Origin of the sequence: Streptomyces sp. NPDC092369 (assembly GCF_044755245.1) — a bacterium.
Lineage (GTDB): Bacteria > Actinomycetota > Actinomycetes > Streptomycetales > Streptomycetaceae > Streptomyces.
On the sequence record NZ_JBIVQP010000004.1, the window covers coordinates 622,488 to 734,097 of the forward strand.

Below are 111,610 nucleotides of genomic sequence, written 5' to 3' on the forward strand. Positions count from 1 at the left end.
GAACCGGCGTGCCGGCGGGAGCGCCCCAGGTGCGGCAGGGAGCGTTGAACCACGTGTTGCCCCATGTCGTGTTCGGTGCCACGGCGGCGGACGCCTCCGTGTCGGTCCTCCAGATCGCGAAGTCCGTGGGCCAGGGAGCGTCCGTGCACACCTCGGCGAGCAGGGCGGCATAGGTGTTGTCGTTGCCGAACTGCATGAGCTGGTCGAACAGGGCCTTCAGTGTCGCGCCGTCGCCCTGGTGCACCCACCCGGAGAACGCGCTGCCCAGAAGCGGCCAACTCGCCTGGAAGTAAGGGGCCACCAGGAAGATGTCGGCCCATTCGTCGGGACCTATCACTCCGGCGGCGGGCGTCCGGGAGACCGAGGCCAGCTGGGTGTCCCATTCCTGCGTCACCGCCTGGCGGGTCGCACCGAGGTGGTAGACGTCGTCGTGTGCGGCGAGCCAGTCGAACCAGAGGAGGGTGTTGTCCTCCAACTGGGCGTTCTGGTCGAAGTTCGCCGCGTCGTACCAGACGCGGCGGGGGTCGACGTTGCTGTCGAGGACCATCCGTCGGACGCGCTGCGGATGGAGCGTGGCATAGACCTGGGCGATGTACGTGCCGTAGGAGTGGGCGTAGAGGTTGAGCTGCTCGGCACCGAGCGCGGTGCGGATGGCCTCCATGTCCGCCGCCGTGTCGGTCGCCTTCATGTGGTCGAGCAGCGCCGACTGTTCCGGCGTGTCGCAGGCTCGGGCATAGCCGTCGGTCCGCGCGAGCCAAGCCTGTTCCTCGGCGTCTGTCGCGGGTTCGTAGGCCGGTCGGTCGTAGGAGAAGTACCCGCTCTCGCACGACAGGGCCGGCACGCTCGGGGCGAGGCCTCGGCGGGCGAAACCGACCCAGTCGTACGCGCCCGCGGCGGTCGCGGGCAGCCGCGTGCTCTGGAGCGGATCGCTGTAGCCCGACCCGCCGAGCGGATTGGGGGCGGCCAGTACGACTCCCTGGTAACGGTCCGCGGGTACGGTGTGCCGGATCCTGGACAGCGCCAGGGTGATCTTCGTTCCGGTCGGATGTGCGTAGTCCAGGGGCACTTGGAGCTCGGCGCACTCGGCGCCCGCCTGGACGAGGGCGGGGTCCGTGCAGTCCGTCCAGGCGACAGGGGCCGAGGGAGGTGCGGGGGCCGCGTACGACGGGGCTGCCGCCGGAAGGGGCAGCAGAAGGAAGGCGCCCGTGATGGCGCCGACCAGGGACCGTCTCATGTGACTGTCTCCATGCTGTGGGGGTTCAGAGCTACCGGGCACACAACTCTCTTCACCACCACGGGAGTTCCCGTCAGCTGCAGTTGAGCGGCAACGCTTCCCAGGGAGACCTATGAAGTGGTGTCGGGCGCGATGCCGTGCATGATCAGGTCGGTGAGGACGTCGACGGCCATGGGCCCGTTGTCCGGTGAGGTGCGGAGCTGCGCGTAGCAGAAGGACTCGAGCATGCACACGACCGCCTGCGCGGTCATCGTGGTGTCCTCGCGCGGGCCGCGCATCTGCTCGATGTGGTCGGCCCACATCGCCACGTGGTGACTCCGCAGGTTCTCCCAGGTGCGGGCGAATTCCTCGTCGGCCTGGGCGGCCTGGAAGATGCCCGTCATCTCGGCGAGGTGCAGGCGGCTGTTCTCCCAGTACGCCTCCACATGTGCCCGGACGTCGTCACGCGTGGCGAAGCGGTGGTCGGGGCCGAGGGTTCCGTGTGCGTGGTCGCGGTGTGAGGCGAGGAAGTCCTCCGCCAGCGACCGCATCAGGTCGTCCTTGTCGGTGAAGTACCGGTAGAAGGATCCCGCCGCCTTGCCGGCCTCCTTGGTGATGTCGGTGATCTTCGTCTGCGCGTACCCCTGGCGGAGGATGAGCCGTCTCGCCGCCGCCTTCAACTCGGCCTCCGTGCGCTGCGACTTGGCGGTCTGCACCGTGTTCACTCCCTGAAGTCCTGCGGGTGGTCCCGTGTCCAGTTTGACAGATCGACGACCAGGAGTGAAACTGAATTCAGATTCACTTCTACTTCCTCCTCCATTTCTGCTTCTGCCTCCACTCGACCTGTCACCGCATACGGGAGATCCGAGACCATGCCCCTCATCGACTCGTCGGATGCTCCGGTCACTCCGGTCCGGGGCGCCGGCCCTGCCACGCCCTCGCGTCCGTGGTGGGCCGTGGCCGTCATCGCACTGGCGCAGCTCATGGTCGTACTCGACTCGACGATCATGAATATCGCGCTGCCGTCCGCCCAGCGGGCGCTCGACTTCTCGGACGGCCAGCGCCAGTGGGTCGTCACCGCTTATGCGCTGGCCTTCGGCAGCCTGCTCCTCCTGGGCGGCCGGCTTGCCGACCTCTTCGGCCGGCGGCGGATGTTCGTCACCGGGATCGTCGGGTTCGCCCTGGCCTCCGCGCTCGGCGGGGCGGCGCCCGGCTTCGCCTCGCTCGTCACCGCCCGAGCCCTGCAGGGCCTCTTCGCCGCGCTCCTCGCACCGGCCGCGCTGTCCCTGCTCACCACGACCTTCACGCAATCCAGGGAGCGCGCGAAGGCATTCGGCATCTACGGAGCCGTGGCCGGTTCGGGCGGCGGTATCGGGCTGCTGCTGGGAGGTGTACTCACCGGATATCTGTCGTGGCGATGGACGATGTACGTCAATGTGGCCATCGCCGGTGTGGCCCTCGTCGGCGCGCTCCTGTTGCTGCCGCGTTCGACGCGTACGAGCAGGCCGAGCTTCGACCTGCCGGGCACGCTCCTGGCCTCGTCGGGTCTCTTCGCGGTCGTCTACGGTTTGTCCGACGCGGAGACGTACGGGTGGACCTCACCCAGGTGCTGGGCCCTGCTGGTCGGCGGCCTCGTCCTGTTGGCCGCCTTCACCTGGTGGCAGGGGAGGGCCGCACAGCCCCTGCTGCCCCTGCGGGTTCTCCGTGACCGGCTCCGTGGTGGTGCTTTCGCGTCCATCCTGCTCGTGGGCGCGGGGATGTTCGCGATCTTCCTGTTCCTGACGTACTTCCTTCAGGACATCCAAGGCTATTCACCGGTGCGAACCGGATTCGCCCTGCTGCCCATGACCTTGGGCATCATGACGGCCGGGCAGATCTCCACGATCAAGCTGGTGCCGAAGCTGGGTCCCCGAGTCGTCCTCACCGCAGGGTTCGTCGTGGCGGCACTCGCCATGGTGTGGCTCACTCGCATCGGCCTGACCACGAACTACGCCACCGAGGTGCTGCCGCCGCTTGTCCTGGCCGGGCTGGGACTGGGTTGCGTCCTGCCGCCGGCCATGAGCTTGGGTACCTACGGTGTGGCAGCGCCGGACGCCGGAGTGGCTTCGGCGACCGTCAACACCATGCAGCAGATCGGTGGTTCGATCGGCACGGCGCTTCTCAACACGATCGCGGCAACCGCGACGGCGACTTTCCTCGCGACGCACAACACCGCCGATCGCACCGTGGATGCGCGAGCATCCATCCACGGCTACGTCACCGCGTACTGGTGGGCCGCGGGAATCTTCGCGCTCGGCGCGGTGACGGCGGCGGTGCTGTTGCCGCGGCGTCGGACCGGTGACCGATCGTAAGTCGCCGCCGCTGTATGGCTGTTGGGGAAGGCCGAACTCGGATGCCTGCCGACCACCCGATGATCTACCGTCTGTCTGTCAGGGCGGTTGAACGGGGGGAGCGATGATGAGCAAGTACTTCGACATGGGTGACGAGACCCTGTGGAATCCGTCGAACGGCGCCGGACGCCTCTTCCTGAAGCAGACCGAGGTCTTCGAGGCGGAGCTCGAGACTCCCTCGGGAATCGGTCCGGGCAAGCACTGGGGCGACCCGGACACCCTTGCGGTCGACCAGGCCGCGTACGCCGAGTTCGTACGCGCCCTGGTCGCCTGGCACTGCCGAACGAGCCACACCGTGATCCTCGCCCTCTCCGAGGGCTTCGTGGCGACAGCGCTCGCGCTGGCGCGACGGGCGGGCATCGAGGTCCCGATGCCCGAGCCGGTCTCCGGCGATGTGAGCGGCGGCGTCCGCTACGACATCCAGGCCCCCGGCAATCCTCTGGGCACGACGGCCGCCGTGGTCGAAGCGCTGGAGACAAGGGCGCGGGAGATGGACCGCTGGATGGCCCGCTGATCTGCATGGGGACTCCGACCAACTCGCCCTCGACCTGCAGACGTTCGGCGATCGGCCCCCCTCAAAGCAGCAGCCTCGGAGGCCGGGTTGGCCATTCGGTTCAGGACGACGGTCCCCAATTGTCGTCGCTCGGAGTCGCGTTGTTCGGTGACGTCAATGGCAGGTTGATGAACGAGGGCGCCTCCGGGGAGCGCTCGATCGTGTAGAGGCCGCCTGTCAGGTCGGTGAGTTGTTGGGGGGTGGGGGCGACCTGGAGGTGGTAGTTGGCGGGGGGCTGGCTGTTGATGGTGAGTTGGATGCTGTAGCCGGCCGGGATCTTTTCGAAGCGTGACAGGAGGGAGATGTCGTACCTGGTCGTCCGGCCGGGGATCACTGGTTGCTGCGAGGCCTGGGTGAAGGGGTGGCTGGGCTTGAGGAGTGTCTTGTTCTTGCCGTACAGGCTTTCCTCGGCGTCCGTGGCGCGTTGACTGCCCAGGAGGATTCCGTCGGCTTGTTTGGTCACCGTTCCGTCCGGCGCGACGACGTTGAGTGTGGCCGTCAACTCGGTCTCCACCGTTGTCGACTTGGCGTAGAGGGTGACGTCGGTCGGTCCGTCGAGCAGTGCCGCCTTGGTGAGCGGAGCCGTTGTGTAGGTGAGGGTGTTGGCCGTGGTCGCCGCGGCCCAGGAGAGGCTGTCGCTGCCTTTCGTTCCCGGCTTGGTGGCCGTCAGTGATCCGCTGCCGAGGTAGTAGGTCCGGGCGTCCAGTGACAGCGGCCACGCGCCGCTGTCGACCCAGGTGTCCGCGCCGTTCTCGAACAGATGAAGGGGAGTCGAGGTGGCCGCCATGCCGGTGGGCGCGTTCTTGAGCCAGGTGTCGAACCACTCCAGGCGAATGGCCTGCAGCGACTCCTCGTTGACGTGTTCACCATGGGTCCAGGGCCCCACGATCGCCTGGTACCGGCCGGTGACGGGTTCGCCCGGCGTGATGGGTGTCGTCAACGGCCGGTGGTAGTAGGCGTTCTGGCTCGCCACGTAGGCGTCGAGGTTCCCGCCCGGGAAAATGTCGTTCCATCCGGCCTCGCTGAGCGCGGGGATGTCGTTCTTCACGATCTGCGGGATGAGTTGTTTCTGGACGCTCCGCGCCTGCCAGTACGCGTCGTTGTACGAGCGTGAGCCGCCCGTCGCCTGCTGGGCGATCGTCACGGCCTGCGGGTCGGTCGCGGGATCGTCCTCGGGACCTCGGGGTTCGGCTCTGGCGATGCCGGCCACGAACGTGGTGGGAATGCCGCCGGAGGCCGTGAGGTCGTTGTAGAAGTCCGAATCGGTGCAGAACGGCGCGATGGCTTTGAGGGCGGAGTTCTTGCCCACGGCCGCCGCGGTGAACCACTGGTTCACCCCGAGGTAGGAGCAACCCTCAAGACCCACCTTGCCGTTGGAGCCCGCCAGACTGTGGGCCGCCCAGTCGACCAGATTGGCCCCGTCGCGGCCTTGGCGGTCACCGAACCAGTCGACCTGCCCGCCGGAGTCACCCGTGCCCCGGACCGCCGAGGCCACGTAGATGTACCCCCGCTGGACGAAGTAGGTTCCGGTGTCGGTGGGGGCGGAGCGCCCCGCGCCGTAGGGATTCTGCGTCAGCAGTACCGGGAACGGGCCCGCCGCTCGCTCGCCGGTGCTCGGGTCGGTCGGATAGACGACGTCCACGGAGATCTTCACGCCGTCGTCCATGGTGACGGTCGTGCGCACGGGCTGGCTCGGGGCGTACGTGGCAGCCGGTGGTTGCCAGGTCGAGGCCGCGGCCGGCGTGCTGGTGGCTGCCGTCTGACCTGCCACTACGAGGATGAGCGCTGCTGAACTGCTGGCCAGTACCGCGATCGGGCGAGTCGCTCTGCTGCGGTGCCCGGTCCTGGATTTCGGCATGCGGGTTCCTTGAGGTCGGTGGTGCTCTCCGTTGTGCGTGGGGAACAAGGCCCTGTTCGGTCGGCTCGGGTGAGGGGTGGTGGTGCGCCGACGACGGCCGCTCGCCAGGATCCTGGACGACCGAATGTTCGGTAGTGTCAGGAGGGTTGTGGGGCACTGTCAAGGGCTTGCGCACGTCGGGAAGTCGGCGTGGATTCAGGTGCTCCGGGGTGACGGTCGGCCTGTGTCAGGAAGTTGTGTCCGAGGGCTTCCCGTGCTGCAGTAACCGGAGGTACGTTCTCCAATTGAGTCGGTTCGCGCCCAGTGGGTCGCCCCGCGCCCAGCTACGTACCGAGAGGAGAACGTCGTGGCCGTAACCGGACCAGGACGTGAACTCAGCTGTACTCGTGGATCACCTTGAGGGCGTGTTCGCGCGCCGGTGCACTCAGGAGGTCGTTCAGTTCGGAGAAGAGGGCGCCCGCGGTCACGCCGTTCCACCCCGGCGGCAGCAGTGACAGCGGCAGGCCCGGGTCGCGGTAGGGCAGTCGCCGCCACTGGGTCAGCATCGGGATGTACGTCCGGAACGCCTCGGGCGGTGTCGTCCCGCCGGCCGCGACCCCTTCGCGGACGGCGTCGTAACGACGTAGGAAGTCGGCGTAGAGCTCGGTGAGTTCGTCCAGGTCCCACCAGGTGCGGACCTTCGACCGCAGGTCCCCGAACGCGAAGTGGTCGCCGGTGAAGATGTCGACGTACGCGGACAGGCCCCGACGCTCCAGGGTCCGCCTGGTCTCCACCGCGAGGTTTCCCGGTGCGACCCATACCCCCGGTGCCGCGGTGCCGAGACCCAGCCGGGTCAGGCTGGTGCGGAGGTCGTGGCGCTTCTCGCGCTCGGACTCGGGCACGGAGAAGACGACCACGAGCCAGCCGTCCTCGACGGCCGCCCGGGCGCGCTCGAAGATCCGGACGTCTCCCTCGGCGAGTGCCGCCAGGGTCGAGTCGGCGAGGGAGTAGCCCGCCGCGCCCTCGTGGGGCCGGCTGCGCAGGACCTCGCGACGCTTCAGGCGCGAGACGGCCGAGCGTACGGCGGGGCCCTCGAACCCGAGGTCCGCCATGAGCCTCACGACCGACGCGACGGAGAGCCAGTTGTGCTCGCCCCGGGCGTACAGGCCGAAGATCGTGGTGATGAGCGGGCCCAGACGAGTGTCACGTCCGCCGGCGGACTGCGGTTCCGCCGTCATGGCGACACGCTCCTCTGTGCTCCCGGCGGGCCTGCAACGGCGGCCGGATCGTCGTTCGGCGGGCAGTTTATCGCCCTGTGGTCGATCGACGTTCCGCCCGTCTCCTCCTGTGCGGGCGCTGACCTCGGCGAACGCCGGCCCGGGTGCGAGGGCCGGTCACGTCAGGCGGGTACGCGTCACCGTGTTGCGCAGCTCGCCGAGGCCGCTGACCCGGGTGACGACGACGTCGCCGGCGCCCAGGAAGATCTGCGGATCGCGCGCGCTGCCGATGCCGCTCGGGGTGCCGGTGAGGATCACGTCTCCCGCGCGCAGGGTCATGCCGAGGCTCAGCTCCGCGATGATCTGGGCGAAGGAGAACGCCATGTCGCCGCTGGAGGCGTTCTGCAGCAGGCGCCCATTGACCTCGCACTGCACCCGCAGCCCCGCCGGGTCGGTGATCTCGTCGGTGGTGGTGAGCCAGGGACCGAGCGGCATCGTGGCGTCGATGCTCTTGCCCTTGAGCCACTGGCCGCCGTGCGCGCGCTGGAGGTCGCGCTGGGACACGTCGTTGGCGACGAGGTAGCCGAAGACGTGCTCCAGCGCCTTCTCCTCGGGGATCGACCTGCCGTCGCGGCCGATGACCAGGGCGATCTCGGCCTCGTAGTCCCACTTGGCGGACAGGTCAGGATCGTAGGAGATGTCGTCGGTGGGGCCGATCACGGTGTCCGGGCCCTTCGTGAAGAAGGTCGGGTGCTCGGGGCGGGTGACGGGGTCCTGGCCCTCGCGCTTGCCCCTGGACTCCTCGAAGTGGTCCCAGTAGTTCCAGCCGGTGCACAGGATGTCGCGGTTGAAGCGGTGCAGCGGCGGCTCCAGGCGGGCGCCGGCGAACGGGATCGTCTCGGCGTGGGCGAGGGCGGCCCGGGCCGTGTCGAGTGCGGACGGTCCGCCGCGGACGATGTCGTCGACCGTGCCCACCGACGGAGGCAGCAGGGCGATGACCTGCGTGGCCTCCTGCACGGCGCCGGTCCGGCGGACGCCGTCGACGGTGAGGGACGCGAGTTTCATGCCGGTGGGCCTTTCGGTTCTCGGGTGCGGCGGTCCGGTGGTGCTGTCGGGCGGCCCCTAGCGGCCCGGCGTCACGAGTCGCTCGTCCGGGATGACCGCCACGCCCACGATCTCGATCATGGCCTCGGGCTGCCACAGGGCCGTGCAGCCGATCCCCGCCATGGCCGGGTAGACGGCTCCGGCGAGCTCGCGCCAGACCTTGCCGATCTCCTTGCCGTGGGCCTGGTAGTCGGGGATGTCCGTCAGGTAGATGGTGATGCTGACCAGGTCCTCCGGCTTGCCGCCCGCCTCGCGGAGCGTGGTGAGCACGTTGCCGAACGCCTGGCGGAACTGCGCGACGATCCCGCCCGACACGATCTTCATGTCCGCGTCGAGCGCGGTCTGTCCGCCCAGGTGGAGCGTGTTTCCCGCGAGGGTCCCGTGCGAGTAGCCGCTGGGGGCGGGGAGCGAGTCCGGGTTCACGGCGACGGGCGTCATGGGGTCTCCAGGTCGAGTCGGGGTGGAAGCGGGTCCACTCGGCGTCTGGTATTGACTTTAATTGACGACAGTGAAAAATACGAGATACCGGCGTCATAGTCTCGACCCGCTCGCACGACTCACTCGTACGACCCCTTCGCACGACCCGCTCGCTCGTCCCGCGGCACAGGCGCCCTCCTCGCCACCGAACGGAGCCGACCACCATGGAGCCCGACCTCAGCAAGTACCGCCTCGAAGGCGACAACTCGATGTACCGACTGCCCAGCGGCCTCGTCGCACCCGTGGTCACGCGCGGCGGCCTGGAGGACGGGGGCACCGCCGACTCGGGCGGGGCCGTCCGCGTCTCGGGCGTCAGCATCCAGCACACCCCGGCCACCAAGCTGTGGTTCGGCAAGGTCAGCAACGAACCCGGCTACCGCTCGGTCTCCCACCACCACGGCGAGGCCGAGACCGGCGGCTATGTCCTGTCGGGCCGGGCGCGCATCTACTTCGGCGAGAAGTTCGAGGACTACGTCGACATGGAGGAGGGCGACTGGGTCTTCGTGCCGCCGTTCATGCCCCACGTCGAGTGCAACCTCTCGCGCAGCAAGCCGCTGACGTGGATGACGACCAGGACACCGGAGAACATCGTCGTCAACCTCCCCGACGTCGCCGACTCCGAACTGCGCGACTGGCTGAACCGATGACGGCCGAGACCTCCCCGACCTCCAAGGTCTTCACCGACGCCGTCGCCCTCACGGCCACCGAGCCGGAGCACTTCGACCTCGCCTTCACCGCCGTCACCCAGCCCTGCCCCTGGCCCAAGGCGTACGGCGGCGACCTCGTCGCCCAGGCCGCGGCGGCGGCGATGCGGTCGGTCACCGACGGCAAGTCGCTGCACTCGATGCACAGTTACTTCCTGCGCCCGGCCGACATCGGCGCGAGCGTGCGCTACGAGGTGGAGCTGCTGCGCGACGGCCGCGGCTACAGCACCCGTCAGGTCCGCGGCTACCAGAACAGCAAGCCCCTCTACGTCTGCCTGGCCAACTTCGCCGCGGGCGAGCCCGGCGGCACCTTCGAGGCCGAGTTCACGGACGACGTGCCCGACCCCGAGGAACTCCCCACCTCCGCCGCGTACTTGGCGGAACTCGACGGCGGCACGATGACCGAGGAGTCCAAGGCCTACTGGTCCGCCGGCCGCGGTTTCGACATGCGGCACGTGCCCGGCCCCGTCTACCTCACCGTGGAGGGCAAGCAGGTCCCGCACCAGGCCGTCTGGCTCCGGCCCTTCGACCCGCTCCGCCCGGTCGACGGACTGACCGACGCCCAGCGGGACTTGGCGGCACTCGCCTACGTCTGCGACTACACGATCCTCGAACCCGTCCTGCGGGTCCTCGGTCTGGCCTGGGCCATGCCCGGGCTGATCACCGCCAGCCTCGATCACGCCATGTGGTTCCACCGCCCGGGACCGGTGGACGGCTGGCTCCTCTACGTCCAGGAAGCCGCCGCCGCCGACGCGGGCCGCGGTCTGGGCACGGGCCGCTTCTACACCCGCGATCACCGTCACCTGGCCACAGTCGCCCAGGAGGGCATGCTCCGTTCCGCCTGACCCCGTCGGCCGCCGACGGATTCCCGGAAGGACCCTTCCGATGTCTCCCCCTTCCCTTCCCTCTTCCCTTCCCCCTTCTCCCGCGGCCCTCTCGCCCTCCGCGCACGTCGACGGCTTCACCCGAGACCACCTGCCACCCGCAGACCTGTGGCCGGTCATCGAGTTCACGACGCCGGAGCTGCACTACCCGGACCGCCTCAACGCCGCCACCGAACTCATCGACATCCCCACCGCCAGGTTCGGCCCCGACCGGCCGGCCCTGTGCACACCGGCGGGGGAGAAGTGGACGTACGGCGAACTGCTCACGCGCGCCAACCAGGTTGCCCAGGTGCTGACCGAGGACCTCGGACTGGTGCCGGGTGGGCGGGTCCTGCTGCGCTCGCCGAACACACCCTGGACGGTGGCCGCGTGGCTCGGTGTGCTCAAGGCCGGGGGAGTGGTGGTGACCACCATGGCCGCCCTGCGCGCCCGTGAGGTGACGCCGGTCGTCGAGCGGACCCAGCCCACGATCGCGCTGGTCGACCACCGGTTCGCCGAGGACATGCACACCGTCCGCGCCATCGCGTGGCCGTCGCTGACCGTCGTCGAGTACGGCGGCGGCACTCCCGAGGACCTCCTCGCCCGTGCCACGGCCAAGTCGGGCCAGTTCACCAACGTGGAGACCGCCGCCGACGACGTGGCGCTCCTCGGGCCGACCTCGGGCAGTACCGGCGTACCCAAGATCACCATGCACTTCCACCGCGACATCCTGTCCATCGACAACACCTTCGGCCGCCACGCCCTGCGCCTGACCCCGGACGACACCGTCGCCTGTACCGCCCCGCTGGCGTTCACCTTCGGCCTCGGCATGCTCGTCGTCTTCCCGCTGCGGGCCGGTGCCTGCGCCCTGCTGACCGAGTCGGCCACCCCCACCCAACTGGCCGATCTCGTCGAGCGGTTGAGCGTCACCGTGCTCGCGACGGCACCCACCGCGTACCGGGCGATCGTGCGCGCCGGGCAGACACGCCAACTCGTCGGACTGCGGGTGGCGGTCTCGGCGGGCGAGCACATTCCGCGCACCACATGGGAGCAACTGCGGGACGAGGCAGGGCTGGAGGTCATCGACGGCATCGGCGCCACCGAACTCCTGCACATCTTCATCACCGCCGTCGGCGACGAGATACGCCCCGGTGCCACGGGCAGGCCGTTGCCGGGATACCGGGCCACCGTGCTCGGGCCCGACGGCGAGGAACTCGACCCCGGTGAACCGGGCCGGCTGGGCGTCATCGGGCCGGTCGGCTGCCGCTACCTCGACGACGAGCGCCAGAAGGACTACGTCGTGGCGGGCTGGAACACCACCGGTGACATCTTCCACCGGGACGAGGACGGCTACTTCTTCTACCACGCCCGCGGCGACAACATGATCGTCTCCTCCGGCTACAACATCGGCGGACCCGAGGTCGAGGCCGCCGTCGACACCCACCCCGACGTGCAGGAGTGCGCGGTCGTCGGCCGCCCCGACAAGGAGCGCGGCTCGGTGGTGTGCGCCTTCGTCGTGCTGCGGGAGGGCGTGCGGGGCGACGCGGCCAAGGTCAAGGAGATCCAGGACCACGTCAAACAGGTCATCGCCCCCTACAAGTACCCACGAGACGTGCGCTTTTGCGACTCCCTGCCGCGCAACGTCAGCGGCAAACTCCAGCACTTCGCGCTCCGCAAGATCATCGAGAATGAGCTGGCCGCCGCGCCCGCCGTCGAGCAGGGAGAGGTAGCTCCGTGAAAATCGCGATCGTCGGCGGAGGCCCCGGTGGGCTCTACTTCGCCGCTCTGATGAAGCAGTTGGACGCGACCCACGAGGTCACCGTCTGGGAGCGCAACGCCCCCGACGACACCTTCGGATTCGGCGTGGTGTTCTCCGACGAGACCCTCGGCGGCATCGAGAACGCCGACACCGAGTTCGCCGAGGCGATGGCCAGCCGGTTCGCCCGGTGGACGGACATCGACATCCACTACCGCGGTGAGAGCCACACGATCGGCGGCCAGGGCTTCGCGGCCATGAGCCGCAAGGAACTCCTCCACCTGCTCCAGGAGCGCTGCCGCTCTCTCGGCGTCGACGTGCGCTTCTCGACGCTCGCCCCCGACGTCGGGGAACTCCGCGCCTCGCACGATCTGGTGGTCGGAGCCGACGGGGTCAACTCCCGTATACGGCAGGAACATTCGGACGTCTTCCGGCCCACACTGGACCGGCGGCACAGCAAGTACATGTGGCTGGGCACGGACCGCGTCTTCGAGGCGTTCCAGTTCTTCATCAAGGAGACCGAGTGGGGGACCATGCAGGTCCACGGCTACCCCTACTCCGACTCCGGCTCCACCTTCATCGTCGAGATGCACGAGGACGTCTGGCGCCGCGCCGGCTTCGACGCCACCGAGGGAACCGAGTTCGGGCCGGGTACCTCCGACGAGCAGGCCGTCGACCGCATCCGGGGCCTGTTCGCCGAGGAACTCGGCGGCCACCAGGTGTTCGCCAACAACTCCAAGTGGCTGAACTTCACCACCGTACGCAATGAACGCTGGCACCACGGCGGCCTGGTCCTCATCGGCGACGCCGCGCACACCGCGCACTTCTCCATCGGCTCGGGCACCAAGCTGGCCATGGAGGACGCCCTCGCTCTCGCCGCCTGTCTGCACGAACACCCCGACACCGAAACGGCGTTGACCGCCTACGAGACCGAGCGGCGGCCGGTCGTCGAATCCACCCAGCGCGCCGCGCAGGCGTCCCTGGAGTGGTTCGAGAACATCGGCATGTACGTCCGGCAGGAGCCGACCCAGTTCTGCTTCAACCTGCTGACCCGCTCCCGCCGCATCACCTACGACAACCTGCGCACCCGCGATCAGGAGTTCGCCGACCGCGTCGACGCCGCCTTCGCCAAGTCGCAGGGTCTGGGCGGCAGTTCACCGGCGATGTTCCAGCCCTTCCGGCTCGGACAGCTGGAGCTCAAGAACCGGGTCGTCGTGTCGCCCATGGACATGTACTCCGCCGTCGACGGCGTACCCGGCGACTTCCACCTCGTGCACCTCGGCTCCAAGGCCATGGGCGGTGCCGGACTGGTGATGACGGAGATGGTCTGCGTCTCGCCCGAGGGTCGCATCACTCCCGGCTGCACGGGCCTGTGGAACGACGAGCAGCGCGACTCGTGGGCGCGGATCGTGTCCTTCGCCCACGAGCGGAGCACCGCCCGCATCGGTCTCCAGATCGGTCACTCGGGCCGCAAGGGCTCCACGAGACTGATGTGGGAGGGCATGGACGAGCCGCTGCCGGAGGGCAACTGGGAGACGGTCGGACCCTCGTCCGTCGCGTACGGCCCCGGCTGCGCCGTACCCCGTGAACTCACCCGCGAGGACATGGACGGCATCGTCGCCGACTTCGTCGCAGCCGCCCACCGGGGCGCCGAGGCCGGCTTCGACCTCCTCGAACTCCACTGCGCGCACGGCTACTTGCTGTCCTCCTTCCTCTCCCCGATCGCCAACCACCGCACCGACGAATACGGCGGCTCCCTGGAGAACAGGCTCCGCTTCCCGCTGGAGGTCTTCGACGCCGTCCGCGAGGCATGGCCCGCCGAGCGGCCGATGATCGTGCGCATCTCCGCCACCGACTGGGTGCCGGACGGCAACACCGAGCACGACGCCGTAGAGATCGCCCGCGCCTTCATCGCCCACGGTGCGAACGGCATCGACGTCTCCTCCGGCCAGGTCACCAAGGACGAGGCGCCGGCCTTCGGCCGCTCCTACCAGACGCCGTTCGCGGACCGGATCCGGCATGAGATCGCTGCCGCGACCGGCACCGCGGTCATCGCCGTCGGCGCCATCGCCTCGTACGACGACGTGAACTCGATCCTGCTGGCGGGCCGCGCCGACCTGTGTGCCGTGGGCAGGACCCACCTCTACGACCCGCACTGGACCCTCCATGCGGCGGCCGAGCAGGACTACCAGGGCGAGGCGGCCCAGTGGCCGGTGCAGTTCGGGGCCGGTCGCCGCAAGCCACCCACCGCCCGCACCGACGCCGTACGCCCGCGTCTCTCACTGCTGCGGGCCGACGACACCGCCCAGGACATCCATCTGCGCTGGACCCCCTCGCATGCACCGGCCTCCGTCTGACGAGGAGGTGGACGGCAGCCGCAGCCTCGCCCGTGCCGTCCATCGAAGCCGCGTGGAGTGGATGGACACCGACGCGGCAGGGCACCACCACAACACGGCCGTGGTGCGGTTCGTCGAGGCGGCCGAGGCGACGCTGATGCGGGAGTACGGCGTCGACGGCTACTTCGGCTCCGCGCCGCGCGTGCGATTCGAGGTCGACTTCGCATCGCCGCTGTGGTTCGGGCAGGAGGTCACGACGACGGTCCTGGTCGAGCGCGTCGGCAGATCGTCGTTGACGTTCCGATTCGAGGTCTGGGGCGAGGAGTTCGAGCAGCTGCCACGACGGCTGTCGGCCTCGGGCCGGTACGTCACGGTGCATGTCCCGCGCGGTAGTCGTGAGAGCGCGCCGTGGCCCACCGAATGGGTCACAGCGTTGGGCGGCGAGACGGTGGGTCGCGGTACGGACCGTGGGTGATGTGACGTCAGTTCGCCTTCTCTTGAAGGGAGTTGCGCAGGCGAAGCAGCTCGCGACGGCGGGAGTGCGCCCGTAGCAGGAGCAGTCCGGCGGCGACCATGAGGGCAGTGCCGGCGAAAGCGGTGGTCAGTACCTCGGCCGTGGTGCCGCGGAGCGCGGCCAGCGTGGTGCCGGCGGCGCAGGTCAAGGTGGTGACGGTGAGGGCGAGGCGGGCGCCCAGCACCCGGTCCCGGGCGTACAGCGGTCGGCGCCGGCTCAGGACCCACCCGGCGAAGGCGGCCCAGGCGAGACCGACGGCGATCAGCGCGGCGAAGGCGGCCCGGGTACGGGCCGGAAGCGGGTGCGGCTCGGTCGCCCACAGCACCGCGATCAGGGCCGCGCCGCACCCTCCCGCGAGGCCCACGCACGCGTGTCGCATGCGGGCGGACAGCGAGACCTCCGCCGCCAGTGCGCGCTCCAGTTCCTTCGGCACATCACGGCGTTCCGCGTCGTCGTGCTCGCTCATGCCTCGTATCCCCTCTCGACAAGGACGTCCCGCAACATGCGGCGAGCGCGGTGCAGCCTGCTCTTGACCGTGCCCGGCGGTACACCGAGCACTTCCGCGCAGGCGGCCAGGGGCAGGTCCTGGAGGTGGAACAGGAGCAGCACTTCGCGTTCCAGCGGCGGGAGCCCGCCGAGGCCTGCCTGGATCTCCAGCGCGGTGAGGACGGCTGCGTCGCGATCGTCGACCTCGGTCTCCGTCTCCACCTCGGTGGTGGTCGGGGGAGTCCGGTACGTCCGGCGGAGGTGGTCGGTGACCGCGCGCCGGGCGATGGTGAACAGCCATGGCGCGAACCGCTCCGGCTGCCGTAGCCGGGGCAGGCCGCGCATCACCGCGACCCATGTCTCCTGGGCGAGGTCGTCCGCGGTGTCGGGGGAGCCCACCATGCCCTTCACATAGCGCCACAGCGGGTCGTGCCAGAGGTGCACCAGCTCGTGGAACGCCTCGCGCTCCCCGAGCTGGCAGCGCACCACCAGCAGCCTTCCGTGCCCGTCGTCGCCCACCGCGTCTCCCTGCCTCGCCTCATGTTTCACCGAGACAGTCGGTGTGGAGGAGGGAAAGGTTCACGGACTCACTCGAGCACGATCCCCGAGCCAGGCCTCGGCCCGGCGCCGGGCCCTCAGACCACGTCAGCCACGTATCCAGGTCGTGTTAGCGTCGCCCGATTGTTTTCACCATGCGATCGGCAGGGGCGTGATGAAGCTTCTGCTCTCAGCAGCGGACAAACTCCCAGCCCCATGACCGAGTTGGGGTGGAAGTCGGTGGGCGTACTGGAGCTCACCGCGCTGCCGGCCATCGACAAGGAGTGACGACGGCACGCTGGGAGTCGTGGACTTATTCGTCCTGAGCCGCGACCGAGGATTCGAAAAGTCGTGCGTGTGCGCGGTGAGTAGACCCTATGATCACTTCGCCCGATCGTCCGCCGCGTTCACCGTGTCCGCGCAACCCTCCGAAGCAGGCCGAAGAAGATGACGAGTACCGCCCGTAGAGCTCCATGGATCCTTGCCCGGCTCGCGCAGGCGGCGGTGGGGGTGGCCGCTGTGACGGACGTGTTCCGTGCGGTGGCCGTGCGGGATCACTATCTGCACCCCACGGACGGGTCCTCGAAGGAGTCGGGCCTCGTCTCGATGGTGTTCGTCTACCTGATGACTCTTGCGATCGTGTTGTTCCTCGTGTGGCTCGCCCGGTCCCGGCGCGAGGCGCAGGAGCTGTCTCCTGAGGCCTCGCTGCCGAGTCCGGGCTGGATGATCGGCGCGTGGTTCATACCGGGAGTCAACTTCGTCGTCCCCCGCCGGTTCGTCCTGGACATCGGACGCGCCAGCGCGGCGGACTGGGACCGGAAGCGGGACACGACCCTGGTGAACTTCTGGTGGGGCGCCTGGCTCACGCACTCGTTGGTGCTGATGGTGGCAGTCCGGGCGGCCCCGGGGTCGATGGCACTCCTCGTGGTGGCCGAGGCGCTCATGATCGCGGCGGCCGTGCTGCTCGGGCTCGTCATCGAGCGCATCACGACGTCGCAGACTCAGCCGGCGACGTCCTCGGAGGCGCGGATCAGCGCCTGATCGCCTATCGGGGCGCGTCGGAAATCAGCGTCCCCGTCTATTCCGCCCAGCGCCCCACGGCGGTCAGCCACGCGATTCCCGGATTCAGCCACTTCGGGAAGCGTCGCACCATCTCGTCGAAGTACTCGACCCGACTGGTAGCGCCGGCGAAGACCTCCGCGGCCGCCTTCAGGTAGGTGCGAGTGTCAGTGATGGTGGACGCCGGATCGTCGCGCTCGGGATTCTTGTGGCCGGCCACCACCGTGGCCGGATTGACCGCTTCCACGGCATCGATCGCCTTGAGCCAGGACTCGATGCCGTGTTCGCCGGCCTCGGACAGATACTGGTGCACCTGGTTGTAGATGACGTCTCCACTCACGACCAGGTCCAGCGAGGGCACATGCAGGAACGTCGTGTGTTCGGTGTCGGTGTGCCCGGCGGCGTGCGGAACGACCGGCTCCCCGTCGACCTGGAGTCCACTCTCAGGGACTGCCTCGGCGATGACCGGGGTATCGCCTATGAGCGTCGGAAACGCCGCTCCCCAGAACGGGTCGGGCTTTCCACCCGGAGTGGTCCGGTGCATCTCCGCGATCGTGTCGGCCGTGGCCCACACCTTGAGGTCAGGGAATCGCTCACGCACGGGCGCGGTCGCGTACCAATGGTCGCCGTGCGCGTGAGTCACGTAGATTCCGGTGATCGTACGGTTGAATCCGGCCGCCCACTCTGCGACTTTGACTCCCTGCTCGGTGGTCAGTCCCGGGTCGACCAGAATGGCCTCACGAGGACCGTGAACAATGGTCGTGGACAACGGAGACCACAGCAGTGGCCCACCGTCAGGTCGGGGCGGCAGGGCGCTGGCCGACAGCGGCTGCATGGGGCTGACGTGTACCGCGTAGCCGAGAGATGTCATGAGTGGTCCTGTTCGTGGCTGAGAAAGTACTTACCGTTAGAATCGCGCCATGAATCGTGTGCGCCGTCATCGAGTCGCCGTTCTCGCGCTGGACGGCGTCTACCCCTTCGAGCTGGGCATTCCGGCACGCATCCTGGGCGCCGCCGACGGCCGCTACGAGGTCGATGTCTGCTCGGTCGACGGCGGGCCGGTCGAGACCAACGCCGGGTTCTCGATCACGGTCCGGCACGGCCCGGAGCTGCTCGAATCGGCCGACACGACGATCGTCACCCCGGTGGATCCGAGCAGACTCACCAGGGAACTGCCGGACGAAGTCACCGCCGCACTCGCCGGATCCCGTCCCGGATCCCGGATCGCCTCCATCTGCACCGGTGGGTTCGTCCTGGCCGCGGCCGGACTGCTGGACGGCCGGACCGCCACCACGCACTGGGAGTGCGCGCCGGTGTTCCGCCGCTGGTTCCCGCACATCCGGCTCGACGAGGGGGTGCTGTTCGTCGAGGACGGAGACGTGCTCACGTCCGCGGGTGCCGCGGCGGGGGTGGACCTGTGCCTGCACCTGATCCGGATCGACCACGGCATCCAACTCGCCAACATCGCCGCCCGGCGCTGCGTGGTGCCCCCCTTCCGCGAGGGTGGTCAGGCGCAGTACATCCAGCGCCCGATCCCCGACGGCGACACCGCGTCCACGTCCGCCACCCGCCAGTGGGCACTCGAGCGGCTCGGCGAACCGCTGACACTGCCGCAACTGGCGCAGCACGCCCACATGAGCCTGCGCACCTTCAGCCGGCGGTTCCGGGACGAGACCGGAGTGACGCCGAGACAGTGGCTCATCAAGCAACGCCTCGACCGCGCCCGTCAGTTGCTGGAGACCAGCACCATGTCCGTCGACCAGATCGCCACGGACATCGGCTTCGCCACCGCCGCCTCTCTGCGTCAGCTCATGCACGCGGAACTGGGTGTCTCCCCGGCCGCCTACCGGCGAACCTTCCAGGCGTCGGTCACTCCGGCCCCGTGACCGGCGTCGAGGCTCCGGCGGTGGCCGACCGAGCGGTGGATCACCGTCGGTGACCGTCCCCTCGTCACCCACCCCGTCACCCGCCCAGGAAGGCGTTCACCTCGTCGGCGAACGCGCCCGGATACTGGAAGAGGAACCCGTGGCCGGCATCCGGGTAGATGCTCAGCCTCGCGTTGGGCAGGTGCTCGGCCAGCAGGTAGGTGTTCTTGGTGGGGATCATCTCGTCGTTGTCGCCGTTGGCCACCAGAACGGGCTGTTGGATGGAGTCCAGCCGCTGCAGGCGCGAGTCGTCGCGCACACCCCACGCGGAGATCGCGGTCAGCTGCGCGTCTCGGACAGCCAGGTCCGTCGGGGCGTCCCGCTCCGCGGAGCGCAGCCCCAGACGCTTGAGGAACTCCACACCTCCGGCCTGGCTGGACGCACTCTTCTCGAAGAAGAGAGTGAGCAGATCGGTGGGCGCGGGAGCGTCACCGAAGGCCGCGTCACGGATGGCTCCCGCCGTGTACAGGTGGATGTCACGCCCGCCCCTGGGGGCGGTACCGGCCAGGACCAGACGGCGTACCTGCCACGGGCGGAAGAGGACGATCTCCTGGGCGATGAAACCGCCGAGCGAGAAGCCCAGCAGGTCATAGCGGCGCAGGCCGATGGCGTCGAGAAAGGCGATCGCGTTGTACGCCATCTCCTCGACGGTGTTCGGTGTGGTGCCCGTGGAACCGCCGACGCCGGCGAGATCGACCAGCACGACTTCGCGCTCGGCGGCGAGGGCGTCGACGAGTTCGGGATCCCAGTTGTCGAGGTTGGCGCGGAAGTGCACCAGGCAGACCAGCGGCAGGTCGCGGGCGTTGGCCCGGCCGAAGCGGCGGTAGCGGTAGGTGACGCCGTCGGCGGCCTCCACATGGAGATTGGGCGTCTCGATCTGGCTCTGTACGGTTTCGGTGGTCACAGCAGATCCCTCTCGTACTGGGGTCATGGACGAACAGGCGGGGGTTCGCTCGAACTAGTCGCGCGGACCGAGGCGTTCGCCCATGTTCAGTTCCAGGTCGTGGATGACCTCGGGGCCGGCCTTCGCCGAAAGGCTGAGGCGGTCCTGCACGAAGTCCCTTGCGAGCAGCCCGGCGAAGCGGGCGTGCGTGGCTGACAGCTGGGCGGCGTCGTGCAGGGGCGCCTCTTCGTTGATGACTTCCTTCACCGCACGAAGGGCGTCGGCGTCGAAGTGGGCGAGCCGCCGAGCGAAACGGTCGACGACGGCGTCCAGTTCGGCGTCCGGCACGGCACGGTTGACCCACCCGTACAGCTCGGCGGTCTCGGCGTCGTAGTCCTCACCGGAGGCGACGATCTCCAAGGCCCGTGCCCGGCCGGTCAGTTGCACGAGACGCTGAATGCCACCGCAACCGGGGATGACGCCCGTACCGATTTCCAGTTGGCTCAGTACGGCCTTCTCGCGGCTGGCGAAACGCACGTCGAGGGTGGTCAGGAACTCGTTCCCGATGCCGCGTGCACGACCACGGAGGGAACCCACCGTGATGAAGGGGGCGTTCGCGAGGCGGCCGATGATGTCGAACCAGGTCGGCATGCCCGCACCGAACTCGGCGAACCTGCCCAGATTCAGATGGGCGATGAAGAAGTCGGGAACGGCACTGTCGAAGACGACGACCTTGACGTCGGGCTCCGCTTCGAGCCGTGCGACGACCTCGGCGAGAGCGGTCTCCACCTCGGGTTCGTAGAGGTTGAGGGGAGGGTTGTCGAAGGTGACGCGCCAGTAGCCGGGGCTCTGGCGTTCGGCACGCACGGGTGCGGACGCAGGGGCCGTTGTGTTGCTCGACATGGGGGTGTTCCTGATTCGTAGGGTGCAAAGCGCGAGGAGTGCGGAGGCACGCCTGACACTTTTCCCGTCGCAGGGACACGCCGCCTATGGCAGGAACGTCAATAACCGCTGAAAAGCGGCCACGCCTGCTAGTCCTTGTCCGTGAAGGTCTCGGTGGTCGCGGCGGTCGCCGCGTCTCCGCCGGAGCGGCGCAGGCGTGCGCCGAAGATCACCGCGGAGATGCCCGGCACCAGGATCCAGCACAGGTACGCCCACTCGGTGGCGAGTGCGACCGGGATGGAGACCAGGAACCCCGCCGCCACCACGCTCATGCGACGCATCGCCCCGCGGAGCAGGTCGGGCGGGGTGCCCGGGCGGTAGAGGGCGGCACGGCCGATCTCCCGGAGCATGAGGACGAACAGCACGCACGCGACGAACTGCACGATCGCGTAGAAGATGAAGCGGGCCTGGAACGCGCCGTCGCCGCCGATCACGTCGGTCGCGAACGGGGTGATCACCAGCATGAGGAGCCAGTACACGGTCAGGCTCGTCATCAGCCTGTTCGACGACGTGACATAGCGGAACACCCGATGGTGGGCGCGCCAGTGCGCGGCGATGACCACGAAGCTGATCGCGAACGCCATGTAGGCGTCACGGTGATCGGTGGCCGAGTCCCACAACTCGGAATTGGTCGAGCCCTCCGGCACCGGCAGTTCCAGGGCCAACAGGGTGAGCGCGATGGCGACCACCGCGTCCCCGAAGAACGTGAGCCGCTCCGCGGCGACCGCCCGGATCTCCGTGTCCTCGGACAGCTGTTGATCAGTCGAGTGAGCCATGGCGCAGAGGATGCCACAGGCACAGGAGGGCTCAGGACGGCGGTTGCCCGCGAGCAGGATGCCGGCAGCCCGGGAGCCCGCGCGGTGAGTGGTACTACTGTTCCCACCCGCTCCGCTGGTGGGTGCCGTACGGGCCGGAGGAGGATCGCACCCGACCGTCGTTCCCCGCTGACGAAGGCGCCGTGCCCGCCGACGGCGCAGATCGGACCCCGTCATGACCATGGCCTATCTCGCTCAGCCCGAGCAGCAGCAGAAGCTCGAATGGCTCGACGGCGGCGAGTTCGCCGTACTCCTGGACAGCGCGGCCACCGCCGGGCAGTTGACCGTCGGGCGGTTCTCGGTCAGCAAGGGCGAGGCACCGCCGTACCACCAGCACACCCGTGAGGACGAGGTGTTCATGCTCATCAAGGGCAGCGCGCTGCTGTGGTGCGACGACCAGGAGATGGAACTGTCGGAGGGCGGCATCGTCTTCCTCCCCCGCAACGTTCCGCACGGCTACCGGATCACGTCCGACACCGCCGACCTGCTGATGATCTGCACCCCGGGCGGCATCGAGGGCATGTTCCGCCATGCAGGCCGCGACCTGGCCACCCCACGCCCCGAGGGCTTCGAGATCTCCCGCGACCTCATGGCCGAAGCCGCCGACAGGTACGGCCAGATCATCGTCGGACCGCCGCGCTGACCCTCGCCGTGCGGTCGGCGGCGAACGCCGTATCGCCGTATCGCCGTACGGAATTCACCTGATCCACCGGACCCGCCCGATGCGCGTGATCCACCTGGCGTACCGCAACCCGAAAGGCACAGCCATGTCCCGGCAACAGCGCGAAGCCCTCGACGACCTGCTGCGGCACGCCCCGCTCGACCTCGGGGGAGACGTCGGCGAGGCGCGGGCCGCCTTCCACGACATGATGACGGGCGTGCCCTTGTCGCCCGATGTCACCGCCACGGCAGGGGAGTTGGGCGGGGTACCCGTCGTCGGCGTGGAGACGCCGGCGAGCGACCCGGCGCATGTGCTGCTGTATCTGCACGGCGGCGCGTACGCCATCGGCTCGGCGGCCGACGCCGTGGGCCTGGCCGGGGATGTCGCCCGGCGCAGCGGAGCGCGTGCCGTGTGCGTGGACTACCGGCTGGCCCCCGAGCACCCGTTCCCGGCGGCCGTCGACGACGCCCTGGACGTCTACCGTGCCCTGCTCGGCGAGGGTGTGCCGAGCTCCGCCACCGCCTTCGTCGGTGAGTCGGCGGGCGGTGGCCTCGCCGTCGCGACGCTGGTCGCCGCCAGGGACGCTGGACTGCCCCAACCCTCCTCGGTCGCCGTCTTCTCCCCGTGGGCCGACCTGAGCGTGTCCGGTGACAGCGCGGTCGGCAAGGCCGCCGTCGATCCCTCACTGACCCCGGAGGGTCTGCGCACCCGCGCCCGCGACTATCTGCGGGACACGGATCCCCGCACGCCGTACGCCAGTCCCGTCTTCGCCGATCTCACCGGTCTCGCGCCTCTGCTCGTGCAGGTCGGCTCGCACGAGATCCTGCTCGACGACGCCGTACGGCTGGCGGCACGCGCCGCCGCGCACGACGTCCACGTCGAACTGCAGGTCTGGCCCCAAGTGCCGCATGTCTTCCAGGCGTTCGCCGCGATGCTCGACGAGGCCGACGACGCGCTGCGGGCCGCCGCCGACTTCACCCGCGCGCACTGGGAAGCCGCCGGGACCACCGACGCGTACGGTCAGGAGGCGTCGGCGAGTAAAGAGTCCGTTGTGCGGCAGTAGAAGCACCTTGCGGTCCCCGCCGTGTGGACCACGATGATCCGTATGGCAACGACGAACCACTTCGGCATCGCACTGCGGGGCTGGCGTGAGCGTGCGTCACCCGGCGACTGCGGACTGGCGGCCGACGGGGACCGGCGCATCCCCGGACTGCGGCGCGAGGAACTGGCCCGACTGGCCGGTCTTTCGGTCGACTACGTGGTGCGGCTGGAACAGGGCCGTGCCCGCCACCCCTCCGACCAGGTGGTCGCCGCCCTGGCCAGGGCGCTGCGCCTCGACGCGGCCGAGCGCGACCACCTGTTCCGCTGCGCCCGACTTGCGCCGCCCGCCACCGCTGGCCTGTCCCGTCAAGTGCCCGCACGCGTCGGTCAGTTGGTGAGCCGGCTGGGAGACAACCCCGCCGCGGTGTTCGCCGCCGACTGGACCCTTGTCGGCTGGAACGGGATGTGGTCCGCGGCGGTCGGTGATCCCCGTACCTACGGCTGGGACGAGGGCAATCTCGTCGCCGGCATGTTCCGGTCCGGCGGTCCCGCGGAGATCCCCATCGCGGCCTGGCCCGTTCGGTCCTGGGCCGGCGACGAGGCCGAGGAGGAGGACCTCGTCGCCGACCTGCGGGTGACGGCCGCCGCCCATCCGCACGACGGACGCCTCGCGTCCTTCGTCGACCGCCTGCGGCGCGGCAACCCCCGTTTCGCGAGGCTGTGGTCCAACGGCACCGCCCGTGCGCACGTCGGCGACCGCAAGACCATCGAGCACCCGCTGGTCGGGGACATCGACGTCGACCTCGACATCCTGATGCCCGCCGGTACCGACCTCAGGGTCGTCACGTACACGGCCGAGGCCGGGACCACCGGCGCGGAGAAGATCGACGCCCTGCGCGCCGTCCGGGCTGCGGCGAGTTCGAGTCCGTCCCGTCCCAAGTCGGAGATCTCCAGGGCCGGTTGATGGTCACGGTTCGGTGACGAAGGCCGGCGCGGTGTGCGCCGGCCGGGCCCCTGTGGCGTGGGAGTGGTGCGACGGTGACGGGGCCCGCCCCGGTGGTTCGAGCCGTCGTACTTTAGGTCCCGGGGACCACCGCGACCACCGGTACCGCGGGGGTAAAGGCGTCGGCCGGCGTCGGGGCCGACTCTCAACTGTCCAAGGAGAAGGAGGCGGCGTCCCCCGCCGGCGGGACCAAGCCTCAGCTGTCCGAGGAGAATCGACAACTCCTGGAGATCCAGCGGGAGATCAAGGTCACGACGGGCCGCCCCACCGCGGACCAGATCGCCAGGGCCGACACGTTGATCGGGCGGTTGAAGGCGGACGGCAAGGCCACCGCGGACCAGCTCGCGCCCCTCCATCACTCAGTCGCTGACCGCCACGCCGACCAAGACCGTGCGCGGCGGCACGATCACGCTCCGCGGCGCCGGCTGCGCGCCGGGCAAGGCGGTGTCCGTCGGAATCCGCTGGGAGCGCGGCGCGAAGCTGAGCCTCTCGATGGAGGAGCGGAAGGCGCGGAGCACCCCGCCGACCACCGCCACGGCCGCCGGCGCACACACGCTGACCTCGGTCGACGCGCGTGCCGACGGATTCTTCGAAGCCAGGGTCACGATCCCGACCAGTCCTCCGATCGCCGAGCCCACTCTGTGGGCGCGCTGCCGTACCCCCGCGCCTGCCCATCAGCTCACGCAGGACCTCTCGATCGTCATCAGGAGCGACTGAAGGCGATGTAACCGCTGAGATTCTATTGACAGGTTAGATGCCGGGTGGTTGGCTCCTGTCTGTAACCACTCATGGCGAAGTCAGGAGTTAGGCATCATGGCGACCATCCACCACCGTTACGCGACCGTTCGTGGGCAGCAGCTCTTCTACCGGGAAGCGGGACCGCAGGACGCGCCGGTCGTGGTGCTGCTGCACGGCTTCCCCACCAGCTCGTTCATGTTCCGGGACCTGATCCCGCTGCTCGCCGACCGCTATCACGTCATCGCCCCGGACCACCTCGGCTTCGGCCTGTCCGACGCGCCGTCCGTGGACGACTTCGACTACACCTTCGACGCCTTGGCGGACCTGACCTCCGGCCTGCTGGCCCAGCTCGGAGTCAGCCGCTACGCGATCTACGTGCAGGACTACGGCGCCCCCGTGGGCTGGCGGCTCGCGCTGGCGGACCCGGCCGCGGTCACGGCGATCATCAGCCAGAACGGCAACGGCTACGAGGCGGGCTTCGCGGAGGAGTTCTGGAAGCCGGTGCGGGCGTACTGGGAGGAGCAGAGCCCGCAGACGGAGCCGGGGGTGCGCGGGGCGCTCACCCTGGAGGCCATCCGGTGGCAGTACCTGCACGGCGTGGCCGACGAGAGCCTGGTCAGCCCCGACACCTGGCACCACGACCTCGCTTCGGTGTCCCGCCCCGGGAACGACCTGGTGCAGCTGAAGCTGTTCGCCGACTACGCGAACAACCTGCCGCTCTACCCGAAGCTCCACGCCTACCTGCGCGAGAGCGAGGTCCCGGTGCTGGCCGTCTGGGGCCGCAACGACGAGATCTTCGCCCCCGCCGGCGCCCTCGCCTTCGCCGACGACGCGCCCCACGCCGAGATCCACCTCCTCGACGGCGGCCACTTCCTGCTCGAAAGCCACCTCGACCAGGCCGCCGACCTCATCCGCGGCTTCCTGAACAGGAACCTGTCATGACCGGTCCGCTGCAGGGCGAGACCGTGCTCGTCATCGGACGGGGCGGTGGCATCGCCCGTGCCGTGGTGGTCGCCGCACGGGACGCCGGAGCCCATGTCATCGCCGCCGGACGCGACCGGAAGGCACTCGACGAGGCCTACGCCGGTGAGCCCGACATCGACACCGAGACGGTCGACCTCACCGACGAGACCTCCATCGCCGACCTCGGCGAACGCCTCGGGACGATCGACCACGTGGTGTCCACCGCCTCGGCGCGCGCCCGCGGCCGGCTCGCCGACGTGGACCGGGACGCGGTCAGGCGCTCCTTCGACACCAAGGTGATCGGCCCGCTCATGCTGGCCAAGCACCTGTCTCCCCGCATCCCCGAGTCCGGGTCCTTCACCCTCTTCTCCGGCGTCGCCGCCGCGAAGATCGCGGTCGGCACCCTGGCCGTGGCCATCACCAACGGAGCCGCCGACGTGCTGGCTCGCTCCCTCGCCCTCGAACTCGCCCCGATACGCGTCAACGCCGTCTCCCCGGGCGTCATCGACACCGGCGCCTGGGACGCCCTCGGCGAGGCCGGCAAGGCGGACTACTTCGCCGACATCGCCGCCCGCAACCCGACCCGCCGCATCGGCACCGCCGACGACATCGCGGGCGCCGTCCTCTACGCCATGACCAGCACCTTCCTGACCGGCGTCACTTTGCGGATCGATGGCGGCGAACCGCTCACCTGACCCGCCGCCGGACGAGCAGAAGGGAACGAGACGATGGGCCTCTCCTGGCAGCAAGGACCACTTGCTCGCGGCGCGGTCGGCCGGTTCCTGGTCCCCGACCCACTGCCCGAAAGAATGCTGTTCGCCGAACCGCTGCGCCGCCGCATGCGGGTCCGGTTCGGCGACGCGTGGATCGCCGACACCGAGGACGCCGTCCTGCTCCACGAACCCGGCCGCTATCCGGTGGCCTACTTCCCGCTCGCCGACATCAACCCCGAAGCCCTGCGGCCGACCGAGCACACCACCCACCACCGCGACCTGGGTCCGACGTCCTGGTACACGGTCGCGGCCGGTACGCGAAGCACGCAGCGCGCGGCCTGGCGGCACGTCGAACTGCCCGCCCATGCACGAGAGTTGGAAAGTCGCGTCGCCTTCGCCTGGCGCGCGATGGACGCCTTCTACGAAGAGGAGGAGCGGATCGTCGGCCACGCCGCCGACAGCTACCACCGCGTCGACATCCGCCGCACCAGCCGCCACCTCGTCGTCCGCGGCGGCGACCGGGTCGTCGCCGACACCACCGTCCCGCTGGTCCTGTACGAGTCCGGCTTCGCGCCCCGCTGGTACGTGCCGCGCGCAGATATCGACGAGTCCGCGCTGACCGCGGTCGAGGGGCAGACGTTCTGCCCGTACAAGGGCCTGGCGAGCTATTACGACATCGCCGGCGCCCGGCGCGCGGCCTGGTCGTACGAGGACGCCTGGACCGAGGTGCGGCGCGTCTCCGGGATGGTGTCGTTCGAACCGGACGAGGTCGAGGTGCGTCTCGACGGGGTCCGACTACGGTTGGAACCCGGCCAGAACGTCGTCCCGCACGGCGTCGACCGCAACCTCGACCTCGACGAGACGACCGGGCCGGCTGTCACCGTAGGAAGGAGCGCGCGATGCCGTCGCTGTTGTCGGTGAACGTCGGCATGCCGAAAGACGTGGCCTGGCAGGGCCGAACCGTCCACACCGGTGTGTGGAAGTACCCGGTGCACGGCCCGGCGACGGTCCGCCGCCTCAACATCGACGGCGACGGTCAGGGGGACACCGCGGGCCACGGCGGCGAGCAACGCGCCGTGCTGGTCTACCAGATCCAGTCCTACGAGCACTGGCAGCGCCACTTCGGGCGCGACGACCTCGAGTACGGGAACTTCGGCGAGAACCTCACCGTCGACGGCCTCCCCGACGACGAGGTCTGCATCGGCGACCGCTACCGCATCGGCGAGGCCGAGTTCGAGGTCACCCAGCCACGCGTCACCTGCTACCGCGTCGGCCTGCGCCTCGGCGCGCCCGAACTGCCCGCCCTCCTGGTCGGCCACCACCGCCCCGGCTTCTACATGAGAGTCCTCCGCGAAGGGATCATCGAGGCCGGCGACGAGATCGTCCGGACCAGGACCGGGCCGGGCGCGCTGAGCGTGGCGGACACCGACGCGCTGCTCTACCTCCCGGGCCGGAACATCGAGAAGCTGCGCGTCGCCCTGGACATCCCCGCCCTCAGCCCCGGCTGGCAGGGCTCGTTCCGCGAACTGCTCGCGAAGGCTTCGGGCGCGGCAAGGGAACCGGTGACGGGAACGGTGAGAACGGCGACGGCCACGGGCCCCGCCTGGTCCGGATTCCGGTCGCTGCTCGTGGCCGACGTGATCGCCGAGAGCGCGACGGTCTCCTCGATCCTCCTCTCCGCTTCCGACGGCTCCGCGCTCCCCGCCGCCGACGCGGGCCAGTACCTCACCCTGCGCCTCCCCGAAGCGGCGGACCCCGCCCCGGTCCGCAACTACTCGCTGTCCTCCACCTCCGACTCCGGCCGCTACCGCATCAGCGTCAAACACGAACCCCACGGCACCGCGAGCGGCTACCTCACCAGCCGGCTCCGACCGGGCGCGAGCCTCGAAGTCGCCGCGCCCCGCGGGGAGTTCACCCTCACCGAGGACACCGGCCCGGTGCTGCTGGTCTCCGCCGGCATCGGCCTTACACCGGTCCTGGCGATGCTGCACCAACTCGCCACCAAGGACCGGGACCGGGAGGTCTGGTGGCTCCACGGCGCCCGCGGTCCGGGGGAGCACCCGCTGGCCGCGGAGGCGCATGCACTGCTCGCCGGACTGCCCCACGCCCATGAGCACGTGTTCTACAGCGCGTGGGAAGGGCCCGCCGACACCGGCCCGGGCAAGGGACACACGCACGCCGGTCGCCTCACGAAGGACGAGTTGACCGCGCTGTCCGTCCCGGCCGACGCGACCGCCTACGTCTGTGGACCCGCCGCCTTCATGGAGGACATGCGGTACGCCCTGGTCGAGGCGGGCCTCGACGCGGCCCGTATCCACACCGAGCTCTTCGGCGCCCTGCCGTCCATCGACCCCGGCGTCGTCGCGCGGGCCGCCAGGGCTCCCCACCAGCCTCCGGGAGCGCCCGGCACAGGCCCCTTGGTGACCTTCGCCCGCAGCGGCATCGCCGTCCCGTTCCCCGAGGACGGGCGCAGCGTGCTCGAACTCGCCGACGCCTGCGACGTCCCGGCCCGCTGGAGCTGCCGTACCGGCGTCTGCCACACCTGCGTCACGCCCCTGCTGTCCGGCGAGGTCACCTATGCGCCGACGCCGCTGGAACTCCCCGACTCGGGCCAGGTCCTCATCTGCTGCGCGCGGCCCGGTACGGACGTCGTCCTCGACATGTAGGGCTTCCCACGCCGACGCGGATATTGATTCCCACTACACGTAGATGCATAATGCGATTATGCATAAGCGGGTTATGGAAGTAGTCGCACCGGCCGAAGGCCTGATCGTCGCCCTCGAGGAGATGGTCCGCTACGTCCGCCACAGCGCCACCGCGGGCGGCCTGAGCACCTCGGCCTCCGCGACACTCGGCCGACTCGCTCGCGAGGGCCCGCACCGGCTCACCGATCTGGCCCGCGCCGAACGCGCGACCCAGCCGAACATGACGCAGCTCGTGACCCGGCTTGAACGTGCCGGCCTGGTCCGCCGTGTCGCCGACGCGAGCGACGGCCGCGGCGTGCTGGTGGAGATCACCGACGCCGGCGAGGAGATGTTCCTGCGGCGGCGCGCCGAACGCGCGAGCGCGCTGGAAACGCTGGTCGAGGAACTCACCGAGGAAGAACGGCAGGCAGTGCGGGTCGCTCTGCCCGCGCTGGCCCGCGCCATCCAGGAAGGCCATTCGCTTCGAGACGCCGGAGACAACCGCACATGACCGCACCGCATGGAAAGGCTGCCAGCCCCTTCCGGCAGCCGAAGGCCGTCTGGGCCGTCGCGTTCGCCTGCGTGATCTCGTTCATGGGGATCGGCCTAGTGGACCCGATCCTGCCCGCCCTGGCCGACAGCCTGCACGCCACACCGAGTCAGGTCTCCCTGCTGTTCAGCAGCTACCTGATCGTGACGGCGGTCGCGATGCTGTTCGTGGGCTGGGTCTCCAGCCGGATCGGCGCCAAGCCCACCCTCGTCATAGGCCTGGCTGTCATCGTCGTCTTCGCCGCGCTCGCCGGAGCCAGCGGCTCCATCGACGGCATCGTCGGCTTCCGGGCCGGCTGGGGCCTGGGCAACGCGCTCTTCATCGCGACCTCACTCGCCGTCATCGTCGCCTCGGCGAGCGGCGGTTTCGGCGGCGCGATCATCCTCTACGAGACCGCGCTCGGCCTCGGCATCGCCGTGGGCCCGCTGCTCGGCGGCGAGTTGGGCGCCATCAGCTGGCGGGGACCCTTCTTCGGCGTGGCCGTCCTCATGGCAATCGCCCTGGTCGCGACCCTCGCCTTCGTCCCCTCCCTGCCCAAGCCCGAGCAGCCCACCTCGGCCCTGGCCCCACTGAAGGCGCTGAAGCACCGAGGCCTGCTGACCATGGGCATCATGGCGCTGCTCTACAACTGGGGCTTCTTCACCATGCTCGGATACGCCCCGTATCCCATGGAGTTGAGCGCCCACCGACTCGGCCTCGTCTTCACCGGCTGGGGCCTGCTGGTCGCCGCGTTCAGCGTGTTCTTCGCCCCGCGCCTGCAGGCCCGCTTCGGCACGGCCCCGGTGCTGTACGTCAATCTCGTCGGCCTGAGCATCGTGATGGCCGTCATCGCCGCGGGCGTGGCCACACCGACGGTGGTGATCGTGGCCGTCATCGTCAGCGGTGCCTTCATCGGCGTCAACAACACCCTGACCACCCAGGCCGTCATGCTCGTCTCGCCCGTCGAGCGCCCCGTCGCCTCCTCCGCCTACGGCTTCCTGCGCTTCATCGGCGGCGGCCTCGCGCCGTACGTGGCGGGCAAGTTGGCCGACGCCACCGACCTGAGCGTGCCCTTCTACGTCGGCGCGGGCACCTTCCTGCTGGCCATTCCCGTCCTCGCCAGCGGTCATCGGCTGTTGCGCGCGGCCGAGACGAACACGGCTGACAGCGAGCCCGTCGCGCCGTCGCTCACTCCCGTCGGCGCCCAGGCCACGGGCGATGTCCCGCTCGTCATCGTCGCCGTCGGCTCCGACGGGAAGGCCGCCGCCATCGTCGACGCCGCGGCCAGGCTCGCCCGCGACACGAGCAGCCCACTGGAGGTCGTCCACGTCCAACAGACCGCGGTGGTCGAGGAACAGGCCGTCGACACCGAGACCCACGACCAGGGCCGCGCCGCGGTCATCGCGCACCTCGACCGCCTCGCCGCACAGGGCGTCGCGGCGACGGGACAGATCCTGGTCAGCGTCGGCGACCACGCCGCGGCCGGTCGGGCGCTGGCCCAGCACGCCGCCGACGTCGGCGCCCGTGCCGTGGCCATCGGGCGGTCGTCGCGCGGCCCGGCCGCGCAGTTCGGCGACGGCAGCATCACCACCGCCCTCATCCACAGCGCCAGTTGCACGGTGGTCCTGGTCGACCCGGACACCACGCCCCGCCCCCTGACCACGGCCACGCTGGCGGAACTGCGCAGAGGCGACGCCTGAACCACCGCCGCTTCGCGCGCCGTAAACGCCTTCCGCCCAGCGCGAACCGGCACTGCCCGAAAGTGTGAATGCCCCGGTTGCCACGGCGTGTCGCGGCCGCCGGACCCGCACCCTTCGACGTCAGGAACGGTGTGGCGGACAGCAGGGGGGCGGATGTGGCGAGGCGGCAGTGGCCGACGGAGTTAGGGGACCGGGCACGTTACCTCTTCGACAGCACGCTGGCCCGCAGCACCGGTGCCCTGCTGGGCTGGCTGAGCGCGTGCTGTCTCGCGGTGGTCGTACCGGTGAGCGCCCTGCTGGTGTGGACGGACCCGAAGGCCCCGCGTTCCCTGTCGGGGCGGCTCACGGACGTGTGGCGCACCAGCGCGGAGACCCTGCGCCTGGGCGGGGTGACCGGCGCGCCTGTGCGCATGCTGCTGTCCGCGCTCCTCGGTCTGATCGCTCTGCTGTGCGTGTCGACCCTGGTGGGCGTGATCACCACGGGGCTCGGCGACCGGCTGACCGAGCTGCGGCGCGGACGTTCGACGGTGCTGGAGCGGGAGCACGCGGTCGTACTCGGCTGGTCGGACCAAGTCTTCACGGTGGTCGGTGAGTTGATCGCCGCCCGGTCCGGCCGGGGCAGGGGAGTGGTCGCCGTGCTCGCCGACCGCGACACCGCCGATATGGAGGCGCGGCTGCGGGCCTCGCTGAGCGTCCGCGGCCGGGCTCGTCTGGTATGCCGTACCGGGTCGCCGACGGATCCCCAGGCCCTCGCGCTGGTGGCCCCGGCGTCGGCGGGCTCGGTGCTGGTGCTGCCGACGGACGACGCCGACGCCGACCTTCAGGTCGTACGCGTCCTCCTGGCCCTGCGGGCGCTGCCCGCCGTCCAGGAGCCACCTCCCGTGGTGGCCGCCGTGCGCGACCCGCGCTACCTGTCGGCCGCGCGCCTGGCGGCCGGACCACGCGGCACGGTCCTGGAGTCCGACCTGACCACGGCCCGCCTGCTGGTGCAGGCCTCCCGGCGCCCTGGACTGCCGGCCGCGCTGCGCGACCTGCTCGACTTCGACGGGGCCGAGTTCCACGTCCTCGACGCCCCCGACCTGACGGGACTGCCCTTCGAGAAGGCCGCACTGTGCTTCGAGGAGGCCTGTGTCGTGGGGTTGTTACGCGTCGGCGGGCGGCCCCTGCTCGCGCCGCCGCCGGGGACCGTCCTCAGGCCCACCGACCGACTGGTCGTTGTCGCGCACGACGACACCGAACTCCCGTCCACCGACTGCCGGGAGCACGTCGATCCCACCGTCTTCGCATCCCGCGGCCCGAGCCCGGCCCGACCCTCGCGCACGCTGCTGCTCGGCTGGAACCGCCGTACGCCACTGGTGGTCGACACCCTGCGCCGGACCGTCGAGCCGGGATCCGTCCTCGACGTGGTCGTGGGCCCGGACAACGCGCCGCCGGAGGAGCAGCCCGCGCACCCCGCGCGACTCGACGTCGTCTTCCACCTCGCCGACCCGGTCCAGGCCGAGACACTGCGCGCTCTCGACCTGTTCGGCTACGACAGCATCGTGGTGTCGGGACCGGACGCGGACACGGGACCAGAACGGCCCGACGACCGGACCCTGTTGACCCTCCTCGTGCTGCGGTCGCTGGAGGAGGAAGCGGGCCGGGCGCTGCCGGTGGTGGCGGAGCTGCGCGACCACCGCAGCCGCCCACTCGCCCCCTTGGGCCCGGCCGCCGACGTGGTCGTCCGGGGCGAGCTCACCGGTCTGCTCATGGCGCAGATCTCCCACAACCCCGTGCTGGCCCCGGTGTTCGAGGAAGTCTTCGCTCCCCGGGGCGGTGCGCTCGCCCTGCGCCCGGCGGGCGAGTATGTGCGGCCCGGCTGCGAGGCGTCCTTCGCGACCGTCGTGGCCGCGGCACTGGAGCGCGGCGAGTGCGCGATCGGTCTCCGCTGCCACGGTCCCGACACCGCCCGCCGTGACGTCGGATTCCAGCTGGGCCCGCGCAAGACCGAGCGGCGCGTGTGGAGCGCGGCGGACGAGGTCCTCGTACTGATCCCGGCTTCCGGCGGGCACGACAGTGGGCTCGACGGCGTACCCGGGATGCGGCGGGCGCACGAGGGCGGCGACTCGCCGACCGGCGCACCGCTGGTCTGACACCGCCCCCGCTCAGCGGTCTCAGTAGCCGAGGCTCGTCGTGTAGGCGCACTCGGTGTAGATGTAGCCCGGCGTCAGCTTGGCGGTGTCCGAGGCCGGGGACTTGCCGAGGCCGGTCTTGGACTTGTGGACGAAGTAGGTGGTGCCGGCGGGCAGTCGGATGGTCTTCTGCGGGTAGTTCTTGCCGCTGTCGCCGCACGGTTTTGAGGCGGACCCGAGAGAGGTGAGCAGCGAGGAGTAGGTGGAGCAACTGCCGCATGCCTTGAGGCTGAAGGTGCCGGTCACAGGGCCGGTGTACAGGACGGTGATGTCGTCGGGGCTGTCATTCTTGACCGTGACGGTGATGCTCCCGCCCGATCGGGTGGTCGGCAGGCGCTTGCCGGCCGCGGGCACCGTCTCGGCGACCTCGGCGGCGATGGCTATCTTCCGGGCCCGACTCCGGTTCCCGCTACCGGGGTTGTCCTTGATGAACGTGTTCATGGAGGTGACGGCCTCGCTGAAGCTGCCGTCCTTGTACTGGTCCACCCCGCAGTTGTACGTGCCCGACGTCGCGCTGCGGTCGGCCCGGTCGGCGTACTTGTCGAGGGCGTCGGTCAGCCCGGCCTCCTCCGCGGACACGCCACGGATCTGCGTGGAGAGGGAGTCCAGGCGCTCGACGGCCGCGCAGGGATCCTTGCCGCGCACGGCCTTGACGGCCTTGCCGACCTCGGCGGCGATCGCCGGCTCGACCTTCTTCGCCTGCTCGGAATCCGGGAACGTCGACAGCAACTCGCCGAACTGCGTGGGCCAGTCCGCGCTCCGGCCGCTCAGGGACGCCGCGGCGCACTCGTAGAGCGAGGTGGCCAGCCGGTCGTCGGGCCAGGCGGACAGGGACCCGAGGGTCTTCTTGTCCATCGTGCGCGGGACGGTACGGAGGTACTTCAACGGCGGTATCGCCCCGCAGTAGTTCTCCTCCGTGTAGGGAGCGGCGACGGTGTTGTAGTAGGACTTGAGGAGGTTGGGGACTCGCGCGGCGGCTCGGGACCCCGGGTGGTCGGCGGTCAGCCCGTGGTAGATGGTCAGCGCCTGGCGGTACTCCGTCTCGGCCAGCTCGAAGGGGCGTGTGCCGCCCGAGCTGACCAGGTCGTTCGCCTCATCCAACCGGTCGAGGAGCATCTGCTCGGTGGCCTCGTCACGCGCGTCGTCGTACAGCACGACGCCGCCGGCGGGGACGGCCAGCAGCACGACGCCCAGCACGGCCGCGACCAGGGGATTGGGCGGCCACGCCAGCCGGGTCCGCATGCCGAGCCACGCGCCGTGCGCGGCCGTCGCCAGCAGGAGGATCAGGTACAGCACGACCAGTGGGCCGGGGACTCCGTTCGGGTCCGCGGGCAGTGCCACCACGAGCAGGATTCCCGTCGCGGCCAGGCAGGCGATCATCAGCCCCCAGCGGCGGACGAGGGCATACCCGAGTCCGAGTCCGGTGAGGTTCAGGAACGCCACCGCGAAGGCCCGCCACGGGTCCGAGGGCGCGGGCGGCGGCGCGGTCGGCATGGGCGGAACGACAACATCCGGACGTGCCTGATGGTCCCAGGACATGACGGCTCCCCCAGTCAATCACGCCTGTATTTCCCTGAATTGACAGTGTACGGCCAGTGCTGGAGCGAGGACAGAGGGTGAATCGAAAAGGGGTACGGTTCCGCCGTCCCCCTCGGCGGGTCATACCCGAGCAGGAGTCGGCGACCCGCGCGCGTACCGCGGTTTCAGTAGACGGTCCTCCGGATGCGGCAGACGGCAGTGCCAGCAGCCGCACGACGACGGGAGACCCCCCGCCGCGAAAGGCTTCTCGTACGAGCGAGAACAGAGGCGGAGTCCCTGACGTGGCTACTTACCTGTATCGACTGGGCCGACTGGCCTTCCGGCGGCGTGTCCACGTCGCCCTGATGTGGTTGGCGGTCCTTGCTGCCGTCGGAGTGGGGTCGATGCAGGCATCGGGAGCGTCCGACGAGGACTTCTCGATGCCGGGCATCGAGTCCCAGAAGGCGTTCGACCTGATGCAGGAGCGGTTCCCCGGCGCAGCGGCCGACGGAGCCACCGCACGGGTGGTGTTCGTCGCTCCCGACGGATCGAAGGTCACCTCGACCGCCCACAGAAGGGCGATCGAGGAGGTGGTGGACGCGCTCGGCGACGGCTCCCAGGTGGCCGGTGTCGCGGACCCCTTCACGACGAAGGCGGTCAGCGACGACGGCTCCACCGCGTACACGACCGTCACCTACAAGGTCACGTCGTCGGAGATCACCGACGCCAGCCGTACGGCGCTGGAGAAGGCCGCCGACCAGGCCCGGGACGCCGGTCTGACCGTGGAGGAGGGCGGCTCCGTCATGGACAGCGGCGGCGGACCCGGCGGTGTCGCCGAGTTCGTCGGCATCGCGGTCGCGGCCGTCGTGCTGCTGGTGACCTTCGGCTCGCTGGCCGCCGCCGGACTGCCGCTGCTGACGGCGGTACTCGGCGTCGGCGCCAGCATGCTCACGATCACGATCCTGTCCGGCCCGCTCGGTCTGTCGACGAACACCGGCACCCTCGCCATGATGCTGGGGCTGGCGGTCGGCATCGACTACGCGCTGTTCGTGGTCTCCCGCTACCGCGAGGAGCGCGCGAACGGACACGCTCCGGAGGAAGCGGTCGGCCTCGCGGTCGGCACGGCGGGGTCGGCGGTGGTCTTCGCGGGCCTGACCGTGGTCATCGCGTTGGCCGGCCTGTCGGTCGTCGGGATCCCCATGCTGACCAAGATGGGCCTGACCGCTGCCGGCGCGGTCGTCGTCGGTGTGGTCATCGCGCTGACCGTCGTGCCCGCGCTGCTCGGCTTCTGGCCCAACGCCGTGCTGTCCGGCGCCGCACGCGGCGGGGGCCGGGCCGGGCGCCTGCTCCGCCGGAAGAAGCCCGCCGAGTCCCGGGCGCGGGAAGGGGCGCCGGCGAGGGACAACCGCGGCACCCGCTGGGCCCGCTTCGTACTGCGCCACCCGATTCCCGTTCTCCTGCTGGGAGTTGTGGGCCTCGGCGTCCTCGCGGTCCCGATGACCCAGCTGGAACTCGGTATGCCGGGCGACGAGGCCAAGGCGACCTCCACCACCGAGCGCCGTGCCTACGACGCCCTCGCGGAGGGCTTCGGCCCCGGCTTCAACGGCCCGCTGACCATCGTCGTGGACGCCAAGGGAGACGACGACGTCAAGGCCGCCGCGAGTACGGTCAGCCGCCGGATCGCCGACACGCGAGGCATCGTCTCGGTGACGCCGCCACGCTACGACGACGCCGGGAACACGGCCGTGTTCACCGCGACACCGTCGACCGGCCCGACCGACGAGAGGACCAAGGCACTGGTCAAGACCATCCGCGGCGAACGTCCGGCCATCGAGTCGGCGGCCGGGGCGTCCTTCCAGGTCACGGGCACCACCGCACAGAACATCGACGTCGCCGCGAAGGTGCAGTCGGCGCTGGTGCCCTATCTCGTCACCGTCGTCGGCCTGGCCGTCGTCCTCCTCCTCGTGGTCTTCCGGTCCCTGCTCGTCCCCCTCAAGGCGGCGCTCGGCTTCCTGCTCTCGGTGCTCGCCGCCCTCGGCGCGGTCGTCCTGGTCTTCCAACAGGGCCACGGCGCGGGCATGTTCGGAGTGGAGCAGACCGGGCCGATCATGAGCCTGATGCCGATCTTCCTCGTGGGTATCGTCTTCGGCCTCGCCATGGACTACGAGGTGTTCCTCGTGTCGCGCATGCGGGAGGCGTACGTCCACGGGGAACCCGCCAAGGAGGCGGTCGTCTCCGGGTTCCGGCACAGCGCCCGGGTCGTCGTGGCCGCCGCCCTGATCATGATCGCCGTCTTCGCGGGCTTCATCGGCGAGAGCGACTCCATGATCAAGATGATCGGTTTCGGACTGGCCACCGCCGTGCTCCTGGACGCCTTCGTCGTCCGCATGGCCATCGTGCCCGCCGTCCTCGCCCTGCTCGGCGACCGGGCCTGGTGGCTGCCGAAGTGGCTGGACCGGCGGCTGCCCCGCGTCGACGTGGAGGGCGAGGCCCTCGCCCGGCGCCCGGCCGACGTCACGGGCCGCCGTTCCGACGCGGACCCGACCACGGACGAGTCGGCGCGGACGCGCGTCTGACCGGGCTCATTCGGCCGGCGCGAGGCTGCCCGTGACCAGGTCGCGGGCAGCCCCGCGCAGCGCTGTGCGCCTCATGTCGTCCACCATGGGGTCGGGACACTTCACCCGGAGAGACAGATGACCACCAGCACGGAGCGCTTCACGAGGCACCGGCACATCGCCTCGGACATCCTGATGGCCCTGGCACTGATCGGCTGCGTGACGCTCGGTTCCTCGATCGCCGTGCACGGCATCACCCAACCGGACCGGTCGTGGCCCGCCGAGTCCCTGGCAGCCGTTTCCTGCCTGGCCCAGCTGAAGGCCCGCACCCACCCCCGCAGCGCCCTCGTGGTCGCCGCGGTCTGCACGGTGATCACCGTGGCCCTGGGGTACCTGCTGACGCCTCTGCTGCTCGCCCCGCTGATGATCGCCCTGTATCGGCTGGCCGCCGACACCGACCCCAGGACCACCCGTGTGTACGGCGCCGCGACCATCGTGGCGGTGGTCACCACCGCCATGCTGGACCTGACCACGGGCGACACGATCCTGGTGCGCACCGTCGGCCCCGTGCTGTGGCTGATGCTGCCCCTGGTCGGCGGCAGCCGGGAGCGCCTGCGCCGGCGCTGGACGGACTCCGTGCAGGCACGCGCCGCGTACGCCGAGCGCACGCGCGAGGAGGAGGCCCGGCTGCGGGTCGCCGAGGAGAGGCTGCGGATCGCCCGCGAACTCCACGACGTCGTGGCTCATCACATGGCCGTGGCCAACGCGCAGGCCGGCACCGCCCGCCACCTCGCTCCCACCCACCCCGAACAGGCGCAGAAGCTGCTCGGCGAGCTGACCGCCACCACGTCCTCGGCGCTGCTCGAACTCCGGGCCACGGTAGGGGTGCTGCGCCAGCCCGACGACCACGACACCGACTCCCTGGAACCCGCCCCCGGCCTCGACCGGCTTCCCGAGCTGATCGCGAAGTGCGAGTCCGCCGGTGTCGAGGTCACCGTCACGACCGAGGGAGAACCCAGGCCGCTGTCCCCGGGCGTGGACCTGACGGCGTACCGGATCATCCAGGAAGCTCTCACCAACGTCACCAAGCACGGCACGGGCAACGGTGCGTGCGTCCGCCTCAGGTACGGCGACGGCCGTCTGCTGATCTCGGTGACCAACGACGGAAGCGGCACCCCCGGGCCGGTCCCGGGCGAGGGGTACGGTCTGATGGGCATGCGTGAGCGGGCCCATTCCGTCGGCGGAAACCTGCTCGCGGGCCCCCGGCCGGAGGGCGGCTTCGAGGTCTCCACCGCCCTGCCGCTGCACTCCCTGGCTCCGGAAGAGGACGAGGCCTTCCTGTGACCATCCATGTCCTGCTGGTGGACGACCAGGCCCTGTTGCGGGGCACGTTCCGGCTGCTGATCGACTCCTGCGCCGACATGGAGGTGGTGGGCGAGGCCGCCAACGGCGAGGAGGCGGTGGAGCTGGCCCGTACCCATCGCCCCGACATCGTCCTGATGGACATCCGCATGCCGGGCACCGACGGTCTCGCCGCCACCGCCACCATCTGTTCGGACCCGGACCTGGCCGACACCCGGGTCCTGGTCCTGACCATGTTCGAGACCGACGAGTACGTGGCCAAGGCACTGCAGGTCGGCGCCAGCGGCTTTCTCGGCAAGTACGTCACCACCGACGCCCTGCTGGCCGGCATCCGCACCGTCGCCGCGGGCGAGGCCCTGCTCTCGCCCGGCGCCACCCGCGCCCTCATCACCCGCTTCCTCACCGCCCCCGCCCCGGGCGCCCTCCTGGCATCACGGGACCGTCTGAACGACCTCACCCCGCGTGAACGCGAGCTCACCGCGCTCGCCGCCCGAGGCAAGTCCAACGACGAGATCGCCGAGGAACTCTTCCTCAGCGTCCTGACCGTACGCAGCCACATCCAGCGGGCCCTGACCAAACTGGGTGCCCGGGACCGGGCCCAACTCGTCGTCATCGCCTACCAGACAGGTCTTGTACGACCGGCGGCGCCGCGATTCTGAACGGTGGCCGTCCCGTTCGCCCCTTCGAAGGGACCGTGAGTCGAATCGGCGCACACCCGGCGCCCGGGCACGGGACACTGTGTCCGTGTCGTACCACCTACCGCCCCTTCTTCCCGGATTCGTCGGCCGCGAGCGCGAGTTGACCGCCCTCTCCGACGCCCTCCGTGAGCAGTCCTTGATCTCCCTGACCGGGCCCGGAGGCGTGGGGAAGAGTCGGCTGGCCCTGCGGGCCGCCCACGGCTTCCGTGCGGCGACGGGCCGTGCGGCGGCGTGGGCCGATCTGTGGCAACTGCCCGACGACCGGCTGTTGGTGGCCACCGTGGCCGACGCGCTCGGTTTCGCCGACCACACCCCGGCCGTTCCCCTCGACGCCCTGAGCGGATGGCTGGCGGACGAGGATCCGCTGCTCGTCCTGGACTCCTGCGAGCACCTGCTGGCCGGGTGCCGGTCCCTGGCGGCCCAACTGCTGCGCGAATGCCCGCGGTTGAGCGTGCTGGTGACCAGCAGGGAGCCACTCGGCCTGCCCGGTGAACGGCGCATCGCGCTGAGCCCGTTGCCCTACGGGTCCGACGCGCTGACCTTGATGGAACGGCTGGCCGAGGATGCCGGGCGACCGCTGACGGACACGGCGGACATGATGGCGGCGACCCGGCTGTGCGCGCGTCTCGAAGGCATTCCGCTGGCGATCGAGCTGGCCGCGGGTCAGCTGGCCGAGCGTGACATCCACCAACTGGGCGACGAGCTCGCCCAGTTGCTCGACCTGGAGACGCCCCAACCGCGCGGCGGACCACGCCGGCATCAGGCGCTGCGGACGACCATCGGCTGGAGCCACGAACTGTGCGCCCCCTCCGAACGCCTGCTGTGGGCGCGGCTGTCGGTGTTCCGCGGTCCCATGGACGCCGACGCGGCACGCGCGGTGTGCGCGGGCGGTCCGCTCACTCCCGAGGGAGTGGACGAGGCGCTGGCCGGGCTCGTCCGCAGATCCGTGCTCACGCGCGCCCGGGACCGCTACCGCATGCTGGACACCGTCCGTGAGTACGGGCGGATGTGGCTCGACGCCCTGGGGGAGTCCGACCGTCTCGCCGACCGGCACGCCCGCCATCACGCGCGGACGGCGCGGCGGGCCGACCAGGCATGGTTCGGAGTCGACCAGGTCCACTGGTACCGGTGGATCAGCGCGTCCCACGTCGACCTCTGCACCGCGCTGGACCACCTGCTGGCCACGGACCCCGAAGCGGCCGCGGCGATGGCAGGGCAGCTCGGCTTCTTCTGGAGCTGCTGCGGTCATCTGCCCGAAGCCGCCCGGTATCTCGACGAGGCGTTGCAGGTGTCCGCTGCGCCCGGTCCGGCCCGCAACCGGGCGCTGTGGGCGCTGGGCGTCGTCAGAGTCCTGCGCGGCGAGCACGAGGCGGGACGCGAGCTGGCCCGCGCCTGCGAGCGTCAGGCGGAGCGGACCGGGGACACCGACGCGGTGCTGCGGGCGGCCTATCTGCTCGCGCTGACCCATCTGCTCGGCGGGCGTCCGCTCGCCGCCGAGCACGTCGTGGACACGGCCCTCGCCCAGGTCGGCGCCGTGCCCGGTCTCACCGCACCTCGGGCGATGTGCCGCTTGGCCCGTGTCTTCGCGCAGACCGCGCGCGGACTCCTCGACCGTGCGGGCGAGGGCGCCGAGGAACTGCGGCGGGAGTCCATGGCCCGAGGGGAGTGGTGGACCCGTTCCTACGCCGACTACCAGCTTGCCCTCATCGCGTTGTTCGAGGACCGCGCCGAAAATGCCACCGCTCACGCCACCTCGATGCTGGAGGGCAAGCTGCGGATCGGTGACAGTTTCGGGCTGGCCCTCGGCCTCGACCTCCTCGCGTCCGCCCTCGCCGCCCAGGGCGCGGCCGAGCGTGCCGTCGCCGCGCACACGGCCGCCGAGCGGTACTGGAACGCGGTCGGCCATCCCCAGCGCGGCACACCGGAACTGGGTCCGGTCCGGGACCGCTACGAGGCGATCGCCCGCTCCCAGCTGGGCGACGCGGGATACGACGAGGCCGCGGCGCGAGCGATGCTGCGCGGTCCCGGCGCGATCACCCGGGAACTCCTGGGCCACACGCCTCCGGGACGGTGAATCCGCAGGCCCCTTCGGCCCAAAGGTGGGGAAGTCTTTGCCCTTGGCCGATTTCCGCTCAGGTCGACCCGCTGATACCGGCCTTCACGGGTTTCGCGCATGCAAAGTGAGGCCGAAAACGCCGGGTGACGCGGGCTGCCCGTGTTACAGCCGTGTTGACCGCCCCTGTCAGTGCGGCGCACCCTCGCGTATGGATGGTGAATACATCTTGTTTGCTGGTGGGGCGAGATCTCCCGGCGGTAGTCGCAGGTGAGAGCCCGCCCAGTGGCGAACCCGGAGCGGGAGGCAACGTATGTGCGGCATCACCGGATGGATCTCCTTCGACCGCGACCTGCGCACTGAGGCCGCCACATTGGATGCGATGACCGAGACGATGGCCTGCCGCGGCCCCGACGACCGCGGTGCCTGGCTGCGGGGCCCGGCCGCCCTCGGGCACCGCAGGCTCGCGATCATCGACCTCCCCGGCGGCCGGCAGCCGATGAGCGCCGACACCCCGCACGGGAGCGTGGCACTCGTCTACTCGGGGGAGACCTACAACTTCACCGAACTGCGCCACGAACTCACCGGCCGGGGCCACCGGTTCACCACCGACTCCGACACCGAGGTGGTGCTGCGCGGCTACCTCGAATGGGGCGACGGGATCGCGGAACGGCTCAACGGCATGTACGCGTTCGCCCTTTGGGACGGCCGGCAGGACAAGCTGGTGATGATCCGGGACCGCATGGGCATCAAGCCCTTCTACTACTACCCGACCTCCGACGGCGTCCTGTTCGGCTCCGAACCCAAGGCGATCCTCGCCAACCCGCTGGCCCCCGCCCGCGTCACCCTGGACGGGCTGCGCGAGCTGTTCACCATGATCAAGACACCGGGGCACGCCGTCTGGGACGGCATGGCGGAGGTCGAACCCGGCACCGTCGTCACCGTCGACCGCTCGGGCCTGCACCGCCGTGTCTACTGGGAGTTGGAGACCCGGCCCCACACCGACGACCGCGACACCGCCGTCGCCACGGTCCGCACCCTGCTCGACGACATCGTCCGCCGCCAGCTCGTCGCCGACGTGCCCCGCTGCACCCTGCTCTCCGGCGGCCTCGACTCCTCCGCCATGACCGCGATCGCCGCACGTCAACTCGGTGAGCGCGGACAGAAGGTGCGCAGTTTCGCCGTCGACTTCGTCGGCCAGGCGGACCACTTCGTCGCCGACGAACTCCGCGGCACGCCCGACACCCCGTTCGTCCACGACGTGGCCCGCACCGCGCACACCGAGCACCAGGACATCGTCCTGGACGCACAGGCGCTCGCCGACCCCGACATCCGCGCCAAGGTGATCCGGGCCCGTGACCTGCCCGCCGGGATGGGCGACATGGACGCCTCGCTGTACCTGCTGTTCCGCGCCATCCGCGACCAGTCGACCGTCGCCCTGTCAGGGGAGTCCGCCGACGAGGTCTTCGGCGGCTACCTCCAGTTCTTCGACGAGGAGGCCCGGCGCGGCACCACCTTCCCCTGGCTCGTGCGCTTCGGCCGCCACTTCGGCGAGGACGCCGGGGTCCTGCGCCCCGACCTCCTCGCCGCGCTCGACCTGAACGGATACATCGCCGACGGCTACCGCACGGCCGTCGAGGGCATCCAAGGCCTCGACGGCGAGAGCGACTTGGAGTACCGGATGCGGCGGATGTCCCACCTCCACCTCACCCGCTTCGTCCGGATCCTGCTCGACCGCAAGGACCGCGCGAGCATGGCCGTCGGCCTCGAGGTGCGCGTCCCGTTCTGCGACCACCGGCTCGTCGAGTACGTCTACAACGCGCCCTGGGCGCTCAAGTCCTTCGACGGCAGGGAGAAGAGCCTGCTCAGGGAGGCGACCGCGGATGTGCTCCCGCAGTCCGTGTACGACAGGGTCAAGAGCCCGTACCCCTCCACACAGGACCCCAAGTACGCGGCCGCGCTCCAGGACCAGGCCAAGGACCTCCTCGCACAGCCCGCCCACCCGGTCTTCGACCTCGTCGACCGCGACCGCCTGCACCGCGTCGCCCACCGCGACTCGCCCGTCCACACCCAGCCCGAGCGGCGCGGTCTGGAACGCGCCCTCGACCTGGCCCAGTGGCTCGACATGTACCGCCCGGACGTCAGGACGGCCTGAGCCGCACTCCGGTTCCCCGCCCCACCCTGACACTTCACAGGATGTGGTCCTTCCCCTTCGCTGCCAGGGTGGGGCACCGGCGAAGATCGAACGGAGGAGCCGATGTCCACCTCACGACTGCTCACCAAACGGCTGGGAGCCGCGGCCGGTACGGCCGTGCTGCTGGCCGGTGCCGGGCTGCTGGCGGCCACCCCCGCCCAGGCCGCGCCCCGCGCGTGTCCGGGTTCCGGACCGGGCGACCCCGCACGCTGCGCCCAGGTGATCGGCATCAACCCGGGCTCGTCCCTGGTGATGCGCACCGCCCCGCGCTACAGCGCCGGCGCGGTGGCCCGCTGGGGCAACGGCCAGTGGCTGGAACTCGACTGCTGGACCACCGGCGACCCCGACGCGGACGGTCACGGCTACCGCTACTGGATGCTGGTCTCCACCGGCAGCTCCAGCGGCTACGTCAACGACTGGTACCTGGACAGCGGCGGCCCGGCCACCTGGAAGCCCGTCATCCCGCAGTGCTGAACCGGCCGAACCGCGAAAGGAACGAACACCCCGTGAACAGCAAGTCCCAGCGGTCGGTACGGCCGTCGCACCGACCCCGCACCATCGCCGCGGCGGGCGCCGTGCTCGCCGTCGCCGCCACCACCGTGCTGACCGGAGCGGGACCGGCCGGTGCCGCGATCCACCAGTGCAGCATCTCCGGCGACCGGGCCAAGTGCGCCTACGTCACCGGAATCGACGCCGGATCCGCCCTGGTCGTCCGCACCGCCCCGCGCTACAGCGCGTCCCTGTCGCCGGTCTTCGGCCGCTATCACAACGGCGACCAGCTCGGCCTGGACTGCTGGACCACCGGCGACCCGGACGCCGACGGCCACGGCTACCGCTACTGGATGCACGTCGACAACGGCATCGGTGACGGCTACGTCAACGACTGGTACCTGGACACCGGCGGCCCGGCCACCTGGAAGTCCCAGATCCCGCAGTGCTGACGACCTGAACGAACCGTGGGCCCCGGCGTGCCGACCGCCGGGGCCCATCTGTCTGTCAGCAGGCGCCCTCGTCCTGCCAGGGGCCCCACTCGGCGGCGCCGGGTGTCTCGTTCTGGGTCCACCACTTGGCCTTCCAGTTGTGGTGGTTGTAGGAGACCTCGTCGCCCTGCACGTAGACCGAGGCCGAACTCCACGCCGTCTTGCACGCGGTGGGGGTCGGCGTGGGCGTCGGGGTCGGGGTGGTGGTGGGCGGGGTGACTCCGGCGAACCTCACCGAGTACTTCGCGAAGTCCCAGGCGCTCTGCGCCACGCTGGAGCACGTGCCGGACGTGACACCGCCGTTGTCGGGAGTCGCGCACTGGCGGTCCCGGTTGAGGGACCAGAAGGTGAACCGGTCCATGTTGTGCGAGGTCGCGTAGTCCAGCACGGTCTGGAAGTCGTTCTGGGTGAAGTACTCCCCGGTGTCGCTGCGCCCGTTCATGCCGGAGAAGCCCTCATGGGCGTACGCGGTCGCCTGGTCCCAGCCGAACGTGGACTGCAGGATCGAGTTGAAGTTGGTGAGCGCGCTGGTCTGCGAGGCCGCGCCGTTGAAGCCGCCGTCGAAGGGCATGATGGAGAAGTTGTTCGGGGTGAACCCCTGCGACTTGGCCTCCAGCAGCATCTGCTTGCCGAACCAGCCTGTCCCGTCCGCCGTGCCGGCCGTGGTGACGGAGACGTAGAGCCCGGGGTTGTTCTGCTGGAGGATCTTGGCGGCGCCGATCTCGTTGTGGATCGCCGCCGTGTTCTCGTACTCCGGCTCCTCCAGGTCGAAGTCGATGGCGTGCAGGCCGTACTTGGTGATCACCTGCTGGTACGCAGCCGCCGTGGCCGCCGGGTCCGCGCAGGCCTGGCCGAGCTTCGTGCCGCCGTACCCGCCGATGGAGACCGACACGTCGCCGCCCTTGGCGCGGATCGTGTTGACGACCGACTGCACCGCGGTGTCGGAGGAGACCGCGGCCGTACCACCCCAAGTCGGTGAGCAGCCGCCGCCGTTGGGGGCGAGGACGAAGGCGAGCTGGAACGCCTTGAGGCCGGTGGCGTCCATGATGGCCGACGCGTCCGGCGGATTGTTGTCGAGCGGCATCAGATACGGGGCGGCGGCGTACCAGCGGTTGCTGAGCGCGGTCGTCGCGCCCGAGGCGTTGGTTGCGACGAGAGCGGTCGTGGCGGCCGCGACGGTGGTGACCGCGGCGGCCGCGCCCAGACATGCGCGAAGACGTCTCACTCTGTGCCTCCAGTGGGGGAGCGGGGGGAGGTCCCAGGGTGATGAGACTGAGATGACCACGTCAACGGAGTGGCCTAGACCAAACAATTCTTTGGACTAGACCATGCAACTCCTTTACCCGGGGCCTGTTTTGGCGCACCTGGCCCGGCGTCCGGTCCGTGGTCCTGAAAACTCCGTTGCTTGAGTCAAAGTGAGCAAACACCTCCAGATTTTTCAATGTCGCTGCACGGGGGTTGTCCGGACATTAGGTCGGGTCCTAGGGTCACCGTCAGACGCAAGCGCTTTCTGCGCGTCGGTCGCCCCTGTCCGTGGGCCGTCGGAGGAGTACCGCATGACCGCACGCCCCGTCCGCCGCACAGTCGCCGTGGTCGGCACCGGCTCCATCGTCAGTGGCAGCCACCTGCCGACGCTGCGGGCCCACGCCGAGCGCGTGGAGCTGGTCGCCGCCGTCGATGTGGACCAGGGCAGACTCGACGCCTTCCGGGAACTCGCCGGCGACGAGGTCGCCGGCTACACCTCGATGGACGCGATGCTGGACGACGTACACCCCGATCTGGTCCTCATCGGTACCCCGCCCTCCCTGCACCGGGAGCAGACGGTGGCCGCGCTCAAGACGGGCGCCTGGGTGCTGTGCGAGAAGCCGCTGACCTTGTCGCTGGCCGAGTACGACGAGATCGCGGCGGCGGAGGAGGCATCCGGGGCGTACGCCTCCGTGGTCTTCCAGCACCGCTACGGCTCCGGAGCCGTCCACGCGCGCGAGCTGATCGCGAGCGGCGAACTGGGCGCCCCGCGCGTGGCCCACTGTCAGACCACCTGGCACCGCGACGAGGCCTACTACGCCGTGCCCTGGCGCGGGACCTGGGCCAGCGAGGGCGGCGGCCCGACCATGGGCCACGGCATCCACCAGTACGACCTGCTGCTGCACCTGCTCGGCCCGTGGACGGAGATCCGCGCCATGGCGGCCCGCCTGGTCCACGACACCGAGAGCGAGGACGTCTCCACCGCCCTCGTGCGCTTCGAGAACGGCGCCCTGGCCACCGTCGTCAACAGCGTGCTGTCACCCGACGAGGTGAGCCGCATCCGCATCGACTGCGCCGACGCCACCGTCGAACTCACCCACCTGTACGGACACCGCAACGAGGACTGGGTCTACACCCCGGCCCCGCACGTCGCCGCCGAGCGCGTCGCCGCCTGGCGCACCCCCACCGCCGACGTGCCCAGCTCGCACACGGCCCAGCTCGGGGCCCTGCTCGATGCTTACGACAACGGTGTCAGGCCGCCCGGCAGCGGCCCCGACGCCCGTGCCACCCTCGAATTCGCCGCCGCCCTCTACAAGTCCGCGTTCACGGGGAAACCGGTGCACGCGGGCGAGATCGCGCCGGGCGATCCCTACTACCCGGCCATGCACGGCGACCACCCCCACTGGGCCCCCAAGGAGCGCGCATGAGCATCCGCGTCAGCCACGTCCACGGCGACCACATCGCCGTCGCGGCCGCGAACGGCACGGAGATCCTCCGCTATGTCTACCGACCCGACCCCGAGGCCTTCGAGGCCCGCAAGCCGTACGCCCACCCGGTGCGCACCCTCTCCGGGCGCACGGTGACCGGGTACCGGCCCAAGGACCACCGTTGGCACAAGGGCTTCCAGATGACGGCCAGTCACCTCTCCGGCCAGAACTTCTGGGGCGGCAACTGCTATGTCCACGGCGAGGGTTACGTCCCGCAGCCCGAGCGCGTCGGCTCGATGCGGCACGACGGCTTCCCGGAGTTCGCGGTCGACGACGACCGGCTCGCGGTCACCGAGGAGCTCACCTGGGTGGAGAACGGTGGCGCGGAATGGGCGCGGGAAGCACGGGGGTTGGCCGTCCACTCCGTCGACGAGGAAGCGGGTGCCTGGGCCTTCGACTGGTCGATCCGTCTCACCAACATCCGCGACGAGCCCCTCGTCTTCGGCTCCCCGACGACCGAGGGCCGTGAACTGGCCGGCTACACCGGCCTGCAGTGGCGCGGCCCGCGCGACTTCACCGGCGGCACGGTCTTCGGCCCCGACTCCGACGGGGGCGCCGAGAAGTTGATGGGCAGTCAGGGCCCCTGGCTCGCCTACACCACCGATCACGACGACGTCGACGGCCACTCCACGCTCGTCTTCGCGCACGCGCCCGAGAACCTGGACGGGTCCGCGATCCACGAGTCGCACTGGTTCGTGCGTTCCGAGCCGTTCCCGACCGCCGCGTTCTCCTGGGCGTTCTTCGAGGAGTTCGAGCTGCCGCCGGGCGAGTCCTTCGCGTACCGCTACCGCGTCGTCGTCGCGGACGGCGCCTGGGACCACGACGGCGTCGACACCCACCTGAAGGGCCTGTCGTGGTGAACGACCCGAAGCCCACGCTCCCGCATCCCCTGCCCGGCGCGATCGGCCTGTCCCATCTGAGCGCCTACGACTGGGAGGCCGCCGACGGCGTGTGCGGTGGCAGCCCGCATCTGCACATGGTCTGCACTGAGGCGTACGTCGTCACCGGCGGCCGGGGCGCGGTGCAGACGCTGAGCCCCGACGGCTACCGGGACATCCCGCTGGAGGCGGGTTCGGTCGCCTGGTTCACCCCCGGCACCGTGCACCGCATGGTGCAGGGCGGCGATCTGCGGATCACCGTGCTGATGCAGAACAGCGGGCTGCCGGAGGCCGGGGACGCCATCTTCACCTTCCCGCCAAAGGTGCTCGCCGACCCCGAGCGGTACGCGGCCTCGGCCACGCTCCCGCCGGGCACGGGCGAGGACACGGCCGCGGCGGCCCGGCGGCGCCGGGACCTCGCCGTCGAGGGCTATCTCGCCCTGCGTGAGTCCCTCGAAGCCGGCGACAACCGCCCGTACGCCCAATTCCAGCGCGCCGCCGCCCGGTTGGTGCGGGCCAAGGTGCCCGCCTGGCGCGAGCTGTGGCGGGCCGGCGCGCTCGCCACCGCCGAACGCACCGGCGCCCAACTGGACGCCCTCGCCGACGGCGAGCCCGCGTATCTCGACCAGGCGACCGCGTACGAGACCGCGCCCACCCGCCTCGGCGGCTTCGGCATGTGCGGCCGACGCGACGAGTACAACCTGCCCGGGACGACGCTGCCGTACCAGGGCGCATGAACTGACCGGGGGCACGGGGGCCGTGGAATGTGGTCCGAGTAAGAGATGAGGTGACCTCGGTACATGCCCGGACACAGGACAAAGGGGTTCTGCGCAACGGCCGCCGCACTCGCGCTCTGCGCGGTGCTGGCCGGTTGCGGGGGATCCGGGGAATCGGTCGGCGGTGGCGGCAAGGTCGTGCTGCGCTACGCGTGGTGGGGCAACCCCGACCGCGCCGCGCTGACCGACAAGGCCGTCGCCCTGTTCGAGGAACGCCATCCCAACGTGCAGGTGCAGACGTCGTATTCGAGCTACGACGCCTACAAGCAGAAGCTCGCCGTGCAGGCCACGGGCGGTGACGCGCCCGATGTGATGCAGCTCGACTACCGCCAGATCAACCAGTACGCCAACGGTGGCGTCCTGCTCGACCTCGGACAGCAGAAGAACGTCCTGCACACCTCCGAGATCGACGAGGGCCTGCTCGCGACCGGCACCGTGGACGGCACGCAGTACGCGATCCCGCAGGGCCGCGGCACCGAGACCATCGTCTACGACGCCAAGGCCTGGAAGGACTCGGGCGTAGCGCTCCCGCGGAAGGGCTGGACCTGGGACGACTGGGCCGACGACATGCGCGCGCTCGCCGAGAGGACCGGGAAGCCCGGAGCGACCGACCCCGGCTGGAGCGAGGACGCCTTCGAGGTGTGGCTGCGCGGCCAGGGCAAGTCCCTCTACACGAAGGACAACGGGCTCGGCTTCACCGCCGACGACCTCACCACGTGGTGGACCTTCACCGATCGACTCCGGCGCGAGGGCGCGGTGTCGCCCGCCGAACAGACCACCCAGCTCGCCGGGTTCGTCGAGAACACCCCGCTCGCGCGCGGCAAGGCGACCTCCGACAACAACTGGGACGCCCCGGCGGGCGGTTACGTCTCCTTCATCCCGAGCGGGATCGCGCTCGCGCCGATGCCGTCCGGTGAGGACGGCACACCAGGCCAGTACTTCAAGCCGTCGATGTTCATGGGCGTCTCGGCCAACACCGGCCATCCCGAGGAGGCGGCCGAACTCATCGACTTCATGATCAACGACAAGGACGCGGCGAAGATCCTCGGCGCCACCCGTGGCATCCCGGTCAACGAGGCCATCCGCGCGCAGACCGAGTCCCAGCTGAAGGACTTCGACAAGACGATCTCCGACTACCAGGCCTCCGTCGACGGCACCCTCAAGGATCCGCCGCAGGCGCCGCCCGCCGGCGACAACGCCCTGCAGTCCACCTTCCAGCGCGACTACGACCAGGTGTCGTACGAGCGTCTGTCGCCCCGCAAGGCGGCCGAGAACTACATCACCGAGGCGAAGGCGGAGCTGAGGTCATGACCACCACCGAGATCCCCGCCCCGACCGCCCGCCCCAGGCGCGCGGCGACCGCGCCCAAGCGCCGCCCCAAGCGTGAACGCGAGGGCGCCGCCTGGGTGTTCCTGTCCCCGTGGGTCCTCGGCGCGTGCGTCCTCACGCTGCTGCCGATGGCCGTGTCGCTGTACCTGTCCTTCACCGACTACAACCTCTTCGACGCGCCCCGCTGGGTCGGCGTGCGCAACTACACGCAGATGTTCACCGAGGACCCGCGCTACTGGCGCTCGGTCGTGACGACCCTCGAGTACGTCGTCATCGCGGTCCCCCTGCAACTCGCGCTCGCCCTCGTCGTCGCCCTCGCCCTGAAGAACATGAAGACCGGCAAGGCCTTCTACCGGTCCGCGTTCTACGCCCCCTCGCTGCTCGGCGCGTCGATGTCCATCGCGCTCGTCTGGCGGCAGGTCTTCAACGACGGTGGCACGGTGGACAAGCTGTTCGGCAACGGCGGCTGGGTCAACAAGCCCGGCTGGTCGCTGCTGGCCGTGGCCCTGCTGACGGTGTGGCAGTTCGGCGCGCCGATGGTCATCTTCCTCGCCGGGCTGCAGCAGATCCCCGTCGAGCTGTACGAGGCGGCGTCCGTCGACGGGGCGGGGAAATGGCGGCAGTTCGTCTCCATCACGGTGCCGATGCTGTCCCCGGTGCTCTTCTTCAACCTGGTGCTCCAGACCATCCAGGCCTTCCAGGTGTTCACCCCCGCCTTCGCGGTCAGCGGAGGCAAGGGCGGACCGGCCGACTCGACCCTCGTCTACACCCTCTACCTCTACGACCGGGGCTTCGTCGCCTCCCACATGGGCTATGCCTCCGCCATGGCCTGGGTGCTCCTGATCGTCATCGGCGCCGTCACGGCGGTGCTGTTCCGCACCTCGCGGGCCTGGGTCTTCTACGCGTCCGAGGGGGAGCGATGACCGCCGTCTCCACCACCACCGACACCGACCGCAAGCCCGCGCCCTGGGGCCGGATCGCCCTCCATGCGGGCTGCCTGCTGGCCCTGTTGGTGGTGCTGTACCCGCTGGTCTGGCTGCTCGCCAGCTCGCTCAAGCCGGCCAACGAGGTCATCACCAGCCTCGACCTGCTGCCCGGCCACCTGGAGTGGTCCAACTACAAGACCGCCCTGGACGGCGTCAACGACGTCTCCATCTGGCGGCTGCTGTCCAACTCGCTGCTGATCGCGGGCGGCGCGGTGATCGGCAACGTGATCAGCTGCTCGCTTGCCGCCTACGCCTTCGCCCGGCTGCGTTTCCGCTTCCGCGGCCCGCTGTTCGCCTTCATGATCGCCACGATCATGCTGCCGCACCACGCGGTGCTGATCCCGCAGTACATCATCTTCAACCAACTCGGCCTGGTGAACACCTACTGGCCGCTGATCCTGCCCAAGTTCCTCGCCACGGAGGCCTTCTTCGTCTTCCTCATCGTCCAGTTCATGCGTGGGCTGCCCCGCGAACTGGAGGAGGCCGCGCGGATCGACGGCTGCGGACCCTTCCGCAGCTTCTTCCTGATCGTGCTGCCGCTCACCCGGCCGGCGCTGATCACCACGGCGATCTTCACCTTCATCTGGACGTGGAACGACTTCTTCACCCAGCTCATCTATCTCTTCGACCCGGACAAGTTCACGCTCACCCTCGCCCTGAGCTCGTTCGTGGACTCCTCCAGCCAGTCGGCGTTCGGCCCGATGTTCGCGATGTCGGTGATCGCGCTGCTGCCGATCGTGCTGTTCTTCCTCGCCTTCCAGCGCTTCCTGGTGGCGGGCATGGCCAGCTCGGGACTCAAGGGATGAGCGGCCTGCGCACCCGGGAGCCCGGCGAGGTCTTCGGCCCGCGGATGACCCTGTTCGCCGACATGCTGAGCGTCGGCCTGCTCACGGCGGTGCTGTGCCTGCCCCTGGTGACCGTCCCGGCCGCCCTGTCGACCGCGTGCGCGGTCCTGCGCGGCGGAGCGGCGGGCCAACCCGCCACCGCCGGGCGGTACGTGGAGGTGCTACGGCGTCGGCTGCGAGCCGGCGACCTGGCGGCCGGCGGCGTCTTCCTGACCGGCGCCCTGGTGGTGGTCGCGGACCTGGCCCTCGCCGGGGCCGGGCTGCCCGGGGCACCGGTCTTCGCGGTGGTGACCTCGGCGATCGCCGCGGCCGCCCTGGTCGTGGGCCTGCGGGCCTGCGCCAGGCCGGAGTCGCTCACCGACTGGCGGGCCGCTCTGCGCGAGGCGGCCCGGGACGCCGTACGCGACACCGGCGGCAGCGCCCTGGTGCTGCTCGCGGTGGGGGCGGCCGTCGCGAGCGCCTGGATGCTGGTGCCGCTGGCCTTCCTCACGCCCGGACCGCTGGCACTGGCGCTCACGGCCGTCGACGTCCGTTTGGCCGCGATGTCCCAGAATTAATGCCCCATTAAGGGGACTTGAGGTGTGAAAGGAGGCTTGAGGTGCCGATCATCTTGACATGAACCTGCGGCCCGACGGGCGGGCCGCGGTCTCATGGAGGTGTGGAATGCACCGCAGACTCGCCACCGCACTGGGCGCCTCAGCCCTGACTCTCGTCACCGTCGTCGCCACCGCCGCAGCCGCTGAAGCCGCTCCCGCCGACAAGCCCCAGGTCCTGTCGAGCTGGACCCAGACCAGCGCGTCCAGCTACACCCAATGGACCACCGCCCGCGCCAACCAGACCGCCTGGGCCGCCTACGCCTTCGACTGGTCCACGGACTACTGCTCCTCCTCGCCGGACAACCCCTTCGGCTTCCCCTTCGCCACGTCCTGCGCGCGGCACGACTTCGGCTACCGCAACTACAAGGCCGCCGGCGCCTTCGACGCCAACAAGGACCGCCTCGACAGCGCCTTCTACGAAGACCTCAAGCGGGTGTGCGTGAACTACGCCGGCGCGACCAAGACCGCCTGCAACAGCACCGCCTGGACCTACTACCAGGCGGTCAGGGCCTTCGGCTGAGGCACCGTCACGGGTGCCCGCCAGGGTGTCCCGCAGTTCCGCTGGGCAAATGCCCGTGCTTTCGAGGCAGTTGGGGGTACCAGGAGTCCACGTGGGGCGACGACCTCAATCAACGGAAGGGGCGGACATCATGCTGGCCATCATTTCTGCGGTCCTGTTCTTCATCGCTTTCCTGATCAACGCAGCCGACATCTCGACCAACGACACCTTCACCTCGACCAACGTGATGCTGCTCGGGCTCACCGTGCTCGCACTGCACCTGGCCGGAATCGGAAGCGGGTGGTCGGTGCGGGGCCGCAGCCGGCGGTGACGGGAGGGGTGGGCTGTTCCGACAGCCCACCCTGTCCGTATCGGCCCCGGTGGCGGGCTTCCCGCCCTGCCACCAGGCTGGCGGGAAGAGGCACCGGCACGCAGGACGCACAGACGTACGGAGGAACTGGTTCCCCATGCAGATCGACCTGGCGGGACGCACCGCCCTGGTGACGGGCTCGACACAGGGCATCGGCGCGGCGATCGCCGCCGGACTCGCGCGCTCCGGGGCCCGGGTCGGGGTGAACGGCCGCGACGAGAAACGGGTCGCAGAGGCCGTGGCCCGACTGGCGGCGGAGGTGCCCGGAGGCTCCTTCGTGCCCGTGGCCGCCGACGTGGCGAGCGACGAGGGCGCGCAGCGGGCCCTTGAGGCGCTGCCCCAGGTGGACATCCTCGTCAACAACCTCGGCATCTTCGGCTCCGCAGACCCGCTGGAGATCAGCGACGACGAGTGGCGCCGCTACTTCGAGGTGAACGTGCTGGCCGCCGTGCGGCTGACCCGGCTGTACCTGCCGGGCATGACGGAGCGCGGCTGGGGCCGGGTCCTGAACATCGCCAGCGACTCGGCGATCGTCATCCCCGCCGAGATGATCCACTACGGGATGTCCAAGACCGCGCTCCTCGCGGTCGGCCGCGGCTTCGCGAAGCAGGCGGCGGGCACCGGGGTGACGGTGAACTCGGTCATCGCAGGACCCACCCACACGGGCGGTGTGGAGGACTTCGTCTACGAACTCGTCGACCGTGACCTGCCCTGGGACGAGGCCCAGCGCGAGTTCATGCGCAAGCACCGCCCGCAGTCCCTCCTGCAGCGGCTGATCGAGCCCGAGGAGATCGCCCACATGGTCGTCTACCTGAGCTCCGACCAGGCGTCGGCGACGACGGGCGGAGCGCTGCGGGTCGACGGGGGGTACGTCGACTCGATCCTGCCCTGATGGCGAAAGGTCGCATACATCGGAGGAATTGAGCGCCAGGCCTGAATGGCAGCGGCAAGAGTCGTTGACAGGTTCACAGGAGCTGCTTAGGTTCCTCAAGACACCCGATGTATCGACGATCCATCAGGCTTGGGGGACAACGATGACCTCGCAGCCGCGGACGCGTTCGCCGCGCCCGCTCAGATCCGCGGTCGGCGCGTTATGCGCCGCGCTGGCGGCCACACTCTGTATGACGGCGCCCGCCCGGGCCGACCGGAACGCGACACTCGATCACGTCTGGTCCGTGTCCGGCCCCGAACGCACCGCAGCGATCCATGAACCGCACGCGCGGGTGACCCTGGATGACGCCACCGGCGCTCTGACCCTCTCCGTGACCCGTGCCGGCCGAACGGTCATCGAGCCGTCGCCCGTCGGCATCGTCACCGAACAGGCCGACCTCTCCAAGGACTTGAGGTTCCTCCACCGCAAGGACCGCCTGGTGAAGGAGCACTACCGGGCGAAGTCCGGCAAGCGGCTGGACCGCCGCGTCCTGATGAACGAGACGCGCCTGTCGTTCACCACTCCCAGCGGCGCGCGGCTCGACCTCGTGGTCCGCGCCTCCGCCGACGGCGTCGCCTACCGATACGTGCTGCCCGCCGGGCACGGAGACGTCCTCGGCGAGACCTCCGTCTTCAACCTGCCGCCGGACGCGGGTGCCTGGCTCGGCGCCTACCGGGTCGACAACGAGGGCCAGTTCAACCAGTACACCGCCGCGACCGCGCCCACCGGCGACTACTCGGACCAGGCGCTCTTCGCCACCGACGGCGGCTACACCCTGCTCGCCGAGTCCGACCTCACCGGCGCGTACTCCGGTGCCCGGCTCGCCCACACACTGGGCACCGGCACGTACCGCATCAAGCTGGCCGACGACCGGGTCCACACCGACGGCACCCTCGCGACGCCCTGGCGGGCCATGGTCACCGGCGACCTCGCCACCGTCACCCGATCCACCTTCACCGACGACCTCGCGCCCGCTTCCAAGGTCGCCGACACCTCCTGGATCCGCCCCGGCACCGCCCTGTGGACCTGGCTCGCCGGCGGCCGCGAGGCAGGCCAGAGCCTCGCCGCACAGCAGGCCTACGTCGACTACGCGGCCCAACGCCACTGGCCCTACGAGGCAGTTGACGCGGGCTGGTACTTCAAGACGGACGAATGGGACACCACGGACCCCGACTGGCAGACGGACAGCTGGCTGCCCCGGCTCGTCGACTACGCACGCCCCAAGGGCGTCGGAATCATCGTCTGGATCCACCAGCGCGACCTCGACACCCCCGAGGAACGAGCCCAGTGGCTGCCCACTCTGGAGCGCTGGGGCGTCAAGGGCGTGAAGATCGACTTCATGAACTCCGAGGCGCAGCCCATGCTCCAGTGGTACGACGCCATCCTCGCCGAGACGGCCGCCCACCACCTCATGGTCGACTTCCACGGCTCGACGATCCCCAAGGGCATCCAGCGCACCTGGCCGCAGGTCATGACCCTGGAAGGCGTCGGCGGCGAGGAGAAGCGGACGAACACCGCGGCCCACCTCACCACCCTGCCCTTCACCCGCAACGTCATCGGCTCCATGGACTTCACCCCCGGCGGCTTCCAACGCGTCGGCCAGCGCCCCAACTCCGACGCGGCCGAGGTAGGGCTCACCGTCGCCTACGAGTCCGGCCTCCAGATGCTCGCCGGCACCCCGGAGTCGTACGACACCCGGCCGCTCGCCCGCGACTTCCTCGACCAGCTCCCCGCCGCCTGGGACGACACCCGGCTGCTGGCCGGACAACCCGGCCAGGAGGCCGTCCTCGCCCGTCGCAGCGGCAGCAGATGGTTCCTGGGCGGGGTGTACGCCGGAGCCGCTCGCACGGCACAGGTGCCGCTGACCATCGGCCCGGGACGCTGGCTGGTGGAGACGATCCGGGACGGCGCCGACGGGCTCGTCCAGGAGCGGCGGGTGCTGCGAGGGGGCGACGCGCTGAGCGTCGACGTCGTCGCCAACGGCGGCTTCGCCGGTATCGCCTGCCGCCTGCGTCCCGGTCTCACCACCTGCGACCGCTAGGCGAACGGCACCGAAACTCACTGGCGGGCCCGTGCCACGACGGACGACCATGGCCCGCATGAGTGACCAACCCGCACGCTGGACCCAGGCCACCGTCTACCCCGACATGTGGGCGAACCCGGACGACGACCCCCGCAACAACGAGGGCCCCGCTCCGGACGGCGAACTCGCCACCATCACGGACGTCCTGACGAACTACCGCATGACCCTGCGGATGAAGTGCGAGGGCCTGGACGCCGAGCAGCTGGCCCGTCGGTCGGTTCCGCCGTCGACGATGTCACTGCTCGGCCTGGTCCGGCACCTCGCCGAGGTGGAACGCGACTGGCGCAACTGGATCACCGACGGCGACCCGCTGCCGAAGCTGTACGGCAAGCGGGACGCGGACTTCGACGAAGCCGTCGGCGAACAGGCCGTGGTCGACGCGGCGTTCGCTGATCTGGAGCGCGAACAGGCCGCGACCGACGCCTTGTTGGCCGAGCACGAGGAGGACCTGGGCGAGCGTCTGGGGAAGGACGCGATCGCGGTTCGGGAGCTGCTGGTGCACCGGATCGACGAGTACGCCCGGCACTGCGGGCACGCGGACCTGCTGCGCGAGTGCGTCGACGGACGGGTGGGTCAGTAGGCCGCCGGGCACCTCACCCCGTGGCCTTGAGCACGGTCGTACGGCCTCCCATCGCGGCGGAGAACAGGTCCGTCACCTGCTCCAGCGCCGTGGCCGCGGCGGGCGCGATCGTCGGGGTGCCGTCGTCGCCGACCGTGATGTCCTTGTCGAGGGTGAACCACCCCGGCACGATGTGCGCGGCGCCCATCGAGCTCAGCACCGGGCGCAGCGCGTAGTCGATGGCCAGGACGTGGGCCGTGCTGCCCCCCGTAGCCAGGGGCAGCACGGTCTTGCCGGTCAGCGCGTACTGCGGGAGCAGGTCCAGCAGCGACTTCAGCAGGCCCGAGTACGCGGCCTTGTAGACGGGCGTGCCGATCACCACGCCGTCGGCCTGCTCGAACAGGGCCGTGGCCGCGGTGATCGCCGGATGCCCGAAGTCGGCGCCCAGCAACGCCTGTGCGGGAAGGGTGCGCACCTCCAGCGGGGTCACGTCATGGCCCTGGAGGCGGAGCCGGTCATCCAGGTGACGCAGCAATCGCGTGGTGCGGGAGGTGGGGGAGGGGCTGCCGGAGACGGACAGGATCGAGGCCATGAGGGGACCTTCCGGGGTCGGGGTTCAGACGGCGTGCCGAGCGGGCGGGCGGACGGTCACCAGGCGCTCGACCGCACGGTGATCAGCGGCCGCAGTTCGTTGCGCAGGGTCTCCAGGAAGGTGACGACCTCGCCGGCCGCCGAGCGGTGCTGGAGGTCGTTGAGGACGTCGTGATGCGCGCCGTGGACGACCGAAAGACGGGCCCGCGGCAGGGACTTGGCCGTGTGGGCGAGCGCTTCCTGATCGGCCAGGGGGTCGGCGTCGCCGACGAGGAGCAGTGCGGGGACGTCGGCCTCGACGTCGTAGGCGGCGGCCAGCACCGCTTCCGGGATCGCGTCGTCCAGCGAGCCGCGCCGGACCTCGGGGTCCTGGGTGAGGGTGCCCCGGTGGGCGGGGCAGGAGGTGCGGACGTCGAGCTCCTCGTCCCAGGTGCCGGCGGCGGGGGTTCCGGGGGTTCGGCCGGGAAGCCCGGCGAGCACCACGGCATCGGGCCGGCTGTCGGGTGCCCGGTCGAGCAGCGCGGCGATCGCGGCGGCGCCCGAGTCGGCTCCGACCAGGACGAGCGGCCGTGCGACTCCGTCCTCGGGAGCCGTCGCCTCGGCGGCCTCGGTGAGGCGGGCAGCGAGGTCGGTGAGGTCCTCGGCGTCCAGGTCGGGGGCGTCGATCACCCGGACCCGGTAGGCGTCGGCGGCGAGCCGCCTGCCGAAGCGGGCGTAGGTCGCCCGGGTCTCGCCACGGCCGGGCACCACGATGACCGTGCCTCGGACGCGGAGGCCTTCGGGGCCGAAGTGGTCGCTGTACTGGGTCATCGGTGTTCTCCTTCGTGGATGCCCCGGCCTTCAGGCCGGGGAGGAAACGAAGTTCCTGGGGAGCAGGGCAGGGGAAGGGGGTTCGCCGCCGGGGCGGACTGGCGTGTGCCGTCCACCTGCCGACACCCGCCGTTCTCACGGAAGTTGATACCGTGTGAGGCGTGACACGGCAGGTCAAGCGGGCGTTCAGGTACCGCTTTTACCCCACCGACATGCAGGCGGCTGAGCTGTCGCGCACGTTCGGCTGCGTCCGCCTCGTCTACAACAAGGCGCTGGAGGAACGCAGCCGGGCCTGGTACGGCGAGCAGCGCCGGATCTCCTACGGGCAGTCGTCGGCCGCGTTGACGCAGTGGAAGAAGACCGAGGAACTGGCTTTTCTGGCCGAGGTGTCCTCGGTTCCGCTGCAGCAGGCGCTGCGCCATCTGCAGACGGCGTTCACCCACTTCTTCGCCAAGCGGGCGAAGTATCCGCGTTACAAGTCGCGGAAGAGGTCCCGTGCGTCGGCCGAGTACACCCGCAGCGCCTTCACGTGGCGCGGGGGGCGGCTGACTTTGGCGAAGATGGCGGAGCCTTTGGACATCCGCTGGTCGCGTCCGCTCCCGCACGGCTCGGTACCGACCACGGTGTGCGTGTCCCGCGACAGTGCGGGCCGCTGGTTTGTGTCCCTGCTGTGCGAGGACCGCATTGCCCCGGCACCGGCCACCACGGGCGCGGTGGGCCTGGACGCCGGGATCACCTCCCTGGTGACCCTGTCCACCGGCGAGAAGATCGCCAACCCCCGGCACATGGAGCGCGACCGTGCCCGCCTGGCGAGGGCACAGCGTGAGCTGTCGCGGAAGGCGAAGGGCTCCAATAATGGGGCCAGGGCCCGGCGGAAGGTGGCCCGCGTGCATGCGCGGATCGCCGACCGGCGCCGTGACTTCGTGCACAAACTGACCTCGCGCATCGTCCACGAGAACCAAGTGGTCGTGATCGAGGACCTGACCGTCCGCAACCTGCTGAAGAACGGCCGCCTGGCGCGTGCCATCGCGGACGCGGCCTGGAGGGACCTGCGCGTGATGCTGGAGTACAGGTGCGCTTGGTACGGGCGGGAGCTCGTCGTGATCGACCGGTGGTTTCCCAGCACGAAGCTGTGCGGGGCCTGTGGCACGGTCGCGGCGAAACTGCCGCTCAACGTCCGCGAGTGGACGTGTGAGGACTGCGGCGCAGTGCATGACCGCGATGTGAACGCGGCACGCAACCTCCTGGCCGCCGGGCTGGCGGCGACAGCCTGTGGAGACGGTGTGAGACCTCAACGGGAGTCCTCCCGGACGGGGCGGTCGTCGGTGAAGCAGGAACCCCAGCGGGCGACCGCTGGAATCCCCCGCCTTTAGGCGGGTGAGGAAGTCAAGTCACACTCCTGCGGATACGGGCTCGGCCGGCCGCGCGGGCTGCCAGCCCAACGCCGGTGCCACCTCGGTCGCGATGAGTTCGAGCGCGCGGACGGCGGCGTCGTGGTCGGGGACGGCGGGGTTGAACTGGGTGATCAGGTCGGTCGCGACGGGCAGCACCTTCTCCTGTCCGAGGGCCGCGACGATCTCGTCGGGATGGCCGTAGAAGGAGTGGAAGCGACGCAACGCCTCTTCCTGATCGAGGCCCTTGGGGAACGCGCCGTGCTCCGCCATGCGCAGTGCGGCCCGATGGACGTCGTCCCCGATCGCCGCGAGCGCCGTCCGCCGGTCCTTGGCCGGAAACACGAACCGGGACAGACCGATGCGCGGGCGGTGGGGTCGGTCCCAGGCGGCCAAGTAGGCGTCCGCCCAAGGCCGTTGGACCTCGTCCGTGGGTTCGTCGAAGCCGTAGGCCGCCCGGTTGAGCAGCAGATTCGAACCGTTCCGCGCCGCGTACTCGGCTCCCGGAGCGCTGAACACCCCTTGCCAGACGCGGCCGTTGAAGTCGCCGGGCCGAGGCTGGATGCGGAAGCCGGGAGTGCCCACCTCGCGCCGGTCCAGGGCCTGGCGCACGATGTCGAGGTTCTCGCTGGTCAGTTCACGCCTGCGGGCCACGTCCTTGCCGAACGCCGCGTATTCCACCTCGCTCGAACCGCTGCCGGCGCCGAACTCCACGCGGCCCCCGCTGAGCGTGTCGACGGTGGCGATGTCCTCGGCGAGCCGGACCGGATCCTCCAGCGGGAGGACGGTGATGGCGGTGCCGAGCCGGATGCGGGTGGTGCGGGCCGCCGCGTGGGCGAGGAAGGTCCACGGCGAGGACAGACCGCCGCCCCCGAGGGGGACGTGGTGCTGGGCCACCCAGCCGACGTCGAAGCCCAACTCGTCGGCTACGACGAAGAGTTCCTGGGCGTTGCGGTAGGTGCGGGCGATGTCGTCGTCGCGGCCCTGGACGTGGGTGAGGAAACCGAGCCGGAAGCGTGGTCTCTCGCTCGTCATGGGGTGATGGCCTTTCGGTGTCAGGCTGCGGTCGTGGCGGGGGTCGGGAGGGATGCCACCAGCGCTTCGACCTGGCCCAGCACCCGGTCGAGTACGGCACCGGCGCCTGCCGGAGGCAGGGCCGTGCCGCGCCAGGCGACGTGCTGGTCGGGGCGGATCAGGACGTTGGTGGTGCCGTAGACGGCGCGCGCGGCCGGGTCGGTGAGGTGGATGACGGTGAACGGCAGTGTCCGTGCGGCGGCCTCGGCGGCGAAGGCCCGCTCGACCGTTCGGTCCTCGGTAAGGACGAGCAGGCCGAAAGAGGTGCCGAGGCGGTCGTAGAGCGTGCCGCCGCTCGGGTCGAGGGGACCGTCCGGCGCGCGGTGTCCCGGGCGTGGATCGTCCTCGTAGACATCGGCGCGCCAGGGCGGCTCGGCGTCGAGCTGGCCGGGCTCGTACCAGACGGCCGCCGAGGCGTCGTAGCGCTCGTCGAAGGCGACACCGTCGCTCCCGAAGCGATCCCGTCGCAGGCGTGCGCCGATCTCGGTCCGTCGCCGCACGGCCTCGTCGCCGAGGTCCGTGTCGTCCGGAATGCCTCCGGCACGGATCTCGGCCAGGGCGGCCTGGGTGCGGTGCGCCCGTTCCAGTGAGTGGTCGGCGACACGCCAGTTGTGCGGGCGGCGCTCCTGGTCGTAGGAGTCGAGCAGACTGTGAGGCGCGTGGCCGTCGAGGACGGCGGCGAGCTTCCAGCCGAGGTTGACCACGTCACCGATGCCCTCGCCCAAGTTCCCGCCGGGCGTGCGCACATGGGCCGCGTCACCGGCGAGCAGGACCCGGCCGCGGCGGAACGTCTCCGCGATCCGGGTGGCGTGGTAGAAGGTCGTCGCGGACACCAGTTCCAGGTCCACCTCGAAGCCGAACGCCGCCCGGCCGACCGCCAACAGCTCGTCCTCACCGGGCTCGTGGTCGAGCGGGTACGGTCCTGCGTACACCCGCCACTCACGGGCGCTGACGGCGGCCAGGAAGCCGGAGGCGCGGGCGTTGACGACGATGTTGGTCGCGCTGGGCGCGGGTCCCACCCGGTCGGAGATGTCGCCGGTGCGGACGATGAGGCGCAGCCGCTTCTCGGTGGCGTGCTCTCCCTCGCGGGCGATGCCGGCCAGCCGGCGCGTGGTGCTGCCGCCTCCGTCGGTGCCGAGGACGTAGGCGGCCCGAACGGTGTGCGAGCGCCCGGAGTCGACGTCCACGACCTCCGCGTCGACTCCGCCCTCGTCCTCCCGCAGCGCCGTCAGCTCCCAGCCGCCCGACACGCTCACGCCCTGTTCCGTCAGGCGGTCCAGGAACACCCGTTGGAACACGGTCTGCGGACGGCGCAGTGCCTCGTCGGCCGAGTGCCCGGCCGTACTGCTCCTGTCGGCGAAGGAGGGCGCGGCCACCGGCACCAGCTCGTGCCCGGCCAGCGAGGTCACCAGCCGCGTTCCCCGGTGCCACTCCGGCGGATACGTCCACGCGTCCCGGACCCGCTGGAGCAGCCCCCAGCGCCGCAGATGCTCCACGACCCGAGGGGTGTGCCCCATCGCACCCGCCCGCACCAGTGTCGCCGCGCGGGCGCGGTCGACGACGGCGGCCCGGACACTGCGTGAGGTCAGCTCGACGGCCGCCGCGAGGCCCACCGGGCCCGCGCCGACGATGAGGACGTCGGCCGTCGCCGGGGGAGGGGCGGCGGGGAAGCGGACGGTGTGGACGTCGCGGCCCCCCGTCGCCGACAGTTCGCTCATGGCGCGGCCTCAGTCGTTCACGAGCTGGCGCTCGCGGGAGTGACGGTTGGCCGGGATCGGCAGCCCGAGGTTGCCGCGCAGGGTGTCGGACGTGTACTCGGTCCGGAACAGGCCCCGCTTCTGCAGGATCGGGACGACACCGTCGACGAAGTAGTTGAGCTCCTCCTCGGTGCGGAACGCGAGGTTGATGCCGTCGAAGGCGCGGGCGTCGAACCACTGCTGGATGGTGTCGGCCACGGTCCGCGGGTCCCCGACGAACGGCGACTGACGGAACTGGTTGATGGACTCGGCCACTTGACGCAGGGTCAGCTTCTCGGTCCTGGCCCGCTCGATGAGCTGCGAGGCCCCCGTGCGCCCGCCCTTCTCGGCGAGGTGGGCGACATCCGGGAAGGGTGCGTCGAGGTCGTGCACGCTGAAGTCGTACGCCCCGAAGGAACGGCCCAGCAGCGCCAGGTTGCGGCCGAAGTCGTCGTCCTCCTCGAAGATCTCCCGCTCGCGGCGGCGGGCCGCCTCGTCGGTGGCGGCGACGACCGGGCCGCCGTGGATGAGGATCTTGACGTGCTCGGGGTCGCGGCCGTAGGCGGCGGTCCGCTGTTTGATGTCGGCGTAGTAGTCCCGCGAGGACTCCAGGGTGCCCCCGGGCGCGAAGATGCCCTCGGCGACCTGGGCGGCGAGGTCCCGGCCCTCCTCGGACACACCGGCCTGGAAGATCACCGGCTGGCCCTGCGGGGAGCGGGAGAGGTTCAGCGGACCCGCGATCTTGAAGTGCTCGCCCGCATGGTTGAGTTCGTGCAGCTTGGCCGGGTCGAGGAACACACCCCGTTCGACGTCGGCCGGGAACGCGTCGTCCTCGTACGAGTCCCACAGCCCACGCGCGACCTGCACGAACTCCAGGGCCCGGCCGTAGCGCGTGGCGTAGTCGAGGTGCTCGTCGAGCCCGAAGTTCTTGGACGTACCGGTGTCGAAGCTGGTGACGACGTTCCAGCCGGCCCGGCCGCCGCTGATGTGGTCCAGCGAGGCGAAGCGGCGGGCGAGGTTGAAGGGCGAGTTGTACGTCGAACTCGCCGTGCCCACCAGGCCGAGGTGCTTGGTGTGGGTCGCGACGGCCGACAGGAGCGTCAGTGGTTCCAGGCGGTTGAGGTAGTGCGCCGGATAGGTCGAGTTGATGAACTGGCTGTCGACGATGAACAGGGCGTCGAACAGCGCGTGTTCGGCCGCCTGGGCCAGCCGTATGTAGTAGTTGATGTCGATGCTGGCGTTCTTCGCGACGCGCGGGTCCTTCCACAGGCCGTGCTGGCCGGGGCCGCCCACGCCGTAGGGGTGCAGTGCGAGGTGGAGCGTGCGGGACATGGCTGTTCCTGTTCTGTCAGGAGAGGTCTGGTGAGTCAGTGGGATTTCAGGCGCGGTTGAGGGAGTGTCAGACGTGCAGCAGGGCGCGCAGGGCCTCGCGTTCCGCCCGGTCCGCCGCCGCGCTGTGCAGGGTCGGCGCGGAGCGGACGAGCAGCCGTGTGTAGGGGTGCTGAGGCTGGTTGATGACGTCCGCGGTGGCACCGACCTCGACCGACTCGCCCTGGTACAGCACGGCGATGCGGTCGGCGACCCCGGCGACGGAACCCAGGTCGTGGGAGATGAAGACGAGGGCCACCCCGTCGGAGCGGAGTTCTTTGAGGATCTGCAGGATCTGGACGCGGTTGGCGGAGTCCAGGGCGCTGACCGGCTCGTCGAGGATCACCAGACGCGGTTCCGTCACCAACGCCCGTGCCACCGCGACGCGTTGGCGCTGACCGCCCGACAGCTCACCGGGCAGCCGGTCGAGCAGTTCGGCGTCGAGCCGGACCCGGTCGAGGAACGCGCGCACCCGCGTCGCCGCCTCCTGCCGGGACACGCCCTGGATCAGCAGCGGTTCGGCGAGGGACGCCTCGACCGTCACATCCGGGTCGAGACTGCGCAGCGGGTCCTGGAAGACGTACTGGATCACACCTCGGCGACGCAGCGCGCGCCACTGACGGTGGCCGTACGCGCCGACCTCCTCGCCGTCGATCACGATCGACCCCGCCGACGCGCGCACCAGGCCGAGCGCGGCCCGCGCGAGCGTCGACTTGCCGGAGCCCGTCTCGCCGATGATGCCGACGGTCTCTCCCGGTGCGATGCTCAACGAGACGCCGTGCAGGGCCTGGCGGCGGCGCCGGCGCAGACCGTAGTGCACGTCCAGGTCGGTGATCTCCAGGACGGGACCGGCAAGCTCCCCGCTCATGCGTCCTCCTCCGCGGCGGGAACCGCCTCAGCCGCTTCCGCGGCGAGGAACTTGTCCAGGCCGTACTGCTCGTGCTCGGCGATCAGCAGCCGCGTGTACGCGTGCCGCGGGTTGTGCAACACCTCGTGGGTCGGCCCCTGTTCGACCACTTCGCCCTGTCGCATGACGAGAACCTCGTCGCAGAGCTGGGCGACGACGGCGAGGTCGTGAGAGACCAGGACAAGAGCCAGCCCGGTGCGCTCGCGCAGGTCGGCCAGCAGGTCGAGGATCTCGGCCTGGACGGTGACGTCGAGCGCGGTCGTGGCCTCGTCGGCGATGAGGATGCGCGGGTCGGCGGCGATCGCGGCCGCGATGAGGACACGCTGGAGCATGCCGCCGGAGAGCTCGTAGGTGTACTGGCCGTAGACCAGCTCCGGGTCCCGCAGGTGCACCGCGCGCAGGAGGCCGAGCGCCTCTCCGCGTGCCGCGCGCCGCTTGAGACCCTTCTTGACGCGGAGCACCTCGGCGATCTGCGCGCCCACCCGGATCGAGGGGTTGAGATAGGACGCCGGGTCCTGGAAGACCGCGCTGATCGTGGCGCCCCGCAAGGCCGTCCACTGCGCCGAGGTGAGGCCGGAGATGTCCTGGCCGTCGATCTCGATCGAGCCGCCGGTGACCTCGAAGTGGGCGGGGAGGATGCCCAGCGTGGCGCGGCAGGTGAGGGTCTTGCCGCTGCCAGACTCGCCGACGATGCCGACGGCCTTGCCCGGTGTGAGCGTGAAGCTGACACCGTGCACGATCTCGTCGCCGGCGGCCCGGTCGCTGATGCGCACGTCGTGTACGGACAGGACGGGCGTCGAGGGAGCGGTCTCGCGGGCGGGCTCGGCCTGCTGGGCGCCGGTCCGTGCGACCGCTGCTCTGCTGTGCGGCTCGGCCTCGGTGAGGACCTTCTCGGAGAGAGTTGCCATCACACACCTCCGGCGTGAACGTGGGCGAGGTCGGCGTCGGAGTCGGTGCCGGCCAGGCGATTGGCGCGTGCCTTGCGGTTGTTGACCAAGGCGCGGCCCGCCTCGCCGGAGACGTCGCGGATCGCGTCGGCGAGGAGGTTGCAGGCCCAGACGGTGACCATGATCAGCAGTGCGGGTACGAGCGGCGCCCACGGCTGCTGGGTCAGGTAGCCGAGGTCCGAGGCGAGCAGGCCGCCCCAGGTCGGCGCGGGCGGCTGGACGCCGATGCCCAGGAACGTCAGCGTCGAGACGATGACGAAGCCGACGCCGACGGTCTGGGCGAGCGCCACCGCGATCGGCGGGAGGACCTTGACCCACACGTGCCGGCGTACGACCCAGCCGATGGAGGCGCCGGAGATGAGCGCGGCCTCCACGTACGGCGAGCGGGCCACGGCCAGCGTGGCGGCGCGGGACACCCGGTAGAACAGCGGCGACACCAGCACTCCCGTGACCAGCATCGCCTGGGTGATGCCGTTGCCGAGCAGCGCGACCACCGCGACGGCGAACAGCAGGAAGGGCAGGGCGACCAGGGTGTCGGTCAGCCGCAGGGTGATCCACTCGAAGACCCGGCCGAAGTAGACCGACAGGATGCCGGGGGTCGCCCCGACGCCCAGGGCCGTGAGCGCGACTTCGAGCGAACCGAGGACGCTGATCCGGGAGCCGTCGAGGAGTCGGCTCAGCACATCGCGGCCGAGGTAGTCCGTGCCGAGCCAGTGGGCGCCCGAGGCGTCCGCGAGGGTGTCGGAGCTGGTGGCCAGCGGATTCTGGGGCGCGATGAACGGCCCGAGGACGGCGAGCAGGGTGATCACGGTCAGGATCACCAGGGCGATCCGGCCGGACGTCAGGGAGAGCACGCGGCGCACCATGGTCACACCCCCCGCTGGGATGCCGGCGTCACACGTGCCAGCACCAGGTTGACGATCAGGTTGAAGGCGACGACCAGGACGATCGACACCACGAGCACGCCCTGTACGGCGGGTACGTCACCGGCCTGGGCGGAGTCGTTGGCGAAGCGGCCGAAGCCCTGGAGCCCGAAGATCCACTCCGTGACGACGGAGGCGCCGACCAGTGTGGGGAACTTCAGGCCGAGCGTGGCGAGCGCGGGACCGAGGCCGTTGCGCAGCACATGGCCGAAGAAGATCCGCCGTGGGCTGAGCCCTCGTACGACCGCGCCCGTCACGTAGTTCTCGCGGTAGGCCGCGATGAGGCTCGTACGCAGTTGGCGGGCGACGTCGGCGATGACGTCGAAGCTCAGCGCGATGGCCGGCAGGGTGATGTGGGCGAGCCAGGGACCCAGGCCCTGCGCCGCCGGGATGTAGCCGGCGGACGGGAACACGTGCAGTCCCACCGCGAACACCGCGACCAGCACGATGCCGACGACGAAGGCCGGCATCACCGAGATCACCGTGACGAAGCCGGTGATCGCGCGGTCGACCCAGGTGGTGCGGCGCAGTGCCGCGAGGGTGCCCAGGGCGAAGCCCACGACCACGCCGATGACGAGCGCGAAGGTGGCCACCGACAGGCTCACGCCCAGGCCGAGGCCGATGAGGGTGGAGATGTCGGCGCCGTTGGTCCAGCTGGTGCCGAGCTGCCCGTGCAGGGCGCCGCCCAGCCAGTCCACGTACTGGACCAGGAAGGGCCGGTTGAGACCCCATTGGGCTTCGACTCGGGCCACTGCTTCAGGAGTTGCTTCCTCGCCCAGCTGGATCCGCGCCGGGCTGAGCCCGCTCAGTGACCGCAGCGCGAACGTCACGAACGTCGCGACCAGGAACACGGGTACGAAGATCGCGATCGACCGGGCGAGGGTGACCAGGACGCGGCCCAGCGTGCGCCGCGTCCGGGTCGTGGCGGCCGGGTGACGTACGTCGGTCGGTGTGGCCGGAGTCTCCGTCGTCGTCATGGCGTGCCCCCTCTCTTTGGTGGCTGACTCTGTAGTGGGCTGTCTCTGTAGTGGCTGTCCGGGATGTGACGGAGTGTCAGTTGGCGCCGATGGTCACGCCGGTCCAGTCGATGTGGGCCGGGTTCTTGGGCAGGGCGGAGATGGACTTGCTCTTCGCGATGAGGTTGGGCGAGGAGTAGGTGAAGACCAGCGCCTTGCTCTGCAGGCCGGCCCGGGTCGCCGCCTGGAGGACCTTCGCGTAGTCGGGGGAGTCGAGCGGGGTCTGGCGGACCTTGGCGATGGCCGCCTCGAAGCCGGCGGGTTCGTAGGGCGTGCTGAGGTTGAGCGGGCCGTTCGGGCCGAAGTGCGCGGTCAGGGTCTGCGCCGCGGAGTCACGGCCCGTGGTGCCGTAGAGCGAGAAGGTGAGGTCCTTGGCGAAGAACGGGGTGGCCCAGTTCTTGTCGATCTTGATGTTGACGGTGATGCCGACCTTCGCCAACTGCGCCTGGACGATCTCCGCTTGGGGGTCCTCGGCCGGGATGACGAGGTCGAGCTTGATCTGTCCCGCCTTGTAACCGGCCTCGGAGAGCAGCTGCTTCGACTTCGCCGGGTCGTAGGCGTAGTCGTTCGCGGACTGCGGGTCGTAGGCCACATAGCCCTTGGGGAACGGCTGGTTGGTCACCGAGCCGTAGCCGAAGGTCAGCTTGTCCACGAACTCCTGGCGGTCGATCGCGTAGCGGACCGCGTCGACGACCTTGTCGTTGTCGAACGGCGCCTTGTTGACGTTCAGGCTGATGTTGTTGGCGTTGAAGCCGGGCTGGACGAAGACGTCGAGGCCGGCCTTCTTGGCGGCTTCGGCCTGACTGGGCTCGATGTCGGCGAAGTTGTAGACGCCGGTCTGGAGTCCGGAGACGACGGTCGAGGCGTCGGGGGCCGAGGTCAGTTCGACGTTGTCGATGTGGATGTCCTTGGCGTCCCAGTAGTCCGGGTTCTTCTTCAGCAGGACCTTGGTGCCCGGGACGAGCTGGGTGACGGTGAACGGGCCCGCGCCGACCGGGCTCTGGTCCAGCTTGGCCGGTGACTTGGCCGCCTTGGGGCTGGCGATCTGCAGGACGCGCTCACCGAGCAGTTGGGGGATCTGGTAGTCGACCTGGCTGAGGTGGAGCACCGCGTCCAGCCCGTTCGCGTCCACCGACTTGATCGAGGTGAGGTCGCCGAAGAGCGCCGAGTTCTTCTGCTTCTGGGCGCGCTCGATGGCGGCCTTCACCGCTGCCGCGTCCACCGGCTCGCCGTCGCTGAACTTGAGCCCCGGGCGCAGATGGAAGGTGATCTGGTCGCCCTTGGCGTTGTACTCCCAGCTCTTGGCGAGGTCGGGCACGGCCTTGCCGGTGGCGTCGGTGCGGGTCAACGAGGCGTAGACCAGGGACAGTTCGCGGAACTGGGCGCCGCTGCCGCTGACCACCGGGTCCCAGTGGGTGGGGAAGTAGGAGGAGGTCCACTTCAGTGTGGCGCTGCCGCCGGCCGACGCGGCGTCGCCGCCGCAGGCGCTGAGGGCGGGGACGAGCACGGTGACGAGGGCGGTCCCGAGGGCGGCGGCGCGCAGTCTGCCGGGGCGGAAGGCCGCCTGGTGACTACGGGGCGTGAGTCGTCCGGACATCATTTTTCTTTCTTCGAGGGCTCCGGACCGCGCCGGGGCAGCGGAGAGGGAGCGAGGGCGGCACACCTCGGGGCCGGACGACGCTCGGGCCGGGGCGGACATGCCGGTGCGGCTTCGGTGCGCACAGGGACATGTCGCGCTCGGGACGCGAGGTGTCGGCGGATCGCGGGGGAGAGCCGGGAAGCAGAAGGAGAGGGAGCAGGCGACGGAGCGCGAAGTGAAGGGCGCGAGAGGACGGGAGGCGGTCGGCGACGCGGCGGGTGGCCGGCGTCCACGAGAGCGGCGTCAGGCGCCTGTGGGCCGAGGGCGGCGGGTCAGCGACAGAGAGCGCTGCAGGTGCGCCGCAGGTCCACGTAGCGGCACACCACACCGGGGTGCGTCGTAAGCATGCTGCTCATCCTGGGGGCAGCCGTCGGCGGCTGTCAATGGACACCAATTGGTGTCTCATTCGGCGGGACGACCCCGACGACTGGTCACGGGACGATTCCCGACTGCTGGTCGCAGGAGGGCCCTGACCGTTGATCAGAGGCCGGTCAGGACGTGGAGGGTGCGCCGCGTCCGGCCGCGGGGTGCGCCGCGGCCTCGTCCGGGTGCAGCCACAAAGGCCCGCCCGCGGTCTCGACGCGGACGGCGTCGGCCGGCGGCCATGAGCCGTTGGTCAGCAGCCCGCGCTCGGGATCCGTCAGGCTTCGATACCGCGCGAGTGCCTCCGCCGGGGCCGACGCCACAGGCTCCGACAGCAGCCCCGGACAGACCTCGTCGATCGCGGAGGCGTACTCGTTGTACGTCCGCCAGCCGGGCACGACGCGATACCGGTCGTGGCGGCGGACCAGCAACGTCGGCAGCGCGTAACGGAGTTGACCGTCGGCCGTCTCCTTGGCGGCGCCGGGATGGGGCGACCCGTCGCGCACGGACAGCACCTCGGCGACGGGACGACGTGCCTCGGCGCGATCGGCGCGCACCCGCTCCAGCACCTCGGGCGACGCCGCGTCGGCGGCGAGGCGCTCAACATCCAGACCGGGCACGCCCGTTGCCGCCGACAGCGCCAGTACGGGGGTGTCGGCGGGCTCGCCGAGGACGAACACGGTCTCGCGCAGTCGGCGCAGCACCCGGTCGGCCACGTCGTCGCCCTGCGCCTCGGCGGCCTTGGCGACCAGTGACGACGGCCACGAACTCGCGGCCACCCGGCTCAACTTGAGCGCTCGCGGCGCCCGCGTATGGGTGCCGATGTCCTCGACGTACCGCGCGTACCAGGCGGTCTCCGCCGCGGGATCCGGCGCCGGATCGTCGTCGTGGTCGAAGAGGATGCAGTACGCGCGACGCCACCGCACCCGACCGGCCAACGCGGCACGCAGGCGCCGGAAGACGGGCTCCGACCCCCACGCCCACGGACACAGCGGGTCGGTGTACTCGACCACCTCGACGCCGTCCGTCGCCGGACTGTCCGGTACGGCCGTCACGCGGCTCCCTTCCCGCTCAGCCCCGCGCCCGCCCCCGCTTCGGCGGGAGCCGGCAGCAGGGCGGCCAGGGTCGTGCCGCCCAGGATCGCGGCGGCGTCCGCCTCCACCTGGCGCCACACGCCGGGCAGGCCGGAGGCGGGTCCGGGGTAGTCGAGCCCGGCGAGCGACTCGCCCCGCAGGGTGATCAACTCGCCGTCCACGGCGCGTGCGACATCGAGGAGCGTGATCTCGTCGGCGGGCCGGCCGAGCCAGTACCCGCCTTCGCAACCGCGCTGACTGCGCACGAGACCGGCCTTCCGCAACTCGCCCACGACCGACTTCAGGAACCGGAAGGGGATCTGCTGGGAAGAGGCCACGGCCTCGCACGTGAGCGGGCGGGCGGGTTCTCGGGCGAGCTCCAACAGGGCCCGCATGGCGTAGTCCGCCTTCGCGGAGATATGCATGCGCACATCATGCCCGACGGGGTGCCCTTCACGAAGTCCTCCAGCCGTTCCCCTCCTACATTGCGGGAACATTGCCGCAGGTGAAGGACAATGGACACCTCTTGACATCCTTTTCGGGACGGCTCTAGCGTCCCGACCATGAGCGAGCCGCTGACGACCCCCGGCGAAGGTTTCCACCCCCACCTCCACGACGCCCCCGGACAGTCGGCGGCACCCCTGCACACGCGCCTCCACCACATCCGCGCCGACGCCCTCGACGGCGACACGGCACAGACCGGGGGGATGCGCAGGTTCGCCGCCGTCAGCGGCAAGACGGTCGGCTCCGAGAAGCTGTGGATGGGCCAGACCCACGTCGCTCCCGCCACGTCCTCCTCCGACCACCACCACGGCGAGTCCGAGACCGCGATCTACGTGGTGAGCGGGCACCCCGAGTTCGTCTTCCTCGACGACTCGGGCGCCCAGCCGGAGGAGGTGCGTCTGCGCACCGCCCCCGGCGACTACATCTTCGTCCCCCCGTTCGTGCCGCACCGCGAGGAGAACCCCGACCCCGCCGAGGAAGCCGTGGTCGTCATCGCCCGCAGCACGCAGGAGGCGATCGTGGTCAACCTGCCCCAGCTGTACGCGCTCCCGTCCGACGGGGCCTGAACCGCCCGGGCTCAGCCGAACGCGGCCAGCGACACCGGCTGCCACTGACGCCACGTGCTCAGCCGCTCCTCGTAGAGGTCGGCCACGTCGGTGAAGGACCTGCCGAGGAGGATCCGCAGCGGAGGCTTGTCCGCGTCGACGATCCGCAGGATGGCGGCGCGGGTCGCGCGCGGATCGCCGACCTCGAACTCCGGCGCGGTGGCCGAGTGGACCTCGGCGTAGTCCGGGAGTCCCGCACTGTGCCGTGCCCCGCGGGCCAGCCAGTAGGTGGCATACGGGCCGGGCTCGACGTTGGTGATGTGGATGCCGAAGCCCGCCACCTCCTGGGCGAGGGACTCCGACAGACCTTCGAGAGCCCACTTCGAGGCGTGGTACGCACCGATGCCGGGGAAGGCGCGGACACCGCCCTCGCTGGTCACCTGGACGTGACGGCCACCGTGGGGGCGCTGCGTCACGAGGCCGCACAGCTGCGTGCGGCACCGTGACGCCGTGCTCGACAAAGGCCTGTGCGGGGCGGGTTGGGCTCGTCGACGTCAGGCGCGCGGGCGCTCAAGCGTGAGGAGGAGGCCTTCGACGGAGCCGGGGCCTATCCGGCCCTTCACGTCGGCTGCGGTGATCGCCTTGAGCGCCCAGCCCTCCGCGGCGTGCTTGTTGAGGGTCTTCTCCAGCTTGTCGCTGTCGAGCGCGTCACCGATGAGTGACTCCCTGAAGGTGACGACCTTGTACTCGTAGGCGTATGCGTTGCTCATGACTGCGGTGTCCTTTCGGGCGTCGGCCGGAGTGGCCGACGTCAGCCAATCACGGTGCGGGACGCGGCAGCGGCGGCGGGGGTGCGTTCACAGCAGCACCACTCCCACGACCACCGACAACAGGCCCGGCGCTCAGCCCGCCGGAGTGCGCCGCACCACCTTGCCCTGTCCGTCCGCCTCCGCCCGCTTCGGTGTCCGATCCCTCCACCTCGGTAAACTGTTCCTCGCGCGAACGCCCACAGCACGGAGGAGACCCGGATGCCGGCAGACGAACCCTCCGTCTCCGACGAGGCGCCCGGAGCGGGCGGGCTGTCCGCGGCGCCGGTTCGTCAGGTGCTGTCCGACAGCGTCTACGAGGGCATCAAGACCATGGTCATGGACCACGAGATCGCCCCGGGCGCCCGCGTCGGCATCGAGGCCGTCGCCCGCACGCTCAACGTATCACCGACCCCCGTGCGCGAGGCCCTGGCCCGCCTGGAGGCCGACGGACTCGTCGTCAAGCGGTCCCTGTCGGGATACCGGGCGACCGAGTTGCTGACCCGGCAGGGGGTGGAGGAGCTGTTCGAGATGCGGCTGCTCCTGGAACCGCGCGCCGCCGCCCTGGCCGCCCTGAACGCCGACGACTCCCAACTCGACGCCATCGAGGGGATCCTGGAGGACATGCAGGCCCACCCGGGCCCCGCCGGTACGTACGCGGCGTACCGCGATTTCGCCGCCCTGGACCAGCGTTTCCACGACGCGATCGCGGAGGCCGCCCACCGTCCGCTGCTCGCGGACGCGGTACAACGACTCCACGCGCACCTGCACGTCTTCCGCCTCAGCAGCCTGCGGAGCGAGGGCGACCCGACCACGGCGGAGCACGGGCGAGTGGTGCGCGCGATACTCCGCCGCAGGGCCGAACGCGCGGCCGAGGCGATGGCGGAGCACCTCACCCGCAGCCTGGAGCGCCAACTGGACCGGTTCGAATCCTGACTTCATTCCATGAGGAACACCTGCTCCGTCGACGCCCACCACTCACCCGGCGCCGCTTCCTCGACCGGCTCCTGGCACGGGGCGGTCAGCTGCCACCACTCCTGCGTCGCCGGGTCCTCCGCCATCAGGGCGAGGTCCGCCTCCAGGTCGTCCCCGTGGTACTCGAAGTAGCTGAACAGCCGGTCTCCCAGCAGGTGGATCGAGTAGTTGGCGATATGGCTGCGCCTTATCCGATCCAGGACGGGACCGGGTACCGCGCGGTGGAGTTCTCGGTACTCGTCCAGCTTCTCGGGGTGGACGCGGATGACCTGTGCGACCCGTCTCACGCGGTGGCACCCTTCGTAGGAACTGGGGATACGACCGAGACAGCACGGTCGTGGATGACGCGGATGATCCGCCCGCTCATCCGATCGTAGTCGTGGTCGTTGTCCACCTCCCCGCGGATGCGGTGGTCGGCCATGACGACGACCCGGTCGGCCAGCGTGATCATCTCCGCCAGGTCGCTGCTGATGAGCAGGATGGGCAGACCGCCTCGGGCCAGCTCCCAGATGAGTTCGTGGAAGGCGTGCTTGGTGCGGACGTCCACGCCGACGGTCGGCTCGTCGACGACGAGCAGCCTGGTGTCCGCAGCGAGCCACTTCGCCAGGCTCACCTTCTGCTGGTTGCCGCCGGAGAGTTCACCCGCGTTCTGCTGGAGGCCGGAGACACGGATGCTCAGGCGGTCGACGAGATCCTGCGAGACCTCCTGTTCCGCCCGCGAGGAGACGTATCCCAGGGCCCGCGCGAGCCGCTTCCACACCGTCACCGTGATGTTCCGGACGATGGGCTGCTCAAGGAAGACGCCTTCTTCCTTGCGGTTCTCGGTCAGGTACCCGATGCCGTACTCGTGCAGGGCCTCGCGCGGCGAACCGATCCGCGCCGTCCTGCCGTAGACCTGGATCTCGCCGCCTGTGACGCGGTCGAGGCCCAGGACGGCCTTGACCAGTTCGCTGCGGCCCGCGCCGACCAGGCCGTACAGGCCGACGATCTCCCCGGGACGGACGCTGAGCGAGATGTCCTCGTGGCCCGCCGCCGTGGAGACGCCGGTGAGGGACAGCGCCGGGGCCGCGGAGGTGTCCACGCTGCGCGGGGCCATGTCCGTCACCGCGTGGGTGCGGCCGACCATGAGGGTGACCACGTCGTCCTGGGTGTGCTGGGCGAGGGGGGCGGACTCCAGGACGGAGCGGCCGTCGCGCAGGACGGTGACGGTGTCGCAGACCGCGAAGACCTCCTCCAGCTTGTGGCTGACGAAGACGACACATGTGCCGCGTTCCGTGAGCCGCCGTACGACGTCGAAGAGGCGCTCGGCCTCCTGCGGGGAGAGGGACGCGGTCGGCTCGTCGAGCAGGAGGACCCGGCTCTCGGTGTACAGGGCCTTCGCGATTTCCACCAACTGCTGCTGGGCGACGGACAGTTCGCGCACCGGGCGGTGCGGGTCGAGGTCCAGTCCGAGTTCGGCCAGGCAGCGCTCGGCGGGGGCGGTCATCGCCTCCCGGTCGACCAGGCCGCGCCGCGAGGGCGGGTTCTGCAGGGTGATGTTCTCCGCGACGGAGAAGCCGGGGATCAGGTTGCGCTCCTGGTGGACGACGCCGATCCCGGCCCGGGTGGCCTCCAGCGGGGAGCGCAGGTGGATCTCCTCACCGCCCCGCACGAGCCTGCCGCCGTCGGGGGTGTGCACCCCGGTGATCACCTTGATCAGCGTCGACTTTCCCGCGCCGTTCTCGCCGAGCAGCGCGTGCACGGAGCCGGCGGCCAGCCGCAGGCCCACACCGTCGAGGGCGCGTACACCGGGGAAGACCTTGACGATGTCCTCGCACTCCAGCAGGACGTCTCCCCGCACCATGTCCTTGGCCGAGCCGCCCTCCGCCGAACCGCCCTCCGGCGGACCGTCTTCCGACAGGGTCTCGCTCATCGTGTGCCTCCCGTCGTGGGCAGTGCGCCGGCCGGCTGCGGTCCGCTGTCCGGTGGCACGGGTGGGGTGCGCCCGGCCGTCCGGCCCTTCTTGTCGAGGTGGGTCTCGCGCATCCGGCCGCCGACGACCGTGCCGAGTACGACCACGCCGATGAGGAAGTTGACCCAGCTCGGGTCGAGCGAGTACTGGGCGCGGGCGGTGTCGATCAGGCGCATCACGAACGCGGCGAGCACCGTGCCGAACACGGCCACCGAGCCACCGGTCAGGGCGACCCCGCCGATGATCGGCGCCGCGAAGCTGGGCAGCAGCCAGTCGCCGCCGACGCTGCGGTTGACGCCGGGCAGGGAGGCGGTGGCGGTCAGCGCGGCGATGCCGACGAGCAGTCCCGACAGGGTGTGCGCGAGGACGATCTGCCGGTCGGTGGAGATGCCCGACAGCCGCGCGGCGAGGGGGTTTCCGCCGGCGGCCAGCAGCCGTCGGCCGGCGACCGTGCGGTACACGAACGCGGCAAGCAGCGCCGCCGCGACGAGCGCGGTGACGAAGACGAGGGGGATGTTCAGCGGCGCCGAACGGCCGAGGTCGCGCAGCGTGGCGGAGTACCCGTCGATGGTCCGCGTTCCCGACAGCCGGTACTGCGCGCCGAGCAGGATCGTCATCGTGCCGAGCGTGACGATGAAGCCGTTGATCTGGGTGGCGACGATGAACACGCCCGTCACCAGCCCGATCAGGGTGGCGCTCAACACGCCGATGAGGACCGCCAGTACGGCGGGGACGCCGTGGTCGGCCATCAGCACACCCATCAGACAGGCGCTGAAACCGCCGAGGGCGCCGACGGCGAGGTTGAGCTGCCCGACGCACAGGGCCACCATCTGGGCCAGTCCGATGAGGATCGGCGTGGCGAGGTACTGGAGGAAGGTGCGGAGCGAGGGACCCTCGAAGAAGTCGCCCGACGAGGAGATGCCCAGCGCCAGATAGCCCGCGAGGACCACGCACAGCAGGGTCATCGTCGTGGAGCGGGAGAAGCGCCGCAGCGCGGGGAGGGCGGCGGCTCCCCGGTCGTGGAGCGTGGTCATGTGGAGCGCACCACCTTGCGATAGGACACGACGGTGCGTACCCGGTCCGCCGACAGAGCCAGCAGCAGGATGCAGCCGAGGTAGATGTTGAGGCTTTCGAGGCCGACCCCGAGCAGGTCGAGGCCTTTGCGGATCACGCCGACCAGCGAGGTGCCGAGCAGGGCGCCGATGACGGAGACGACCCCGCCGGTGAGCAGGGTCCCGCCCAGGACCGCCCCGAGGAACGAGGGCAGCATGAAGTCGTCGCCGATGGAGGCGCTGAAGGTGCCGGTGCCGACGGCGGCCATGAACCCGGCGAGTGCGGCGAGCAGCCCTGACAGGCCGTGCGCCAGGACGATCCGGCGGCCCGTGGGGATGCCGGACAGCTCGGCGGCGGCGGGATTGGCACCGGTGAGCAGCAGTTCGCGTCCCATGCGGGTACGGGCGTACAGGAAGCCGAGGACGACGAGGGCCAGCACGGTGAACTGGGTCATCTGCGGGATGGCGGGGGAGCCGCAGACGGGCCCGACGCAGATGTCGGCGAGCGAGTAGGAGCGCAGCTCGGCGAGCCCGGCCGGCCGGGTCGTGAAGGCGGCGTTGTCGGTGAGGGACGAGTACAGCAGCGAGACCAGACCCAGCAGCGCGAAGTCCATCGCCAGCGTCACGACGAAAGAACTCACGCCGGTGCGGGCGATGATCCACCCGGTCAGCGCGCCGATGACGCAGCCGGCGACCAGGCACAGCAACAGGCCGAGCACGAGCGGCAGATGGAGCCGGTCGTAGCCGAACCCGGCGAAGAGGGCGCCGAAGGCGGCCATACGACCCACGGCGAGGTTCATGTGCCCGATGGAGAGCACCACCATCTGCGCGAGGGCGACCACGGTCAGCGTCGAGATGTCCCTGAGCAGTGGGAAGAGGACCAGCCGGGCGTCGAAGAACGCCGGCCGCAGCGAGCCGAAGAGGATACTGAGCGCGATGATCAGCACCAGCAGGCCCAGCCGCTGGTTGACCCAGAACGGCAACCGGTGGGCGGGGCGCGCTCCTTCGGTGGGGCGGTTCGTCCCGCTGTCGGGCTCGGTGACGGCGGCCGTCTTCATGACACCCTCCGGTCCTCTAGGGCGTCCATGTCCCAGTCGATGCCGATGCCCGGCTCGTCGGGTGCCGTGGCCAGACCGTCCTGGACGGTCAGTTCGGTGCGGGTCACGGCGCGCAGCTGCGGGATGTACTCCACGTACGCGCCGTTGGGGACCGCGGCGACCAGGCTGACGTGCAGCTCCATCAGGAAGTGCGGGCAGACCATGACGTTGAAGGTCTCCGCCAGGTGCGCCACCTTGAGCCACGGGGTGATGCCGCCGACGCGGGCGACGTCGACCTGCACGATGGACGCGGCGCCGGTCTCCAGGTAGGTGCGGAACTGCATCGGCGAGTACATCGACTCACCCACCGCGATCGGGATCCGGGTCGAGCGGGCGAGAGTCGCGTGGCCGCTGATGTCGTCGGCGGGCATGGGCTCTTCGAGCCAGTACGGGTCGAACGGCTCCAGTGCGGCGGCCAGTTGGACGGCACGCGACAGCGACTGCGACTGGTTGGCGTCCGTCATGATGTGCAGCGCCGGTCCGACGGCCTCGCGTACCGTGCGCAGCCGCTCCGCGTCCTCGGCGATGTGCGGCTTGCCCACCTTGATCTTGACGCCGGCCCATTGCGCGTCCTTCGCGGCCAGGGCCCCCTTGACCAGGTCCTCGGTGCTGAGGTGGAGCCAGCCGCCCTCGGTGTCGTACACCGGGACGTGCTGCCGGTGACCGCCGGCCAGCCGCCACAGAGGCTCGCCGGCGCGCTTGCAGCGCAGGTCCCACAGGGCGGTGTCGACCGCGGCGAGCGCGAGCGAGGTGATGGCGCCGGTGGTGGTCGCGCGGGTCAGGCCGAACAGCTCCTGCCAGAGGGCCTCGACATTGCGTGCGTCCTTGCCGGCGAGGAGTGGCAGGAGGTGGTCGCGCAGCAGGGCGAGGACGGAGGTTCCGCCGGTGCCGATCGTGTAGGCGTAACCGGTGCCTTCCAGGCCGTCGGCCGTGGTCAGCCGGACGAGGATCGTCTCCTGCTTGACGAACGACTGCACGGCGTCGGTGCGGTCGGTCTCGACCGCGATGTCGGCCAGCAGGGCCGTGGCGTTGGTGATGATGCTCATGGGGTGTGGCGGCTTTCTTTCGTCCGTGGCCCGGGCGTTCAGCGGCAGTTGAGGTACGTGTCGGCGAACTGCTTCTTCAGCTCGGCGGTCTTGGCCTGCCGTGCGCTGTCGTAGTCGGCGACGTTCGCCTTCGTCACGACGAAGGAACCGGAGTCGATGATCTGTCCGGGCTTCGCCATCGTGCACTGCTTGGTCTGCAGCAGCGCGAGGGCCCAGGTGCCGATCTCCGCCTGGCCGACGGGGTTCTGCACGACCGTCGCGGTCACGGAGCCGTTCTTGATGGAGCTGAGGATCTTGGCGTCGTCGTCGATCGCCACGACCTTCGCCTTCGACCCCGACTCGCGTACGGCCTCGGCGGCGGCGACCGCCGGGTTGTACGCCGTCGAGACGATGCCCTGGATCTTGGAACCCTTGGCGGCGAGCAGGTCGGAGACCGCCTTCTGCGCGGTCTGCAGGTCCTTGTCGATGTCGGTGATGGTCTGCAGCAGCGTGACCTTGCCGCCGGTCTCCTGCACCGCCTTCTGTACGCCCTTCATCCTCAACTGGGTGTTGGCGTCCACGTTGTTGCCCGTGAGGTGGACGAGGGCACCCTTTCCGCCCATCGCCTTGATGGCGGCCTGCGCGGCCTTGTAGGCGGCGAGTTCCACGTCCGTGGACAGGCAGAAGTCGGCGTCGTTGGTGCCGCCGGCGGGGCAGGACGCGAGCGAGGCGACGGCGTAGCCCTGGGACTTGAGGTCGGCGAAGGTGGAGTTGATGTCGGTCGGGGACACCCCGAAGATGCCGAACGCGTTGTAGCCGCGGGCGGCCAGCGTCGACAGCAGGTCGTTCTGCTTCTGCTGGTCCCACTCGGCGGTCTCGTCGAACGTCACGTCACCGAGCCCGAGGGTCTTCTTGGCCTCCGCGCCGGCTGTCTTCCAGGGCTGGAAGTAGGGGTGGGCTCCGCCGGGTACCAGCGCGACCTTGGTCTTGGAACCGTCGGCGAGCTCGGCCGACCCGCCACCGGTCCGCGCGGAAGCGGTGTCGGCCGCACCCGGGTCGTCGGAGTTCTTGATGGTGCAGGCGGCTGTCGAGGCGGCGAGGAGGAAGAGGGTGATGGTGGCTGACAGCACGGATCTACGACGGCTCATGGTGCTTGCCCCACTTGAATCAAATAGGATTTCGGTTGTGCGTGATGCTGGGGGAGGGGTGATTGCCACGTCAAGACCCGTGCAGCGATTGCCGCTCCGTCGTGATGGAGTGAGATCACATAGGATTTTGAGAGCTGTTGAGGGGCGGCCGGGACGGCCGCCCCTCGCTTCGGTCTCAGTCCGAGACGACGGACGTGTTGAGGCCCTTGTCGTAGTGATTGCGTGCGATCCGGATGTCCGAACTGCCGTGGAAGACGAACAGCGGTGAGCTGTACGGCGGTTGGTCCGCCTTGTCCAGCCGTCGCACCGTGTTGCCGGTGAAGGTGAACCCGCCGACGCTCTTGGCGTTGACCACGGTCACGTCACCGATGTCGAACGAGTTGTGCTCGACCGAGATGTTGTGGTGCACCGGGTTCGCCGGGTCGACGACCTGGTTGGTCGGCTCCACGAAGATGACCGGACCGCTGGGCCTCGTGAAGGAGTTGTCGCGGATGGTCAGGTTGGAGACCGGCCCGGACTCGTACCACTGGTAGGCGTCGGCGGAGACGTAGATGCTGGCCATGGACATCGCGTCGAACCGGTTGCCGGTGATCAGGACCGGCTTGCGGGTGGTGACGAGGATGCCGCGGGTGGGCACGTTGCGGAACACGTTGCCGGAGATGACGACCGACGGGGTGGCCGTGATGTTCTCCACGACCGTGCCGCCGATCTCGGTCCCGGCGGGGACCGGACGGTCGAAGGTGACGGTCATCGTGGTCAGCGACTTGTCGTGGTCCATCCCGCTCGGCCCGTCGACCGCGGTGACCTTGGCGTGTGCCGGGGTCAGCTGGGTCATCGTGCGCTTGGTGGTGAACTCGACCTCGTCACCCGGGGCGAACTGCGGGAATCCGGCGGTCTGCGGGTGCTTGTAGGCGAGGGTCAGGGTGTTCGGCCCGGGCTTCCCTACGACTTCCAGGTAGGTGCCGTGGATGTTGATCGGGTCGTCGTGCGGACCGTCGAAGACGCTCCGGGTGATCGAGACCTTCCCCTTGACGCCGGACATCTGCACGAAGTCCGCGAACGAGGCGGTCGAGCGGCCGGACTTCGGGTCCGGCGCGAAGTTCACCTTGTCGATGGAGATGTTCTCGCTGAACTGCCCCACCACACCGAACGACTGGAGGTAGTAGGCGTTCATCGAACGCATCGTGACGTTCTTGGACTCCCAGATGAAGGCGCCCGGCTCGGTCCGCTCGATGAGCCGCATCTGGTAGACGAGACCGGCGTCCGTCGGCTGTGACGCGCCGTTGTAGTCGATGCGGATCCGCCGGCCGCCGAGGTCGGTGACGGAGGCGACGTCGTTGAACAACGGGTTGTCCGCACGCCAGGTCTTCTGCGCCTTGGGGTCGTGGATCTGCGTGTACTGGAGTCCGTCGGTGCCTGACCAGTACGGCTGCCCGGTGGCCGGGCTCTTCTCGCCGAGCCAGGTGATGTGCGTGCCGTTCACCTCGTACGGGCTGCCGGCCGGGATCTTCAGGACGCGGTAGGCGTGTCCGTCGGTGACGCCGGCGGTGGCGACGGTCGCGTCGATGACCTCGGGGGCCGCGTAGTCGAACGAGAAGTTCTGGAACGTCACGTTCGTCGAGCGGATCGACGCGAACGCCGTCTGTAGACCGTGGTAGACGAGCTTGGCCCCGCCGCCGTCGACGGTGACGTCCTGCATGTCCTCGACGAGCAGCCCGATCTTCTTGTCCCGGTAACGCTGGTCGGCGCCAACGGTGTTGGAGACGTACAGCTCACGCGTCTCGGCCCGCTCGGGGTAGATCTGGTAGGTGCCCCTGGAGAAGACGACCTTGACCGGTCGGTCGCCGTCGACCTTCTTGGCGTGCCGCAGCGCCGCGGCGAAGGCGGGCGCGGAGTCCTTCCTGCCGGTGGGGTCGGCGCCGTAGTCGTCCACGTCGACCACCACCGGTCTCGCCTGGCGCGCTGCGGCCGGTGCCGCGACGACAGGACTGGCGGCACCTCCGAGCAGCGCGAGCGACAACCCGAGAAACACGAACCGGGACTTTGGCATAGCTCCTCCGGAGCATCCGTGAATCATGAAACACCCGATGAATAGGTGAGTTTCTGTCGATCAGTCGGCCGAACCTCCGGCCAGAGTGTCCTTAGATCCGATGTCTAGGTCAATGGTCCGGACGAGCAACCGCGACCGGCATCGACGGTCGACGCCTCACTCCGTCTTCGGCGCCGCCGTGCTCGCGCGGATCACCAGCTCCGGGTCGAAGAGGAGCTCGCCGACGGGCACGTCACGGTTGCCGACCAGGGCGAGGACACTGCGGGCCACCTCCGAGGCCAGGCGGTCGGCCGGCTGGCGGACCGTGGTGAGCGGCGGGTCCACGAAGTCCATGATCATGGCGCCGTCGTAGCCGACGACCGACACGTCACCCGGGACGTCGTACCCCTGTCGGCGGGCACCTCGGATCGCGCCCAGAGCCATGTAGTCGCTCGCCGCGACGACGGCCGTGGCGCCCCGGCCGAGCAGCGAGACCGCTGCGGACTGGCCGCCCTCGACGGTGTAGGACTGCCGGACCACCCACTGCTCCGGATCCTCGACTCCACGCTTGGCGAGCGAGGCGATGAAACCGCTGACCCGGCGGTCGGCGGGACGGTTGCCGACCGGTCCCGACGCCATGCCGATACGGCGGTGACCGAGCCGGTGGAGGTGGTCGACGGCGAGCTCGGCGGCCAGTAGGTCGTCCGTGGAGAAGACCGGCGCCTCGCTCACGCCCTCGAACTGGCCGTTGATCCCGACGAACGGGATCCTTCGCGAGCGCAGGAGTTCGTACGCCCCCGGGTCCGAGCCCTCGATCGTGTTGCTGGCGGACAGGAAGACGACCGCGGCCACACCCCGGTCGGCGAGGGAGGTCAGGAAGTCCAACTCCTGTACCCCGCCCGGGAAGCACGGGCAGACGACGGTCTTCAGTCCGTGCGGGGCGAGCGTGGACTCGATCCGTTCGCAGATGTCGGCGAAGAACGGGTTGGAGACGAGTTCGGTGATGACCGCGACGAGCTGCCCCCGCGTCTGCCGCTCGTACCCCAGGTCGGTCATCGCCTGCTCGACCGCCTCGCGCGTCCTGCGCGACACGCCCTGGCGCCGGTTGATGACACGACTGACCGTGGCCTCGCTCACCTGCGCCCGGACCGCGACCTCGGTGATGCCGACCTTCATACGGTTCCCTCCGTCGCCACGTGCGATGAGTCTCGACTTGCAATGACTGGATGAAAACTTTCAGCCCAATCGTCCAGGGAAGATAGCAGTGAGTCTGCGTGTCTTCCATGTTTCTTGCGCATGACCATTGAATCGCCTCTTCCGCCCCTGTTAGCTTTCCGCCACCACGCGGCCGTCCGCACCCTCGCCGTGACTGAAGACCCGGGAGACCCGATGAAGCCCTCCAGGCTCATGCTGCTCACCGCTGTTGCCGTGATCGTTCCGATGGCACCCGCGCTGTCGGCCACGGCGTCGGCGGACGGCACTTCCGCCGCCCGCCCCCAGCTGACCATCCCGGACCCCGGCTTCGAGAACGGGGGCACGGGCTGGACCTTCACCTCGGGCGCCGGTGTCGGCACCGGCAACCGGCACGGCGGCGAGCGCTTCCTCTACCTCGACGCCGGCGCAGGCAAGAGCGGACAGGTGACCGTCGTCGCGCCCAGGAACGGCAGTTACGACTTCTCCGCCTGGATCGGCAGCGCCGGCACCGGCGGCACGTACACCGTCAGACGCAACGGCCAGACCGTCCAGACGATCACCCTGCCGCAGCACCCCGGCTACGCGCGCTACACCATCAGTGGCGTCACGCTGAAGACCGGCGACCGGCTGCAGATCGAGTTCGGCTCCGGCACCGCCTGGGTCAACGCCGACGACCTGATGATCTCCCCGGCCGCGTCCGCCGACCCCAAGGTCACCTCGTCCGACCCCGAGGTCGCCGCGATGTTCGACTGGGCCAAGAAGAAGGCCAACAGCTGGACGCAACTGCCCGGCACGGTCGGCCCGGTCAACGTGGACGAGTACCAGGTCGGCGGCACGGGCACCGCGACGTACGGGCCCACCTACTGGGCCGGATACGCCAACCGCAGCGCCTACTACTCCCGTGACATGACCCACCAGCTGGCCGGCGCACACCTCATCGGTCTCGACGACGAGAACGAGAACATGCTCCGCTCCTACGCGGCATCGGCCACCGCCGAGCACAAGTACTTCCCCGTCTGGTCACTCAACTTCGACGCCAAGACCTACCTGAGCATCGACTACAAGACGCCGGACAACTTCGTGCGCGAGGTGCCGGCCACCTTCGAACTCGTCGAGAAGGCGGCCCAGGCGTACCTGTGGACCGGTGACCGGCGGTACGTGGACGACCCGGCGCTGTGGGAGTTCTACCGGCACGCCACCGACCAGTTCATCGACCTGCACAACTCCGCCGTGGACAACGGCAAGGTCAAGGTCGCCGAGGGGACGGGCAACGGCATCTTCCAGGGCGCCGCCAGCTACAACGAGCAGGACGGCGACGGACTCGCCGAGGCCGGGGACGGCATCGCCTCCGAGTACCAGGCGTACCTGGCGATGGCCGTCCTCGCGCGCGGCAAGGGCGACACCAAGCTCGCCAAGACGTACGACAAGAAGGCCGCCGACCTCAAGAAGTACTTCAACGACAAGTGGAGCGGCACCGGAACCGGCGCCGACATGGTGCGCGCCTACACCCTCTCCGGCACCCCGGTCACCGGCTGGGGGAAGGAGAACAGCGTGTTCATGCCGATGAAGCAGATCATCGACCCGGGCCCGCGCAACGACGCCTACCTCGACTACATCCAGCAGCAGGAGCTGGGCCCGAACGGCTCGCCCAACATCGAGTCGACGACGTACCTCCCGGACATGTTCTTCAAGAACAACCGCAACGACACCGCCTGGCAGTGGATGAAGAAGATCTACGGCGAGCGGGAGATCCAGCACATCAACTCCAGCCAGGGCCCCAACGGCGACTACCCCGAGGTGTCGTTCACCCTGGTCAGCCAGACCGTCCAGGGCCTGATGGGCATCACCCCGGACGCGCCGAACCACAAGGTGACCACCCAGTCCCGGCTGCCCTCCGGCATGAAGTGGCTCCAGGCGGCGGACGTCCCCATCGGCACGGGCTCGGTGACCGTGCGGCACGACGGCGCGACGAAGACCACGCTGACGAACAACGCGCGCAAGGGCTCCTACCAGTGGGAGGCCCGCTTCGCCGGGGTCCACAAGAAGATCACGGTCAACGGTGTCCCGCAGCGCGTGCACACCAAGAAGGTCGACGGCGTGACGTACACCTACGCGACGCCGACGGTCCGGGCGGGGGCGACGACGGTGGTGCGGGTTTCCGGCTGACGCGGACGCCCGCACCACCGGCCCCGGCGCCGAACCGCCGGCGCCCGGCGGAATCCGGCAGCCCGTCCTCTCGTCCCTGAGCCAGGGAGGACGGGCTGCCGGTCGTCCGGGCCGGTGCGGTCAGCGGCGCTCCGGGTCCGTCTCGATCACGTTGTAGGGGTAGGGCAGGCGCTGGTCACTGGCGCGGGTGAGCTGTTCGACGTCGGACGGTTCCAGGTCGAGGCCGGCCGCGCCCAGATTGGTCTCCAACTGCTCCATCGTGCGCGCGCCCACGATGGGCGCGGTCACTCCCGGCTGTTCCAGCAGCCAGGCGAGGGCCACCTGGGCAGGCGCGAGACCGGTCCGGTCGGCCACCTCGTGCAGTGCGTCCAGTACCCGCCAGGTGCGCTCCTCCTGGTTGTAGACGTCCCACCGCTCACCCCACCCGAGCTGCCCGGCCGTCTCCACCCGGGTACCGGACACCGGCCCCGACATACCGCGCCGGATCGCGCCGCTGAGCCACCCACCGCGCAGCGGGCTCCACGGGATCACACCGAGCCCCTCGTTGCGGCTGACCTCAAGCAGCTCCCACTCGGCCTCGCGGTCGAGGAGGTTGTAGAGGGGCTGGAGACAGGTGAAGGGCTCCCAGCCGTTGGCGTGGCTGAGGTCGATGGCCTTCTGGAGCTGCCAGCCGGAGAAGTTGCTCGCGCCGAGGTAGCGGACCTTCCCCGAGGTGACCAACGTGTCGAGCGTGGCGAGCGTCTCCCGCAGCGGGGTGCCCGGGTCCCAGGCGTGCACCTGGTAGACGTCGAGGTAGTCGGTGCCGAGCCGACGGAGGGTCGCCTCCACCCCGGCGATCACGTGAGCGCGGCCCAGGCCACGGTCGTTGGGGCCGTCGCCCATGGCGTACCGGACCTTCGAGGCGACCACGACGTCCTCGCGCCGCCGCCGCTTCAGCCAGCGCCCGGTGATCTCCTCCGAGACGCCCGCGGAGTAGATGTCGGCGGTGTCGACGAAGTTGCCGCCCGCGTCGACGAAACGGTCGAGCATGGCGTGGCTGGTGGCCTCGTCGGTCTCGCGGCCGAAGGTCATGGCTCCGAGGCAGAGCTCACTGACCCTCAGGCCGGTGCTTCCCAGATAGCGGTAGCGCATCGTGCGGTGCCTCTCGGTCGTGTCGGGTGGGGGAGGGTGCGGGGGCATCCGGGTCGGCGAGCGAGACGGACACCTCCTGGACGCAGTGGTCGGACAGCCCGCGCGGATCGCGGAAGCGGTAGCTGTGCACCCGTGCTCCTGCCGTGCTGAGCACCCAGTCCAGGCGCCACCAGCGCATGCCCGCACGGGCCTGCCACGAGACGGGGTGGAACCTTCCCGTCAACGGCACGGCGTCGACGCCGAGCGCGGCGATGTGCCGTACGTCGCCCACGGCGGGTGTGGTGTTGAAGTCCCCCGCGATCAAGGCGGGGTTGGGGCAGTCGGAGACATCGCGGCGCAATCCCGCGTACTCGCGCTTCCGATCACCCGCCCGCTGCCGGACGGCGCGGTAGAACTCCGCACGCAGCGGGTTGATGAGGCGCAGTTGCACGGGGATGTGGACGTTGAAGGTGGACAGCACGCGATCCGGGCCGCCGGGCAGCCGCAGGTCCACACGCAACACCCGCCGTGCCGCCGTCTCCACGGTCGCCACCACCGGCAGCCGGGACAGGGTGACCAGACCTCGGGCGATGACCACCTCGTGCCCGGGGAACTCGGCGCGCAGCCGCGCCTCGTCGTCGATGAGGCGATACGTGCCGTCGAACACGTCGTTGTGGTACTCCTGCAACAGGTAGACGTCCGCGTCCAGTTCGCGCAGGAAGGCGTAGAACGGGTCCGCCTCCTTGGTCTGACACCAGTGCTGGGTGTTCCACGAGACGACCCTCACCGCGGTCTCGCCGGGCGTCCCACGCGGCCTTCGCACCAGCGCGCCCGGATGCAGCCCGCTCTGACGCGCGCCCAGTATCAGGGTGGCGCCCGCCACCACGGCCGCGACGAGATCGCCGGTCGCCCAGGCCGCACCGGCCAGCGCGCACGGCACCAGGACGAACAGTGGCGGCGGCATCAACGAAGGCAACAACCAGGCCCACCAACGCCCGTTGAGCACCAGGTGCGCGCCGAGGAACACCGCCCAGGCCACCGCCGCCCACCGCACAAGCTCTTCGATCACACCGGGACCTCTCGTGCACCGCGCAACTCCTGGAACAGCCCGTCGTAGGCGTCGACGCAACTCTGTGTGCCGTAGCGGGCCCGCGTCGCGCGCATCCCCTCGGCGCGGCGCTGCGGCGAGTAGGCGACGACCTCCCTCAACGCGTCCGCCAGAGCGGCGGCGTCGCCGGTCGGGAAGAGCCGGCCGAACCCGGTGTCGGAGACGGGCACGCGCATGCCGGGGGCGTCGCTCGCGACGGACGGCACGCCCATCATCATGGCCTCCGTCTGGGAGATGCCGAAGGACTCCTCCGCCACGGACGGCAGCGCGAAGGCGTCCAACGACGAGTAGAACTCCGCCACTTGTGCGTCGTCGAGGAACCCGGTGAACCGGATCCGGGAGTCGTCCCCGGCCCGCTCCCGCAGGGCGCTGACCACGCTGCCTCCCGCCACCTTGGAATAGTCCCCCGCGATCATCAGCCGCGCTTCGGGATCGGTCAACCGGCGGAAGGCGTCGACCAGATGGTGCAGGCCCTTTTCCGGCGCGATCCGGCCGAGGAAGCCGATGTGCGGGCCGTCGCTCTCCCGGAAGGTGGCAGGGGCGGGCCGGCGCTCCCGGCAGGGCGGTGCGATGGTCAGCAGGCGGCGTTCCCGCATGAGGTGCCAATGGCGTGAATGCTCCGCGTGGTCGAGGTTGTTGACGACGACGGCCGACGATCGGCGCAGGGCCGCGCCGACCGACGCGTCCACCACCGGCACCTGAAGGGCGGCCGGCACACTCTTGGGCAGCCACACGTCGTCGTGATGCGTGCACACCACGGGCGTGGAACCGGCCAGCAGCGCCACCGGACCGGCCTCCAGCATCGGCAGATGGATCTGGACCGCCCCCGAATCGCGGGCGATGCGCCCGGCCAGCGGCGCGAATCCCGGACTGATCGTGCCGCGTCCGATGCGGGCCACCACCGGCGTCCGGAACACCTCGACGCCGTTGAGCGTCTCCCGTGCCGGATGGCCGCGGTCGTGCCGGGTGGTGACCACCGCCACCCGTCGGCCGCGCGCGGCCAGCCCTTCCGCGACCGTGCGGGCCACCTCGGTCAGTCCGCTCGTGTAGGGCAGGTAGTACGTGAGGACGATCGTCACGTCGAAGCGTGGCGACCGTGCGGGACGCCTGGTCATGAACCGTCCTTTTCCGTGGGCGGGGCAGGGTCCCCGGAGTCGGGCAGGGAGAGGCGCAGATCGATCAGCCGATGCGTGGACAGGTCCGCGGGCGGATCCATCAGGGACTGGCGATGCAGGCGGAGGGCGGGGGAGACGAACGCCCAGTCGAGCCGCCACAGTGCGGGGCCGCGCACCGGGAAGGTCGCCGGGTACAGCGAGTCGCCCTTGTCGGCCGCGTCGCGCAGGCCGTCGAACCAGCGCAGGTCCCCGGTGCCGGGCAGCACGTTGAGGTCGCCGGCGAGCACCACCGGGTTCCGGTTGGCCTTCAAGTCCGCGCGCAGCGACCGGAAATGGGCGTCGCGGCGGTCGGACAGCTGGTGCACGGACCGGTAGTAGGAGGGTGAGAGCGGGTTGCGGTCGACGTTCAGCAGGTCGGGCAGGTGGGTGTTGTAGAGGGAGAGAACCTGTCCGTCGACCCTGACGTCCGTGCGCAGCACTCGGATGTTCCAGTAGTCGGCCCAGTCGGTGTCGGGCTCGGCGAGGTCGGAGGGGCGCAGGGCCTCGGTCCGGACGATGGGATAGCGCGAGAGCGTGAGGAACTCGCCTCGCGTCGCCACGTGGTATCCGGGGAACTCCGCCTTGATGCGGGCGAGTTCGTCGATGGGAGCGGGCCGGCCGGCGCGGGCGTACTCGTACTCCTGGAGAAGGTAGACGTCCGCGGCACGGGACTTGAGATACGCGTAGAACGCGTCCTTGTCGCTGTCCTGGTCCCAGAAGAAGGTGTTCCAGCTGACCACCTTCAACGCGCCGGGCGGGACGGATCCCTGGCCGCGGAACAGGGCGCCGGGGTGCAGGCCCGCCTGCCAGGAGCCCAGCAGCAGCGAGGTCAGGACCACGCCCACGGTGAGCAGGCGCCGCCGGGTCAGGGCGGCCGGGACGAGCAGAACCAGCGGGATCAGCAGGCAGGCGAGGGGCGGGGCGAGCCCGACGCCGTTCCACAGCCACCACCGCCCGCTGAACACGGCACGGCCTGCCACGAACAGGGTCCAGAGCACGGCGACGACAAGGAGGGCCGTGCCCGGCCAACTCCGCGTGTGTACAGGGGCGTTGGTCCTCGTGTCCAATGGGCGCTCGGCGGCGTCGCCGCCCGACAGGGTCTCGGGCACCGGGGCTTGGGTCATGCCAGCGCCTGCACCGCGTCGCCGCGCCCGGCCGGTTCGTACAGGCGGCGGAAGCGCTGGGACGCCAGGCACTGCAGGACACCGACGCCGGCTCCGGCCGCGATGACCGCGTTGACGACGAAGTGCGCGAACACGAAGTACCCGGTGAACAGCGGTCCGCGGCGCCGCAGGACGAAGCGGTACAGGGCCGTGTCCGCGAGGACCGAGAAGCCCAGCAGGACCGCGGACAGCAACAGCCACAGGGGGGAGACGGCCGCCAGCGGCACAGTGAGGATCGCCGACAGCGCGGCCACGCTGGCGCTCGCGCGGGGTCCGGTGGCGATGCCGCCGGGCAGGTCGCCGCGGCGCAGATAGAGCGGGATGTGCAGCCGGGTGCGGTGGAACACCTTGCGCAGCACCACCCGCCAGGTGTCGTCGTGGTCGTGCCGGCCGCGCACGGTGGTGGAGCTGTGGACCTCGTAGTGCGGGCAGAGCCGGGCGGCGTAGTCACCGTCCTCGGTGTGCCGCAGCCGGGGATTGAACGGGCCGATCTCGGCGAAGACCTGGGCCGGCATGGCGAGGATCGCGGTGTGCACGGTGCCGATGCGGCCCTCCGTCTCGGCCAGCCAGTAGTACTGATGGAGGCAGCGGTACTCCTCGATCAGGCTGTCCCGGATGAGGGGTTCGGCGTCGTAGGTGCCGCACACGGCGCCGATGCGCGGATTCGAGTCGAGCAGGGCGACGGCGCACGCGACGGCGTCGGGTTCCATGGCGACGTCGGAGTCGCAGAACACGATGATCTCGCCCCGGGCGTGGGCGGCCCCGGTGTTGCGGGTGGTGGCCACCCCGCTGTTGACGCCGGTGCTGATCACCCGCACCCCGCAGGCCTCGGCGACGGCCACGGAGTCGTCCGTGCTGCAGTCGTCGACCAGCAGGACCTCCAAGGGCTCGTACGTCTGGGCCAGGGCCGCACGCAGGCAGAGTTCGAGCGCCCGGCCGTAGTTGTAGTTGGGGATGACGACGGAGACAAGGGGCTTCTTCTGTGACATGGCAGAGCCGCACCTTCGAGCGGTCGGAGGAATCAGAACGGGCGGTGGGACAGCAGCAGGGCGACGGCGATGAGCACACCCCACAGGAGCGCGTTGACGAGCGTCGCCCGGTCGCGGAGCAGAATGCGGACCGGTTCGGCCCCGCCGTCCTCGACCAGCAGCACCTGCAGATAGCGGGCCAGTCCGAACACGGCACAGGGGGCGGACAGCAGGACCACGAGGGGCGCCCTGGACGCGAAGGTGGCGTCGTCCCGCAGGTAGCAGACGTACGACATCGCTGTCAGGACCGCCACCAGCACGACCAGGTGGTCGAGGAACGCGCGCGTGTATCCGCGCAGCGCGGGACGGTGGGCGAGACCCGCCGCGCCCAACTCGTGCCGGCGCTTGCCGAGCGACAGCATCAGGCAGAGACAGAAGACGCAGAGCGCGAGCCACGCGGAGACCCCGCTGCCCAGGGCCAACGCCCCCTGCGCGAGGCGCAGGACGAAACCGGTGGCGACGATGAACGCGTCCACCAGAGGCACATGCTTGAGCCCGCGCGCGTAGGCGAAACTGATCACCAGGTAGACGGCGGCGGGCCACCACCGCCACGCGGGACCGATGAGCGCCCAGCCGCACAGCGACAGCGCCAGCCCTCCGGCCAGGGCGGCCGCAGCCGGGGCGGAGACCCGGCCGGAGGCGATCGGACGGCGGCGCTTGACCGGGTGCAGCCGGTCCCGCTCCCGGTCGGCCAGGTCGTTGACGACGTAGACGAGCGCCGAGGCCAGCGTGAAGCCGACCACGGCCCAACCGGTGCGCAGCAGCGCGGCACCCGACCACGGCCGCGCGTCGAGCAGGGCCAGCGGCACCACGGCCAGGTTCTTCACCCACTGGTGGGGGCGCAGGAGCGCGAACAGGTCGAGCGGATAGGGGCGGTGCCGGGCGGGTGCCTCGGCGCGAGCGGCAGCGTCCGGCGGATCGGGCGGCTGGGGCTGGACTGCCACCACGCGCGCGGGCGCGGGTGAGGACTGCGTGGTGTCCACGGCATGGGCTCCAGAGGGTCTCAGAAGAACACCTTGGCGAGGCTGAGCGCTCCTTGACGCCATGGCTCCCGGCTCGTCCGGCCCGTGCCGGCGGTGTGCCCGCCGGCCCGCCGCTGGGTGCGCCACCAGTCGTAGGTGCGCAGGATGGCGTCCTGGTTGGACTGCACCGGCTTGAAGCCCAGGCGCTCCTGGGCGCGGCTGATGTCCACGTAGGAGTCGTCCAGAAGCTTGAAGAGCAGCCGCCCGTAGACCGGTGACAGACGGCCGCGCTCCAGCAGCCGCAGCACGCTCAGGGCGGGAGCGGCGGGCAGGGGGACGAGCCGTTTGCCGTGTCCCGCCGCGTCGAGCACGGCCTGGAAGTCCTCGCGCAGCGTGCCGAATTCGGCCGCGCCCAGGTTGTACACGTCGTTGGCGGTCTCCGGATCGGCGTGCAGCGCCAGCACCACGGCGTCGACGAGATCGTCCATGCCGAACATCTGGATACGTACGTCGCCCCGGCCCAGGACGGGGAAGTTGCGCCCCTCCTCGGCCCACTCGAACAGCATCGAGAACAGGCCCATCCGGCCGGGACCCAGGAACGTCTTGGGGCGCAGCACCGACAGGCACATGCCCCGGGCCCGGAACTCCTCGCAGACCTCCTCCGCCTCGGCCTTGGCCCTGCTGTAGGGGTCCACCGGTTCCCGCGGATGCTCCTCGGGTGTCGGTACCTGCTTGGGGAGGCCGTAGACGGCTGTCGAGGAGATGTGCACGACCCGGTCGACACGGGCCCGGTGGGCGGCGGACAGGACGCTGCGGGTGCCGTCGACCGTCACCGAGCGGATCTGGTCGGCGGGGTAGCTGGGCAGCGCCGCCGCACAGTGGACCAGCGCGTCCACGCCGTCGAAGGCCCGGTCGAGGGCGGGGGCGTCGCGGATGTCGGCGACGACGTGCCGCGCCCCCTGCGGGGACCGCGCGTCGTCGATCACGTCGATCCCCACGACGTCGTGGCCGTCCTCGGCGAGCCGGGCCACGAGATGCGAGCCGAGCATGCCCGCCGCGCCGGTCACCGCGATGGTCAGGCCGCCCATCGGGACACCGCCTTGTCCTTGAAGAAGGCGCCGAGCAGCCGGTTCATGCCCTTGGCCAGCGTCTTGTCCAGGGCGTCGAGGAAGATCTCGACCTCCTCGGCACCCGCGACGAGCGAGGGAGCCGCCACCAGGGGACTGCGCCCGTTGAGCGTGTAGTACATGTACACGTCGTGGTCGTGGTACATCGCGTTGACCACCGCACAGGTGATGACCTTGGTGCGCAGCAGCGGGTCGCGCGCCAGACCACCGGGCGCGAGCTTCGCGGCGAGGTCCAGGAGCCTGGGGCCGCCGTCGAGGAAGATCCCGTAGAGGGCGCCGGCCCCGCGGACGTCGGCGATGACGTCGGGATACTGCTTGCGCAGGCGGGCGAGCCCCGGGGCGAGGACGCGCTCGATGGCACGGGCGCGTCCCGGATAGTCGTCCTCGACGGCGATGTTGACGGCCTCGATGGCGGTCGCGGTCTCCTCGCCGAATCCGTAGTACGTGGTGCTGGTGGACTGGAGCATGGCGTCGCCGAGACTGTCGTACGCGGCCCGGAAGACCGGCTCGCGCGCCACGAAGGCGGAGATCGACGACTTGCCGCCGCCGAAGGACTTGGACGTGGTCACCACATCCGGCACCAGACCCGGATAGCGCATGAAGTGGAAGAGCGTGCCGGTCTTGCCCCAGCCGGTGTAGATCTCGTCGAAGATCAGCACGATGTCCTCGGCCGTGCACAACTCCCGCAGCCCGCGCAGGAATTCCTCGGAGCACTCGGTCATCGTCGAGGCGGAGAAGGGCTCGATGAGAAGGGCGTACGTGTCGCAGCGGCCCTTGGCGTCACGCGTGGCGTCGACGGCCGCGCGTACGGAGTCCAGGTCGCCGTAGCGGAAGGAGGACACGCCGGGGATGCCGGGGAAGGCGAAGCTGTTCTGCGCACTGCCGGTCAGGCTGCCGGAGCCGAGGAGCTTGCCGTGGAAGCTGATGTCGGCGTGCAGGATCCGCTGCCGGCGGCCCCGGTGGTACTTGTACGCCAGCTTCACGGCGCCCTCGACGGCCTCGGCGCCCGAGTTCGGCAGGAACGACATGTTCAGGTCGCCGGGCAGGAGTTGGGCGAGGTTGTGGCCGAGCGCGGCGACGTAAGGCGAGAAGTAGGTCTTGTGGACCTCCATCCTGCGCTGTTCCTGGAAGCGTCGGCGCGCGGCGAGGATACGGGGATGGTTGTGGCCGTGGCTGAGCACGCCCACTCCGCCGGTGAAGTCCAGGATGCGGCGTCCGTCGCGGGTGTGGATCCACGAGCCCTCGGCATGGTCGACCAGCTCCCGGCCGAAGCCGAAGGAGGTCATCAACGCCACCTGGCTCTTGTTGATGTGGGCGCGATACAGGTCGTGGACCTGACGCACCGGCATCTCTTCGCAGTCGTCGACGGTGAGCAGGCGTCCGTCGGAAGTCATGCGGTTCCTTCCTGAAGCGAGGTTCGGGGGGATCGCGCGGGGCCGGCGGCGCGCGCCCAGAGCAAGGCGCCGCCGGTGGCGGCCACCTCGCTCAGCACGCAGACCACTCGGCTGGTGATCGCCGCCGCGGTGGCGGCGGGCAGCGGCAGGACCGGGCTGAGCAGCGCGAGCAGGACCAGCTCGCGTGCTCCCCAGCCGTCGGGCAGCACGAAGGCGAGACTCCCGGCGACGGTGGCGAGGGCGAACCCGCCGACGCACACGGGCAGGGAGGACAGCGGCGGAGCTCCGAACAGCACGGCGATGGCCCACAGATGCAGCCCGGACACCACCCAGGACACACAGGCCCAGCCGATCGAGGCGCGCACCGTCCGGGGCGAGCCCTGGACGGCCGACGCGGGCCGCCGGGCCAGCCGCATGGTGAGGGACACCAGTCCGTTGACCCAGCCGGGCCGCGCCACGGCGGCCGCCGCCAGCAGGATCAACGGCGCCAGCACCCAGGCCTGGGCCCCCAGCACGGCCGGCGCGACCAGCAGACCGAAGGCGGCGCCCGTGCTCGTCCCGATGACGAGACCGAGCCCGAAGGCGGCGATCATCTGCTCGGGGGCGATGCCGACGGCCTTGCCCAGTTGGACATGCGCGAGCACACCCCAGACCCGGCCCGGTACGAACTTGCTGATGACCCCGATGAAGAAGATGCGGGCCGCGTCGGCCGCCCGGATCCGGCGCCCGCCGTCGGACAGCAGTACCCGCCACGACAGCATCGACAGGCCCAGGCCGACCGCGTTCGCCACCAGCGCGGCCCCCAGCAGCAGCACACCGCCGGGGCGGTCCGCCGCCTGCGAGATCTCGGAACCGGCACCGCGCACCGAGCCCCCGACGGCGAAGACGGTGGCCGCGATCAGCGCGACGGCGACGACGACCCGCAGCACGCGAGATCGCCGGGACGGCCGCTCACCGGGGTCCGGCACCCGGTCGACAGCCTCGTCCCGCTCGTTGCCCGTCACGACGGCATCGCCGCCGCGGCACGGTCCCGGCCTCTTACGGACGGACCGAAGCCGGGGTCCAGGACCCAGCGGACACCGCCGTGCAACGCGCCGAGCACCAGAGCGAGATGCACGGCGAAGTGGACGCCGGTGAACCACACCAGGAACGCGACTCCCTTGCGGCCGGCCACAAAGCGGGACAGCTGCGGATCGGCCACGGCGAAGGCCAGCGCACAGGCCAGCGGCACCGCCAGCAGCCACAGGCTGACGAACGCCAGTGGCAGGGTGGCCGGGACCAGCGCCGCCGCCAGCACACCGCGGGTGGGGTTCGCGCGCAGTCCGCCGCCGCGCCGGCGCTCCACCGCGGCCACGGGGATGAGGAGTTGAGAGCGCCGGTACTGCTCGGCGAGCATCGGCACGAACCGGTCCACGTCGTCATGGCGGCCCGCCACCTTCGGCGTGAGGCGGATGCGGTGGGTGACGGCCAGGCGGTCGCTGTACTCGACGTCCTCCGAGTCCCGGAGGTTCTCGTCGAAGGGGCCGACCTCCTCGAAGACCCGGCGCTCGATCGCGGCCATGGCGAAGAAGGCGGTCCCGACGAGTCCGGCGCTGCGGCGGCGCCAGAAGTGCGCGTGCAGGCAGTGGTACACCTCCACGGGGCCGTCGTCGAAGAGCGGCTCGGGAGCCACGATCCCGTGCACACACCCCGTCTCGGGTTCGCCCAGGAGCAGATCGACGGCGTTTTCGATGGCGTCGGGCTCCAGGGCGATGTCGGAGTCGAGGAAGAAGAAGATCTCGCCCCGTGCGGTCGAGGCGCCGAGGTTCCGCGCCGCCGAGACCCCGCCGTTGTCCGGACGGGCCACCAGGACACAGGGGAACTCGCGGGCCACCTCGCGGGAGCGGTCGGTGCTGGCGTCGTCGACGACCACGACGTCCAGGGGTGCGAGGGTCTGCGCGTACACGGACTCCAGACAGGCCCGGAGCGTCTTGTCGTAGTTGTAGTTGGGGATGATCACCGACACGGTGGGGCGTACCCGTGACATGGGGGGTCAGGTCCTTTCCGTCGGGGCAGTGAGCGCAGATCCGGCAGTCCCAGGGACGAGAGACACCAGCCCCGCGGTCCGGGCCCGGTGGCGAGCGTGGCGAGGAGGAAGTCGAGGGCCGCGAGCTCGGCGTGCAGGGGATCGAGGCTCTCCATGAAGAGCGCGGCGTGCACCGAACGCCGCCGGCACACCACGGCACGCAGATGCGCGGGGCGCGGAACCGGAAAGCGACTGTCGTGGCACGCCGAACTCAGCCAGAGGGCGACGTCCTCGGGAGGCCAGGCATCCGGCCGCGCCGGCACGAGCGGAACGAGCAGCGCGGTCACGAGGCGCACGGATTCGGTTTCCCTGTATCCCGGTCACCCCCGTGCGAGCCCGTCCGGGCAGGGCCCCGGCGCGGTCGACGCACCCGTCCGGGAGAGGCGGAATACCGGGCGACAGAACCTGCGCATGGGGAACTCCTCGCATGAGGCGTGGCAACGGGCGGTGTGCGCAAGGGACCTGTGGGCCCTCGGCTGAGCATGAGCCTGCTGGTACGGACTGCCGCGTCGCTACGTTTCGCAGTGGCCGCAAGGTGCGAGGCACCGGACTGCCATGCGCGATCGCTGCCGGGACCCCGTTCCGAAGCAGGTGAGCGGCGCGGTGGCAGGGGGCGGACAGTCCCCTTGTGGCCAGTGTCGTCGTCAGCGTGGTTCGATGCGTCGAACACCCCGGCGACCTGCTGATCTCCGCTCCGGCGGGCCGGAACAGCCCTGAGAGCAGGGAGAATCATGGTCTAGACCTGTAACTGGGTGTCGCCATACACTCACGCCTGGCATCGCCCGGGGCTCTGCCCCGGTACGCAACGGTGGACGATGGCGGGGGAGCCAGAAATGTTACAGATGCTGGGACTTGATGCGCGGACGGAGCTTGTCTTCCGGCTGGTTCTGGAGGAGCCGGGGCTGAGACTGCACGAGATCGTCACCCGCCTGGGTCAGGACGAACAACAAGTACGCGCGGCGCTGGACCGATTGGCCGAGCTCTGCCTGCTCGACTGCCACGACGACACGGACTCCGAACCCGCGGATCCGGCCTTCCATGCCGTCGATCCGGCGGTCGGCCTGCCGTACTTCCTCTCGCGCCGGGAGGCAGAACTGGTCAAGGAACAACGGCAATTGAAGGCCGCGCGCGAGATCGTCTCCACGCTCGCCGTCGGCGATACCCAGGAAAGGGGTCACAAGAAGGGCCGCCAGTTCGAGGTCGTCAGACGCTTGGAGGGCCTTGCATCGGTCCGTGAACGCCTCGTCGAACTCGCCGAGTTGGCGAGCGTCGAGTGCCTCACCGTGCTGCCGGCGGCCTCGCGGGCTCCGGACCTTCTCGCCACCGGCCGGCGCTTGGGCCGCCAGGCCCTGGAACGAGGGGTCCGCGTCCGCAGTATCTACCAGGACAGTTTCCGCAACGAGCCCAACGCCCTGCGCCACGTCGACCTGCTGGGCGAACTGGGGGCACAGAGCCGTACGTTGCCCGTCCTTCCCATCGCCATGGCCGTCGTCGACAACGAGGTCGCCGTCGTCCCCCTCGACCCCGACAACGGCCGGGCCGGCGCTCTGGAACTGCGGAGCGAGGGCGCGGTCGCGGTGGCCCGTTCGCTCTTCGAGAGCCTGTGGACCTCGGCCACGCCGGTCGGCCCGGAACCTCCGCGCGACACCAACGGCCTGACCCCGCAGGAGGACGAACTCCTTGCCCTGCAGGCCAAGGGGCACACCGACGCGACGGCCGCCCGGCTGCTGGGCATCTCGCTGCGCACGGTCCGCCGGATGAACGCGGCCCTGGCTGCCAGGATGAACGCCCGCAGCCGCTTCCAGGCGGGTGCGGAGGCGGCCCGCCGGGGCTGGATCTGACCCCGTCACTTGTGCCGATCGCCGGTCCGGCGCCCGCTGCACGCCGGACCGGCGGATCCGCGGGCGCGAACACGGCGGGGTGCCCGTTCCTCTCGGTGCTGGGTGCTTAAGCGCGCGTTGCCCATTCCACGTCCAAGGGCGTCCAAGCACGTCCACCCTGTCCAGATTCACGGCACTCTGTCCGCCTAGAGGGCCGGGGTGCTGTGAGATTTCGTGAGACGCGCTTCACCCCAGTGAAGGCGGCTCTTTGCCACGCACAGCGCACGAAGGCCGCTCTACCCCCCACGGGAGAGCGGCCTTCGCCATGACTCAATCGAGTGTCAACGTCCTTCACCGCAAAGGAGGTTGAGGTATCGATTCATCTGTGCTCACGGCCTTGATCGGCGTACAGGACGGACACCTCGGCCGTGTGCTCCCCGTGTCCCGCCGGGTACAGCGTCTGTGAGTCGACTCCCGCGACGGCCTTGAGCTCCCCATAAGTCCTCTGTGTGAACTGGCCGCTCGCCAAGAGGAGCTCGCGCGCGATCAGCTGGTTGCGCTCGTCGTTGACCTCCTGGATCTCCGTCTCCAGCTCCTCTACGCGCCGGCGCAGGCGAGTCGCGAGGGTCATGTAGCCGTCGAGCTCGTACGCGTAACTGGCCATGCGGAGGCTGCCCGTAACTCTGGACCGCTCGAGCGCTTCCTGGCGCCGTTCGAGGTCGTGCTCCCGCTGCTGCATCTCGAGCTCGAGGCGCCGCCGCTCTTCGGCTACTTCGTTGAGATCACGGCGCGTCCGTTCTTCGAAACGCGCGAGGATGTACCGCATCGTGGCTGCCAGGACGCCGGCGACGCCGGCGGCGAGGAACGCGACTCCTCCAGCGGCTGTCTCCCAGGTGTGCCGGACGATTCCGTCCACCGTCAGGACGCCGCCCACTGCGAATGCGACCGTCGCGGCTCCCGCCAGTTTGTAGGCCACTGGTTTACCCCCTTGCTGTTGCTCCCGGGTCGGCGGCGTCGATCTCTCGTTGGAGTTCGACGGCCTGCCCGATGTTTCCGGCGAGCATCTTGCGGATCTTTGGATCGGTGATCTCCCAGGCGTCCATCGCTGCCTCCGGGGTGAGTTCGGCCGAGGCTACATCCCTATTTGGTGTCTCTGGGGATGGTTTGGATGGAATCAGTCCGGATTCAAGCAGCAGCTGCTGGTGGTCCAGATGAAGGACTGACGCCCAGGACGTGAGTTGCGACGGCATCGGCAAGGTTTTGCCGTCCAGGGTCCGACTGACCGTCGTGAGGCTCACGTTGAGCAGGTCGGCGAGCTGCGCTCGGCCGCCGGCCCTCTGGCGCACATCGAATCCGGCCGCGGTCGCGGCCTTCGTCAAGTAGGCGCCAACGCGTTGCGCGACGGCTTGTCGCTCCTCGCGCGTACTGCCGTGGGGGGGATCTTCCATGCTCCGCATTCCGCGAGAGTAGCGCGCACGCATGCAACTTGCACTCATGTCTCACGCATGAGACTTCGCAGGTCAAGGCCCATTTTCTCGCCATTGCAGGTCAGAGCTCGCGCGAGGCTCCCTGATCCCCCCTGAAAAATCCTTCCGCGACTTCGGTGATGCAACTTGCGCGCGTGTGAGTTAGTTGCATATGTTTCAGCCGTGGGACTTAGTCCCACGCATGAGACATCCCGAGGGGGAAGCACGCATGATCCGCCTGAACATGACCGCGCTCATGAAAAAAGCCAGGTCAATGGGCGACGAGAGCGTAGAAGACATCGCCAGCCGGACCGGCATCGGCCGGGCGACCCTGTACCGGCTGGCGAACGGGGGAGAGCCCAGCCTGCCGACTCTGTGCAAGTTCCGCGCTGTCTATGGCGGACGCGTCGACTCGCTCATCACGGAAGACCCCACCACCCCGGGGGTGGCAGTGCCAAAGCAGCGGACTCCGCGCTCGCGCAGCCGCCGCGCCACCTGATGCATGAGGGCTGCCCGACGGCCGGGCCTGGCCAGCCGAGCAGCCCTGCAGCAACCAGCCCACCACAGTTCATCTGCTCATGAACGGAGAAGGCCTTGATCACTGAGGCTAACGCCAGACCGACCTGCAGCGACACGCCAGAACCGGACCTCATCGCCCGTGCGCAGCAAGGCGACACCGACGCCTTCGGCGAGCTCTACGCCCTGCACCGCCCCGCTGTTGCGGCCTTCGTCCGGCAGCGGGTCGGCAACCACAGGTGGCGCACCGAAGACATCACCTCCGAGACGTTCCTCCGCGCCTTCCGGAAGCTGCACACCTTTCGGTGGACCGGCAAACCGCTGCTGTCGTGGCTGTTCACCATCGCCCGGAACATCGTCGCCGACCACTACAAGGCCAGCCCCACGCAGCGGCTGATCTTCACCGACGAAGTGGATGTCCTGTCCGACTACAAGGGCCGCACCGCCCCGCCTCCCGACGACGAGGTCTTCGCCCGCCTGGACACCGAATTGCTGCGCATCGCGATGGGCCGGATCACGGCTGACCAGAGGCGCGTCATCGCGTGCCGGTTCCTGCGCGAGATGACGGTCGAGGAGACCGCCGCCGCACTCGGGATGACCGAGGGAGCCGCGAAGACGAGCCAGTACAGGGCGGTTCGATCCCTCCAGCGATTCATGGAGAGGCCGGCGGCATGACGACTGAATCCGGCCCACGCGCCGACATCGAACAGCGCCTCGCGGCACAACTCGCCAAGCTCGCCGGCCAGTTCGTGGCCGAGCTGGAGGACCAGGGACGCCTCGTCGGGCCCGGTGACGCCAAGACCCTGGCCCATCTGCGATCGCAGATCGAAGCACGGCGCGACCTGCCCGAGGCGTACCAGATCGCGGTCGAGACGATCGTCGACGACTGCGGCTACCCGAGCGCAGTGGCCACACGAATCGCGACAGCACTGCGCCGTAAGGGCCTCCTCGGCGTTGGCGACGAACCCGAACCGCAGCACGCCCCCGCGCCGCCCCCGAACCCCGCCGACCCCTCTGCTCGAGGCGCGACCGTGATGACGCTCACCCGGCCACCCGTGGACGGGCCGACCGCCCCCGTCGTGCGCCGTGTCGAGGGACAGTCGCCGCAGATCCGGCCTAACGCAGCCCAGAGCGCCGGTCCTACCGAGCGGGCCCACGACAGCCAGGAGGCACGCGGCAAGGCCATCGCGCTGGCTGCCCGCCTGCAGACCAAGCACGAAGGCCGGCTTGAGCTCACCCAGATCGCACCCAGCCACGACCGAGTCGCCATCGCCATCCGGGCCACCTCGCTCAGCGACTGGGAGTACTGGCTGGATGCGATCGGCACACCGCCGAACCTGTCGACCAGGACCGCCGGTTACGCCCAGATCGCCTTCGGCCGGATCGAGGGCATCGAGGTCCACCTCACCGCGCATGACGTCCCGCGCCTGCTCCACGAGGCTGAGGTCGCGGCGGCCGATCCGTTCTATCTGTGGGGCCGGATCTACGACCTCACCCGCGGCCAGACCGACAAGCTCGGCCGGCTGTGGATGCACCTCGGCCAGCGCCAGCAGCCGGACAACATGCCCCTCATGGCTCTCCGGGGCGGCAACGGGACTCTGTACCCACTCGCCTCGATCGTCATGGCGGCCGGCCACCTCATCCCGACCGCCGGAGCCGTAGCGCCCATCCCGGCCGCTCCCGCTCCCGCCGCTGTCACGGACACCGCGGGCGATGGGGGCGAGCAATGAACATCGTCACCGACCTGTACCTCGGCTGGGAGCAGTTCGCCCACGCGGAGGAGTGCGTGCAGCCCGTGTGGCAGCCGGAACTGCGCATCGACCAGGGCCTGCGCGGGCGCCTGCTCGACAGGGATCTCGCCCATGAGTGCCCGGCCGAAGATTGCGACCACGCGAGCCTGTTCCGCCGCTTCACGGTCCGGGTCATCTGCCGGAGCTGCACTGTCGTCCACATCGTCACCGGCGAGGACGTCGGGATCACCAGCTCCACCACTCCGGCCTACGGGTACGGCCAGGACGCCCGCGAGGTCAAGGGCCTGTGGCTCTGGCCCGGCGAGCAGACCGTGCCCGGACGCGACGAAGAGCCCCGGGACTGGCTGGTCACCCGCACACCACGCCCCCCGCTCACGGCCGCCGACGTCGCCGGAACCATCGACCGCTACCGCACCTCCGGCCAGCACAAGCGCTGGCGGGCCCGCGCCCTCCCCGACCCGGCCGGCCCGTACGGCGACAGCCAGCTGCGCTGGGCACGCCACCGCAGCGAGCACCTGTCCGTCGACCAGGCCGCCGACTGGATCCACGCCCAGTACGAGCCCCAGACCGTCGAGGTAGCCGTATGAACATCATCGAAGCCGCGCTCGCCTCATTCAAGGAGCACGAGGCCGCCCAGCCGGCCCGGGCCGCCGAGGAGTACGAACACAACCGTGAGAAGTTCCTCCGCTACGCCCGCCGCCATGCGACGCGCACGCTGAGTGAAGACGCCGGGAACCTGGACTGGCAGTACACGCCGTCGGACCGGCTGCCGGAGTCAGTGGAAGAGGCGACGGCCATCCTGGAGCCCGGCGGCCCCAACTACCTCGTCTACCAGTACGACTACAGCCGTGAGACCGCCACGCTCAAGCTGGTGCAGCCGTGTACGGCCTGCGGCAGTCAACGCGTCAACCCCGTCGACGGCTACGTCACGCTCGGCCGACTCCTCACCGAAGCCGCGCAGAACGGGGAGCAGCGCTGATGGCGGGCCGCTCTCTCGGCCGCAACGCGTCTGGGCACTGGCTCCCCAGCGCCGCCGACGTGCCAGCCCGGGCCAAGAAGAAGGCGGATCTGCCGGGCGGACCGGTCGTCGACGAATGCCGTGTCGACGGCTGCGGCTCCGTCGGCATCGGCCCTCGCCCGCAGCCCGGCATGGTGCGCGTTGCCGGAAGCAAGGACGGCGCCCTGGTGCACTGGTACTGCGCCGGCCGCTGCGCGGGGATCGCCCGCGCCAGGGCAGACCTCCGCTCCGTGTCCACCAGCGGAGGAGGCCTCCGTGCCTGAGATCGAGCCTGACCTCTCCAACCGCAATCGGTGCGTCTCCGTGCACTGGTCTCTGCCCGCGCAGTGCGAACTCCCGCCCAGCCACTGGGACGACCACGAGACAACACACCCCGAGACCGGGGCCCGGTTGCGGTACTGCCGCACAGGCGGGACCTGGCGCACCGAGGAATGGCGGGACAGCTTCTGGCACCGCATCGAGATCTCGCCGCCCGGCGGGTACTGCGGGCAGCCAGACCCCGACCGCCCCGGCGTCACCTGCACCGCGCAGTACGGGCACCGCTTCTCCCGGTCCCACTCTCGTGACATCGATGGCGAGTGGCACCAGTGGCCCACGCACGTAAGGGAGCCCGAGCACCGCCCGGGCCTCCAGGAGCAGGACCTGCTCCGCGGCCTGCTCTACGACCAGGCCGCCGAGCTCACCGAACTCCGTGCGGCGATCGCCGCGTACCAGAAGGCAGGCGGAGCAACTCGGTTCCGGAGCACGCCGGAGCCTGGGGAGCGACAATCGCGCCTGCTGACGCGCATCGAGAACCACAACTGCCCGGTGACCACCAGCATCGCGGCCAAGATCTACCTCAGCTGGGGGTGGAAGGGCCTGACCGAGCGGACGGTGCGCTCGGACCTCGCCTCGCTGGCCAGGGCGGGCCATCTCCAGCTCGACGAATCGGATCCCGGCTGCCGCCGCTACGTCCCCGTGCGCTCTCCTCGCAGGCGGGGTGAGAACCGGTGACGGGCCTGTACGTGATGTGCGGCTGGACGGTCGCGGCGATCGTCGTCGCGGCCGTGGCCGGCCGGGCTCTGCGCCGACTCGGCGAGGCGGACAGCACGGAGGCGGACGCTGCCGGAGCCTTCGTAGAGGACGACTGCCTCCAGGACGAGGACGCCGATGTCCTGGACCGTCCCGGGGCGCTGGAGGAATCCGTGGCACGGCACCCCTCCGCCGCGGGCCGGCCGCCGCTTCGTCGGGTGTTCTTGCCTGGCCAGCGGCGCGACCCCGGAGCGGCAAAGTGACGTCCCTCCGGCGGAACATCTGCCGCATTCCGTGGCGTGGGACCCGCATACGCGACGCGCGGAGCCCGCTCTCCGCGCCGGACGGGTCGGGTTCACCGGTCCCCGGTGTGGCCGCCACCGTCCCCGGCACCTGCCGCCGGAGTCCTCACACGTTTCGGGCCGTCCGGGCCGTTCACCGTCCTCACCGCGAGTAGCCCGGGGCATGCCCCCTTTCGGTCGATCGGAGCCACGGTGCCCCACGCAGACACCAGGAGCGCACTCTCGTGAGCGCCCGCGAGTCCGTGACCCCCCAGACGGCGTGGATGACCGCGATGCGGGACGAGGCCCTGCGGATGGACCGCCCGGAGGTCTCGAAGATCGTGCACGTCGGCCAGGTCATCGCGTCCTACGCCGACCCCGACGGAACCAACGCCGACCCCGGGACCGACGTCATCGCGGCCATCGTCGGCAGCAGCGAGGAGACCGTGTCCCGCGCCAAGAAAGTCCTCAGAGCCCTCGGTGTCCTCGTGGAGAAACGACGCCCGAACACCAACTCCTCCTACCAACTCCGTTTCTGTGATGGACCGTTGGACTGGGACGCACACATGACCCTCTACACCGACACGCCCCAGGCGCGGCGCAAAAAGCGCCTCAAGGCCAAGCAGCTCGAGACCACCACCGCGCCCGCCGGGCAGAACCTGCCGCCGGACGATGACCAGGAACCCCGCGCCTCACCGACGTCGACCCCGTCGACGGTCAGGGCCGCACCCGCCGTACCGACCGGCCCCAGCACAGGGCCGCTGGCGCTGGCATCCGTACCGGCGCGAGGCCGGGGCCGGCGGACAACAGCGCCACCTGCCGCCACACAGCCACCGCTCCTGATGGCCGTCAACGGCCTGGACGCGCCCATTCCGGAGGAGATTCTCCAGACCCTCGCCGAACAGGGCGTGCCTGCGGCACTGCGGGCATACGGACGGGATCCAGTGATGCGGCTACTCGGCCGCGACGGCCCGGGCGGTACGCGCGCCCTGTACCTCCCGCCGGAGCTGACCGTGCGCTGCGGCTACTGCGAGGTCTCCGCCGGCAGTCCGTGCCGCAACGACCGCGGGCTGCGAGGCGTCGCCCACACCGCGCGCCTGGACACCTGGGCCACCGTCCACGCCTCCTGCCCCGGCTGCGCGGCCCCGGCCGGCGGCGCCTGCACCGACCGTGACGGCACTCCGTATGACGGAATCCATGCGCAACGGGCCCAGCTCGGGGCCGAGTTGCGTGCGGAGGCCGACAGACAGCAGCACACCAGCACAGGAACCTGATCGGGGGATCAGACCATGACCTCACGCGCTGAGCGCCGACATCCCGAGATCGAGCAGCGCTGCCCCTGGGAGCCATGCCGCGCGCAGCCCGACCGGCCCTGCACCAACCGCCGCGGTGAGCCCCGCGACGAGTCCCACGGATCCCGCAAGGACGCCTGGATCCGCGCCCACACCGACTGCCCCAACTGCGGTGCCGCCTCAGGCCATTTCTGCGTGGCGGCCAGCGGGCAGCCCATGACGACGCACGTCCACATCGAACGCACCCAGGCCGCCGAGGCCGCGTACGCGGAAGCGGTCGAGGCGGTGTCCCGGGACATGGGCGGGGGCCGGCGGTGAACGGGCCCGGCCGCTGCCCCGACTGCCACCGTGCGGTGCTGTGGACGCGGACTCTGCCCGGCGCCACCACGCCCGGCGGGAAGCGCATGGCGGTCGACCGCGACCCGGACCCTGCCGGGAACACGGCTGTGCGCCGCGACGGCACCACCGCCTGGGTGTCCCGCCGGGTCACCGAGCAGCAGCCGCTCATGGGCTACGAGCGCCTCCACATGCCCCACCCGGCCACCTGCCCGGCCCAGCAGCAGGCACTGCCCCTCGACACCGCCGCCCCCGTGCCGACCGCCCCGCGTGCGCCGCAACAGTGCGTGCTGCCCGAAGGCGTGATCCGGCTCGACGACCACCGCCGCCGGCGGACCTGACGGAAGGACAGCTCGTGCTCGGACTCACCACCACCAGACACCTGCGCCAGGTAACGGCCGACCTCCACGCCCAACTCACCGACGCCTGCGCCACCGCCGAGACGGAACAGCGGCGTCTCAGCGACGCGAAAGCCCGGGAGACCGCCGCTCTGCGGCGCCGCCTGCACCGTGCCCTGACCGCGCTCGCCACCACCAGGAGGGACCTCACCACAGCCAACGGCGCCCTCCGACGAGTCACCGAGAACCTCCTGGACCGGCGGTGCCCGAGGTGAACGACGACCACGCCCGCGCCCGCATGCAGGTCCTCGTCCGCGCAGACATCGCCGCGCACATCCGCCTTGGGCGCGCCGACCGCGATATCCAACGGCTCCTCCGCGTACCCGCCCGAGCAGTGCAGTCCGTCCGCCAGCAGCTCGGGAACGCGCCCCTGCGCCGTGTACGCGACCGCAGGCACGCGGGCTTCGCCGACGTCTTCTGGGGTTCGGCACGGCACATGCCCGACGGCCATCTCCTCTGGGTCGGCACGACCTACGACTCGGGCACCCCTGTGCTCCAGGTCGGCAGTCAGCTGCGCTCCGTGCTCCGCATCGGCTTTCTCCTCGGCCACGGACGCGAGGCCCAGGGCGCGGTCACATCGGGCTGCGGCGGCGAGCGCTGTGTCGAGCCCGAGCACCTTCTCGATCACCCCGCCCGCGTGTACATCGCCGACTCCCTCACCGCCCTGTTCGGAGACCCCCGTCCATGAACCTCACCGCCTCCTGCCCAGTCCCGCCGTCCTCCCCGGCCGCCGACGAGCAACCGCTGATCACGGCGGAGGACGCCCGCATCGTCCTCCAGCACTACGGACACCCCGCCTCCGGCCCGGACCGCACGAGCACGTTCCGGGGGCGAGTCGTCGCCCTCATCGCTGAGGCCGATGCCGCCAACCGCCTTGCGCTGTACCGCAGTTACCCGCCTCTCGTCGCGGCCGTCCAGCTCGCCCGTACGAGCCCGACCGGCATCGACACCCTCCACGCCATCGCCCAAACCGTCCGCTGACCCGCACACCAGGAACGGAGCAACCCCCGTGTACCCCGACTACGACACCCCGCGCCTCACCGGCCCCTACCTCGAACTCCACGCCGAACGTGAGGAACAGAAGGGCCGTCTGGGGGCCGAGCACCACACGCTGGACGAGTGGGCGCTCGCCTTGTGCGAGCACGCCGGCGCGGTCGCGACCGCTGTCCTCGCCGCCGGTCAGGACCCGGACAACCCCGCTGCCTGCCGCGCCAGCCTCCGCCAGGAACTCCTCGCCACAGGAGCGGGGCTGATCGCGTTCCTGGAGCACGTCGACTCCCTCGAGGAGAGCGTGGTCGACGCGACGTGAACGGCGGGGACCTGCGGTGCACGGAGTGCCATCACCGCATGCTCCAGCCCAGCCGCGACGGACTCGGCCCGCGCTGCCGGGCCAAGCGCCGCGACCGCTGGCGCGCCACACCGGCCGGAAGCGCAGCCGCCGTCGTACGCCGGCGCCTCGGCCGCCCGGCACCGGTTCCGGACGGGCAACTCTCCATCCCGAAGGAGCACCTGCACATGCCGGAGCTGCGCCTCACCTGCCTCGACGAGCAGCACGCCGCCGCGGTCATCGCCGAAGCCACCCGGCCCGGCGACCTCCACCACACCGTCCGCCAGGACGGTGCGGTCGTCGTCATCTCCTACTTCGACGCGCGCTACGCCCTGGAGGTCACGGAATGGGCCGGCGAACACGGCCACACCACGGACAGCGACGCCGCCCGGCTCATCTCCCAACTCTGACCACCAACTCCCGAAAGGCACCGCGCGTGAGTACCGACCCACTGGAACAACCGATGCGGAAACTCGCCGCATCCATGCGGCAAGCCACCCTCAACTCCCTCTACATGCCAGTCGACTTGAGCGCATACCTGCGGCTTGCTGACACGGTGCCGCTCGTACCCGTGACGAGCCGGAAGCCGGTGGAGCTGGCCGTCATCGACAGCATCGCCTCGCAGCAGGAGCCGGAGACCTTCCTCTGGATCGTCTTCTACCGGCCCGACGGCGGCGCCAACATCCGCTACGCCTGGACCGGCAACGGCGCCGTCCTCGGCGACCGCATCGACCAACTCGCCCTCGCCATGGGCCTGGACTGCGCGGACTGGCTCCACATCACCGACCTCCACTGTCGGCAGAGCAGCCGCGGCCGGATCGCCATCAGCGCCTACGCCCTCCGGCCGCTCCTCGCCGACGTCCAGCGCGGCACCCGCAGCCCCGAGACCCGCCGCGACGGCGTGCGGCGCATCATCGCCTGCGCCGCCGAGAGGAGCGGCCAGATCCCGCGACCCGGCATCCCGGGCTGGACGGGCGTCGGACCCAGCCTCCTGAACCGCCGGACGCCATGAACCCCTCCAGCCCCTTCGCCCAGAGCAATGCCGGACGCCGGCGAGCACGGTCCGGCGACTCTCGTCCCATCCGAACGGAATCCTGATGACCGACCTGATCACCCAGCCACACCTGATCCTGGCCGCCCTCGACGAGGCCACCCGCTACCCCGACACACCCGTCCACCAGGGCAACGGACTCCGCAACGAGGGCGACGGCGAGGCACGCACGGTCGCCCGCAACCACATGGGCGACTCCCACCAGGACGAACTCCGCACCCCCGACGTACTCCCTCAGATGGGCGCTGCCCTCCGGCGCTGGATCGCCGGCGGACCCACCCACCTCGTCGACGACCACGGCCGCCACTACGAACACGGCTACGCCGAGCGCCAGGCGGTCATCCGCCGGATCCTCGACGGCGACTACGACACCATCACCAGCCTCCTCGACAACGCGCTTCGCCGCGCGACCGCGAACTACCAGGCGGCGAGCGGCCGATGAGCACTGAAACCCAAGCCTTCACCCACGACGAGCTGATCGCCGAAGCCCGCGCCCGCTTCGGCAAGAACCCCCTCGACTGGGCGTTCATCTGCCCGAACTGCGGCGACACCGCCACCACAGCCGACATCGCCAAGGCACTCACCAACTTCCCCGCCACCCATCGTGACGGGACACCGGTTAAGGCCGAGCAGATCGCCGGCCTGGAGTGCATCGGCCGCACCCTCGGCGCCCTCACGCCCGGCTATACCGGCCGCGGCTGCACCTGGGTCGCGTACGGCCTCATCCCAGGCCCCTGGGCGATCCACCTGCCCGACGGCCGCACCAGGCGGTCCTTCCGCCTCGCCCCGGCAGCGCAGGAGGTGCCTCGAATCCTGTCCATCCGGCAGCCGTGGGCATTCGCCGTGGCCGAAGGCTTCAAGGCCATCGAGAACCGATCCAGGCGCACCCACTACCGCGGCCCGATCTTCATCCACGCCAGCAGGCTGCCTCTGAAGAGCGTGGCCATCGTCCGGTACAGCCGTGACGCTGCGATCCGTCTCGACAATCTCGGCGGCTCCCAGAACTTCTGGGACGCCCGCGCACGCATCCCCAGCAGCGTGGTTCCAGCTCCGCCCGCGACCCTCGCGCTGTCCGCGGTCATCGCGACCGCGCAGCTGACGGGATGCCACCAGGCCGACGGCTGCTGCTGCGACCCCTGGGGCTTTGCCGACCAGTGGCATTGGGAGATCACCGACGTGCACCCCCTGCACGACGCCGTTCCGCAGAAGGGCGCCCTCGGGCTAGTCAAGGCAGCCCCGGAACTCGTGAAGGCCGTCGCCAAGGCTGCCTCGAACGACCAGGAGGCGACCGCCGGATGAAGACCGCCGACTGGCCATACGACGCCGACCAACACGACCCGCTCACCCAACTCCGCATCCCGGTCACCGGCACCCACCCCGGGTTCACCTACACGGCCTGCTTCGACCGAGACTCCGAAGCCCGACCGAACGACGCCGAGGCCCAGCAGATCGCCTCGTTCATCGAGGAGTACCAGGAGCACTACTTCGGCAACGGCTCCTGGCGCCGGGTCCAGCAGGCCAAACCGTTCGACATGGACTGCTACACCACCACCGTCTTCCACAAATGGGCGCCCAACGACTGGTCGTACCGGTGTGTCACCTGGCAGTACGGCCCCTTCTGGGTGCCCGTCTTCCCCCGGCAGCGCGGCGGCGAGTACGACGAGCAGCAGCTCGGTGCGCTGACGCTCGTGCAGGTCATGGACCGCATCCACGCGCACGGAGGCGATCAGCCCTCCACACGCTGGGCCGCCTGGAAGACCTCCCACCCAGAGGCCTTCAGGCCGCCCCGCACCAACACCCCGGACCGCCAGACCATCAACGACGAGGGCCGGGCTGTCACCACGCTCAGGATCAAGCGCGCCTGCAACGGCTGCGGCTTGTACTTGGGTGACGCCGACAACCGCGACGTCGACGAGCACGGCAACCTCACCGACGTCCGCGCCGAATGCGCCATCTGCGCGCCGCTCGTGGAGTTCGAGGCGCAGGGCTGCGCAACTTGGCAGGTGACGCCGCGCAGCATCAGCCAGGTCGGCGACGAGTTGGACCGGCTCGGCGTGTACGCGAAGGGCTACTGGGAGGACGTCGACGGCAAGTTGGCCGTGACCGGGCTCCGTGTCGGCACCGGCGCGACTCGTGTGGTGGCC

General features: G+C 70.2%; 112 protein-coding genes (2 of these 112 only partly in view). 64 read left to right on the plus strand and 48 right to left on the minus strand.

The genetic code is table 11. The annotated features are described in order from the left end of the window. Together ACIQI8_RS26635 and ACIQI8_RS26640 are read right to left on the minus strand one after the other, a co-directional pair. A protein-coding gene (locus ACIQI8_RS26635; RefSeq protein WP_402355259.1) for an alpha/beta fold hydrolase crosses the window boundary here: on the minus strand, positions 1–1,234 show its 5' portion. 281 nt of this gene lie to the left of the window's left edge; the window shows 1,234 of its 1,515 coding nt (coding positions 1–1,234); its start codon is at positions 1,232–1,234; its stop codon lies off the left edge, out of view. Between the two features lie 110 nt (positions 1,235–1,344). Beyond that, entirely contained in the window at positions 1,345–1,929 is a 585-nt protein-coding gene (locus ACIQI8_RS26640) for a TetR/AcrR family transcriptional regulator (RefSeq protein WP_402355261.1), read from the minus strand. 156 nt (positions 1,930–2,085) lie between these two features. Between ACIQI8_RS26640 and ACIQI8_RS26645 the strand changes: the two genes are divergently transcribed. Both ACIQI8_RS26645 and ACIQI8_RS26650 read left to right on the plus strand, forming a co-directional pair. After that, positions 2,086–3,564, plus strand: coding sequence for an MFS transporter (locus tag ACIQI8_RS26645; protein ID WP_402355263.1), 1,479 nt, complete (start codon positions 2,086–2,088; stop codon positions 3,562–3,564). 106 nt (positions 3,565–3,670) lie between these two features. Continuing rightward, positions 3,671–4,117, plus strand: a complete 447-nt coding sequence (locus ACIQI8_RS26650; RefSeq protein WP_402355265.1) for a DUF6086 family protein — start codon at positions 3,671–3,673, stop codon at positions 4,115–4,117. A gap of 100 nt (positions 4,118–4,217) precedes the next feature. Here the strand turns inward: ACIQI8_RS26650 and ACIQI8_RS26655 are convergent, their stop codons facing one another. From ACIQI8_RS26655 to ACIQI8_RS26670, 4 genes are all read right to left on the minus strand, one after another. Continuing rightward, positions 4,218–6,014 (minus strand): CocE/NonD family hydrolase, encoded by a 1,797-nt coding sequence (locus ACIQI8_RS26655; RefSeq protein ID WP_402355266.1) that lies wholly within the window; start codon positions 6,012–6,014, stop codon positions 4,218–4,220. A 374-nt stretch (positions 6,015–6,388) separates the two neighbouring features. Continuing rightward, positions 6,389–7,231: a PaaX family transcriptional regulator C-terminal domain-containing protein gene (locus ACIQI8_RS26660; protein ID WP_402355268.1), complete on the minus strand. Its 843-nt coding sequence runs from the start codon at positions 7,229–7,231 to the stop codon at positions 6,389–6,391. Between the two features lie 156 nt (positions 7,232–7,387). Then, positions 7,388–8,275, minus strand: a complete 888-nt coding sequence (locus ACIQI8_RS26665) for a fumarylacetoacetate hydrolase family protein (protein ID WP_402355270.1) — start codon at positions 8,273–8,275, stop codon at positions 7,388–7,390. Between the two features lie 57 nt (positions 8,276–8,332). Continuing rightward, positions 8,333–8,752 carry a RidA family protein gene (locus tag ACIQI8_RS26670; protein ID WP_402355272.1) on the minus strand — a complete coding sequence of 140 codons (420 nt, stop codon included), beginning with the start codon at positions 8,750–8,752 and terminating at the stop codon, positions 8,333–8,335. A gap of 203 nt (positions 8,753–8,955) precedes the next feature. Between ACIQI8_RS26670 and ACIQI8_RS26675 the strand changes: the two genes are divergently transcribed. The 5 genes from ACIQI8_RS26675 to ACIQI8_RS26695 are packed head-to-tail and all read left to right on the plus strand — an operon-like array spanning position 8,956 to position 14,925. Then, positions 8,956–9,438: a cupin domain-containing protein gene (locus tag ACIQI8_RS26675; protein WP_402355273.1), complete on the plus strand. Its 483-nt coding sequence runs from the start codon at positions 8,956–8,958 to the stop codon at positions 9,436–9,438. Then, positions 9,435–10,340 (plus strand): acyl-CoA thioesterase, encoded by a 906-nt coding sequence (locus tag ACIQI8_RS26680; protein ID WP_402355274.1) that lies wholly within the window; start codon positions 9,435–9,437, stop codon positions 10,338–10,340. Before ACIQI8_RS26675 ends, ACIQI8_RS26680 begins: the two co-directional genes overlap by 4 nt. A 40-nt stretch (positions 10,341–10,380) precedes the next feature. Next, positions 10,381–12,096 (plus strand): AMP-binding protein, encoded by a 1,716-nt coding sequence (locus ACIQI8_RS26685; protein ID WP_402355275.1) that lies wholly within the window; start codon positions 10,381–10,383, stop codon positions 12,094–12,096. After that, complete coding sequence (locus ACIQI8_RS26690) at positions 12,093–14,471, plus strand: bifunctional salicylyl-CoA 5-hydroxylase/oxidoreductase (protein ID WP_402355276.1); 2,379 nt, start codon at positions 12,093–12,095, stop codon at positions 14,469–14,471. The genes ACIQI8_RS26685 and ACIQI8_RS26690 overlap by 4 nt, the downstream gene beginning before the upstream one ends. Further along, entirely contained in the window at positions 14,452–14,925 is a 474-nt protein-coding gene (locus tag ACIQI8_RS26695) for an acyl-CoA thioesterase (RefSeq protein ID WP_402355277.1), read from the plus strand. Before ACIQI8_RS26690 ends, ACIQI8_RS26695 begins: the two co-directional genes overlap by 20 nt. A 7-nt stretch (positions 14,926–14,932) precedes the next feature. Here ACIQI8_RS26695 and ACIQI8_RS26700 read toward each other — a convergent pair whose 3' ends face one another. Then, entirely contained in the window at positions 14,933–15,430 is a 498-nt protein-coding gene (locus ACIQI8_RS26700) for a transmembrane transport protein (RefSeq protein WP_402355279.1), read from the minus strand. Further along, positions 15,427–15,969: an RNA polymerase sigma factor gene (locus tag ACIQI8_RS26705; protein ID WP_402355280.1), complete on the minus strand. Its 543-nt coding sequence runs from the start codon at positions 15,967–15,969 to the stop codon at positions 15,427–15,429. Before ACIQI8_RS26705 ends, ACIQI8_RS26700 begins: the two co-directional genes overlap by 4 nt. A gap of 465 nt (positions 15,970–16,434) precedes the next feature. On the opposite strand from ACIQI8_RS26705, the gene ACIQI8_RS26710 reads away from it, so the two are divergent. Beyond that, on the plus strand, positions 16,435–17,028 hold the full coding sequence (locus tag ACIQI8_RS26710; RefSeq protein ID WP_402355282.1) for a DUF4328 domain-containing protein: 594 nt from the start codon (positions 16,435–16,437) through the stop codon (positions 17,026–17,028). A gap of 37 nt (positions 17,029–17,065) precedes the next feature. Here the strand turns inward: ACIQI8_RS26710 and ACIQI8_RS26715 are convergent, their stop codons facing one another. Beyond that, entirely contained in the window at positions 17,066–17,881 is an 816-nt protein-coding gene (locus ACIQI8_RS26715; protein WP_402355284.1) for an MBL fold metallo-hydrolase, read from the minus strand. A gap of 85 nt (positions 17,882–17,966) precedes the next feature. Here ACIQI8_RS26715 and ACIQI8_RS26720 point away from each other — a divergent pair, with 85 nt between their 5' ends. Continuing rightward, complete coding sequence (locus tag ACIQI8_RS26720; protein WP_402355286.1) at positions 17,967–18,932, plus strand: GlxA family transcriptional regulator; 966 nt, start codon at positions 17,967–17,969, stop codon at positions 18,930–18,932. A gap of 76 nt (positions 18,933–19,008) precedes the next feature. Here the strand turns inward: ACIQI8_RS26720 and ACIQI8_RS26725 are convergent, their stop codons facing one another. The 3 genes from ACIQI8_RS26725 to ACIQI8_RS26735 all read right to left on the minus strand — a co-directional run bounded on the left by ACIQI8_RS26725 (position 19,009) and on the right by ACIQI8_RS26735 (position 21,572). Further along, positions 19,009–19,875, minus strand: coding sequence for an alpha/beta fold hydrolase (locus ACIQI8_RS26725; protein ID WP_402355288.1), 867 nt, complete (start codon positions 19,873–19,875; stop codon positions 19,009–19,011). A 54-nt stretch (positions 19,876–19,929) separates the two neighbouring features. Further along, complete coding sequence (locus tag ACIQI8_RS26730; protein ID WP_402355290.1) at positions 19,930–20,757, minus strand: enoyl-CoA hydratase/isomerase family protein; 828 nt, start codon at positions 20,755–20,757, stop codon at positions 19,930–19,932. A 128-nt stretch (positions 20,758–20,885) separates the two neighbouring features. After that, a complete protein-coding gene (locus ACIQI8_RS26735) occupies positions 20,886–21,572 on the minus strand; it encodes a TMEM175 family protein (protein ID WP_402355292.1) in 687 nt (228 codons plus the stop codon). A 214-nt stretch (positions 21,573–21,786) separates the two neighbouring features. Here ACIQI8_RS26735 and ACIQI8_RS26740 point away from each other — a divergent pair, with 214 nt between their 5' ends. From ACIQI8_RS26740 to ACIQI8_RS26790, 11 genes are all read left to right on the plus strand, one after another. Then, positions 21,787–22,254: a cupin domain-containing protein gene (locus ACIQI8_RS26740; RefSeq protein ID WP_402355294.1), complete on the plus strand. Its 468-nt coding sequence runs from the start codon at positions 21,787–21,789 to the stop codon at positions 22,252–22,254. A 79-nt stretch (positions 22,255–22,333) separates the two neighbouring features. After that, positions 22,334–23,335 carry an alpha/beta hydrolase gene (locus tag ACIQI8_RS26745; protein WP_402355296.1) on the plus strand — a complete coding sequence of 334 codons (1,002 nt, stop codon included), beginning with the start codon at positions 22,334–22,336 and terminating at the stop codon, positions 23,333–23,335. Between the two features lie 42 nt (positions 23,336–23,377). Further along, a complete protein-coding gene (locus ACIQI8_RS26750) occupies positions 23,378–24,277 on the plus strand; it encodes a helix-turn-helix transcriptional regulator (protein ID WP_402355298.1) in 900 nt (299 codons plus the stop codon). Between the two features lie 429 nt (positions 24,278–24,706). Then, on the plus strand, positions 24,707–25,033 hold the full coding sequence (locus tag ACIQI8_RS26755; protein WP_402355300.1) for a hypothetical protein: 327 nt from the start codon (positions 24,707–24,709) through the stop codon (positions 25,031–25,033). A 96-nt stretch (positions 25,034–25,129) separates the two neighbouring features. Further along, positions 25,130–25,996, plus strand: a complete 867-nt coding sequence (locus ACIQI8_RS26760) for an alpha/beta fold hydrolase (protein ID WP_402355302.1) — start codon at positions 25,130–25,132, stop codon at positions 25,994–25,996. After that, positions 25,993–26,712: an SDR family oxidoreductase gene (locus tag ACIQI8_RS26765; protein WP_402355304.1), complete on the plus strand. Its 720-nt coding sequence runs from the start codon at positions 25,993–25,995 to the stop codon at positions 26,710–26,712. Before ACIQI8_RS26760 ends, ACIQI8_RS26765 begins: the two co-directional genes overlap by 4 nt. Before the next feature lie 33 nt (positions 26,713–26,745). Next, positions 26,746–27,651, plus strand: coding sequence for a DUF427 domain-containing protein (locus tag ACIQI8_RS26770; RefSeq protein WP_402355306.1), 906 nt, complete (start codon positions 26,746–26,748; stop codon positions 27,649–27,651). Continuing rightward, the gene (locus ACIQI8_RS26775; protein ID WP_402355308.1) at positions 27,630–29,396 is read left to right on the plus strand and encodes an MOSC domain-containing protein; all 1,767 of its coding nucleotides are present in this window, start codon (positions 27,630–27,632) and stop codon (positions 29,394–29,396) included. Before ACIQI8_RS26770 ends, ACIQI8_RS26775 begins: the two co-directional genes overlap by 22 nt. Before the next feature lie 73 nt (positions 29,397–29,469). Then, positions 29,470–29,925 carry a MarR family winged helix-turn-helix transcriptional regulator gene (locus ACIQI8_RS26780; protein ID WP_402355310.1) on the plus strand — a complete coding sequence of 152 codons (456 nt, stop codon included), beginning with the start codon at positions 29,470–29,472 and terminating at the stop codon, positions 29,923–29,925. After that, entirely contained in the window at positions 29,922–31,643 is a 1,722-nt protein-coding gene (locus ACIQI8_RS26785; protein ID WP_402355312.1) for an MFS transporter, read from the plus strand. The genes ACIQI8_RS26780 and ACIQI8_RS26785 overlap by 4 nt, the downstream gene beginning before the upstream one ends. Before the next feature lie 131 nt (positions 31,644–31,774). Next, complete coding sequence (locus ACIQI8_RS26790; RefSeq protein WP_402355314.1) at positions 31,775–33,775, plus strand: NAD-binding lipoprotein; 2,001 nt, start codon at positions 31,775–31,777, stop codon at positions 33,773–33,775. A gap of 21 nt (positions 33,776–33,796) precedes the next feature. Here ACIQI8_RS26790 and ACIQI8_RS26795 read toward each other — a convergent pair whose 3' ends face one another. Beyond that, positions 33,797–35,308, minus strand: coding sequence for a hypothetical protein (locus tag ACIQI8_RS26795; RefSeq protein ID WP_402355316.1), 1,512 nt, complete (start codon positions 35,306–35,308; stop codon positions 33,797–33,799). Between the two features lie 326 nt (positions 35,309–35,634). On the opposite strand from ACIQI8_RS26795, the gene ACIQI8_RS26800 reads away from it, so the two are divergent. The 7 genes from ACIQI8_RS26800 to ACIQI8_RS26830 all read left to right on the plus strand — a co-directional run bounded on the left by ACIQI8_RS26800 (position 35,635) and on the right by ACIQI8_RS26830 (position 45,135). Next, positions 35,635–37,908, plus strand: a complete 2,274-nt coding sequence (locus ACIQI8_RS26800; protein WP_402355318.1) for an MMPL family transporter — start codon at positions 35,635–35,637, stop codon at positions 37,906–37,908. 117 nt (positions 37,909–38,025) lie between these two features. Beyond that, the gene (locus ACIQI8_RS26805) at positions 38,026–39,231 is read left to right on the plus strand and encodes a sensor histidine kinase (RefSeq protein WP_402355320.1); all 1,206 of its coding nucleotides are present in this window, start codon (positions 38,026–38,028) and stop codon (positions 39,229–39,231) included. Next, on the plus strand, positions 39,228–39,908 hold the full coding sequence (locus tag ACIQI8_RS26810; protein ID WP_402355322.1) for a response regulator: 681 nt from the start codon (positions 39,228–39,230) through the stop codon (positions 39,906–39,908). Before ACIQI8_RS26805 ends, ACIQI8_RS26810 begins: the two co-directional genes overlap by 4 nt. Positions 39,909–39,993: 85 nt before the next feature. Beyond that, positions 39,994–42,021 (plus strand): ATP-binding protein, encoded by a 2,028-nt coding sequence (locus ACIQI8_RS26815; RefSeq protein WP_402355324.1) that lies wholly within the window; start codon positions 39,994–39,996, stop codon positions 42,019–42,021. Between the two features lie 292 nt (positions 42,022–42,313). Continuing rightward, entirely contained in the window at positions 42,314–44,155 is a 1,842-nt protein-coding gene (asnB, locus tag ACIQI8_RS26820; protein WP_402355326.1) for an asparagine synthase (glutamine-hydrolyzing), read from the plus strand. Positions 44,156–44,257: 102 nt separating this feature from the next. Then, positions 44,258–44,668, plus strand: a complete 411-nt coding sequence (locus ACIQI8_RS26825; protein ID WP_402355328.1) for a hypothetical protein — start codon at positions 44,258–44,260, stop codon at positions 44,666–44,668. A gap of 32 nt (positions 44,669–44,700) precedes the next feature. Beyond that, on the plus strand, positions 44,701–45,135 hold the full coding sequence (locus ACIQI8_RS26830) for a hypothetical protein (RefSeq protein WP_402355330.1): 435 nt from the start codon (positions 44,701–44,703) through the stop codon (positions 45,133–45,135). A gap of 55 nt (positions 45,136–45,190) precedes the next feature. Here the strand turns inward: ACIQI8_RS26830 and ACIQI8_RS26835 are convergent, their stop codons facing one another. Continuing rightward, complete coding sequence (locus ACIQI8_RS26835) at positions 45,191–46,399, minus strand: carbohydrate-binding protein (protein ID WP_402355332.1); 1,209 nt, start codon at positions 46,397–46,399, stop codon at positions 45,191–45,193. Between the two features lie 331 nt (positions 46,400–46,730). Between ACIQI8_RS26835 and ACIQI8_RS26840 the strand changes: the two genes are divergently transcribed. The 12 genes from ACIQI8_RS26840 (at position 46,731) to ACIQI8_RS26895 (ending at position 57,779) form a co-directional block, all read left to right on the plus strand. Beyond that, positions 46,731–47,846: a Gfo/Idh/MocA family protein gene (locus ACIQI8_RS26840; RefSeq protein WP_402355334.1), complete on the plus strand. Its 1,116-nt coding sequence runs from the start codon at positions 46,731–46,733 to the stop codon at positions 47,844–47,846. After that, positions 47,843–48,766 (plus strand): PmoA family protein, encoded by a 924-nt coding sequence (locus ACIQI8_RS26845; protein WP_402355336.1) that lies wholly within the window; start codon positions 47,843–47,845, stop codon positions 48,764–48,766. Before ACIQI8_RS26840 ends, ACIQI8_RS26845 begins: the two co-directional genes overlap by 4 nt. Beyond that, positions 48,760–49,521: a cupin gene (locus ACIQI8_RS26850; RefSeq protein ID WP_402355338.1), complete on the plus strand. Its 762-nt coding sequence runs from the start codon at positions 48,760–48,762 to the stop codon at positions 49,519–49,521. The genes ACIQI8_RS26845 and ACIQI8_RS26850 overlap by 7 nt, the downstream gene beginning before the upstream one ends. Positions 49,522–49,584: 63 nt before the next feature. Next, positions 49,585–50,871, plus strand: a complete 1,287-nt coding sequence (locus tag ACIQI8_RS26855) for an ABC transporter substrate-binding protein (RefSeq protein ID WP_402355340.1) — start codon at positions 49,585–49,587, stop codon at positions 50,869–50,871. Beyond that, positions 50,868–51,812 carry a carbohydrate ABC transporter permease gene (locus ACIQI8_RS26860; protein WP_402355342.1) on the plus strand — a complete coding sequence of 315 codons (945 nt, stop codon included), beginning with the start codon at positions 50,868–50,870 and terminating at the stop codon, positions 51,810–51,812. The genes ACIQI8_RS26855 and ACIQI8_RS26860 overlap by 4 nt, the downstream gene beginning before the upstream one ends. Further along, on the plus strand, positions 51,809–52,681 hold the full coding sequence (locus tag ACIQI8_RS26865; RefSeq protein WP_402355344.1) for a carbohydrate ABC transporter permease: 873 nt from the start codon (positions 51,809–51,811) through the stop codon (positions 52,679–52,681). Before ACIQI8_RS26860 ends, ACIQI8_RS26865 begins: the two co-directional genes overlap by 4 nt. Then, positions 52,678–53,277, plus strand: coding sequence for a hypothetical protein (locus ACIQI8_RS26870; protein WP_402355346.1), 600 nt, complete (start codon positions 52,678–52,680; stop codon positions 53,275–53,277). Before ACIQI8_RS26865 ends, ACIQI8_RS26870 begins: the two co-directional genes overlap by 4 nt. Positions 53,278–53,383: 106 nt before the next feature. Continuing rightward, positions 53,384–53,836: a phospholipase gene (locus ACIQI8_RS26875; RefSeq protein WP_402355348.1), complete on the plus strand. Its 453-nt coding sequence runs from the start codon at positions 53,384–53,386 to the stop codon at positions 53,834–53,836. 130 nt (positions 53,837–53,966) lie between these two features. Beyond that, on the plus strand, positions 53,967–54,146 hold the full coding sequence (locus ACIQI8_RS26880) for a hypothetical protein (protein WP_124004639.1): 180 nt from the start codon (positions 53,967–53,969) through the stop codon (positions 54,144–54,146). Between the two features lie 136 nt (positions 54,147–54,282). Further along, a complete protein-coding gene (locus ACIQI8_RS26885; protein ID WP_402355351.1) occupies positions 54,283–55,077 on the plus strand; it encodes an SDR family NAD(P)-dependent oxidoreductase in 795 nt (264 codons plus the stop codon). Positions 55,078–55,306: 229 nt separating this feature from the next. Further along, positions 55,307–57,157, plus strand: coding sequence for a glycoside hydrolase family 97 catalytic domain-containing protein (locus tag ACIQI8_RS26890; protein WP_402355353.1), 1,851 nt, complete (start codon positions 55,307–55,309; stop codon positions 57,155–57,157). A gap of 49 nt (positions 57,158–57,206) precedes the next feature. Continuing rightward, positions 57,207–57,779 (plus strand): DinB family protein, encoded by a 573-nt coding sequence (locus ACIQI8_RS26895; RefSeq protein WP_402355355.1) that lies wholly within the window; start codon positions 57,207–57,209, stop codon positions 57,777–57,779. A 13-nt stretch (positions 57,780–57,792) separates the two neighbouring features. Here the strand turns inward: ACIQI8_RS26895 and ssuE are convergent, their stop codons facing one another. After that, positions 57,793–58,350, minus strand: coding sequence for an NADPH-dependent FMN reductase (ssuE, locus tag ACIQI8_RS26900; protein ID WP_402355357.1), 558 nt, complete (start codon positions 58,348–58,350; stop codon positions 57,793–57,795). A gap of 56 nt (positions 58,351–58,406) precedes the next feature. Beyond that, the gene (locus tag ACIQI8_RS26905; protein ID WP_402355359.1) at positions 58,407–59,159 is read right to left on the minus strand and encodes an alpha/beta hydrolase; all 753 of its coding nucleotides are present in this window, start codon (positions 59,157–59,159) and stop codon (positions 58,407–58,409) included. Positions 59,160–59,320: 161 nt separating this feature from the next. Between ACIQI8_RS26905 and ACIQI8_RS26910 the strand changes: the two genes are divergently transcribed. Continuing rightward, positions 59,321–60,532, plus strand: coding sequence for an RNA-guided endonuclease InsQ/TnpB family protein (locus ACIQI8_RS26910; RefSeq protein WP_402355361.1), 1,212 nt, complete (start codon positions 59,321–59,323; stop codon positions 60,530–60,532). 18 nt (positions 60,533–60,550) lie between these two features. Here ACIQI8_RS26910 and ACIQI8_RS26915 read toward each other — a convergent pair whose 3' ends face one another. The 10 genes from ACIQI8_RS26915 to ACIQI8_RS26960 all read right to left on the minus strand — a co-directional run bounded on the left by ACIQI8_RS26915 (position 60,551) and on the right by ACIQI8_RS26960 (position 72,021). Next, positions 60,551–61,585, minus strand: coding sequence for an LLM class flavin-dependent oxidoreductase (locus ACIQI8_RS26915; RefSeq protein WP_402355363.1), 1,035 nt, complete (start codon positions 61,583–61,585; stop codon positions 60,551–60,553). Between the two features lie 20 nt (positions 61,586–61,605). Then, on the minus strand, positions 61,606–63,342 hold the full coding sequence (locus tag ACIQI8_RS26920; RefSeq protein WP_402355365.1) for an FAD-dependent monooxygenase: 1,737 nt from the start codon (positions 63,340–63,342) through the stop codon (positions 61,606–61,608). Positions 63,343–63,351: 9 nt separating this feature from the next. After that, positions 63,352–64,692: an LLM class flavin-dependent oxidoreductase gene (locus tag ACIQI8_RS26925; protein WP_402355367.1), complete on the minus strand. Its 1,341-nt coding sequence runs from the start codon at positions 64,690–64,692 to the stop codon at positions 63,352–63,354. A gap of 67 nt (positions 64,693–64,759) precedes the next feature. Beyond that, the gene (locus ACIQI8_RS26930; protein ID WP_402355369.1) at positions 64,760–65,596 is read right to left on the minus strand and encodes an ABC transporter ATP-binding protein; all 837 of its coding nucleotides are present in this window, start codon (positions 65,594–65,596) and stop codon (positions 64,760–64,762) included. Then, complete coding sequence (locus ACIQI8_RS26935; RefSeq protein ID WP_402355371.1) at positions 65,593–66,543, minus strand: ABC transporter ATP-binding protein; 951 nt, start codon at positions 66,541–66,543, stop codon at positions 65,593–65,595. The genes ACIQI8_RS26930 and ACIQI8_RS26935 overlap by 4 nt, the downstream gene beginning before the upstream one ends. Next, complete coding sequence (locus ACIQI8_RS26940; protein WP_402355373.1) at positions 66,543–67,448, minus strand: ABC transporter permease; 906 nt, start codon at positions 67,446–67,448, stop codon at positions 66,543–66,545. Before ACIQI8_RS26940 ends, ACIQI8_RS26935 begins: the two co-directional genes overlap by 1 nt. Positions 67,449–67,450: 2 nt before the next feature. Next, positions 67,451–68,482, minus strand: coding sequence for an ABC transporter permease (locus ACIQI8_RS26945; RefSeq protein WP_402355375.1), 1,032 nt, complete (start codon positions 68,480–68,482; stop codon positions 67,451–67,453). A 76-nt stretch (positions 68,483–68,558) separates the two neighbouring features. Then, on the minus strand, positions 68,559–70,118 hold the full coding sequence (locus ACIQI8_RS26950; protein WP_402356039.1) for an ABC transporter substrate-binding protein: 1,560 nt from the start codon (positions 70,116–70,118) through the stop codon (positions 68,559–68,561). 533 nt (positions 70,119–70,651) lie between these two features. After that, positions 70,652–71,578: a DsbA family protein gene (locus ACIQI8_RS26955; RefSeq protein WP_402355377.1), complete on the minus strand. Its 927-nt coding sequence runs from the start codon at positions 71,576–71,578 to the stop codon at positions 70,652–70,654. Then, the gene (locus tag ACIQI8_RS26960) at positions 71,575–72,021 is read right to left on the minus strand and encodes an RrF2 family transcriptional regulator (RefSeq protein ID WP_402355379.1); all 447 of its coding nucleotides are present in this window, start codon (positions 72,019–72,021) and stop codon (positions 71,575–71,577) included. Before ACIQI8_RS26960 ends, ACIQI8_RS26955 begins: the two co-directional genes overlap by 4 nt. A gap of 138 nt (positions 72,022–72,159) precedes the next feature. On the opposite strand from ACIQI8_RS26960, the gene ACIQI8_RS26965 reads away from it, so the two are divergent. Further along, the gene (locus tag ACIQI8_RS26965; RefSeq protein WP_402355381.1) at positions 72,160–72,666 is read left to right on the plus strand and encodes a cupin domain-containing protein; all 507 of its coding nucleotides are present in this window, start codon (positions 72,160–72,162) and stop codon (positions 72,664–72,666) included. A gap of 11 nt (positions 72,667–72,677) precedes the next feature. On the opposite strand, the gene ACIQI8_RS26970 is transcribed toward ACIQI8_RS26965, so the two are convergent. Together ACIQI8_RS26970 and ACIQI8_RS26975 are read right to left on the minus strand one after the other, a co-directional pair. Next, positions 72,678–73,121 (minus strand): SDR family NAD(P)-dependent oxidoreductase, encoded by a 444-nt coding sequence (locus ACIQI8_RS26970; RefSeq protein WP_402355383.1) that lies wholly within the window; start codon positions 73,119–73,121, stop codon positions 72,678–72,680. Positions 73,122–73,199: 78 nt separating this feature from the next. Beyond that, a complete protein-coding gene (locus tag ACIQI8_RS26975; RefSeq protein ID WP_402355385.1) occupies positions 73,200–73,415 on the minus strand; it encodes a DUF4177 domain-containing protein in 216 nt (71 codons plus the stop codon). A gap of 258 nt (positions 73,416–73,673) precedes the next feature. Here ACIQI8_RS26975 and ACIQI8_RS26980 point away from each other — a divergent pair, with 258 nt between their 5' ends. Then, on the plus strand, positions 73,674–74,387 hold the full coding sequence (locus ACIQI8_RS26980; protein ID WP_402355387.1) for a GntR family transcriptional regulator: 714 nt from the start codon (positions 73,674–73,676) through the stop codon (positions 74,385–74,387). A gap of 2 nt (positions 74,388–74,389) precedes the next feature. On the opposite strand, the gene ACIQI8_RS26985 is transcribed toward ACIQI8_RS26980, so the two are convergent. The 8 genes from ACIQI8_RS26985 to ACIQI8_RS27020 all read right to left on the minus strand — a co-directional run bounded on the left by ACIQI8_RS26985 (position 74,390) and on the right by ACIQI8_RS27020 (position 83,904). Further along, a complete protein-coding gene (locus ACIQI8_RS26985) occupies positions 74,390–74,713 on the minus strand; it encodes an L-rhamnose mutarotase (RefSeq protein ID WP_402355389.1) in 324 nt (107 codons plus the stop codon). Continuing rightward, on the minus strand, positions 74,710–76,269 hold the full coding sequence (locus ACIQI8_RS26990) for a sugar ABC transporter ATP-binding protein (protein ID WP_402356042.1): 1,560 nt from the start codon (positions 76,267–76,269) through the stop codon (positions 74,710–74,712). The genes ACIQI8_RS26985 and ACIQI8_RS26990 overlap by 4 nt, the downstream gene beginning before the upstream one ends. A gap of 65 nt (positions 76,270–76,334) precedes the next feature. Further along, complete coding sequence (locus tag ACIQI8_RS26995; protein ID WP_402355391.1) at positions 76,335–77,411, minus strand: ABC transporter permease; 1,077 nt, start codon at positions 77,409–77,411, stop codon at positions 76,335–76,337. After that, positions 77,408–78,487, minus strand: a complete 1,080-nt coding sequence (locus ACIQI8_RS27000) for an ABC transporter permease (protein ID WP_402355393.1) — start codon at positions 78,485–78,487, stop codon at positions 77,408–77,410. Before ACIQI8_RS27000 ends, ACIQI8_RS26995 begins: the two co-directional genes overlap by 4 nt. Next, a complete protein-coding gene (locus tag ACIQI8_RS27005) occupies positions 78,484–79,572 on the minus strand; it encodes a mandelate racemase/muconate lactonizing enzyme family protein (RefSeq protein WP_402355395.1) in 1,089 nt (362 codons plus the stop codon). The genes ACIQI8_RS27000 and ACIQI8_RS27005 overlap by 4 nt, the downstream gene beginning before the upstream one ends. Positions 79,573–79,610: 38 nt before the next feature. Then, a complete protein-coding gene (locus ACIQI8_RS27010; RefSeq protein ID WP_402355397.1) occupies positions 79,611–80,699 on the minus strand; it encodes a substrate-binding domain-containing protein in 1,089 nt (362 codons plus the stop codon). Between the two features lie 175 nt (positions 80,700–80,874). Then, a complete protein-coding gene (locus ACIQI8_RS27015) occupies positions 80,875–82,749 on the minus strand; it encodes a right-handed parallel beta-helix repeat-containing protein (RefSeq protein WP_402355399.1) in 1,875 nt (624 codons plus the stop codon). 156 nt (positions 82,750–82,905) lie between these two features. After that, positions 82,906–83,904, minus strand: a complete 999-nt coding sequence (locus tag ACIQI8_RS27020) for a LacI family DNA-binding transcriptional regulator (protein ID WP_402355401.1) — start codon at positions 83,902–83,904, stop codon at positions 82,906–82,908. Positions 83,905–84,117: 213 nt separating this feature from the next. Between ACIQI8_RS27020 and ACIQI8_RS27025 the strand changes: the two genes are divergently transcribed. Then, complete coding sequence (locus ACIQI8_RS27025) at positions 84,118–86,088, plus strand: hypothetical protein (RefSeq protein ID WP_402355403.1); 1,971 nt, start codon at positions 84,118–84,120, stop codon at positions 86,086–86,088. Positions 86,089–86,208: 120 nt separating this feature from the next. Here ACIQI8_RS27025 and ACIQI8_RS27030 read toward each other — a convergent pair whose 3' ends face one another. The 10 genes from ACIQI8_RS27030 to ACIQI8_RS27075 are packed head-to-tail and all read right to left on the minus strand — an operon-like array spanning position 86,209 to position 97,160. Beyond that, positions 86,209–87,219, minus strand: a complete 1,011-nt coding sequence (locus ACIQI8_RS27030; protein ID WP_402355405.1) for an aldo/keto reductase — start codon at positions 87,217–87,219, stop codon at positions 86,209–86,211. Then, complete coding sequence (locus ACIQI8_RS27035; protein WP_402355407.1) at positions 87,176–88,267, minus strand: endonuclease/exonuclease/phosphatase family protein; 1,092 nt, start codon at positions 88,265–88,267, stop codon at positions 87,176–87,178. Before ACIQI8_RS27035 ends, ACIQI8_RS27030 begins: the two co-directional genes overlap by 44 nt. Beyond that, a complete protein-coding gene (locus tag ACIQI8_RS27040) occupies positions 88,264–89,421 on the minus strand; it encodes a glycosyltransferase family 4 protein (protein WP_402355409.1) in 1,158 nt (385 codons plus the stop codon). Before ACIQI8_RS27040 ends, ACIQI8_RS27035 begins: the two co-directional genes overlap by 4 nt. Then, on the minus strand, positions 89,418–90,584 hold the full coding sequence (locus ACIQI8_RS27045) for an endonuclease/exonuclease/phosphatase family protein (protein WP_402355411.1): 1,167 nt from the start codon (positions 90,582–90,584) through the stop codon (positions 89,418–89,420). The genes ACIQI8_RS27040 and ACIQI8_RS27045 overlap by 4 nt, the downstream gene beginning before the upstream one ends. Continuing rightward, a complete protein-coding gene (locus ACIQI8_RS27050) occupies positions 90,581–91,612 on the minus strand; it encodes a glycosyltransferase family 2 protein (RefSeq protein WP_402355413.1) in 1,032 nt (343 codons plus the stop codon). Before ACIQI8_RS27050 ends, ACIQI8_RS27045 begins: the two co-directional genes overlap by 4 nt. A gap of 32 nt (positions 91,613–91,644) precedes the next feature. Continuing rightward, entirely contained in the window at positions 91,645–92,634 is a 990-nt protein-coding gene (locus ACIQI8_RS27055; RefSeq protein ID WP_402355415.1) for a UbiA prenyltransferase family protein, read from the minus strand. A gap of 20 nt (positions 92,635–92,654) precedes the next feature. Then, positions 92,655–93,701 carry an NAD-dependent epimerase/dehydratase family protein gene (locus tag ACIQI8_RS27060; RefSeq protein ID WP_402355417.1) on the minus strand — a complete coding sequence of 349 codons (1,047 nt, stop codon included), beginning with the start codon at positions 93,699–93,701 and terminating at the stop codon, positions 92,655–92,657. After that, on the minus strand, positions 93,689–95,134 hold the full coding sequence (locus ACIQI8_RS27065; protein ID WP_402355419.1) for an aspartate aminotransferase family protein: 1,446 nt from the start codon (positions 95,132–95,134) through the stop codon (positions 93,689–93,691). Before ACIQI8_RS27065 ends, ACIQI8_RS27060 begins: the two co-directional genes overlap by 13 nt. Next, positions 95,131–96,138 (minus strand): lysylphosphatidylglycerol synthase domain-containing protein, encoded by a 1,008-nt coding sequence (locus ACIQI8_RS27070; protein WP_402355421.1) that lies wholly within the window; start codon positions 96,136–96,138, stop codon positions 95,131–95,133. Before ACIQI8_RS27070 ends, ACIQI8_RS27065 begins: the two co-directional genes overlap by 4 nt. Next, the gene (locus tag ACIQI8_RS27075; protein WP_402355423.1) at positions 96,135–97,160 is read right to left on the minus strand and encodes a glycosyltransferase family 2 protein; all 1,026 of its coding nucleotides are present in this window, start codon (positions 97,158–97,160) and stop codon (positions 96,135–96,137) included. Before ACIQI8_RS27075 ends, ACIQI8_RS27070 begins: the two co-directional genes overlap by 4 nt. 872 nt (positions 97,161–98,032) lie before the next feature. On the opposite strand from ACIQI8_RS27075, the gene ACIQI8_RS27080 reads away from it, so the two are divergent. Beyond that, the gene (locus ACIQI8_RS27080) at positions 98,033–99,040 is read left to right on the plus strand and encodes a LuxR C-terminal-related transcriptional regulator (protein ID WP_402355425.1); all 1,008 of its coding nucleotides are present in this window, start codon (positions 98,033–98,035) and stop codon (positions 99,038–99,040) included. Between the two features lie 358 nt (positions 99,041–99,398). Here ACIQI8_RS27080 and ACIQI8_RS27085 read toward each other — a convergent pair whose 3' ends face one another. Then, positions 99,399–99,995 (minus strand): hypothetical protein, encoded by a 597-nt coding sequence (locus tag ACIQI8_RS27085; RefSeq protein WP_402355427.1) that lies wholly within the window; start codon positions 99,993–99,995, stop codon positions 99,399–99,401. Positions 99,996–99,999: 4 nt separating this feature from the next. Next, entirely contained in the window at positions 100,000–100,467 is a 468-nt protein-coding gene (locus ACIQI8_RS27090) for a transcriptional regulator (protein ID WP_402355429.1), read from the minus strand. Positions 100,468–100,714: 247 nt separating this feature from the next. Here ACIQI8_RS27090 and ACIQI8_RS27095 point away from each other — a divergent pair, with 247 nt between their 5' ends. From ACIQI8_RS27095 to ACIQI8_RS27190, 20 genes are all read left to right on the plus strand, one after another. Next, entirely contained in the window at positions 100,715–100,984 is a 270-nt protein-coding gene (locus ACIQI8_RS27095) for a helix-turn-helix domain-containing protein (RefSeq protein ID WP_402355431.1), read from the plus strand. A gap of 95 nt (positions 100,985–101,079) precedes the next feature. Next, entirely contained in the window at positions 101,080–101,676 is a 597-nt protein-coding gene (locus tag ACIQI8_RS27100; RefSeq protein ID WP_402355433.1) for an RNA polymerase sigma factor, read from the plus strand. Continuing rightward, entirely contained in the window at positions 101,673–102,731 is a 1,059-nt protein-coding gene (locus ACIQI8_RS27105) for a BN159_2729 family protein (protein ID WP_402355435.1), read from the plus strand. The genes ACIQI8_RS27100 and ACIQI8_RS27105 overlap by 4 nt, the downstream gene beginning before the upstream one ends. Beyond that, positions 102,728–103,339 (plus strand): hypothetical protein, encoded by a 612-nt coding sequence (locus ACIQI8_RS27110; RefSeq protein WP_402355437.1) that lies wholly within the window; start codon positions 102,728–102,730, stop codon positions 103,337–103,339. Before ACIQI8_RS27105 ends, ACIQI8_RS27110 begins: the two co-directional genes overlap by 4 nt. After that, positions 103,336–103,731 carry a hypothetical protein gene (locus ACIQI8_RS27115; RefSeq protein WP_402355439.1) on the plus strand — a complete coding sequence of 132 codons (396 nt, stop codon included), beginning with the start codon at positions 103,336–103,338 and terminating at the stop codon, positions 103,729–103,731. Before ACIQI8_RS27110 ends, ACIQI8_RS27115 begins: the two co-directional genes overlap by 4 nt. Further along, positions 103,731–104,033 (plus strand): hypothetical protein, encoded by a 303-nt coding sequence (locus tag ACIQI8_RS27120; RefSeq protein WP_402355441.1) that lies wholly within the window; start codon positions 103,731–103,733, stop codon positions 104,031–104,033. The genes ACIQI8_RS27115 and ACIQI8_RS27120 overlap by 1 nt, the downstream gene beginning before the upstream one ends. Next, on the plus strand, positions 104,026–104,763 hold the full coding sequence (locus tag ACIQI8_RS27125) for a hypothetical protein (protein ID WP_402355443.1): 738 nt from the start codon (positions 104,026–104,028) through the stop codon (positions 104,761–104,763). The genes ACIQI8_RS27120 and ACIQI8_RS27125 overlap by 8 nt, the downstream gene beginning before the upstream one ends. Continuing rightward, entirely contained in the window at positions 104,760–105,044 is a 285-nt protein-coding gene (locus tag ACIQI8_RS27130; RefSeq protein ID WP_402355445.1) for a hypothetical protein, read from the plus strand. Before ACIQI8_RS27125 ends, ACIQI8_RS27130 begins: the two co-directional genes overlap by 4 nt. A gap of 263 nt (positions 105,045–105,307) precedes the next feature. Beyond that, the gene (locus ACIQI8_RS27135; RefSeq protein ID WP_402355447.1) at positions 105,308–106,336 is read left to right on the plus strand and encodes a hypothetical protein; all 1,029 of its coding nucleotides are present in this window, start codon (positions 105,308–105,310) and stop codon (positions 106,334–106,336) included. Positions 106,337–106,351: 15 nt separating this feature from the next. After that, a complete protein-coding gene (locus ACIQI8_RS27140; protein WP_402355449.1) occupies positions 106,352–106,672 on the plus strand; it encodes a hypothetical protein in 321 nt (106 codons plus the stop codon). After that, positions 106,669–107,031, plus strand: a complete 363-nt coding sequence (locus tag ACIQI8_RS27145; RefSeq protein ID WP_402355451.1) for a hypothetical protein — start codon at positions 106,669–106,671, stop codon at positions 107,029–107,031. Before ACIQI8_RS27140 ends, ACIQI8_RS27145 begins: the two co-directional genes overlap by 4 nt. A 14-nt stretch (positions 107,032–107,045) precedes the next feature. Further along, positions 107,046–107,303 carry a hypothetical protein gene (locus tag ACIQI8_RS27150; protein WP_402355453.1) on the plus strand — a complete coding sequence of 86 codons (258 nt, stop codon included), beginning with the start codon at positions 107,046–107,048 and terminating at the stop codon, positions 107,301–107,303. Beyond that, positions 107,300–107,776 carry a hypothetical protein gene (locus ACIQI8_RS27155; RefSeq protein WP_402355455.1) on the plus strand — a complete coding sequence of 159 codons (477 nt, stop codon included), beginning with the start codon at positions 107,300–107,302 and terminating at the stop codon, positions 107,774–107,776. Before ACIQI8_RS27150 ends, ACIQI8_RS27155 begins: the two co-directional genes overlap by 4 nt. After that, positions 107,773–108,069, plus strand: a complete 297-nt coding sequence (locus tag ACIQI8_RS27160; RefSeq protein ID WP_402355457.1) for a hypothetical protein — start codon at positions 107,773–107,775, stop codon at positions 108,067–108,069. The genes ACIQI8_RS27155 and ACIQI8_RS27160 overlap by 4 nt, the downstream gene beginning before the upstream one ends. 28 nt (positions 108,070–108,097) lie before the next feature. Further along, a complete protein-coding gene (locus ACIQI8_RS27165) occupies positions 108,098–108,397 on the plus strand; it encodes a hypothetical protein (protein ID WP_402355459.1) in 300 nt (99 codons plus the stop codon). 38 nt (positions 108,398–108,435) lie between these two features. Continuing rightward, the gene (locus ACIQI8_RS27170; protein ID WP_402355461.1) at positions 108,436–108,825 is read left to right on the plus strand and encodes a hypothetical protein; all 390 of its coding nucleotides are present in this window, start codon (positions 108,436–108,438) and stop codon (positions 108,823–108,825) included. Positions 108,826–108,851: 26 nt separating this feature from the next. Then, entirely contained in the window at positions 108,852–109,427 is a 576-nt protein-coding gene (locus ACIQI8_RS27175) for a hypothetical protein (protein WP_402355463.1), read from the plus strand. A gap of 85 nt (positions 109,428–109,512) precedes the next feature. Beyond that, a complete protein-coding gene (locus tag ACIQI8_RS27180) occupies positions 109,513–109,908 on the plus strand; it encodes a hypothetical protein (protein WP_402355465.1) in 396 nt (131 codons plus the stop codon). Continuing rightward, positions 109,905–110,765: a VVA0879 family protein gene (locus tag ACIQI8_RS27185; protein WP_402355467.1), complete on the plus strand. Its 861-nt coding sequence runs from the start codon at positions 109,905–109,907 to the stop codon at positions 110,763–110,765. Before ACIQI8_RS27180 ends, ACIQI8_RS27185 begins: the two co-directional genes overlap by 4 nt. Next, positions 110,762–111,610 carry the 5' portion of a hypothetical protein gene (locus ACIQI8_RS27190; protein WP_402355469.1) on the plus strand. 81 nt of this gene lie beyond the right edge of the window, so the window shows 849 of its 930 coding nt (coding positions 1–849); its start codon is at positions 110,762–110,764; its stop codon lies off the right edge, out of view. The genes ACIQI8_RS27185 and ACIQI8_RS27190 overlap by 4 nt, the downstream gene beginning before the upstream one ends.

Excerpts from the sequence above, each read along its gene's own strand:
- ACIQI8_RS26645 (WP_402355263.1), top strand. The coding sequence starts at position 2,086 with ATGCCCCTCATCGACTCGTCGGATGCTCCGGTCACTCCGGTCCGGGGC.
- ACIQI8_RS26650 (WP_402355265.1), top strand. The coding sequence starts at position 3,671 with ATGAGCAAGTACTTCGACATGGGTGACGAGACCCTGTGGAATCCGTCG.
- ACIQI8_RS26655 (WP_402355266.1), bottom strand. The coding sequence starts at position 6,014 with ATGCCGAAATCCAGGACCGGGCACCGCAGCAGAGCGACTCGCCCGATC.
- ACIQI8_RS26660 (WP_402355268.1), bottom strand. The coding sequence starts at position 7,231 with ATGACGGCGGAACCGCAGTCCGCCGGCGGACGTGACACTCGTCTGGGC.
- ACIQI8_RS26665 (WP_402355270.1), bottom strand. The coding sequence starts at position 8,275 with ATGAAACTCGCGTCCCTCACCGTCGACGGCGTCCGCCGGACCGGCGCC.
- ACIQI8_RS26670 (WP_402355272.1), bottom strand. The coding sequence starts at position 8,752 with ATGACGCCCGTCGCCGTGAACCCGGACTCGCTCCCCGCCCCCAGCGGC.
- ACIQI8_RS26675 (WP_402355273.1), top strand. The coding sequence starts at position 8,956 with ATGGAGCCCGACCTCAGCAAGTACCGCCTCGAAGGCGACAACTCGATG.
- ACIQI8_RS26680 (WP_402355274.1), top strand. The coding sequence starts at position 9,435 with ATGACGGCCGAGACCTCCCCGACCTCCAAGGTCTTCACCGACGCCGTC.
- ACIQI8_RS26685 (WP_402355275.1), top strand. The coding sequence starts at position 10,381 with ATGTCTCCCCCTTCCCTTCCCTCTTCCCTTCCCCCTTCTCCCGCGGCC.
- ACIQI8_RS26695 (WP_402355277.1), top strand. The coding sequence starts at position 14,452 with ATGCACCGGCCTCCGTCTGACGAGGAGGTGGACGGCAGCCGCAGCCTC.
- ACIQI8_RS26700 (WP_402355279.1), bottom strand. The coding sequence starts at position 15,430 with ATGAGCGAGCACGACGACGCGGAACGCCGTGATGTGCCGAAGGAACTG.
- ACIQI8_RS26710 (WP_402355282.1), top strand. The coding sequence starts at position 16,435 with ATGACGAGTACCGCCCGTAGAGCTCCATGGATCCTTGCCCGGCTCGCG.
- ACIQI8_RS26715 (WP_402355284.1), bottom strand. The coding sequence starts at position 17,881 with ATGCAGCCGCTGTCGGCCAGCGCCCTGCCGCCCCGACCTGACGGTGGG.
- ACIQI8_RS26720 (WP_402355286.1), top strand. The coding sequence starts at position 17,967 with ATGAATCGTGTGCGCCGTCATCGAGTCGCCGTTCTCGCGCTGGACGGC.
- ACIQI8_RS26730 (WP_402355290.1), bottom strand. The coding sequence starts at position 20,757 with ATGTCGAGCAACACAACGGCCCCTGCGTCCGCACCCGTGCGTGCCGAA.
- ACIQI8_RS26735 (WP_402355292.1), bottom strand. The coding sequence starts at position 21,572 with ATGGCTCACTCGACTGATCAACAGCTGTCCGAGGACACGGAGATCCGG.
- ACIQI8_RS26740 (WP_402355294.1), top strand. The coding sequence starts at position 21,787 with ATGACCATGGCCTATCTCGCTCAGCCCGAGCAGCAGCAGAAGCTCGAA.
- ACIQI8_RS26745 (WP_402355296.1), top strand. The coding sequence starts at position 22,334 with ATGCGCGTGATCCACCTGGCGTACCGCAACCCGAAAGGCACAGCCATG.
- ACIQI8_RS26750 (WP_402355298.1), top strand. The coding sequence starts at position 23,378 with ATGGCAACGACGAACCACTTCGGCATCGCACTGCGGGGCTGGCGTGAG.
- ACIQI8_RS26760 (WP_402355302.1), top strand. The coding sequence starts at position 25,130 with ATGGCGACCATCCACCACCGTTACGCGACCGTTCGTGGGCAGCAGCTC.
- ACIQI8_RS26765 (WP_402355304.1), top strand. The coding sequence starts at position 25,993 with ATGACCGGTCCGCTGCAGGGCGAGACCGTGCTCGTCATCGGACGGGGC.
- ACIQI8_RS26770 (WP_402355306.1), top strand. The coding sequence starts at position 26,746 with ATGGGCCTCTCCTGGCAGCAAGGACCACTTGCTCGCGGCGCGGTCGGC.
- ACIQI8_RS26775 (WP_402355308.1), top strand. The coding sequence starts at position 27,630 with ATGCCGTCGCTGTTGTCGGTGAACGTCGGCATGCCGAAAGACGTGGCC.
- ACIQI8_RS26780 (WP_402355310.1), top strand. The coding sequence starts at position 29,470 with ATGGAAGTAGTCGCACCGGCCGAAGGCCTGATCGTCGCCCTCGAGGAG.
- ACIQI8_RS26785 (WP_402355312.1), top strand. The coding sequence starts at position 29,922 with ATGACCGCACCGCATGGAAAGGCTGCCAGCCCCTTCCGGCAGCCGAAG.
- ACIQI8_RS26795 (WP_402355316.1), bottom strand. The coding sequence starts at position 35,308 with ATGCCGACCGCGCCGCCGCCCGCGCCCTCGGACCCGTGGCGGGCCTTC.
- ACIQI8_RS26805 (WP_402355320.1), top strand. The coding sequence starts at position 38,026 with ATGACCACCAGCACGGAGCGCTTCACGAGGCACCGGCACATCGCCTCG.
- asnB (WP_402355326.1), top strand. The coding sequence starts at position 42,314 with ATGTGCGGCATCACCGGATGGATCTCCTTCGACCGCGACCTGCGCACT.
- ACIQI8_RS26825 (WP_402355328.1), top strand. The coding sequence starts at position 44,258 with ATGTCCACCTCACGACTGCTCACCAAACGGCTGGGAGCCGCGGCCGGT.
- ACIQI8_RS26840 (WP_402355334.1), top strand. The coding sequence starts at position 46,731 with ATGACCGCACGCCCCGTCCGCCGCACAGTCGCCGTGGTCGGCACCGGC.
- ACIQI8_RS26845 (WP_402355336.1), top strand. The coding sequence starts at position 47,843 with ATGAGCATCCGCGTCAGCCACGTCCACGGCGACCACATCGCCGTCGCG.
- ACIQI8_RS26855 (WP_402355340.1), top strand. The coding sequence starts at position 49,585 with ATGCCCGGACACAGGACAAAGGGGTTCTGCGCAACGGCCGCCGCACTC.
- ACIQI8_RS26860 (WP_402355342.1), top strand. The coding sequence starts at position 50,868 with ATGACCACCACCGAGATCCCCGCCCCGACCGCCCGCCCCAGGCGCGCG.
- ACIQI8_RS26865 (WP_402355344.1), top strand. The coding sequence starts at position 51,809 with ATGACCGCCGTCTCCACCACCACCGACACCGACCGCAAGCCCGCGCCC.
- ACIQI8_RS26870 (WP_402355346.1), top strand. The coding sequence starts at position 52,678 with ATGAGCGGCCTGCGCACCCGGGAGCCCGGCGAGGTCTTCGGCCCGCGG.
- ACIQI8_RS26875 (WP_402355348.1), top strand. The coding sequence starts at position 53,384 with ATGCACCGCAGACTCGCCACCGCACTGGGCGCCTCAGCCCTGACTCTC.
- ACIQI8_RS26880 (WP_124004639.1), top strand. The coding sequence starts at position 53,967 with ATGCTGGCCATCATTTCTGCGGTCCTGTTCTTCATCGCTTTCCTGATC.
- ACIQI8_RS26885 (WP_402355351.1), top strand. The coding sequence starts at position 54,283 with ATGCAGATCGACCTGGCGGGACGCACCGCCCTGGTGACGGGCTCGACA.
- ACIQI8_RS26890 (WP_402355353.1), top strand. The coding sequence starts at position 55,307 with ATGACGGCGCCCGCCCGGGCCGACCGGAACGCGACACTCGATCACGTC.
- ACIQI8_RS26895 (WP_402355355.1), top strand. The coding sequence starts at position 57,207 with ATGGCCCGCATGAGTGACCAACCCGCACGCTGGACCCAGGCCACCGTC.
- ssuE (WP_402355357.1), bottom strand. The coding sequence starts at position 58,350 with ATGGCCTCGATCCTGTCCGTCTCCGGCAGCCCCTCCCCCACCTCCCGC.
- ACIQI8_RS26905 (WP_402355359.1), bottom strand. The coding sequence starts at position 59,159 with ATGACCCAGTACAGCGACCACTTCGGCCCCGAAGGCCTCCGCGTCCGA.
- ACIQI8_RS26915 (WP_402355363.1), bottom strand. The coding sequence starts at position 61,585 with ATGACGAGCGAGAGACCACGCTTCCGGCTCGGTTTCCTCACCCACGTC.
- ACIQI8_RS26920 (WP_402355365.1), bottom strand. The coding sequence starts at position 63,342 with ATGAGCGAACTGTCGGCGACGGGGGGCCGCGACGTCCACACCGTCCGC.
- ACIQI8_RS26925 (WP_402355367.1), bottom strand. The coding sequence starts at position 64,692 with ATGTCCCGCACGCTCCACCTCGCACTGCACCCCTACGGCGTGGGCGGC.
- ACIQI8_RS26930 (WP_402355369.1), bottom strand. The coding sequence starts at position 65,596 with ATGAGCGGGGAGCTTGCCGGTCCCGTCCTGGAGATCACCGACCTGGAC.
- ACIQI8_RS26935 (WP_402355371.1), bottom strand. The coding sequence starts at position 66,543 with ATGGCAACTCTCTCCGAGAAGGTCCTCACCGAGGCCGAGCCGCACAGC.
- ACIQI8_RS26940 (WP_402355373.1), bottom strand. The coding sequence starts at position 67,448 with ATGGTGCGCCGCGTGCTCTCCCTGACGTCCGGCCGGATCGCCCTGGTG.
- ACIQI8_RS26945 (WP_402355375.1), bottom strand. The coding sequence starts at position 68,482 with ATGACGACGACGGAGACTCCGGCCACACCGACCGACGTACGTCACCCG.
- ACIQI8_RS26950 (WP_402356039.1), bottom strand. The coding sequence starts at position 70,118 with ATGTCCGGACGACTCACGCCCCGTAGTCACCAGGCGGCCTTCCGCCCC.
- ACIQI8_RS26960 (WP_402355379.1), bottom strand. The coding sequence starts at position 72,021 with ATGCATATCTCCGCGAAGGCGGACTACGCCATGCGGGCCCTGTTGGAG.
- ACIQI8_RS26965 (WP_402355381.1), top strand. The coding sequence starts at position 72,160 with ATGAGCGAGCCGCTGACGACCCCCGGCGAAGGTTTCCACCCCCACCTC.
- ACIQI8_RS26975 (WP_402355385.1), bottom strand. The coding sequence starts at position 73,415 with ATGAGCAACGCATACGCCTACGAGTACAAGGTCGTCACCTTCAGGGAG.
- ACIQI8_RS26980 (WP_402355387.1), top strand. The coding sequence starts at position 73,674 with ATGCCGGCAGACGAACCCTCCGTCTCCGACGAGGCGCCCGGAGCGGGC.
- ACIQI8_RS26990 (WP_402356042.1), bottom strand. The coding sequence starts at position 76,269 with ATGGTGCGGGGAGACGTCCTGCTGGAGTGCGAGGACATCGTCAAGGTC.
- ACIQI8_RS26995 (WP_402355391.1), bottom strand. The coding sequence starts at position 77,411 with ATGACCACGCTCCACGACCGGGGAGCCGCCGCCCTCCCCGCGCTGCGG.
- ACIQI8_RS27000 (WP_402355393.1), bottom strand. The coding sequence starts at position 78,487 with ATGAAGACGGCCGCCGTCACCGAGCCCGACAGCGGGACGAACCGCCCC.
- ACIQI8_RS27005 (WP_402355395.1), bottom strand. The coding sequence starts at position 79,572 with ATGAGCATCATCACCAACGCCACGGCCCTGCTGGCCGACATCGCGGTC.
- ACIQI8_RS27010 (WP_402355397.1), bottom strand. The coding sequence starts at position 80,699 with ATGAGCCGTCGTAGATCCGTGCTGTCAGCCACCATCACCCTCTTCCTC.
- ACIQI8_RS27015 (WP_402355399.1), bottom strand. The coding sequence starts at position 82,749 with ATGCCAAAGTCCCGGTTCGTGTTTCTCGGGTTGTCGCTCGCGCTGCTC.
- ACIQI8_RS27020 (WP_402355401.1), bottom strand. The coding sequence starts at position 83,904 with ATGAAGGTCGGCATCACCGAGGTCGCGGTCCGGGCGCAGGTGAGCGAG.
- ACIQI8_RS27025 (WP_402355403.1), top strand. The coding sequence starts at position 84,118 with ATGAAGCCCTCCAGGCTCATGCTGCTCACCGCTGTTGCCGTGATCGTT.
- ACIQI8_RS27030 (WP_402355405.1), bottom strand. The coding sequence starts at position 87,219 with ATGCGCTACCGCTATCTGGGAAGCACCGGCCTGAGGGTCAGTGAGCTC.
- ACIQI8_RS27040 (WP_402355409.1), bottom strand. The coding sequence starts at position 89,421 with ATGACCAGGCGTCCCGCACGGTCGCCACGCTTCGACGTGACGATCGTC.
- ACIQI8_RS27045 (WP_402355411.1), bottom strand. The coding sequence starts at position 90,584 with ATGACCCAAGCCCCGGTGCCCGAGACCCTGTCGGGCGGCGACGCCGCC.
- ACIQI8_RS27050 (WP_402355413.1), bottom strand. The coding sequence starts at position 91,612 with ATGTCACAGAAGAAGCCCCTTGTCTCCGTCGTCATCCCCAACTACAAC.
- ACIQI8_RS27060 (WP_402355417.1), bottom strand. The coding sequence starts at position 93,701 with ATGGGCGGCCTGACCATCGCGGTGACCGGCGCGGCGGGCATGCTCGGC.
- ACIQI8_RS27065 (WP_402355419.1), bottom strand. The coding sequence starts at position 95,134 with ATGACTTCCGACGGACGCCTGCTCACCGTCGACGACTGCGAAGAGATG.
- ACIQI8_RS27075 (WP_402355423.1), bottom strand. The coding sequence starts at position 97,160 with ATGTCACGGGTACGCCCCACCGTGTCGGTGATCATCCCCAACTACAAC.
- ACIQI8_RS27080 (WP_402355425.1), top strand. The coding sequence starts at position 98,033 with ATGTTACAGATGCTGGGACTTGATGCGCGGACGGAGCTTGTCTTCCGG.
- ACIQI8_RS27090 (WP_402355429.1), bottom strand. The coding sequence starts at position 100,467 with ATGGAAGATCCCCCCCACGGCAGTACGCGCGAGGAGCGACAAGCCGTC.
- ACIQI8_RS27095 (WP_402355431.1), top strand. The coding sequence starts at position 100,715 with ATGATCCGCCTGAACATGACCGCGCTCATGAAAAAAGCCAGGTCAATG.
- ACIQI8_RS27105 (WP_402355435.1), top strand. The coding sequence starts at position 101,673 with ATGACGACTGAATCCGGCCCACGCGCCGACATCGAACAGCGCCTCGCG.
- ACIQI8_RS27110 (WP_402355437.1), top strand. The coding sequence starts at position 102,728 with ATGAACATCGTCACCGACCTGTACCTCGGCTGGGAGCAGTTCGCCCAC.
- ACIQI8_RS27115 (WP_402355439.1), top strand. The coding sequence starts at position 103,336 with ATGAACATCATCGAAGCCGCGCTCGCCTCATTCAAGGAGCACGAGGCC.
- ACIQI8_RS27120 (WP_402355441.1), top strand. The coding sequence starts at position 103,731 with ATGGCGGGCCGCTCTCTCGGCCGCAACGCGTCTGGGCACTGGCTCCCC.
- ACIQI8_RS27140 (WP_402355449.1), top strand. The coding sequence starts at position 106,352 with ATGACCTCACGCGCTGAGCGCCGACATCCCGAGATCGAGCAGCGCTGC.
- ACIQI8_RS27160 (WP_402355457.1), top strand. The coding sequence starts at position 107,773 with ATGAACCTCACCGCCTCCTGCCCAGTCCCGCCGTCCTCCCCGGCCGCC.
- ACIQI8_RS27170 (WP_402355461.1), top strand. The coding sequence starts at position 108,436 with ATGCTCCAGCCCAGCCGCGACGGACTCGGCCCGCGCTGCCGGGCCAAG.
- ACIQI8_RS27180 (WP_402355465.1), top strand. The coding sequence starts at position 109,513 with ATGACCGACCTGATCACCCAGCCACACCTGATCCTGGCCGCCCTCGAC.
- ACIQI8_RS27185 (WP_402355467.1), top strand. The coding sequence starts at position 109,905 with ATGAGCACTGAAACCCAAGCCTTCACCCACGACGAGCTGATCGCCGAA.